The 115,343-nt window shown below is 53.8% G+C and carries 103 protein-coding genes and 6 tRNA genes (2 of these 109 cut by a window edge); 36 read left to right on the forward strand and 73 right to left on the reverse strand.

What is annotated here, in order from left to right; translation table 11 throughout:
* The 9 genes from AUMI_RS06255 to rpoB form a co-directional block, all read right to left on the reverse strand.
* Positions 1–731, reverse strand: partial view of a SulP family inorganic anion transporter gene (locus tag AUMI_RS06255; protein WP_096382557.1) — the 5' portion only. 937 nt of this gene lie to the left of the window's left edge; the window shows 731 of its 1,668 coding nt (coding positions 1–731); it begins with the start codon at positions 729–731; the stop codon falls past the left edge of the window.
* Positions 732–796: 65 nt separating this feature from the next.
* A complete protein-coding gene (locus AUMI_RS06260) occupies positions 797–1,693 on the reverse strand; it encodes a cytochrome b/b6 domain-containing protein (RefSeq protein ID WP_096382560.1) in 897 nt (298 codons plus the stop codon).
* A gap of 73 nt (positions 1,694–1,766) precedes the next feature.
* Positions 1,767–2,960 carry an elongation factor Tu gene (gene tuf, locus AUMI_RS06265; protein WP_096382562.1) on the reverse strand — a complete coding sequence of 398 codons (1,194 nt, stop codon included), beginning with the start codon at positions 2,958–2,960 and terminating at the stop codon, positions 1,767–1,769.
* An 83-nt stretch (positions 2,961–3,043) separates the two neighbouring features.
* Positions 3,044–5,161: an elongation factor G gene (fusA, locus tag AUMI_RS06270; protein WP_096382565.1), complete on the reverse strand. Its 2,118-nt coding sequence runs from the start codon at positions 5,159–5,161 to the stop codon at positions 3,044–3,046.
* Positions 5,162–5,203: 42 nt separating this feature from the next.
* Entirely contained in the window at positions 5,204–5,674 is a 471-nt protein-coding gene (rpsG, locus tag AUMI_RS06275; RefSeq protein WP_096382567.1) for a 30S ribosomal protein S7, read from the reverse strand.
* Positions 5,674–6,048, reverse strand: coding sequence for a 30S ribosomal protein S12 (gene rpsL, locus AUMI_RS06280; protein ID WP_096382570.1), 375 nt, complete (start codon positions 6,046–6,048; stop codon positions 5,674–5,676). The genes rpsG and rpsL overlap by 1 nt, the downstream gene beginning before the upstream one ends.
* A 199-nt stretch (positions 6,049–6,247) precedes the next feature.
* Positions 6,248–6,901, reverse strand: coding sequence for a hypothetical protein (locus tag AUMI_RS06285; RefSeq protein ID WP_096382572.1), 654 nt, complete (start codon positions 6,899–6,901; stop codon positions 6,248–6,250).
* Between the two features lie 87 nt (positions 6,902–6,988).
* Positions 6,989–10,864 carry a DNA-directed RNA polymerase subunit beta' gene (rpoC, locus tag AUMI_RS06290; protein WP_096382575.1) on the reverse strand — a complete coding sequence of 1,292 codons (3,876 nt, stop codon included), beginning with the start codon at positions 10,862–10,864 and terminating at the stop codon, positions 6,989–6,991.
* A 40-nt stretch (positions 10,865–10,904) separates the two neighbouring features.
* A complete protein-coding gene (gene rpoB, locus AUMI_RS06295; RefSeq protein ID WP_096383515.1) occupies positions 10,905–14,399 on the reverse strand; it encodes a DNA-directed RNA polymerase subunit beta in 3,495 nt (1,164 codons plus the stop codon).
* Between the two features lie 234 nt (positions 14,400–14,633).
* Here rpoB and AUMI_RS06300 point away from each other — a divergent pair, with 234 nt between their 5' ends.
* From AUMI_RS06300 to AUMI_RS06310, 3 genes are read left to right on the forward strand one after another with little or no spacing between them, the layout of a single operon-like run.
* Positions 14,634–15,494: a spermidine synthase gene (locus AUMI_RS06300; RefSeq protein ID WP_096382576.1), complete on the forward strand. Its 861-nt coding sequence runs from the start codon at positions 14,634–14,636 to the stop codon at positions 15,492–15,494.
* 2 nt (positions 15,495–15,496) lie between these two features.
* Positions 15,497–15,955 (forward strand): SprT-like domain-containing protein, encoded by a 459-nt coding sequence (locus tag AUMI_RS06305; protein ID WP_096382579.1) that lies wholly within the window; start codon positions 15,497–15,499, stop codon positions 15,953–15,955.
* A gap of 45 nt (positions 15,956–16,000) precedes the next feature.
* Positions 16,001–16,471, forward strand: a complete 471-nt coding sequence (locus AUMI_RS06310; RefSeq protein ID WP_096382581.1) for an SRPBCC family protein — start codon at positions 16,001–16,003, stop codon at positions 16,469–16,471.
* Positions 16,472–16,474: 3 nt separating this feature from the next.
* Here AUMI_RS06310 and AUMI_RS06315 read toward each other — a convergent pair whose 3' ends face one another.
* From AUMI_RS06315 to AUMI_RS06330, 4 genes are all read right to left on the reverse strand, one after another.
* A complete protein-coding gene (locus AUMI_RS06315; protein ID WP_096382584.1) occupies positions 16,475–17,533 on the reverse strand; it encodes a coiled-coil domain-containing protein in 1,059 nt (352 codons plus the stop codon).
* A gap of 9 nt (positions 17,534–17,542) precedes the next feature.
* Positions 17,543–18,682: a hypothetical protein gene (locus AUMI_RS06320; RefSeq protein WP_096382586.1), complete on the reverse strand. Its 1,140-nt coding sequence runs from the start codon at positions 18,680–18,682 to the stop codon at positions 17,543–17,545.
* Positions 18,683–18,805: 123 nt separating this feature from the next.
* On the reverse strand, positions 18,806–19,345 hold the full coding sequence (locus AUMI_RS06325; RefSeq protein ID WP_096382589.1) for an NUDIX hydrolase family protein: 540 nt from the start codon (positions 19,343–19,345) through the stop codon (positions 18,806–18,808).
* Positions 19,346–19,409: 64 nt separating this feature from the next.
* On the reverse strand, positions 19,410–19,649 hold the full coding sequence (locus AUMI_RS06330; protein ID WP_096382590.1) for a hypothetical protein: 240 nt from the start codon (positions 19,647–19,649) through the stop codon (positions 19,410–19,412).
* Between the two features lie 136 nt (positions 19,650–19,785).
* Between AUMI_RS06330 and AUMI_RS06335 the strand changes: the two genes are divergently transcribed.
* Positions 19,786–21,969 carry an InlB B-repeat-containing protein gene (locus AUMI_RS06335; RefSeq protein WP_172418271.1) on the forward strand — a complete coding sequence of 728 codons (2,184 nt, stop codon included), beginning with the start codon at positions 19,786–19,788 and terminating at the stop codon, positions 21,967–21,969.
* A gap of 20 nt (positions 21,970–21,989) precedes the next feature.
* Here the strand turns inward: AUMI_RS06335 and AUMI_RS06340 are convergent, their stop codons facing one another.
* The gene (locus AUMI_RS06340; protein WP_096382595.1) at positions 21,990–22,337 is read right to left on the reverse strand and encodes a DUF2834 domain-containing protein; all 348 of its coding nucleotides are present in this window, start codon (positions 22,335–22,337) and stop codon (positions 21,990–21,992) included.
* Between the two features lie 107 nt (positions 22,338–22,444).
* Between AUMI_RS06340 and AUMI_RS06345 the strand changes: the two genes are divergently transcribed.
* Positions 22,445–23,281 carry a CPBP family intramembrane glutamic endopeptidase gene (locus AUMI_RS06345; RefSeq protein WP_231951722.1) on the forward strand — a complete coding sequence of 279 codons (837 nt, stop codon included), beginning with the start codon at positions 22,445–22,447 and terminating at the stop codon, positions 23,279–23,281.
* Between the two features lie 100 nt (positions 23,282–23,381).
* Here AUMI_RS06345 and AUMI_RS06350 read toward each other — a convergent pair whose 3' ends face one another.
* Both AUMI_RS06350 and AUMI_RS06355 read right to left on the reverse strand, forming a co-directional pair.
* Positions 23,382–26,141, reverse strand: a complete 2,760-nt coding sequence (locus AUMI_RS06350) for a hypothetical protein (RefSeq protein WP_096382598.1) — start codon at positions 26,139–26,141, stop codon at positions 23,382–23,384.
* A 94-nt stretch (positions 26,142–26,235) separates the two neighbouring features.
* Positions 26,236–27,723 carry a hypothetical protein gene (locus tag AUMI_RS06355; RefSeq protein WP_096382600.1) on the reverse strand — a complete coding sequence of 496 codons (1,488 nt, stop codon included), beginning with the start codon at positions 27,721–27,723 and terminating at the stop codon, positions 26,236–26,238.
* A 223-nt stretch (positions 27,724–27,946) separates the two neighbouring features.
* On the opposite strand from AUMI_RS06355, the gene AUMI_RS06360 reads away from it, so the two are divergent.
* Positions 27,947–28,597 (forward strand): response regulator transcription factor, encoded by a 651-nt coding sequence (locus tag AUMI_RS06360; protein ID WP_096382603.1) that lies wholly within the window; start codon positions 27,947–27,949, stop codon positions 28,595–28,597.
* Entirely contained in the window at positions 28,594–30,330 is a 1,737-nt protein-coding gene (locus tag AUMI_RS06365; RefSeq protein ID WP_096382606.1) for an ATP-binding protein, read from the forward strand. The genes AUMI_RS06360 and AUMI_RS06365 overlap by 4 nt, the downstream gene beginning before the upstream one ends.
* Before the next feature lie 263 nt (positions 30,331–30,593).
* Here AUMI_RS06365 and AUMI_RS06370 read toward each other — a convergent pair whose 3' ends face one another.
* The 3 genes from AUMI_RS06370 to AUMI_RS06380 all read right to left on the reverse strand — a co-directional run bounded on the left by AUMI_RS06370 (position 30,594) and on the right by AUMI_RS06380 (position 32,678).
* Positions 30,594–31,034, reverse strand: coding sequence for a hypothetical protein (locus tag AUMI_RS06370; RefSeq protein WP_096382608.1), 441 nt, complete (start codon positions 31,032–31,034; stop codon positions 30,594–30,596).
* A 106-nt stretch (positions 31,035–31,140) separates the two neighbouring features.
* A complete protein-coding gene (locus tag AUMI_RS06375) occupies positions 31,141–32,016 on the reverse strand; it encodes an InlB B-repeat-containing protein (protein WP_197702058.1) in 876 nt (291 codons plus the stop codon).
* Positions 32,017–32,075: 59 nt separating this feature from the next.
* Positions 32,076–32,678, reverse strand: coding sequence for a TetR/AcrR family transcriptional regulator (locus tag AUMI_RS06380; RefSeq protein ID WP_148664063.1), 603 nt, complete (start codon positions 32,676–32,678; stop codon positions 32,076–32,078).
* 108 nt (positions 32,679–32,786) lie between these two features.
* Between AUMI_RS06380 and AUMI_RS06385 the strand changes: the two genes are divergently transcribed.
* Complete coding sequence (locus AUMI_RS06385) at positions 32,787–35,666, forward strand: beta strand repeat-containing protein (protein WP_096382616.1); 2,880 nt, start codon at positions 32,787–32,789, stop codon at positions 35,664–35,666.
* A gap of 134 nt (positions 35,667–35,800) precedes the next feature.
* On the opposite strand, the gene AUMI_RS06390 is transcribed toward AUMI_RS06385, so the two are convergent.
* Positions 35,801–35,890, reverse strand: a tRNA-Ser gene (locus AUMI_RS06390).
* 73 nt (positions 35,891–35,963) lie between these two features.
* Here AUMI_RS06390 and radA point away from each other — a divergent pair.
* Positions 35,964–37,328 carry a DNA repair protein RadA gene (gene radA / locus AUMI_RS06395; protein WP_096382619.1) on the forward strand — a complete coding sequence of 455 codons (1,365 nt, stop codon included), beginning with the start codon at positions 35,964–35,966 and terminating at the stop codon, positions 37,326–37,328.
* Here the strand turns inward: radA and AUMI_RS06400 are convergent.
* From AUMI_RS06400 to AUMI_RS06425, 6 genes are all read right to left on the reverse strand, one after another.
* Positions 37,325–37,717: a DUF779 domain-containing protein gene (locus AUMI_RS06400; RefSeq protein ID WP_096382621.1), complete on the reverse strand. Its 393-nt coding sequence runs from the start codon at positions 37,715–37,717 to the stop codon at positions 37,325–37,327. The genes radA and AUMI_RS06400 overlap by 4 nt on opposite strands.
* 43 nt (positions 37,718–37,760) lie before the next feature.
* Positions 37,761–39,284: an acetaldehyde dehydrogenase ExaC gene (exaC, locus tag AUMI_RS06405; protein WP_096382623.1), complete on the reverse strand. Its 1,524-nt coding sequence runs from the start codon at positions 39,282–39,284 to the stop codon at positions 37,761–37,763.
* An 89-nt stretch (positions 39,285–39,373) separates the two neighbouring features.
* On the reverse strand, positions 39,374–40,675 hold the full coding sequence (locus AUMI_RS06410; RefSeq protein WP_096382625.1) for a helix-turn-helix domain-containing protein: 1,302 nt from the start codon (positions 40,673–40,675) through the stop codon (positions 39,374–39,376).
* 28 nt (positions 40,676–40,703) lie between these two features.
* Positions 40,704–41,345 (reverse strand): hypothetical protein, encoded by a 642-nt coding sequence (locus AUMI_RS06415; RefSeq protein ID WP_172418272.1) that lies wholly within the window; start codon positions 41,343–41,345, stop codon positions 40,704–40,706.
* A gap of 13 nt (positions 41,346–41,358) precedes the next feature.
* Positions 41,359–41,868 carry an amino-acid N-acetyltransferase gene (locus AUMI_RS06420; protein WP_096382630.1) on the reverse strand — a complete coding sequence of 170 codons (510 nt, stop codon included), beginning with the start codon at positions 41,866–41,868 and terminating at the stop codon, positions 41,359–41,361.
* Between the two features lie 27 nt (positions 41,869–41,895).
* Complete coding sequence (locus tag AUMI_RS06425; protein ID WP_096382633.1) at positions 41,896–44,415, reverse strand: ATP-dependent Clp protease ATP-binding subunit; 2,520 nt, start codon at positions 44,413–44,415, stop codon at positions 41,896–41,898.
* 183 nt (positions 44,416–44,598) lie between these two features.
* On the opposite strand from AUMI_RS06425, the gene AUMI_RS06430 reads away from it, so the two are divergent.
* The 3 genes from AUMI_RS06430 to AUMI_RS06440 are packed head-to-tail and all read left to right on the forward strand — an operon-like array spanning position 44,599 to position 46,360.
* Positions 44,599–45,531 (forward strand): pirin family protein, encoded by a 933-nt coding sequence (locus AUMI_RS06430; RefSeq protein WP_096382635.1) that lies wholly within the window; start codon positions 44,599–44,601, stop codon positions 45,529–45,531.
* Positions 45,528–45,875 carry a carboxymuconolactone decarboxylase family protein gene (locus tag AUMI_RS06435; RefSeq protein WP_096382638.1) on the forward strand — a complete coding sequence of 116 codons (348 nt, stop codon included), beginning with the start codon at positions 45,528–45,530 and terminating at the stop codon, positions 45,873–45,875. Before AUMI_RS06430 ends, AUMI_RS06435 begins: the two co-directional genes overlap by 4 nt.
* A 2-nt stretch (positions 45,876–45,877) precedes the next feature.
* Complete coding sequence (locus tag AUMI_RS06440; protein WP_096382640.1) at positions 45,878–46,360, forward strand: YbaK/EbsC family protein; 483 nt, start codon at positions 45,878–45,880, stop codon at positions 46,358–46,360.
* 14 nt (positions 46,361–46,374) lie between these two features.
* Here AUMI_RS06440 and AUMI_RS06445 read toward each other — a convergent pair whose 3' ends face one another.
* The 14 genes from AUMI_RS06445 to tilS form a co-directional block, all read right to left on the reverse strand.
* Positions 46,375–47,385, reverse strand: a complete 1,011-nt coding sequence (locus AUMI_RS06445) for an aldo/keto reductase (protein ID WP_096382642.1) — start codon at positions 47,383–47,385, stop codon at positions 46,375–46,377.
* Positions 47,386–47,399: 14 nt separating this feature from the next.
* Positions 47,400–48,863: a cardiolipin synthase gene (gene cls / locus AUMI_RS06450; protein WP_096382644.1), complete on the reverse strand. Its 1,464-nt coding sequence runs from the start codon at positions 48,861–48,863 to the stop codon at positions 47,400–47,402.
* A complete protein-coding gene (locus tag AUMI_RS06455; RefSeq protein WP_096382647.1) occupies positions 48,860–49,051 on the reverse strand; it encodes a hypothetical protein in 192 nt (63 codons plus the stop codon). The genes cls and AUMI_RS06455 overlap by 4 nt, the downstream gene beginning before the upstream one ends.
* 27 nt (positions 49,052–49,078) lie before the next feature.
* Positions 49,079–50,581, reverse strand: coding sequence for a lysine--tRNA ligase (lysS, locus tag AUMI_RS06460; protein WP_096382649.1), 1,503 nt, complete (start codon positions 50,579–50,581; stop codon positions 49,079–49,081).
* Positions 50,578–51,447, reverse strand: coding sequence for a pantoate--beta-alanine ligase (gene panC / locus AUMI_RS06465; protein WP_096382652.1), 870 nt, complete (start codon positions 51,445–51,447; stop codon positions 50,578–50,580). Before panC ends, lysS begins: the two co-directional genes overlap by 4 nt.
* Complete coding sequence (locus AUMI_RS06470) at positions 51,444–52,190, reverse strand: Rossmann-like and DUF2520 domain-containing protein (RefSeq protein ID WP_096382655.1); 747 nt, start codon at positions 52,188–52,190, stop codon at positions 51,444–51,446. Before AUMI_RS06470 ends, panC begins: the two co-directional genes overlap by 4 nt.
* The gene (locus tag AUMI_RS06475) at positions 52,156–52,629 is read right to left on the reverse strand and encodes a DUF3180 domain-containing protein (protein ID WP_172418274.1); all 474 of its coding nucleotides are present in this window, start codon (positions 52,627–52,629) and stop codon (positions 52,156–52,158) included. The genes AUMI_RS06470 and AUMI_RS06475 overlap by 35 nt, the downstream gene beginning before the upstream one ends.
* Positions 52,626–53,135: a 2-amino-4-hydroxy-6-hydroxymethyldihydropteridine diphosphokinase gene (folK, locus tag AUMI_RS06480; RefSeq protein WP_096382659.1), complete on the reverse strand. Its 510-nt coding sequence runs from the start codon at positions 53,133–53,135 to the stop codon at positions 52,626–52,628. The genes AUMI_RS06475 and folK overlap by 4 nt, the downstream gene beginning before the upstream one ends.
* Entirely contained in the window at positions 53,135–53,539 is a 405-nt protein-coding gene (folB, locus tag AUMI_RS06485; RefSeq protein ID WP_096382661.1) for a dihydroneopterin aldolase, read from the reverse strand. The genes folK and folB overlap by 1 nt, the downstream gene beginning before the upstream one ends.
* A complete protein-coding gene (gene folP, locus AUMI_RS06490) occupies positions 53,490–54,305 on the reverse strand; it encodes a dihydropteroate synthase (protein ID WP_231951724.1) in 816 nt (271 codons plus the stop codon). The genes folB and folP overlap by 50 nt, the downstream gene beginning before the upstream one ends.
* Complete coding sequence (folE, locus tag AUMI_RS06495) at positions 54,298–54,882, reverse strand: GTP cyclohydrolase I FolE (RefSeq protein WP_172418275.1); 585 nt, start codon at positions 54,880–54,882, stop codon at positions 54,298–54,300. The genes folP and folE overlap by 8 nt, the downstream gene beginning before the upstream one ends.
* A 2-nt stretch (positions 54,883–54,884) precedes the next feature.
* Positions 54,885–56,909 (reverse strand): ATP-dependent zinc metalloprotease FtsH, encoded by a 2,025-nt coding sequence (gene ftsH / locus AUMI_RS06500; protein WP_096382666.1) that lies wholly within the window; start codon positions 56,907–56,909, stop codon positions 54,885–54,887.
* A 79-nt stretch (positions 56,910–56,988) separates the two neighbouring features.
* Positions 56,989–57,558, reverse strand: a complete 570-nt coding sequence (gene hpt, locus AUMI_RS06505) for a hypoxanthine phosphoribosyltransferase (RefSeq protein ID WP_096382668.1) — start codon at positions 57,556–57,558, stop codon at positions 56,989–56,991.
* A gap of 12 nt (positions 57,559–57,570) precedes the next feature.
* Positions 57,571–58,608, reverse strand: a complete 1,038-nt coding sequence (tilS, locus tag AUMI_RS06510) for a tRNA lysidine(34) synthetase TilS (RefSeq protein WP_096382670.1) — start codon at positions 58,606–58,608, stop codon at positions 57,571–57,573.
* Positions 58,609–58,656: 48 nt separating this feature from the next.
* Here tilS and AUMI_RS06515 point away from each other — a divergent pair, with 48 nt between their 5' ends.
* Positions 58,657–59,148 carry an inorganic diphosphatase gene (locus AUMI_RS06515; RefSeq protein ID WP_096382673.1) on the forward strand — a complete coding sequence of 164 codons (492 nt, stop codon included), beginning with the start codon at positions 58,657–58,659 and terminating at the stop codon, positions 59,146–59,148.
* A gap of 68 nt (positions 59,149–59,216) precedes the next feature.
* Here AUMI_RS06515 and AUMI_RS06520 read toward each other — a convergent pair whose 3' ends face one another.
* Entirely contained in the window at positions 59,217–60,476 is a 1,260-nt protein-coding gene (locus AUMI_RS06520; protein WP_096383522.1) for a M23 family metallopeptidase, read from the reverse strand.
* A 167-nt stretch (positions 60,477–60,643) separates the two neighbouring features.
* Between AUMI_RS06520 and AUMI_RS06525 the strand changes: the two genes are divergently transcribed.
* From AUMI_RS06525 to AUMI_RS06535, 3 genes are all read left to right on the forward strand, one after another.
* Positions 60,644–60,719: transfer RNA gene (locus AUMI_RS06525), tRNA-Glu, on the forward strand.
* Between the two features lie 30 nt (positions 60,720–60,749).
* Positions 60,750–60,823 (forward strand) — tRNA-Asp (locus AUMI_RS06530).
* A gap of 51 nt (positions 60,824–60,874) precedes the next feature.
* Positions 60,875–60,950: transfer RNA gene (locus AUMI_RS06535), tRNA-Phe, on the forward strand.
* Positions 60,951–61,022: 72 nt separating this feature from the next.
* Here the strand turns inward: AUMI_RS06535 and AUMI_RS06540 are convergent.
* Genes AUMI_RS06540 through hemE form a run of 4 tightly spaced genes read right to left on the reverse strand, consistent with a single transcriptional unit; the run spans position 61,023 to position 65,237 of the window.
* Positions 61,023–62,126 (reverse strand): ferrochelatase, encoded by a 1,104-nt coding sequence (locus tag AUMI_RS06540; protein ID WP_096382674.1) that lies wholly within the window; start codon positions 62,124–62,126, stop codon positions 61,023–61,025.
* The gene (gene hemQ, locus AUMI_RS06545) at positions 62,123–62,809 is read right to left on the reverse strand and encodes a hydrogen peroxide-dependent heme synthase (protein WP_231951727.1); all 687 of its coding nucleotides are present in this window, start codon (positions 62,807–62,809) and stop codon (positions 62,123–62,125) included. The genes AUMI_RS06540 and hemQ overlap by 4 nt, the downstream gene beginning before the upstream one ends.
* On the reverse strand, positions 62,806–64,161 hold the full coding sequence (hemG, locus tag AUMI_RS06550; protein WP_096382677.1) for a protoporphyrinogen oxidase: 1,356 nt from the start codon (positions 64,159–64,161) through the stop codon (positions 62,806–62,808). The genes hemQ and hemG overlap by 4 nt, the downstream gene beginning before the upstream one ends.
* Positions 64,158–65,237 carry a uroporphyrinogen decarboxylase gene (gene hemE / locus AUMI_RS06555; protein WP_096382679.1) on the reverse strand — a complete coding sequence of 360 codons (1,080 nt, stop codon included), beginning with the start codon at positions 65,235–65,237 and terminating at the stop codon, positions 64,158–64,160. The genes hemG and hemE overlap by 4 nt, the downstream gene beginning before the upstream one ends.
* 74 nt (positions 65,238–65,311) lie before the next feature.
* Here hemE and AUMI_RS06560 point away from each other — a divergent pair, with 74 nt between their 5' ends.
* From AUMI_RS06560 to AUMI_RS06595, 8 genes are all read left to right on the forward strand, one after another.
* Entirely contained in the window at positions 65,312–66,565 is a 1,254-nt protein-coding gene (locus AUMI_RS06560) for a glutamyl-tRNA reductase (protein ID WP_172418277.1), read from the forward strand.
* On the forward strand, positions 66,558–67,484 hold the full coding sequence (gene hemC, locus AUMI_RS06565; protein WP_197702059.1) for a hydroxymethylbilane synthase: 927 nt from the start codon (positions 66,558–66,560) through the stop codon (positions 67,482–67,484). The genes AUMI_RS06560 and hemC overlap by 8 nt, the downstream gene beginning before the upstream one ends.
* The gene (locus AUMI_RS06570; RefSeq protein ID WP_172418278.1) at positions 67,481–68,227 is read left to right on the forward strand and encodes a uroporphyrinogen-III synthase; all 747 of its coding nucleotides are present in this window, start codon (positions 67,481–67,483) and stop codon (positions 68,225–68,227) included. Before hemC ends, AUMI_RS06570 begins: the two co-directional genes overlap by 4 nt.
* Positions 68,224–69,198, forward strand: a complete 975-nt coding sequence (gene hemB / locus AUMI_RS06575; protein WP_096382687.1) for a porphobilinogen synthase — start codon at positions 68,224–68,226, stop codon at positions 69,196–69,198. The genes AUMI_RS06570 and hemB overlap by 4 nt, the downstream gene beginning before the upstream one ends.
* Positions 69,195–70,505 carry a glutamate-1-semialdehyde 2,1-aminomutase gene (gene hemL / locus AUMI_RS06580; protein WP_096382690.1) on the forward strand — a complete coding sequence of 437 codons (1,311 nt, stop codon included), beginning with the start codon at positions 69,195–69,197 and terminating at the stop codon, positions 70,503–70,505. The genes hemB and hemL overlap by 4 nt, the downstream gene beginning before the upstream one ends.
* Before the next feature lie 47 nt (positions 70,506–70,552).
* Positions 70,553–71,113: a TetR/AcrR family transcriptional regulator gene (locus tag AUMI_RS06585; RefSeq protein WP_096382691.1), complete on the forward strand. Its 561-nt coding sequence runs from the start codon at positions 70,553–70,555 to the stop codon at positions 71,111–71,113.
* A gap of 263 nt (positions 71,114–71,376) precedes the next feature.
* On the forward strand, positions 71,377–72,636 hold the full coding sequence (locus AUMI_RS06590) for a chloride channel protein (protein ID WP_096382694.1): 1,260 nt from the start codon (positions 71,377–71,379) through the stop codon (positions 72,634–72,636).
* A 44-nt stretch (positions 72,637–72,680) separates the two neighbouring features.
* Complete coding sequence (locus tag AUMI_RS06595; protein WP_096382696.1) at positions 72,681–73,292, forward strand: hypothetical protein; 612 nt, start codon at positions 72,681–72,683, stop codon at positions 73,290–73,292.
* Here the strand turns inward: AUMI_RS06595 and AUMI_RS06600 are convergent.
* Entirely contained in the window at positions 73,289–73,663 is a 375-nt protein-coding gene (locus AUMI_RS06600; protein ID WP_096382699.1) for a hypothetical protein, read from the reverse strand. The genes AUMI_RS06595 and AUMI_RS06600 overlap by 4 nt on opposite strands.
* Before the next feature lie 106 nt (positions 73,664–73,769).
* On the opposite strand from AUMI_RS06600, the gene AUMI_RS06605 reads away from it, so the two are divergent.
* The 3 genes from AUMI_RS06605 to AUMI_RS06615 are packed head-to-tail and all read left to right on the forward strand — an operon-like array spanning position 73,770 to position 76,896.
* Positions 73,770–74,282 carry a hypothetical protein gene (locus tag AUMI_RS06605; protein ID WP_096382700.1) on the forward strand — a complete coding sequence of 171 codons (513 nt, stop codon included), beginning with the start codon at positions 73,770–73,772 and terminating at the stop codon, positions 74,280–74,282.
* 35 nt (positions 74,283–74,317) lie between these two features.
* Entirely contained in the window at positions 74,318–76,132 is a 1,815-nt protein-coding gene (locus tag AUMI_RS06610) for an ATP-binding cassette domain-containing protein (RefSeq protein WP_172418279.1), read from the forward strand.
* A gap of 32 nt (positions 76,133–76,164) precedes the next feature.
* Positions 76,165–76,896, forward strand: coding sequence for an ECF transporter S component (locus tag AUMI_RS06615; protein WP_231951729.1), 732 nt, complete (start codon positions 76,165–76,167; stop codon positions 76,894–76,896).
* Here the strand turns inward: AUMI_RS06615 and AUMI_RS06620 are convergent.
* The 6 genes from AUMI_RS06620 to AUMI_RS06645 all read right to left on the reverse strand — a co-directional run bounded on the left by AUMI_RS06620 (position 76,893) and on the right by AUMI_RS06645 (position 84,816).
* On the reverse strand, positions 76,893–77,378 hold the full coding sequence (locus AUMI_RS06620; RefSeq protein ID WP_096382707.1) for a hypothetical protein: 486 nt from the start codon (positions 77,376–77,378) through the stop codon (positions 76,893–76,895). The two genes, AUMI_RS06615 and AUMI_RS06620, sit on opposite strands and share 4 nt — an antisense overlap.
* 112 nt (positions 77,379–77,490) lie before the next feature.
* Entirely contained in the window at positions 77,491–81,051 is a 3,561-nt protein-coding gene (gene metH / locus AUMI_RS06625; protein ID WP_096383526.1) for a methionine synthase, read from the reverse strand.
* A 61-nt stretch (positions 81,052–81,112) separates the two neighbouring features.
* Positions 81,113–81,844 (reverse strand): dienelactone hydrolase family protein, encoded by a 732-nt coding sequence (locus tag AUMI_RS06630; RefSeq protein WP_096382709.1) that lies wholly within the window; start codon positions 81,842–81,844, stop codon positions 81,113–81,115.
* Positions 81,841–83,223 carry a DUF2252 domain-containing protein gene (locus AUMI_RS06635; RefSeq protein WP_096382712.1) on the reverse strand — a complete coding sequence of 461 codons (1,383 nt, stop codon included), beginning with the start codon at positions 83,221–83,223 and terminating at the stop codon, positions 81,841–81,843. The genes AUMI_RS06630 and AUMI_RS06635 overlap by 4 nt, the downstream gene beginning before the upstream one ends.
* Positions 83,224–83,225: 2 nt before the next feature.
* On the reverse strand, positions 83,226–84,146 hold the full coding sequence (gene ppk2 / locus AUMI_RS06640) for a polyphosphate kinase 2 (protein WP_096382715.1): 921 nt from the start codon (positions 84,144–84,146) through the stop codon (positions 83,226–83,228).
* Between the two features lie 19 nt (positions 84,147–84,165).
* The gene (locus AUMI_RS06645; RefSeq protein WP_096382717.1) at positions 84,166–84,816 is read right to left on the reverse strand and encodes a Pr6Pr family membrane protein; all 651 of its coding nucleotides are present in this window, start codon (positions 84,814–84,816) and stop codon (positions 84,166–84,168) included.
* A gap of 60 nt (positions 84,817–84,876) precedes the next feature.
* Here AUMI_RS06645 and AUMI_RS06650 point away from each other — a divergent pair, with 60 nt between their 5' ends.
* Positions 84,877–85,107: a DUF5652 family protein gene (locus tag AUMI_RS06650; RefSeq protein ID WP_096382720.1), complete on the forward strand. Its 231-nt coding sequence runs from the start codon at positions 84,877–84,879 to the stop codon at positions 85,105–85,107.
* On the opposite strand, the gene AUMI_RS06655 is transcribed toward AUMI_RS06650, so the two are convergent.
* On the reverse strand, positions 85,104–86,414 hold the full coding sequence (locus AUMI_RS06655; protein ID WP_096382721.1) for an Nramp family divalent metal transporter: 1,311 nt from the start codon (positions 86,412–86,414) through the stop codon (positions 85,104–85,106). The two genes, AUMI_RS06650 and AUMI_RS06655, sit on opposite strands and share 4 nt — an antisense overlap.
* Before the next feature lie 56 nt (positions 86,415–86,470).
* Between AUMI_RS06655 and AUMI_RS06660 the strand changes: the two genes are divergently transcribed.
* On the forward strand, positions 86,471–88,084 hold the full coding sequence (locus AUMI_RS06660; RefSeq protein ID WP_096382724.1) for an MFS transporter: 1,614 nt from the start codon (positions 86,471–86,473) through the stop codon (positions 88,082–88,084).
* Between the two features lie 58 nt (positions 88,085–88,142).
* Here the strand turns inward: AUMI_RS06660 and AUMI_RS06665 are convergent, their stop codons facing one another.
* A complete protein-coding gene (locus AUMI_RS06665; protein WP_096382726.1) occupies positions 88,143–90,191 on the reverse strand; it encodes an acyl-CoA dehydrogenase family protein in 2,049 nt (682 codons plus the stop codon).
* A 166-nt stretch (positions 90,192–90,357) separates the two neighbouring features.
* Between AUMI_RS06665 and AUMI_RS06670 the strand changes: the two genes are divergently transcribed.
* Positions 90,358–91,272, forward strand: a complete 915-nt coding sequence (locus AUMI_RS06670) for an EamA family transporter (RefSeq protein WP_096382728.1) — start codon at positions 90,358–90,360, stop codon at positions 91,270–91,272.
* Positions 91,273–91,331: 59 nt separating this feature from the next.
* Here AUMI_RS06670 and AUMI_RS06675 read toward each other — a convergent pair whose 3' ends face one another.
* The 8 genes from AUMI_RS06675 to pheA form a co-directional block, all read right to left on the reverse strand.
* The gene (locus tag AUMI_RS06675; protein ID WP_096382730.1) at positions 91,332–93,371 is read right to left on the reverse strand and encodes a DEAD/DEAH box helicase; all 2,040 of its coding nucleotides are present in this window, start codon (positions 93,369–93,371) and stop codon (positions 91,332–91,334) included.
* A gap of 242 nt (positions 93,372–93,613) precedes the next feature.
* A complete protein-coding gene (locus AUMI_RS08190; RefSeq protein WP_172418280.1) occupies positions 93,614–93,790 on the reverse strand; it encodes a hypothetical protein in 177 nt (58 codons plus the stop codon).
* A gap of 45 nt (positions 93,791–93,835) precedes the next feature.
* Positions 93,836–93,927 (reverse strand) — tRNA-Ser (locus AUMI_RS06680).
* A gap of 69 nt (positions 93,928–93,996) precedes the next feature.
* Positions 93,997–95,310 (reverse strand): LCP family protein, encoded by a 1,314-nt coding sequence (locus AUMI_RS06685; RefSeq protein ID WP_096382733.1) that lies wholly within the window; start codon positions 95,308–95,310, stop codon positions 93,997–93,999.
* 25 nt (positions 95,311–95,335) lie between these two features.
* Positions 95,336–95,423 (reverse strand) — tRNA-Ser (locus AUMI_RS06690).
* Between the two features lie 94 nt (positions 95,424–95,517).
* Positions 95,518–96,336 (reverse strand): HAD family hydrolase, encoded by an 819-nt coding sequence (locus tag AUMI_RS06695; RefSeq protein ID WP_096382734.1) that lies wholly within the window; start codon positions 96,334–96,336, stop codon positions 95,518–95,520.
* A complete protein-coding gene (serS, locus tag AUMI_RS06700; protein WP_096382737.1) occupies positions 96,333–97,604 on the reverse strand; it encodes a serine--tRNA ligase in 1,272 nt (423 codons plus the stop codon). Before serS ends, AUMI_RS06695 begins: the two co-directional genes overlap by 4 nt.
* Before the next feature lie 19 nt (positions 97,605–97,623).
* Positions 97,624–98,568 carry a prephenate dehydratase gene (gene pheA / locus AUMI_RS06705; protein ID WP_096382739.1) on the reverse strand — a complete coding sequence of 315 codons (945 nt, stop codon included), beginning with the start codon at positions 98,566–98,568 and terminating at the stop codon, positions 97,624–97,626.
* Between the two features lie 34 nt (positions 98,569–98,602).
* On the opposite strand from pheA, the gene pgm reads away from it, so the two are divergent.
* The gene (pgm, locus tag AUMI_RS06710) at positions 98,603–100,225 is read left to right on the forward strand and encodes a phosphoglucomutase (alpha-D-glucose-1,6-bisphosphate-dependent) (protein ID WP_096383528.1); all 1,623 of its coding nucleotides are present in this window, start codon (positions 98,603–98,605) and stop codon (positions 100,223–100,225) included.
* Here pgm and AUMI_RS06715 read toward each other — a convergent pair.
* On the reverse strand, positions 100,222–100,986 hold the full coding sequence (locus tag AUMI_RS06715) for a M15 family metallopeptidase (protein WP_096382743.1): 765 nt from the start codon (positions 100,984–100,986) through the stop codon (positions 100,222–100,224). The two genes, pgm and AUMI_RS06715, sit on opposite strands and share 4 nt — an antisense overlap.
* Entirely contained in the window at positions 100,986–101,372 is a 387-nt protein-coding gene (locus tag AUMI_RS06720) for a winged helix-turn-helix transcriptional regulator (protein WP_096382745.1), read from the reverse strand. Before AUMI_RS06720 ends, AUMI_RS06715 begins: the two co-directional genes overlap by 1 nt.
* A 114-nt stretch (positions 101,373–101,486) precedes the next feature.
* On the opposite strand from AUMI_RS06720, the gene AUMI_RS06725 reads away from it, so the two are divergent.
* On the forward strand, positions 101,487–103,298 hold the full coding sequence (locus AUMI_RS06725) for an MDR family MFS transporter (RefSeq protein WP_231951731.1): 1,812 nt from the start codon (positions 101,487–101,489) through the stop codon (positions 103,296–103,298).
* Positions 103,299–103,371: 73 nt separating this feature from the next.
* Here AUMI_RS06725 and AUMI_RS06730 read toward each other — a convergent pair whose 3' ends face one another.
* From AUMI_RS06730 to AUMI_RS06740, 3 genes are read right to left on the reverse strand one after another with little or no spacing between them, the layout of a single operon-like run.
* Positions 103,372–104,316 (reverse strand): hypothetical protein, encoded by a 945-nt coding sequence (locus AUMI_RS06730; protein ID WP_096382748.1) that lies wholly within the window; start codon positions 104,314–104,316, stop codon positions 103,372–103,374.
* Between the two features lie 50 nt (positions 104,317–104,366).
* Entirely contained in the window at positions 104,367–105,032 is a 666-nt protein-coding gene (locus AUMI_RS06735) for a pyridoxamine 5'-phosphate oxidase family protein (protein WP_197702060.1), read from the reverse strand.
* On the reverse strand, positions 105,025–105,876 hold the full coding sequence (locus AUMI_RS06740) for a DNA-methyltransferase (RefSeq protein WP_096383531.1): 852 nt from the start codon (positions 105,874–105,876) through the stop codon (positions 105,025–105,027). The genes AUMI_RS06735 and AUMI_RS06740 overlap by 8 nt, the downstream gene beginning before the upstream one ends.
* Before the next feature lie 37 nt (positions 105,877–105,913).
* Here AUMI_RS06740 and AUMI_RS06745 point away from each other — a divergent pair, with 37 nt between their 5' ends.
* Positions 105,914–106,240, forward strand: a complete 327-nt coding sequence (locus tag AUMI_RS06745; protein ID WP_096382754.1) for a GNAT family N-acetyltransferase — start codon at positions 105,914–105,916, stop codon at positions 106,238–106,240.
* Here the strand turns inward: AUMI_RS06745 and AUMI_RS06750 are convergent.
* The 4 genes from AUMI_RS06750 to AUMI_RS06765 are packed head-to-tail and all read right to left on the reverse strand — an operon-like array spanning position 106,237 to position 110,560.
* Positions 106,237–107,082 (reverse strand): alpha/beta fold hydrolase, encoded by an 846-nt coding sequence (locus AUMI_RS06750; protein WP_096382756.1) that lies wholly within the window; start codon positions 107,080–107,082, stop codon positions 106,237–106,239. The two genes, AUMI_RS06745 and AUMI_RS06750, sit on opposite strands and share 4 nt — an antisense overlap.
* Positions 107,082–108,551: a peptide MFS transporter gene (locus tag AUMI_RS06755; protein WP_096382759.1), complete on the reverse strand. Its 1,470-nt coding sequence runs from the start codon at positions 108,549–108,551 to the stop codon at positions 107,082–107,084. Before AUMI_RS06755 ends, AUMI_RS06750 begins: the two co-directional genes overlap by 1 nt.
* A gap of 9 nt (positions 108,552–108,560) precedes the next feature.
* Positions 108,561–109,280, reverse strand: a complete 720-nt coding sequence (locus tag AUMI_RS06760) for a type 1 glutamine amidotransferase (protein WP_096382762.1) — start codon at positions 109,278–109,280, stop codon at positions 108,561–108,563.
* Entirely contained in the window at positions 109,277–110,560 is a 1,284-nt protein-coding gene (locus AUMI_RS06765) for a Mur ligase family protein (RefSeq protein WP_197702061.1), read from the reverse strand. The genes AUMI_RS06760 and AUMI_RS06765 overlap by 4 nt, the downstream gene beginning before the upstream one ends.
* A gap of 24 nt (positions 110,561–110,584) precedes the next feature.
* Here AUMI_RS06765 and AUMI_RS06770 point away from each other — a divergent pair, with 24 nt between their 5' ends.
* Genes AUMI_RS06770 through AUMI_RS06780 form a run of 3 tightly spaced genes read left to right on the forward strand, consistent with a single transcriptional unit; the run spans position 110,585 to position 113,277 of the window.
* A complete protein-coding gene (locus AUMI_RS06770; RefSeq protein ID WP_096382765.1) occupies positions 110,585–111,016 on the forward strand; it encodes an Lrp/AsnC family transcriptional regulator in 432 nt (143 codons plus the stop codon).
* Positions 111,017–111,049: 33 nt separating this feature from the next.
* On the forward strand, positions 111,050–112,633 hold the full coding sequence (locus AUMI_RS06775; protein WP_096382766.1) for a phytoene desaturase family protein: 1,584 nt from the start codon (positions 111,050–111,052) through the stop codon (positions 112,631–112,633).
* An 8-nt stretch (positions 112,634–112,641) separates the two neighbouring features.
* Positions 112,642–113,277, forward strand: a complete 636-nt coding sequence (locus AUMI_RS06780) for a LysE family translocator (protein WP_096382769.1) — start codon at positions 112,642–112,644, stop codon at positions 113,275–113,277.
* On the opposite strand, the gene AUMI_RS06785 is transcribed toward AUMI_RS06780, so the two are convergent.
* Positions 113,274–114,671, reverse strand: a complete 1,398-nt coding sequence (locus AUMI_RS06785) for a dihydrolipoamide acetyltransferase family protein (RefSeq protein ID WP_096382771.1) — start codon at positions 114,669–114,671, stop codon at positions 113,274–113,276. The genes AUMI_RS06780 and AUMI_RS06785 overlap by 4 nt on opposite strands.
* A 10-nt stretch (positions 114,672–114,681) precedes the next feature.
* On the reverse strand, positions 114,682–115,343 hold the 3' portion of the coding sequence (locus AUMI_RS06790) for an alpha-ketoacid dehydrogenase subunit beta (RefSeq protein WP_231951886.1). The gene runs 262 nt beyond the window's last position; the window shows 662 of its 924 coding nt (coding positions 263–924); its start codon lies beyond the right edge, outside the window; the stop codon is at positions 114,682–114,684.

Genomic DNA, 115,343 nt, shown 5'->3' on the forward strand with positions numbered 1-115,343 from the left:
ACCGAGATGCCTGCGAAGTCCGGCAGGGCCGGAAGCGGCAGGGAACTGGGGAGTTCACCAATGCGTTGCAGCGGTGAGCCGGTGAGTTCGGCCAGGAGGGTGACCACCACTATCGCCACGATGGAACCGGGAACTAGAGGCAGCACTTGGGGAATCGCAACCATCATGAGGGCAACCAACAAGACCACACCTAACGACCACAGCGCGAGATTGAGGTTAGTAGCCGCGATGGCATTCCACGCAGAAATCAGTGCACTTGGTGATTCCGCGAATTCAGGAGAGCCCACCGCTGCAGGAATTTGCTGCAAGAAAATAATGACCGCAATTCCCAGGGTGAAGCCTTCAATGACCGGCCATGGAATAAAACTGATGGCCCGGCCGAGCCGGAAGATTCCCATCACAAGAACAAACACCCCAGCCAGCAAGCCGACAATAACGACCGAGGCAACCCCGTGATTGGCCACAATGGGAGCCAGCACCACCACCATGGCTCCGGTAGGACCCGAGACTTGAACATTGGAGCCGCCAAAGACGGCGGCAATAAACCCTGCGACAACTGCCGTAATGAGACCAGCTTCGGCCCCCACACCTGAGCTCACTCCGAAAGCGAGAGCTAACGGCAGGGCGACGATACCGACGGTGAGTCCGGCAAGCAGATCTGATTTCCAGGTACGAGGCAAGGCGGCATAGTCTGCGCGGTTCGGCAGTAGAGACATCAATGTCGCCCACATGCCAGAAAGACTATTCCTGTTGTTGCGTTTTCACCGCACACCCTCTTCCGCTGAGGGGGAAGGGCCTAGCCTTGGACTTTTCCAGAAAATGCGGCAATGGGTTTGAGAATGCTGGGGCGCATCAGCAGCCAGCCAATGACCATGGCCACAACCGACAGCGCGAACATACCTGCGCCCAGCCAAGAAGTTCCATCATTGCCGGCAAACATGATGTTGAGATTACGCAAAGCACCTGTGGTGAAGACGAGGGTGACGTGCACGACGATAAAGACAAAGAAGTAGAACAACACGATCACGTGCAAAGACCTAGCGAGCTTCTCAGGGAACACGCGGTGCATCCAGCCCTCTTTCGGCCACAGCGGCGACAGCCGCAGGCCGGTCTTAATTGCAATCGGTGCGGCAATAAAGACAGTGAGGAAATAGGCCAACACTTGCAGGCTGTTGTAATTCACCCACGCGTTATCGCTGGGCCAATCTAGAGACGCATATTGCAGCCCTGCTGAGAGAGCGTTTGGGAAGACATCCCACGAAGTGGGAACGATACGCATCCACTGCCCGGTGACAAAGAGCAACACGATGAAGATCACACCGTTGAGGACCCACAAGAAATCCATCTGGATGTGGAACCAGTGATACAACCCAATGCGCTGAGCTGGTGCGTTCTTATTCAGGCGAAATTTTGTGGGGGTCCAAAACGCAGGTGGGCGTTTCTTGGAGCGAATAATCCAGCCCGTGCGAATGACAAACAAGAGAAAAAAGAAATTCAGAAAGTGTTGCCAGGCCAACCAGGCAGGAATCCCCACCGGGGCATTCTCCGGAAGTGGTGTCGTTCCCGGATAGGTGGTGATAAAACGTTCCACCTCAGGAAGTGTGCGCAGCCACTGCGCGATCAAGATGAGGGCAGCAAGTACAACCAGAGCAATGGCACTGTAGCCGACTAGCTGTTTGCGTTGCACACTCACACCCTCAAATCTATCGAAGTTAACGAAGAAAGCCCCGGCCGTGAGGCCGGGGCTTTCCGATCAGTAATCGAAATTACTTGATGATCTTGGTTACGGTACCAGCACCTACGGTACGACCACCCTCACGGATAGCGAAGCCGAGGCCCTCTTCCATAGCGATGGGCTGAATCAGCTCAACGGTCATGTCAGTGGTGTCACCAGGCATAACCATTTCCTTGCCAGCTGGCAGGGTGATTACACCGGTTACGTCGGTGGTACGGAAGTAGAACTGTGGACGGTAGTTACCGAAGAATGGGTTGTGACGCCCACCCTCATCCTTGGAAAGGATGTAAGCAGTTCCTTCGAAGTTGGTGTGAGGAGTAACCGAACCAGGCTTTACAACAACCTGGCCACGCTCAACCTCTTCGCGCTTGGTACCGCGAAGAAGAAGACCACAGTTCTCGCCAGCCCATGCTTCGTCGAGCTGCTTGTGGAACATTTCGATACCAGTAACAGTGGTCTTCTGAGTTGGGCGGATACCAACGATTTCAACTTCAGAGTTGATCTGGAGGGTACCGCGCTCGGCGCGACCGGTTACAACGGTTCCACGACCGGTGATTGTGAAGACGTCCTCAACAGGCATGAGGAATGGCTTGTCCTTGTCACGTACTGGGTCTGGAACAGAGGTGTCTACTGCTTCCATGAGGTCCAGGATGGACTGAGTCCACTTGGGGTCACCCTCGAGAGCCTTAAGACCAGATACGCGAACAACAGGAGCGTTGTCGCCGTCGAAGCCCTGGCTGGAGAGGAGTTCACGAACCTCGAGCTCTACGAGCTCCAGGATTTCTTCGTCGTCAACCATGTCGGACTTGTTCAGAGCTACGAGGAGGTAAGGAACACCAACCTGCTTTGCGAGCAGAACGTGCTCGCGAGTCTGAGCCATAGGACCGTCGGTAGCAGCAACAACGAGGATTGCGCCATCCATCTGAGCAGCACCGGTGATCATGTTCTTGATGTAGTCGGCGTGACCAGGAGCGTCAACGTGTGCGTAGTGACGCTTTGGGGTCTCGTACTCAACGTGCGAGATGTTGATGGTAATACCGCGCTGACGCTCTTCAGGAGCGGAGTCGATCGACGCGAAGTCGCGCTGAACGTTGGTTGCGGATGGGTAGGTGTCAGCGAGAACCTTGGAGATAGCTGCGGTAAGAGTGGTCTTACCGTGGTCAACGTGACCAATGGTTCCGATGTTTACGTGAGGCTTGTTGCGCTCGAATTTGGCCTTAGCCACGGGGTCCTCCTAGGACATTCGAGTAGCTTCCGGTTGGAAACTACAGGGTTTGATTTATTTTACTGAACTCACAAGGAGCGAAATTACTCGCCCTTGTTTTTCTGGACGATCTCGTCGGCGACAGCCTTCGGGACCTCGGCGTAGCTGTCGAAGGTCATCGAGTACACCGCACGACCTGAGGTCTTCGACCGCAGATCACCGACGTATCCGAACATTTCCGACAGTGGGACAAGGGCGCTAACGACCTTGACGCCTGTTGCATCTTCCATGGACTGAATCTGTCCACGGCGAGAGTTGAGGTCACCGATAACGTCACCCATGTACTCCTCAGGAGTACGAACTTCAACAGCCATCAATGGCTCGAGAAGTACGGGGTCAGCCTTTCGGGCCGCCTCCTTGAAGGCCATAGAGCCTGCAAGCTTGAAGGCCATTTCCGATGAGTCAACGTCGTGGTAGGCACCATCAACGAGGATGCCCTTGACGCCGACCATGGGGTAGCCGGCGAGAACACCGACTGCCATAGCGGCCTGGAAACCAGCGTCCACAGATGGAATGTATTCACGAGGAACACGTCCACCAGTGACCTGGTTATCGAATTCGTAGATCTTGTCGCCCTCAACGGTAAGAGGCTCGAGAGAGATCTGAACTTTAGCAAACTGACCAGAACCACCGGTCTGCTTCTTGTGGGTGTAGTCGTGCTTGTCTACCTTGCGACGGATGGTCTCGCGGTAGGCAACCTGTGGCTTACCCACGTTTGCCTCAACGTTGAACTCGCGACGCATACGGTCAACGAGGATGTCGAGGTGAAGCTCACCCATACCGGAGATCACAGTCTGACCAGTTTCCTGGTCCTGCTCAACACGGAAGGTGGGGTCTTCTTCAGCTAGCTTCTGGATAGCAGTACCCAGCTTCTCCTGGTCAGCCTTGGTCTTGGGCTCAATAGCAACCGAGATAACAGGCTCGGGGAAGCTCATTGATTCAAGAACAATGGGGTTTGCAGGATCGCAGAGAGTGTCACCAGTGGTGGTGTCCTTCAGACCGATCACAGCGTAGATGTGACCAGCAGACATCGACTCAACAGGGTTTTCCTTGTTGGCGTGCATCTGGAAGATCTTGCCGATACGTTCCTTCTTGTCCTTGGTTGCGTTGAGCACCTGAGCACCGGAGTCAGCTGCACCCGAGTAAACGCGGGTGTAGGTCAGACGACCGAAGAAGGGGTGAACAGCAACCTTGAAGGCCAGAGCCGAGAAAGGCTCCTTTGCATCTGGCTTACGCTCGAGGATCTTTTCCTCATCGCGCACGTCGTGACCCTGAGTTGCAGGGACGTCGAGCGGGCTGGGGAGGTAGTCCACAACAGCGTCGAGCATGGGCTGAACACCACGGTTCTTGAAGGCAGAGCCACATAGAACGGGGTAGATCTCAGAAGCGATAACCATCTTGCGGATGGCCTTCTTGATCTCAGCAACAGTGAACTGGTCGTCACCGTTGAGGTAACGCTCGAGCAGTTCGTCGTCACCTTCAGCAACAGCTTCGATGAGCTTGGCGCGGTATTCGTTTGCCTTGTCAACGAGATCAGCAGGGATCTCTTCGATGTCGTACTTGGCACCCATTTCCACGTCACCCTTAGCGTCTCCACGCCAGGTGAGTGCACGCATCTCTACCAGGTCAACAACACCTTCGAAGGTGTTCTCGAAACCGATAGGAAGCTGGATAACAAGTGGCTTAGCGCCCAGACGCTTGATGATGGTGTCTACGGTGAAGTAGAAGTCAGCACCCAGCTTGTCCATCTTGTTGACGAAGCAGATACGAGGAACGTCGTACTTGTCAGCCTGGCGCCATACGGTCTCAGACTGAGGCTCAACACCTTCCTTACCATCGAACACTGCAACAGCACCGTCGAGAACGCGGAGCGAACGCTCCACCTCCACGGTGAAGTCAACGTGACCGGGGGTGTCAATGATGTTGATCTGGTTCTTGTTCCAGAAACAGGTGGTCGCAGCAGAAGTAATCGTGATACCACGCTCCTGCTCCTGGGCCATCCAGTCCATGGTTGACGCACCATCGTGAGTTTCACCGATCTTGTGGTTAACACCGGTGTAGAACAGGATTCGCTCAGTGGTGGTGGTCTTTCCAGCATCGATGTGAGCCATGATGCCAATGTTGCGGACCTTGTTTAGGTCAGTAAGCACGTCTTGTGCCACAGGATTCCTCCGAAATTAGGGGTGAACAGGGACTGGCTCGGTCTACCAGCGGTAGTGAGCGAAGGCCTTGTTCGACTCGGCCATCTTGTGGGTGTCTTCGCGACGCTTGACTGCTGCGCCCAGACCGTTTGATGCATCGAGAATCTCGTTCATGAGACGCTCGGTCATGGTCTTTTCGCGGCGAGCCTTGGCGTAGCTGGTCAACCAACGCAGTGCGAGGGTGTTTGCACGGTGAGGCTTAACCTCAACGGGGACCTGGTAGGTCGAACCACCAACGCGGCGAGAGCGAACCTCAAGGGTGGGGCGCACGTTGTCGAGTGCCTTCTTGAGAGTGACGACTGCATCTGCACCGGTCTTAGCGGTTACACCTTCGAGTGCACCGTAAACGATGCGCTCTGCGAGACCCTTCTTGCCATCAAGAAGAATCTTGTTGACGAGCTGGGTAACAATGGGGGCGCCGTATACGGGATCGGCGACAACGGGACGCTTAGGAGCGGGACCTTTACGAGGCATTACTTCTTCTCCATCTTCGCTCCGTAGCGGCTACGAGCCTGCTTACGGTTCTTCACGGCCTGGGTGTCGAGTGCACCACGAACGATCTTGTAACGAACACCGGGGAGGTCCTTTACACGACCACCACGAACGAGCACCATCGAGTGCTCCTGGAGGTTGTGACCTTCACCGGGAATGTAGGCGGTTACTTCGGTTCCGTTGCTGAGCTTGACACGAGCAACCTTACGAAGAGCCGAGTTTGGCTTCTTAGGGGTGGTGGTGTACACACGGGTGCATACGCCACGCTGCTGTGGGTTCGACTTCAGGGCTGGAGCCTTGGTCTTGGTGACCTTAGGCGTACGTCCCTTACGAACCAACTGGTTAATAGTTGGCACTATTTCTCCTTATTAAAACTGCACGGTGACAGCCGCTAAACGATTTAGCTAAACATCTGCCGCGACGCCACGAGTGTGGAGTCATTGATGACAGATATGCCGTGGGGGTTCGCCACCGGAATAGTGGGTTGACCCTTAAGGTGTTTCTGGCGCGCAAAACGCACCAATTGAAGAGCTTATCCCAGCAGATGGCACCGGGTCAAACGGCAATTTCCTCGGTAGCGCTGGCCTGATCCGCGTCACGATACTTGCGTGCCTTCAAAGCAATCCAGCCACCGAGCCAGATAGGAATTTCTCGAGAGAGCACTACGGCAACCAAAACCAACGGGTTGAAGGCGATTCCGCGCCACATAAACTCAATAGCTTCACTGTAGGTCAGGGTCCACGCGCGAACAGTGAGCAGTCCCGCCCCAATTGCGGTGGCATAGGTCAACACCGCAACCAGCAAGCCCCACAGCACAAAAGAGCGCCAGTGGCCAGTGTTTACCAGGATGGCCAGCAGGACAAAGTAGAGCGTGAAGGCAAAGACGGTCAACCAATACACCGGGGTCAGCAGGAAGCTCACACTGCGTTCTTGAATGAACGCAGCAGCCTCCGTGCCTTCGGATGATGAACCATACAGCCAGGCAACTGCCGAATAACCCCATGCAGCTAAAGCGTAGAGAACAGCAAAGATCGCACCCCCGAGCAGTGCCACGAGCGCTGCCGTGGTGCGGTTGCTGGGCTTGGTGTCTACTGCGGGAGAATCTTCACTCGTGCCAGCTGCCACCGAAGCAAAACCAGCACCGCGAGCGGCCTCCTCTTCGGGAGTTGGCTTGAAAAACTCGGGGTGTTCCTGTGCAACATCACTCATGATGCGCCCAGCGTACAACGACGAAAGCCCCGCCTCGTGGCGGGGCTTTCGGTAAGTCACAAACTCAGTACTGAGTGTGTTTCCTACTTAGTTGTAGTTACCAGAGAAGTCATCCGACGAGAAAGACTCGAAGTCGACAAAGCTCAGGTCAGCGTCAGAGAAGTCACCCTCAGCCGCGAAGATGCGGTTGGGGTAGCGTTCTGCCTTAGCTTCCTCGGTTGCCTCGACGGCGATATTGCGGTACTTCGCAAGACCGGTTCCGGCGGGGATGAGCTTACCGATGATGACGTTCTCCTTGAGGCCGACGAGAGGATCGGACTTGCCGTCCATCGCAGCCTGGGTGAGAACACGGGTGGTCTCCTGGAAGGAGGCAGCCGACAGCCATGACTCGGTTGCCAGCGAGGCCTTGGTAATACCGAGGACTTCCTGACGAGCCGAAGCAGTCTTCTTGCCTTCCTGCAGCGCAGCACGGTTGAGCTCGGTGTAACGCGAGCGGTCAACGAGCTCACCGGGGAGCAGTTCGGTGTCACCGTGCTCAACAACAGTTACCTTGCGGAGCATCTGACGAACGATGACCTCAATGTGCTTGTCGTGGATAGGTACACCCTGCGAGCGGTATACGCCCTGCACGCCACCAACAAGGTGCTGCTGTACGGCGCGAACGCCCTGTACGCGCAGAACTTCCTTGGGGTCAACGGTTCCAACCTGGAGCTGCTGTCCGAGTTCAACGTGGTCTCCATCGGAAACGAGGAGAGTCGAACGCTTGAGCACGGGGTAGATCACAGGCTCATCACCGTTGTCTGGTGTGAGGATGACCTTACGGCTCTTGTCGGTCTCTTCGATGGTGATGCGACCAGCAGTCTCAGCGATAGGCGATGCACCCTTAGGGGTACGTGCTTCAAAGAGCTCCTGAACACGAGGCAGACCCTGGGTAATGTCGTCTGCACCAGCGGTACCACCAGTGTGGAAGGTACGCATGGTGAGCTGGGTTCCAGGTTCACCAATGGACTGAGCAGCGATAATACCGACGGCTTCACCGATGTCTACCAGCTTGCCGGTAGCAAGTGAACGGCCGTAGCAGGCAGCACATACACCGGTTGCAGACTCACAGGTGAGGACCGAACGGACCTTGACCTCGTTGATGCCAGCAGCGATGAGAGTGTCGATCAGAACGTCACCTGCGTCGTCGCCAGCCTTGGCGATGACGTTACCCTGAGCGTCCACTGCGTCTGCAGCGAGGCTACGAGCGTAGATGGAGTTCTCCACGTTGGCGTCACGAACCAGCTCACCGGCTGCGTTAGCAGCAGCGATTGGCAGGTCGAGGCCCTTAGTGGTGCCACAGTCCTCTTCGCGGATGATGACATCCTGCGAGACGTCGACGAGACGACGAGTGAGGTAACCGGAGTCTGCGGTACGCAGAGCGGTGTCAGCCAGACCCTTACGAGCACCGTGGGTAGCGATGAAGTACTCCACAACGGAGAGACCTTCACGGTACGAGTTGATGATCGGACGAGGGATAATTTCACCCTTCGGGTTGTTCACCAGACCACGCATACCCGCGATGTTACGAACCTGCAGCCAGTTACCACGAGCACCAGAGGTGACCATGCGGTTAATGGTGTTGTTCGCAGGGAAGTTCTTCTGCATAGCTTCAGCAACTTCAGCGGTAGCGTCGGTCCAGATCTTGATCAGTTCCTGACGACGTTCGTTGTCAGTGATCATGCCCTTCTCGAACTCAGACTGAACCTTCGCAGCCAACTTCTCGTAACCAGCAACGATTTCGCGCTTGTTTGGAGGAGTCAGAACGTCGGAGAGTGCAACGGTCACACCGGAGCGAGTAGCCCAGTGGAAACCAGCGTCCTTGATGTTGTCAAGGGTCGCAGCAACCACAGTCTTGGGGTAACGCTCAGCGAGGTCGTTGACGATTGCAGAGATGGTTCCCTTGTCAGCAACCTTCTGGACGTAGGGGTAGTCAGCGGGCAGAGCCTCGTTGAACAGTGCCTGACCCAAAGTGGTGTTGACCAATACGGGACCACCGGTGTAACCCTCAGGTGCTTCACCCTCAGCAAAGACAACATCATTCAGACGAATGCGTGCCATCGCGTTGAGGTCCAGCGTGTGCTGGTCGTGAGCGAGGATTGCCTCAGCAATCGAGCTGAATGCGCGACCTTCACCGGTTGCACCTTCCTTCACAGTGGTGAGGTGGTGCAGACCAATGATCATGTCCTGAGTAGGCAGGGTCACGGGGCGACCGTCTGAAGGCTTGAGGATGTTGTTCGAAGCAAGCATCAAGATGCGAGCTTCGGCCTGAGCCTCAACCGACAGAGGAAGGTGAACAGCCATCTGGTCACCGTCGAAGTCAGCGTTGAACGCAGCACACACGAGAGGGTGAAGCTGAATAGCCTTACCTTCAATGAGCTGAGGTTCGAATGCCTGAATACCGAGACGGTGCAGGGTTGGTGCGCGGTTCAGCAGAACTGGCCGCTCGCGGATGATCTCTTCGAGAACATCCCACACCTGGGGACGGCTTCGCTCAACCATGCGCTTGGCGCTCTTGATGTTCTGAGCGTGGCTCAGGTCAATCAGACGCTTGATAACGAATGGCTTGAACAGCTCGAGTGCCATCTGCTTAGGCAGACCACACTGGTGCAGCTTGAGCTGAGGACCAACGATAATCACGGAACGACCGGAGTAGTCCACGCGCTTACCGAGCAGGTTTTGACGGAAACGACCCTGCTTACCCTTGAGCATGTCAGAGAGTGACTTGAGCGCACGGTTACCGGTTCCGGTAACGGGACGTCCACGACGACCGTTGTCGAACAGCGCGTCAACAGCTTCCTGCAGCATGCGCTTTTCGTTGTTCACGATGATCTCTGGAGCACCCAGGTCAAGCAGACGACGCAGACGGTTGTTGCGGTTGATCACACGACGGTAGAGGTCGTTGAGGTCAGAAGTCGCAAAGCGTCCACCGTCGAGCTGAACCATGGGGCGAAGCTCTGGTGGGATAACGGGAACAACATCGAGAACCATAGCCGCAGGGCTGGTTCCGGTGTTGATGAAGGAAGAAACAACCTTGAGGCGCTTGATCGCACGGATCTTCTTTGCACCCTTACCTTCGGTGATTTCCAGACGCAGAGCTTCCGCTTCTGCTTCCAGGTCGAAGGTTTCCAGGCGGCGCTTGATTGCTTCAGCACCCATGAAGGCGTCGAAGTACAAGCCGTAACGGTCTACCAGCTCGTTGAAGACAGCGTCTTCAGGCTTGAGGTCGCCAACCTTGAGGTTGCGGAAGTCTTCCCAGACGCGCTCGAGGCGAGCGATTTCGTCGTCGATGGACTTACGAATCTGAGACATTTCCTTCTCAGCTACGTCCTTCGCACGACGCTTCTGGTCTGACTTTGCACCTTCTGCTTCGAGAGCTGCGAGGTCGTTTTCCAGACGCTGCATGCGGTCAGCGATGCGAGCATCGCGCTGGTCGCCGAGGGTCTTCAGCTCGAGACGAAGCTCGTTCTCCAGACCAGGCATGTCAGCGTGACGGCCCTCTTCATCGATGTCGATAACCATGTAGGCAGCGAAGTAGATGACCTTTTCAAGGTCCTTCGGTGCCATGTCCAGGAGGTAACCCAGACGGCTAGGAACACCCTTGAAGTACCAGATGTGAGTAACGGGAGCGGCCAACTCAATGTGACCCATGCGCTCACGGCGCACGGATGACTTGGTGACCTCTACGCCACAGCGCTCACAGACGATGCCCTTGAAGCGGACACGCTTGTACTTGCCACAGGAGCATTCCCAGTCGCGAGAAGGTCCGAAGATCTGCTCACCAAAGAGGCCGTCCTTCTCAGGCTTGAGGGTACGGTAGTTGATTGTTTCGGGCTTCTTGACCTCACCAAACGACCAACGACGAATGTCGTCAGCAGTGGCCAGACCGATACGAAGCTTGTCAAAAGCGGTTGCGTCGAGCAATTTAACTCTTTCCTTAGATTCTTACTTGTCTGACTGTCGTTTAGATCTCGTCGATGGACGAAGACTCGAAACGGGTAGAGATGTTGATACCGAGCTCTTCAGCTGCGCGGTATGCCTCATCGTCGGCGTCGCGGAGGCTGACGACATCGCCAGCTTCGTTGAGAACCTCAACGTTGAGACCGAGGGACTGCATTTCCTTCATGAGAACGCGGAACGACTCGGGGATACCGGGCTCCTGGATGTTCTCGCCCTTGACGATCGCTTCGTAAACCTTGACACGGCCCACGATGTCGTCGGACTTGATGGTGAGAAGTTCCTGAAGTGCGTAAGCGGCACCATAAGCTTCCAGTGCCCACACCTCCATCTCACCAAAGCGCTGTCCACCGAACTGTGCCTTTCCACCAAGAGGCTGCTGCGTGATCATCGAGTAAGGACCCGTTGAACGTGCGTGAATCTTGTCATCAACAAGGTGGTGCAGCTTCAGGATGTACATGTAACCCACAGAGATGGGCTCAGGGAATGGCTCACCGGAACGACCGTCGAACAGACGTGCCTTACCGGAAGCACCGATGAGGCGGTCACCGTCACGAGTAGGTGTGGTCACATCGAGCAGACCAGCAATTTCCTCCTCGAGAGCACCGTCGAACACGGGGGTCGCAACCTTGGTGCCAGGGGCAGCCTCGAATGCCTCTGCAGGAAGGTTTGCAGCCCATTCTGGGTTGCCTTCAACCTTCCAACCCTGCTTCGCAATCCACCCGAGGTGAGTTTCCAAAACCTGACCGAAGTTCATTCGACCGGGGATACCCAGTGGGTTGAGTACGACGTCGACAGGAGTTCCGTCTTCGAGGAATGGCATGTCTTCAACAGGGAGAATCTTGGCGATAACACCCTTGTTTCCGTGACGACCAGCAAGCTTGTCACCCTCGGTGATCTTACGCTTCTGAGCGATGTAGACAACAACGCGCTGGTTGACGCCCGAGCCGAGCTCGTCTTCGTCGTTCTCTGCGTCGAATACCTTCACACCAATGATGGTTCCGGCTTCACCGTGAGGAACCTTCAAGGAAGTGTCGCGAACTTCGCGGCTCTTCTCGTTGAAGATGGCACGCAGCAGGCGCTCTTCAGCAGAAAGCTCGGTCTCACCCTTAGGAGTGACCTTACCGACGAGAATGTCGCCGGGGCGAACCTCTGCACCGATACGGATGATGCCGCGCTCATCGAGGTTAGCGATGAGTTCAGGGGACACGTTGGGAAGGTCGCGAGTGATCTCTTCCTTACCCAGCTTGGTGTCACGAGCATCAACGTCGTATTCCTCGATGTGAATCGAAGAAAGAACGTCGTCCTGAACCAGACGCTGGGAGAGGATGATCGCGTCCTCGAAGTTGTGACCTTCCCAAGGCATGAATGCCACGAGCAGGTTCTTACCCAGAGCCAGTTCACCGTTTTCGGTGGCAGGACCATCAGCGATGACCTGACCTACCTCAACACGCTCACCAGCGGTCACGATGACACGGTGGTTGTAGCTGGTGCCCTGGTTCGAGCGGTCGAACTTGCGCAGGAAGTAGTCCTCGGTTCCACCAGCGTCGAGCTGAACGGTGACGACATCAGCCGACACCTCAGAGACAACACCAGCAGCGTTTGCGAGGATAACGTCACCAGCATCGATTGCGGCGAAGTTTTCCATACCGGTACCAACCAGCGGGCTTTCGCTGCGCAGCAGTGGCACAGCCTGACGCTGCATGTTGGCACCCATGAGTGCGCGGTTAGCATCGTCGTGCTCGAGGAATGGAATGAGCGAGGTACCAACAGACACCATCTGACGTGGGGACACGTCCATGTAGTCCACCTCAGCCGCAGGAACGAGTTCAACCTCGCCACCCTTACGACGAACCAGAACACGCTCTTCAGCGAAGTGGCTGTCCTTGGTAAGTGGAGCGTTTGCCTGCGCCACAACGAAGTCATCTTCTTCCGAAGCGGTGAGGTAATCGATGTGCTCGGTTACCTTGCCCTTGACCACGCGGCGGTAGGGGGTCTCAATGAAACCAAAGGCGTTGATCCGCGCGAAGGATGCGAGCGAACCAATCAGACCAATGTTCGGACCTTCAGGAGTTTCAATAGGACACATACGTCCGTAGTGAGAGGAGTGAACGTCACGAACCTCAACACCTGCGCGCTCACGAGAAAGACCACCGGGGCCCAGAGCGGACAGACGACGCTTGTGGGTCAAACCAGCAAGCGGGTTGTTCTGGTCCATGAACTGTGACAGCTGTGAGGTTCCGAAGAACTCCTTGATTGCTGCCACGACGGGACGTACGTTGATCAGGGTCTGAGGAGTAATTGCCTCAATGTCCTGAGTGGTCATGCGCTCGCGGACGACGCGCTCCATACGGGACAGACCGGTACGAACCTGGTTCTGGATGAGTTCACCGACGGCGCGGATACGACGGTTACCGAAGTGGTCGATGTCGTCTACATCGAGACGAATGTCTACCTTTTTACCATCGCGAACACCAGGGAAGGTCTTCTCGTCGTTGTGCAATGCAACCAGGTACTTGATGGTTGCAATGATGTCTTCAACGCGAAGAACAGAGTCAGTCAGCGGAGCTTCAAGACCGAGCTTGCGGTTGATCTTGTAACGACCAACCTTGGCCAGGTCATAGCGCTTGGGGCTGAAGTAGAAGTTGTCCAGAAGCGCGCGTGCAGCTTCAGCAGCAACCTGCTCGCCTGGACGGAGCTTGCGGTAGATGTCGCGCAGTGCGTCTTCCTTGGTGAGGATGGTGTCCTTTTCCAGGGTCTGCAGGATGGAGTCGTAACCGGCAAATTCGGTTGCGATTTCTTCACTGGTCAGACCGAGGGCCTTGAGGAAGACGGTGACAGACTGCTTACGCTTACGGTCGATACGAACACCAACAGCGTCACGCTTGTCGATTTCGAATTCGAGCCATGCGCCACGGCTAGGAATGATGCGTGCGGAGTAGACGTCCTTGTCGGAGGTCTTTTCCTGTGCACGCTCGAAGTACACACCGGGTGAACGAACCAGCTGAGACACAACAACACGCTCGGTGCCGTTAATGATGAAGGTTCCCTTTTCGGTCATGAGCGGGAAGTCACCCATGAACACGGTCTGGGTCTTGATTTCACCCGTGACGTGGTTCATGAACTCAGCCTCGACATAGAGAGGCGCAGCGTAGGTCTTGCCACGCTCCTTGCACTCGAAGATCGAGTACTTCTCAGGCTCGAGGTAGGGGTTGGTGAAAGAGAGCTGCATGGTCTCATCGAGGTTCTCGATGGGAGAGATCTCTTCAAAGATCTCTTCAAGACCAGTGCGTGAAGGCAGGTCCTGGCGACCTTCCTTCTTTGCTTCCTCCACACGCTTCTGCCAGTGTTCATTTCCGACGAGCCAGTCAAAGCTCTCGGTCTGAAGTGCCAGAAGATCGGGAACAGTCAGAGTGTCCGTAATCTTCGCGAACGACAAGCGCGATGCACTACGGCCGTTCTTGATGGACTTGGTGTCTTTTGCGTTGCGCGCAGCAGCCAAGGAAATAACCTCCGTGGGTCCGTCATGGACCATCATGGTTGTGGTTGGTGTGGGATAAATTGCAAACCCGATGAAACCCGCTAAAGTGGGGCCACTCGTGGAGTTATCCACGAGATTGTTGAACTGTCACCCCGACCGCAATATGAGGGCATGACAAAACATCGAGCGCAAATTACAACTCTATAACGGTTTGCGGGCCAATGTCTAGTTGGATTTTTCTGGTGGTGTAAGCACATGGCGAACAACCCAACCATCACCCTCAAGTCTTCCGGCCTGCGCGCAACCATTGAACCTGACCCCTATCAAGACGGCGCCTACGTTCTTGATATCGATGGAACCCCTCAATCTCACGTCTTTATTGACGATCCCAGCGAGCTCTTTTTTGAGTACATTCGTCGCATTGGCCATGTGCTCGACCAGGTTGGGGAACCCGGGGCACCGATTACTGCAGTTCATTTAGGCGGTGGCGCTCTCACGCTCCCCCGCTACATCGAGGCAACAAGGCCCGGTTCCAGGCAACAGGTCATCGAACTCGAGCAAGACCTCATTGACTTTGTCCGGGAACACCTCCCCCTGCAAAAAAATGCAAACATTCGTATTCGTTATGGCGATGCTCGTGAAGTCCTGGGCAAATTGCCCAGTGGACTTCACGGCAACGTCGATGTTGTCATCGTGGATGTCTTTAGTGGCGCCCGCACTCCCGCTCACGTCACCAGCGTTGAGTTCTACACCGAGGCAGCAAAACTCCTTGCCCCCTCCGGTGTGCTCATTGTTAATGTGGCCGACGGTCCAGGCTTGGCTTTTGCCCGTGGACAGGCAGCAACATTGAACGCTGTCCTTCCTCATGTGATTGCTCTGGCAGAAACCCAGGTTCTCAAAGGACGGCGCTTTGGCAATGTGGTTCTGGTGGGAACCCAGGATGCTGCCATTGGTCACTGGCTGCCCCGCCTGCTTGCTGGTGGACCACATCCTGCAAAAGCTGTTGAAGGTGCGGAGATGAAGCAGTTCATTGGTAGCGCCCCTATTGTGTTGGACACAACTGCAATAGCCTCCCCCACCCCGAATAAAACCATCTTCCAGATTTCGAAGAAGTAGCCATGGCCGATCTGGACCGGGTAACAAAATGGGCGGATGCCCTCATCCGCCTGCATCTTGACCCCGCAGTGTGGAGTTTCGGGTTTGACCATGCTCGCACGCGTGCAGGTTTGTGTAATTTCACGGAGAAAAAGATCTCTGTCTCCAGACACCTGGCTGCCAAATATGAGGATGATGAAGTGCATCAGATTCTCTTGCACGAAGTTGCTCACGCGATAGCGGGACCTCGGGCAGGGCACGGCCCAACCTGGAAAAAGATTGCCTACGACCTGGGATATGACGGCAAGCGCACGCATGACGGAAGTGCGGCACATGAGCTTGCCCCCTGGCTGGGCACCTGCCCAGCAGGGCATGAACACTACCGGTTCCGTCAGCCCAAAAAAGTATTGAGCTGCGGTGAATGCGGCCGCGGATTTAATCGTGCCAATTTAATTCACTGGGAAAAGCGAGAAATCAGCTAGCGTGTGAAGTGAGGGGGAATACCCCGCGAAACTCCAGGGGCACCCATGAACGTCTTTCTTCGACTCACACTCGATTGCGAACCTGATGTTGCCTGGCGAGCCATTGCCAACCCGAAGGTGTTCACGGCGGTCTCCTCTCCATGGCTGAAGATTGTTTCCAAGGAACAGGGCGGCTTTCCTCAGGCGTGGATAGGTGATGGCCCCCACGAAGTATCCATGCGTTTATTCGGGGTAATCCCGATGGGCCACCAAACCATCGACGTCAGTTTCACCCAACGTCCCGGCGGCGTTCGAATGATGATTGACTCAGGTAAAGCTCTCAGTGGTCCCATGAAAATGGTCAAGAACTGGGATCACCGCATGGCAATCTCACCCACAGATAACAACCAGACTCTCTATCGCGATCGCTTGGTCGTCAAAGCTGGACTGCTCACGCCCTTTGTCTTTATAGGACTGTGGACGTTCTGGCAGATTCGCGGAGCAAAGCTGAAGAAGCTTGCCCCAACCTGGAGCTAGAACTTAGTCGCGCTGCGATTCAGACTCGTCGAGCGAAACCATGGCATCCGCCGAAGCCAGTGCCTTGAGCTCGAGTGAGAATTCACGCATTGCCTCACGCTGACGCTCGAGGCTGTCACGACGACGCTCTGCTTTTTCCATCATTTCGAGAGCGTGCTCATCAAAGAGGATGGCCAACGTTTCAGCACGTGAACGAGCGCGGCTGATCACGTTGGTTGCACTCTCGCGTGCAGCGTTGAGGAGAGCTTCAGCATCTGCGCGGGTGGTTGCAGCAAAGTCATCCATCTGCTGGTTGAGGCTTTGTGCTTCTTCTTCCGCAGCGCGAAGAAGTTCATTGGCTTCCTGCGTTTGTGCTTCGACAAAAGAGACAGCTTCTTCGTGACGGGCAAGACGCTCGCGCTCAGACTCTTCGAGAGCCAGCTTGATTTCACGCTCAATACGAAGCTGTTCACGCTCTGCAATCTGGCGCAGGGTTTCCATCTCGGTCTTGGCATCTTCAATTTCTTGGTGCAGACGCGCACGAACATCGGCAGCATCACGCTCTGCTTCAGCAAGCAGGGCAGCGTCACGACGCTGCGCGGTTTCTTTCGCGGTGTTGCCCTGAAGAATGAGTGACTCTGCCTTCATGTTCAGCTGAGCAATTTCACGCTCAACCTCAAGGCGCTTATCTTCAATTGACTCTTCGGTCTCTGATAGCAATGTTGATGCTTTGTTTTTGGCTGCGCGCGTGACTGTTTCAGCCTCAGCGCGAGCAGACTCGCGAACAACTTTGGCATCGGCTTCGGCATCAGCTACAAGCTTGTCGGCCTGCTCTTCAGCGACACGAAGGGTTTGCTCGAAGGCCGAACCCAAGTCGGCAAAAGTGGGCTTGGCGTTAGAGCGACGAAGCGCATCACGGAAGTCTGCAAGCTCGCGTTCAAGCTTTTCGACGGTGGCAATGCCCGAGCGTGTGCTTTGGCGAAGTTCTTCCATACGTGCTTCAGCATCGCGGAATACACGCTTGACGTCGTTGGGGTCGTAGCCGTTACGACGAACAGTTTTGAATGATCGAGTCAGATCCATGTTTCAGCCCTACCGTTTCGTCTCATCGGTTAGGGAATCATCATTCATGTCCAAAGCTTCGACAGTCAATTCTTCCGCCAGCTGGTCATCTGCAACGGAGACATAGTTCAAGAGATTGTCGTCGTCTTTGCTCTGCTCAGACAAAGCAATGATGCGCAATTCTGAATTGAAAGCTTCGACAGCCTCGCGTTCAGTGTTAATGCCATCGAGAAGGTTTTCACCGTTTTCCAGCAGAATTGCTGAACGCTCTTCGAGGCGCTCAGTCAACGTGTTGGCACGAGCACGAGCACGGCGAATAATTCCTGCCGCAGTTTCGCGAGCCTCGCGAACCAAGGCCACACCCTCTTGGCGTGAAGCTGCAAAGTTCTTTTGTGATTCGACAAGAATCTCGCGAGCACGTTCACGAGCAATGTCCAGATTCTTTTGGGACTCTTCGAGAAGCTTGGCGATGTAGGTTTCGTTTTCAGCAATGAGGCGACCGTTGTCACGCTCGGCCTTAGCGCGCAGAACCTCTATCTCTTCTTCAATGCGGCGCTTGTCGCGCTCGTGAACCTGGCGCAGAGTTGCAATCTCATTACGTGACTGTTCAATTTCTTGAGCGAGCTCTGTTTCGAGAGTTTCACGCTTTTGAGCGCCCTCAATAGTGATTGCTTCTGCAATCTTCATGGCTTCTTCGTGCTGAATTTCTGCGTTGGCGAGAGTAGAACGAGCAGTGCTCAGGGCTTCACTCAGTTTTTTCTCTGATTCCTTAATCAGGCGTTCAACACGAGCCTCAGTTTCCGAAATAAGTTTGGCCGCCTGCTTGTTGGCATTCTCAGTAACAGCTATTGCTTCTTCTTCTGCAGAACGTCGAGTCAGAGCGCTTGTTGTTTGCGCATCAGCGATTAGCTTGCCGGCTTGTTCTTCAGCTACGCGAAGAGTCTGTTCAAATGCAGCACCAAGGTCAGAGAAGGAAGGCTTTGCGCTGGCACGCTTGAGTGCGCTGCGAACCTCGGCAACCTCACGAGTGAGGGCGTCGATACGCTTATCAATTTCTGCGCGCTCTGATTCCAGGCGTGAGACCTCAATCTGCACGTCAGTAAGCGCTACATTGACCTGCTGGGGATCTAGTCCTTTTTTGTCAGGCACAACGGGAAGTTCGATATCCACGATGTCCTTTCACCTCGACAAACCTGGAATAAACAGTCTGTATCAGTATACGGGCAGATTTTTGCCCGAAATCAGGCCAAAAGTCCAACAATAGGGGTTTATCCCTAAAGATGCAGGAGCTGATTAGTTCAGCGCACCGACTGAAGCCAAGGCAGCGCGAAGTAATGCTCCTCGACCACCCTCCATTTCCGAGGTGACTGCATCGCTTGCTGCCTCACGAGGTGTGAGCCACGTGATTTCCAGTGCGTCTTGGCGAGGATCACACGTTCCCGTCACGGGGACCACGTATGCGAGGGACACTGCGTGCTGTCGCTCATCCGTGAACTGCGAGATGCCTGGAAGCGGGAAGTACTCAGCAACGTGGAAAGGATTGGGATTAGCAGGCAGCAGCGGGAAAGCCATGGGGCCTAAGTCTTTTTCAAGGTGGCGAAACAGCGCTTCGCGCAGTGTCTCGCCATACATCACACGGCCAGAGACGATGGTGCGGGTCATTTCTCCGGTCGAATTAGCGCGCAGCAACAAACCAACTTCGGTAACAACACCGAGACCGTCAACCCGTACAGGCACTGCCTCAACGTAAAGAAGGGGAAGTCGGCGGCGGATCGAGGAAAGCTCGTCGTCGCCTAGCCAGCCGCCGTTGGGATCAGGAGTTCGCACGCTCATGACCTATTTCTACCGGAACACTGCCCGGCGAGGGGGATTTATCCACCTACTGCCCGAAAAAACTTCAGCGTCGAGAAAGCTTGGCCCGCTTCTTGGAGGCCATCAAACCCAGAAATGCGAGGCTCGACATAATGCTCAGCACGCTCAGAAATGAGCCAATAGAGAGAATGCTGCCGAAAGATCCAATCGAGCCGATAGAGAAAGCTGAGCCTCGAGAACCGATGGACATAAACGAATTTGTTGACCACAAACTCAGCACCGAGTTCTTCGATCCCACACTCATGACCGAGTTTTCGTTTTCCATGGCTTCAAACTATCTGATGTGGTGGCCTATATTCTCAACAATCCGAAAATAGACAACTGGTTTAGACTGAACGTAGTTTCCATCCCAAATGGGTGTTCCGAAGATGAGGTACGAGTTGTTCACTTGGACTAAGCGCATGCTCAAGCGCATTACAACTGCGTTGTCTTTTACGACTATTTTCGTCCTCCTCGGCACATCGGCTGTTCATGCTGTTTCGTCTTCTGATCTCTACTTCAACTTGGTCGCATCAGATTCTGGGTCGTATAACCCTTCCTCCCCTGGAACTTGGCGTGACCTCTCATCTTTCGGGAGAAATGGCTCCATCATTGGCGCGCTCAACTACAACAATGCGACCGGAGCTCTTGAGTTTCCAAATAGTGGTGCAAGCAATCTGGGAAGCAATTCCTATGTAGATATGGGGTCGGGCTTCAACAATTTTGGTAGCGGAATCACCATTGAATTTGAAGGCCATTTCGGCGCTTCCAATCAAGCTTGGGAACGAATTTTTGACTTTGGTAATGGAGACGCAGCAGACAATATTTGGGTTGGCGTGCTGGGAGAGTCAAGTAATCCGAACGAACTTGCCATAGAAATCTTCCATGGCGCAACTGGTAAATCCCGCTGCATCAGCACAAACCAAGCACTTCTAAATAACGGGCAAGCCGGTGTTTTTGCCAAATTCGTTATCACACTAGATGGCTCTAAGTGCCGAATGTACAAAAATGGAGCTGAGATAGATACAGCTGTTGGCCAGGTTAGCTTCTTCAACGATTCGAATGATTTAGGAAGTACCTACACTTCCTTGCCGCTCAACGTGACCCGAACTAAAAATTACATAGGTAAGAGCAACTGGGGTACAGATGCTTCCTTCAACGGAGCTATCAAATACGTTCGCATTTACACATCTGCAATTTCTTCAGCAGATGTTTCGAATAACTCCACAACCTATACGCTCACATACTCTTCCTCCGGATCAGATTCAGGTACAGTGCCAGCGGCGAAATCCGGTAACGGTCTCATCACACTCGACGGCAACACAGGTTCACTTGTGAAGGCAGGCCACACGTTTGCTGGCTGGGCAAGCAGTGCCAATCAATCAACCGGTTCAACTGGCTCCTACAACCTCACGGCAAACACAACGCTCTATCCCGCTTTTGCTATCAACACATACAACGTGACATATGACGAGCAGGGTGGAAGTTCAGTCACCGATGGAACGTTCACACACGGTGGTTCATTGACTTATCCCGCCAACCCCACCAAAAACGGCTACACATTCCAGGGCTGGTTTGATGCAAGCTCAGGCGGAAACCTCAAGACAGCAAGCGCAGTGGCCGCCTCAAATGCGAACGTCACCTTATACGCCCAATGGAGTGCTAATACCTACAACGTCACCTACGACGAACACGGCGGAAGCACCGTCAGCGACGGAAGCTATGTCTTCGGCAACACGTTGGTATTTCCTTCTGCACCGACACGTTCCGGTTATAGCTTCGCGGGATGGTTTGCTGCTGCCTCTGGTGGCCAGCCACTCACTGCATCAGGAGTTTCTAGTGGAACCTCGAACGTAACTTTGCATGCACAATGGACCCCACTCCCTGCTCAGACTGTTTCGTGGGCGCCGACAAACACTTCGATCGCACGAAACCTGGCTTCAATCACCCCCTCGAGCTTGGCAACCACAAGCGGAGATGGACAGATCTCATACAGTGTGCTCGATGCGCGAACAACTGGTTGCTCTGTTGATAGCTCAACTGGCGTCGTTACCTTTACTGGCGTTGGTATATGTTCGGTTCGTGCAACTGCAGCATCCACAGCGAACTATCTGGCTGACACACACGACGTGGACTTCACCATCACCTCATCTACGCCTGCTGTTTCCTTGGCGCTAGATATGACGACAGGCTCAACCGTTGCAAACTCGACCGTCGACTATGCAGCTTCCGGACTTCAAAGCAACTCATCCTGGACCCTTGTTGTGCGTTCCAACCCGCAAACAATAGCGTCGGGTACTTTTAGCAGCAGCTTGCTATCAGGTTCGGCACAAATACCTTCAGGCCTCTCAGCAGGGTGGCACAGTATTACTTTGACTGGAACTGGCGCGAATGGTGAAACCATTTCCCACGCAGTCTGGTTCGAAGTTAGTAACAGCGGTACATTGTTGCAAACTTCAGGAACAGGACCTTCCTCAGCCATATCGAGTCCGGCAAGTCTCGCTCAAACCGGAGCAAACACTAATTCTCTCTGGATGGGAGCGGCACTTCTCCTTACCGGAGCAACATTCCTCCTGCTCAGAAGATCTACCGCTGTCAACAAGTAGTTTTTGCGTCGGCTCTCTAGCTAAACAGACTCTGCTGGTTCGTTTTCCAACAAAGTCTTCTTGGCTAGCTGGCGTTCACGCATGGCCATGAACAGGGGGAACGTGAAGGCCATCGCGGTCACACCTGAGAGCAGGATATACAGCCACACACGCTTCATTCCAATACGTCGAGATTCGGTGATCATGAACACCACGACAGCGATGGCAACGATAGTGAGATCGGCCGAGAGGACCCAGTCAACTGCAGACCCGAACCAGGCACCCAGGTAGTCTTCCTGATTCATCACAGCTATGCCGTTGAAAATCCAAGCAGTGATCAGTCCCGCAATGGAGAGCACGAGATAAACCCAGAACAGCTTCTTATGCATGATGTATTGCCCCTCAGTCGTGACTTCACCCTAGCGCGTGAGCACTCAAACTAAATGCTTGAAATTTGCTGTGAGTACACCGAACCATCGTCACCTACTCTTGAGGCATGACTGCCAGTGCGCCCAGTTTTACCCTGCCCGCAACTCAGTGGACCCAGGCTCGGATGTTTCTCTCCGCGCTGTTAGTTGTCAGTTCTGCTCCGCTGTTTTTTGTTTTCCACACCTCGTGGGGATACCTCACCGTTGTTGCAGGACTCGCTCTCGCGTTCTCGATCTCATGGCGCTTTGCTAGGGACCTTCTGCTCATCGCCATTCCCCTGGTGGGAATCGAACAGATCTCTCTCAAAGCCAATCTTGAATGGGGCAACATCGCCCTCATGGGAACAGTGCTGGTTCTGGCTGTTGCTGTGCCCTACTCACTGAGTAGGTGGGTATTCAAAGACCATGCGATTACGTTCCCGGGTAGACCCGGACAACCGTGGACCAGGCTGGAGTGGATCTGGCTTGGATTAGTTCTCATCTTGGGATGGCTCATCCTGCCGGTGTATTTCATTGGCTCGGGAAGTTACCTCAACTGGCCCGCAGTGGCCGAGCCGTCCGAAATTGCTCGACTTTTTGTCGGCGTTGGCTTTGTTGGCATCTGGGATGAACTCTTCTTCATCTGCACCATCTTCGCGCTGCTCAGGCGACACTTCCCGTTGTGGGTTGCCAACGGTTTGCAAGCCATCGTTTTTGTCTCGTTTCTGTGGGAACTCGGGTACCGCTCGTGGGGGCCGCTACTCACTATTCCGTTCGCGCTTATTCAGGCGTGGATTTTTGAGAAGAGTAAATCGGTCTACTACGTGATTACCGTGCACTTACTCTTTGACGTTGTTGTCTTCTTGGTACTGATTTATGCCTACCACCCTCAGTGGGCTCCCATCTTCTTGTTCCCAGCACCCTAAGTTCAACCTGCCATTGGCTTGCAAGTTGAGCAGTTATCCACAGTTTGCACATCACTATCTCGTTACGGCAGGCAGGCCGATATGCGATATACAAATCGCCTTAGGAAACATGCTTTCTCCGGAGACCAAACAAGTAGAGCCCCATCAGTAACAGAGTTATTGCCACCACAGCAGAATTAACCACGGTTAGGCCTGTCTTGGGCAATCCGGCTGGAGTTATTGCATCCTGTGAAGGCTCTGTTGTTTGAGATGCGAGCAATGTACCAGTAGGGCTGACTTCAAACCAGATAGCAGTAGAAACCAGGCCCCCGTTAATGCTGGTTCCAGAAAGCGTCAAAGAATGCCAGCCCTCTGGGAGACCAGCAGGTAGCGACGTAGAGCCAGTTACTGCACCAAGCGAACCAATGTTTCCGCTTGCAAGTGTCTGTGGTGTTGATCGTAAGACGAGATTCCAGGAAGCACCCGGTTGTAATCCAGTAGTTGCGTAGTCCACGGGTGCCTGAGACACCGAGTTACCTACTGCAACATCCAGGGTCAGCGACATAGTTGTGGTGGTGCTTCCAATAGTAAAAGTGACGTCCTTATATGCGGAGCTATACGTTGCATTTGCATTTGCCGTAGCACGGATGACACAGACACCTGCTGAGGTGAAACTCACAACCCCCGACGCATTCCCAACCGTGCATTGTGAGGTGGTGTCGGATTGAACACTGTATGTGATGTTTCCCGTTCCACTAGTTGTGGCAAGGGCAGAGGGGGTCAGTGGTGAAGCGTTTGCCAGAACCTGTGTATTGCTTGGTGCCCATGTGACGGTTTGGCTCTGCGGGACTGTGATGGTGAACACAACATCCTTATATGCCATTGCCTCAGTTGCTGTTCCAGCAGCAGTTGCACGAACAACACAGTCCCCTGCGGATGCAAACGAAATCACTGGAGGGTTTGAGCCAGAAATGGTGCAACCTGTAGTACCCGCATTGTTCGCTGAGTAGCTGATTGCTCCCGTACCAGAGGATGTAGCTGAAGAATTTGGTGTGAGTTGACCAGCACTCGATGCTGCGGATGTATTACTAGGAGACCAAGTCACTGTTTGTGCAGTCAGCGCTGACGTAATCGTGACTGAGGTAGGAGTAGTAAATGGGGCCAAGTAGTAGTTGTTTGCATTAGCACCATTCAAGGTGAGGCCAGATACATAGGAGACAGAATATGTCCCCGTTCCTACTGACGGCGGAATCGAATACTGAGCAGTGCCGGTGGGGGAAGCTAAACCTAGAGAACTCAGGTTTTGTGTTGTTCCTGCAGCATCGACTATCACGTAAGTCATTGTGCTGTAGGTGCCGTCTGTCGGAGCAATAACCTTCACATATAAGGGGATTTGCGGTAACGCTTGTCCCAAAAGAATAGGCATAGCACCTTGAGGGAGTGTCCACACTGTAGGACTAAACCCCGTTGGCAATGAAGTGTATGTAGAGTTTGTGACTCCGGCGTAACTGTTTACCGTATTTTGAGGCGGAGTTGTAATCGTTGCCCCCAAGGTCCGATACGTCGTATAGCTAGAAAAAACGCCGCCCGTGGGTTGAACAGGTACCCATTGCCTCCATCCTGCGATTCCTCCGCTTGAGGTGCTAGACGCACTGATGCTACTCCAAGAGAAGGAGTCCGTTACCGATGAAGTTTCGTCTCCAATCAATACACCCACGATTCCACCTGAGCCGTAGTAGGTGCCCTGACGCAAACCTTCAACAATTGCTCCTGTTGTATATGTTCGAGCAATTTCGACGTGCACAGAACCAGAACCTGGTTGATTGTTGTACACATCACCGATCAGTCCACCGATGGCAACAATTTGAGTAGTAGTGCCTGCGGCACTCACACTTGCCGAGGAATGTGAGTCACTGACGTAGAGGCTTCCGTTATTCAAGCTGCCAATGAGGCCACCGGCGAAATATATTCGTTGCTGATCATTGCCGGCCGTCTCTTGTGCTACTACAGAACCGGAGCTCCACACGTTTGAAATTGACGTTGAATACGCTGCAGGATTTGAAACGCTAACTGAAGAATCTCCGACGCTACCAACCAAAATTCCGACACGTATATTGTTGGAAAAACTTGTAGAGGTCGTTTGAACAAAGGCGTTAGTGACACCCAAGTTTCGAATGGTTGCGCCTCGAAGCTCAGAAAAAAATCCAAGATTCGTCGCAGGGCCCGCAGCAGCTGTAATTCGTAAACCCGAAACTTCATTACCAAGACCGTCAAAAACCGAGGCGAAGGCTCCTGATACTAATGAATTTGTATAGGTATCAGTAAGCGAAATTGATCGACCAAGGGCAATGTTGGTTGATGACGAAGTCAAAGCAATTAACTGAGCTTTGGTGTTCACCACGTTAAACGTTTGTGAATTAATTTTAAGGTTGGGTGTAGCACCCGTGAGTTGAATACTCGCGCCCAAATCGGATGCCAATTTGTAGAGCGGTGTGGAAGTTAGTTCTACACCGGCACTTGCTCCTGAGGCTTTGATTGAAGCATTGATGTTTAGAGTGCCCGAAGAGGTGAGAGTGAGCTTTGAGGATGAAGTCCACGCTATTTCTGAATTGATAACAATCTTTGTCGATGAAATTTCAGTATTGCCCGAGGCTAAAGAAGCAACCACATCCGAAGCGTTAATGTTGACTGGCCCGGTTGAGGATATGACTCCGTTGGCTTTCGTCCAGCCGTTACCCTCTGCAGCACCTCCGGCAGCGACGATAGTAATCTCAGAAACACTCGCCTGTGCTGGTGTTGTTTGAAAACTTACGAAAAACCCAACCACAAACACCATCGCCTGCAATAGACGAAGTTGTTTATGAATCGACTTAATCGACATACAAAATGCCTCCAACGAAATGGTAGAAAACGCCTCGAAAACCAACAGGCAGATTCAGTGGTACACCACTGAATCTGCCTCACTCGGACCGGCTCTAGCCTTGCTGTCCTCGGTGTAGCGAGTACGCCAGCAATAGAAGTCCAGATACCGTCGAAACTCCAAAGGTGCCTAAGAGCATCCAGTTGAATGACCCAGTTTCTGCCAATGCGGGAGAGCTAGTTATTGTTACGCCATTCGAAGACTGACTGTTGTTTGCGGAATTAGCGTTGTTTACCGCAGCGCGAACGGCAGCATCAGCAGGAACATTTGTAAGCTTGGCAAAATTACCAATTGCTGTTCCGTTATAAGAACTAAATGCTCCACCAATCAGTACATCACCATTTGAAATCTCAGTTATTGGGACAATGTAGGGATTAGCACTAAAGCCAGTTCCTGCAGAGAAATTGGGATCAAGCGTACCGGTCGATGATAGTCGAACCATGCTCTTTACAGCCGAACCATTGTAAGTAGTAAACGACCCCGCCACGTAGATGCTTCCGTCAGAAGCCACAGTGACTCCAGTTGCGCGTTGGCCACCAGCAAATCCAGCCCCACCAGAATTAAATGAACTGTCAAGGGTTCCTGAGGAGCTTAATTTGATGAGATAGCCCTGAGGGGTAGAGTTCACACCGGTGAAAAATCCGGCAACGAATATTTGATTTCCTGAAAGAGAGAAATCCATTACAAACTTCATTGCCCCAGTAAGTTGGGGCGTGAATGTTGTGTCGGGAGAGCCGTCGGCATTCAAACGTGCAATACCTATTGGAACTGGTTTACTCGCCGCAGTATAAATACTTGAACTCAGAGTCGTAAATGTTCCACCAACGAGTATCTTTCCATCAGGTTGAACTTCTAAGGCTACGACTGTCCCGTCGCCTGAACCAGGAACACCAGCACCAAGATTTGAATTGAAGGTCGTGTCGAGTGTGCCGGTTGAAGATAATTTTGCGATTCGTCCCACTGGGGTTCCAGGGCTTGTCTGACCTGTAACCATAAATTCGCCAACGACCAAAATGCTTCCGTCGCTCAGAACGCTAACCCGCTGTCCATATGGATTAGTGTTCCACGCAGCAAAGGGTGCAAATGGAGAGACGAAGGAGCTGTCAAATGATCCATTTGAATTAAGACGAACAATCCCTTGAGAGGTATTGCCGTTGAAAGACCTAAATGAGCCAGTAACAACAATTTTGCCATCCGGCTGAAGCGCCAAGCCCTTTGGGCAAAGAGAAAGACTGACTGTTGGAAATCCCGTTCCGACGTTAAGAGTTTGGTCAATTGAACCGTCAGCGTTCAGCCGGACAATCATTGGCGCATTTATGCCGTTGTATTGGGTGAAATTCCCAACAGCAACTATTTTCCCGTCTGGCTGAACGACAAACTCATTAACAGTTCCATTGAATCCGCTTCCAGAGCCTCCGAACGTGCTACTCAAAGTTCCATCACTAGCTGTGACGACTGCAAAAGCAGTCTGAGAACCAGCCGATGCGAATACGATTGCGGCAATCGTGATGAGAATAGTCACCAATTTACGCTTCATAACCATCCTTCACCTGAGGGCATATCGGCAACAACGAGACGGAAAGTTGCCTCTCGAAAAACTACAAACCCAAAAAGCAGAACTCATTGCATTTCAGGGGCTGGCTATTGAAATTGTGGCTTTTGCCCAGTAAAGAGCGAGAAGAGTGAATCAGGTGTACACCCCTGAATTCGAGGTCAGGTAAGACTCAAAGGATGAGAAACTGGCAACACCTCGAAAGGTTGTTTTGATGTTTCAGCGTCGAATTCTCGTTGTCGAAGATGACGAGTTCACTGGCTCGCTTATCACCACTGCTCTAACCAGCGCTGGCTTTCAAGCTCAGCTAGCGACCTCTGCCCTCTCAGCGAAACGCGCTCTGCGTGAATTCGATCCAGACGCTGTGCTCGTCGATATCGATTTAGGTATTGGTCCCAACGGAATTGAATTTGTTCAATTGGTGAGAAAGATCAGACCTGACATCACACCCATTCTTCTCAGCAGACACGGCGACACGGTCAGCGCGGGCATGAAAGATGCCCGCATCCCCGATGGCGTTGCATATTTGCGTAAGAGCATTATCAAGTCAACAGAAAGTTTGGTGAATGCGGTTCAAGACGCAATGCGCGGGCGAACTGAATCTCTCAGGCATGACAGGCAGCGGGCTGGGGGCCTCGGAATGCTAACGAAAACCCAACGCGAGATTCTGCAAATGATGTCCCAAGGACTTTCGAATAAAGAAATTGCTCGGCAAAGAGGTGTAACCCTGTCTTCTGTCGAACAAGTTATTCGAAGTATTTTTAAGGTCTTTGGCTTATCTCAAGACGATCTCATTTCTCCCCGAGTTGAGGCAGTAAGAATTTTTGTCGCCGAAAGTGGTCTTCCTAAGCGCCCATCATCATGATTGATTTCTGGAGAAACCTCGGCCGAAAAGAGGCAATCAACTGGATAGCAGTGGTTCTTCTCCTGTTGATTCAACTCAACGGTGCGCTCTTAGTAGACTTCGATCTCAACCTCTCCGGAAAGATGCCCCTGTTTTGGCTAGCAAATGCGCTGCCTTTTGTTCCCATGGCGTTGGTTCTAGCTTTGGGAAGATTCGTGATTATTCCGCGCTTCCCATTGTCGGTGAGGCCGACGATGACACTAATCATTTTTGAAATATCTATTTTCCTCAGGCTTTTTACTTACGACTTACTACTTCAGGCATTTGGCATAACCGAAGCAAGTCAGTTTTGGGCACGCTTTGGATCAGCTCAGGCAAACCAACTCATCGTCCTTGTTGTGATCGGATATCTGGTTGCATCAGCGCAAGACTACGCACGTCAAAATGCAGAATTAGCGAGTCTGCTCGCCGTCACCAAAAGTTCTCAGCAAGAGGTTCAGAACAGACTTCTCAAACGTAAACAAGCTCTCATCAAAAACATTGAAACACAGCTCAATTCTGCACTCAACACCGTGAAGGAAACAGACTCCCTCCAAATTGCAGAACAACTCAAGTTCGTTATTGACAGTGTGGTACGCCCCCTCAGTCACCAACTAGGTAGAGGGCAAAAAAGCGAACCTTCCACCTTTGAATATGTCCCAAAGAGCCGGATAGACATTCGCTCTTTATTGGTGCGTTCCTTCACAGACAACCCCTTCTACCCAGTGTTGTCCGTGTTGTGGATGTTCTTTCCTGTTATGACAACGATTGCAAGCTATGGCAGTAGAAATACATTGTTGTTGTCTCTCTTGTTTTCAGGGTTGCTCTTGGGGGCACTGTTTATTGCGCGTCTGTTGTGGATGTTGCTTGTACAAAAGTTGGTGCTTCCAGCCCGAGTTGTGTGTTTCACCAGTGTTCCCCTCGTATTATCAGTGCTGATTGTGTGGTTCTTCTCTCTCACTGCTGGGATCAACACCCTCGATAAAATCGGGATGTTGTTTTTGTACTTCTTTGCAATCGTGACAACAATCACTTTGGTTGGTACATCGCGTCGGATGCTTCGGGAAAAAAATTCAGAACTCAAAGAAGCCAACGCTGAAGTAAAGCGTGAGCTTGTAAATGAACAATCCGAAGCGCGAAGCTTTGAAGAAACAGTTTCACGTGTTTTACACGGCCCCATTCAGGATGCAATATGGGCATCCCTGAGGCGCATTGAACAGATGGGCCCAGCGTCGAAACTCAGTTCGCGAGATCTCGAATTCGTGCGTCAGCCAATTACCGACGCGTTGTTGCTGTTGCGGGAACCGGTATCAGAAACTCAAAACATTGAGGATTCGCTACAAGAACTTATTGAACTCTGGGGTGGCGCTGTCGACATCACCTTGAGTATTCCCCCTTCCCTGTCTCACGAAATTGAATGTTCTCCCACAACAAGTAGGGCACTTGCAGAATTACTACGCGAAGCTATTTCAAACGCCATCAGACATGGGGATGCGACAGAAGTTGTCGTTGAACTGAGATCAACTGCTGACGGCCAGGACATCCACGTCAAGGTTGTCAATAATGGGGCACCCATACCGATGACTGCAACCCCTGGACTCGGTACACAACTCCTTGATGACCTCACCCTCTCGTGGAGCAGATCGAATCACAAAAACAGCGTGATTCTCGAAGCGGTAGTGCCCTTACAAAACAACACATATCTAAACCAGTAAGTATGGGCAAAAGAAAACACCTGAACAAAAGAGTTCAGGTGTTTTCATGTCAGCTGACATCACATGGCGGTCCCGGTGGGATTTGAATTCTCTTCACCCTCCAGAACAAGATTGGGCATATGTTAAGAATTGACAGGAATACAGTGTTTTTGGCGCCTTACAGCAATTTATATTCATGCAGGACCACGGTGAGACGTGCTAAGTAGCTCGTGAGCACCTTCTGAATCTTGGGCAACAATTATGGTTCCAATTTGCAGAGGCATTCAAGCACGTTCTGTAAACCGATTGCGGCGCGGGTGTGGATCCAAATCTGGTGCGCCCGTCATCACTTGACGAACCCCAGGGTAGTGTGGCGAAGTCTTCTGCAGCACATCCGCAAAATGCGCGTCTGAGAGTTGCTCTCTCATCGCATCGCGCCAAGCTTCCCACGTCTGGCGCGGTAACTTGCCTTGACGTCGATGGTCAAACTCGTCTTCGCAGAGCCTGAGGTATTGCAAAATAATGAGTTCGTCTTCTGGGGTCGGCTTGCCGTCAATCACCAGCTGAGGTGACCGTCGGTCCATGATCTCCCAGTACCTCTGAACAAATGTCATCTCCATGTCGCGGTGCATTGCCGTGCTTCGCAAGAACAACTGCCACACAGCAGCAAAAACTGCGAGCAGTGTTATCGATTGAAAGATGATGCTGATGGTTTCGTTACTCATGTTCCCCTTTACTTTTCGTTCTGAGTTATTGCGTACTCAACAGTTAAGACAAATATGCCCCCCATCCCGAACTTCGTTGAGAGACAGGGGGCATATATTTTTATTTCTAGCTATTCAGAGCTTTCTTTCGGCTCAGAGCACGAAGGACAACAAGTCCCGCGCCGAACGCAAGTAACACCGCAGAACTAACCAGGTATCCAGACGAGTCAGTTCCCGTCTTAGCGAGGACAGAAGTCCACTGTGCATAAAGCGTGGTGCTACTTCCAAATGGGTAGGAAGCGCCATCAGCATAGGCAGTTCCGGTGCCATCGGCTGCTGTGTTCCACCCGGTAAAGGTATAACCACTGCGGGTAAACGCATTCGTACTGAGGTTTGTTGCAGTCGAAGCGGACTGAACAGCCATCGCACCACTACCACCATTGGCGTTGAAAATAACTGTGCTTGCAGGAGCTACATATCCTGTAAGCGCAACCGGATTAGAACCATTGTCGTATTGAGCAACTGGCTGAGCAGCAACGAATGTTCCTGTTACGACGTTGAGAGATGGTGCATTCGGCAAAATGACAGAGTTAGCAGCAAATGTGAACGTCCAAGTAACGTTGGCAGGCCAGTTATTTGCGTTTGAAGCAAACCCCTGGGCATAAACATCAGAAGATCCTGAAGGAACACAGTTTGGGTTGATGCCTTGGTCCGCCGAGACGCTGACAATGCTTCCGCATTGATAATTAGTCGGTGCGGTAACCCACGTTGCACCCATCAAGCGAACTTGGGAAGAGTTATTCGAATTACCGGCCATAGCTGTAGGTGCTGTGAAGGTCACAACAATGGGAGCCGAATTCGGCTGCCCTGCAGTGAGGGCGCCTGTGCTGGTGACCGTCACATTGGAAGTAGTCGCTGCTTGAGCCGGCGACGTGACCCCCAAGGTTGCCAATCCAGCAACGAGGCCTGCAGCGAGTACACGAAAAATAGAGGAAGCATTCATGAACCAAAGATTACTAGATAAATTATCTATTCTCGGTTCCTGATATTGCATTTCTTTTCTCAATCAGACTGGAGTGAGTTGATTACAGTTTCGACGAGTGCGATCCAGTCTTCATTCGGCACATGCTTGACCGAAATATCGTCAATAGCCCGACCGAGTGAATACGCCTGTAAGAAGACTGCAATTGCTTGAGGGCTCAACTGGGCGTTCACAAAACCTTTGGCCTGGGCGATTGCAATCGCTTCTGCCATGGCGTCGGTGACCCTCTGCTGCTCTTCCGCAAGCGCGACAGCAAATTCCTCATCTGCGGAAGCAGTACTCATTATGCGAGCTCGTTCTGCTCGTATAGGCGCGCGGCTCGGAAGCTGCGTGTATGCACTCAACTCTTTGATACGAGTCCAGTATTCATCTTTCGATTTCGCAGAGTTGGCAACTTCCATCATTGCTTGGCCGTCGGTAGCAACGTTTGCCGAAAAGCGTTGAAGCAACGTGGCCCGGATGAGACCAGAAAAGTCGCCGAAATGGTGATACAGAGAACTGCGCGCTACACCAGAAATCTTGAGGACATCGTCAACCAAGATGCCATGTGGATTAGAGCTATCCAGCATTGCAGAGACAGTGTCCATCAGCTTTTTCGCCGTGGGATGTAACTGCTGTGTCATGAAGAAAGCTTACGCGCTCAGCAACTAAACCTAAATAAAACGATTTTCTCCTGTAATACAAAAAGAAGAGATTGGATAAATTATCCAACTCCCAGATATTCTGCTCGTATGAGCTGGAAAAAATTTCTCACCGTCTTTGTCGCTGCCACAGTCGGGTGCATGACAGCGGTTCTTCCGATTACCGCAGCAAATGCAGCCACTTTGAGTGTCGATCCAGTAAATATGGTTCAGCCAGGTTCGACTAATACCAAACCTTTGTGGATCAGCATTAACAATCCGACGAACCCCGTTTCGAAAATCGAATTGATTTTTACTGGGGGACAAGTGCTCAACTCTGGCGCATCCGCTTCAATTGTTACTGACCTCAACGGAGCAAACTGCGGTAGCTCAGCTATCTACATGTGGTCGGGTAATGCCGTTGGAAGTGGCATTACAGGAACATGCAACAACACAACTGCAAGCCAAATAATCTGGACCTCGGGTGGAACAGCTAAAAATGTTGGCGACAGGTTTGGATTTAACTTACCTATTGGATCACTGACGTTCGCTAGCTCTGGCCCGTACACAGTTGATATTAAGATTGACAACGTTTTGCTTCAAACATTGACCCTGACTCTTGCGACACAGTCGCAAAGCGCACTCAACGTGACGAGCACATCGGGGACCTTTGGTACACCACTAACTCTCACGACTTCGGGTGGCTCTGGAACCGGAGCGATCTCCTACTCCGTCACGAACGGCGCATCGACAACAGGCTGTGCCGTGAGTAGTGGCGTGTTGACGTCCACCTCGGCTGGAACATGCTTGGTGACGGCTACTAAGGCAGCCGACTCGTCATACTCAGCAATTTCTTCCTCCCAGACAACCGTTACCCTCGGGAAAGCGTCACGAACACTCAGTTTTGGATCCACGACAACGTACACGCTTGCTTACGGCGCAACGCAAACAGTCGTGGCCACTCCCGACAAAGGCGCTGGCGATGGCGCGGTAACCTATTCGGTCAGTGCAGGAACAGCCTGCACGGTAGATTCATCAACCGGCCTCATTAGGGTGACTGCATCTACAGGTTCGTGTTCCGTTTCCGCATCTATAGCGCAGGGGTCCAATTACCTCGCCGCGACGACTACGACGCAAGTTATTGTCAACGGCTCGGTCAAGGCCATCACCATCACAGGAGGAAGCCCTACTGTCAATTACGGAAGCTCCTTCAGCCCGACTGCTCTTGACATTAGCCAAGCACTTGTTGGAACTCAGGTGCTCGATTATTCTGCAGCTACCTTCACCTACACAGGGTTCAATGGTACGTCGTATGGGCCTTCAACCACGCGGCCAACCGAAGCTGGTTGGTACAAAGTATTACCTTCCAATGTGATCATCGAGACGCCTGCCAATGTCGATACGACAGCAAACTACAACATCACGTATGCACCTGGGTCTCTCGAAATCAGGAGAGTAAGTCGCTCGCTCACATTCAACACGACTAGCGCCACTCTGTCCTACGGTGATACGCAAAGGTTTACCGCGACTGCCTCTGCGGGAGACGGCACAGTGACATATTCAACGGGTTCATCTACGGCTTGCTCAGTGGACCCTACCTCGGGTGTTGTTTCCATCACCGCTGGAACGGGAACATGCGATCTTTCTGCGTCAATAACTCAAGGAACCAATCACCTCAGCGCAACTGCACTCCCCGTATCACTAACTGTTACCAAACGCGCATTGACAATTACCTCAAGTAGTCCCACTACGACTGTGGGTCACACCTTTACACCGTCCTTCTCAGTGACCACCGGCACGCTCGTGAGTTCTGAGGAAATTTCGGGTGTGACGTATAACTATGAGGGAAGCGGTGGCACCACCTACGCAAATTCAACAACCGCCCCGACTGCAGTGGGCACCTACTCAGTCACTCCCTCAAGTCCGGTATTCGCTGCGGGCTCTGCGGCAAACTATGCAGTTACCTTCACTGCGGGAACTTTAACAATCAACAACAAGTTGTCTCGAACACTTTCCTTCTCGAACACCAGCTACACCCTTGAATATGGGGATTCGCTAATTGTGGTAGCGGCTGTTTCTGGTGGCCCTTTTGATGGAACGGTAACCTATGCGGCAGGTGCTTCTACAGCGTGCAACGTTGATCCCGCTTCTGGAAAAATCGAAGTGACTGCAGGCTCAGGATCTTGTGTCGTAACAGCAGAAATTTCTGAGGGAGTTGATTACCTCGGAGCAGCAACAAACATTCCCGTCACGGTCAGCGTTATACCTCGAGCCATCACTATTACAGCTAAAGATGAAGTTATTGACTTCGGAAATGGCATCACCCCAGGGTATGAAATTACTCGGGGGACGCTTCAGAACTCGGATGCCATTTCGGGAATGAGCTACAACTATGCCGGTGCAGGTTCGACCACTTATGCGAATTCCAGTTCAGTCCCGACTGAGGGCGGTACATATTCAGTGATTCCCTCGGCGGCAGTCTTCTCGTCAGGTTCAGCATCAAATTATTCGCTTACCTACACCCCTGGACTGATTACTTTCAACCAATCTCGTGAAGCTGCTGCCTCTATGGACATGGCGGCATCCGTAGGAATGTATATCGCAGGGACCGCTCTGACCTTCAATGCGAGCGGATTGCAAACTACGGCCGCTTACGATGTTGTCGTTCGTTCAACACCGCAAACTCTCGCGCGAGGGAATGCCGTTGGTGGTTCAGTCAGTAGCACCGCCATCATTCCTGCAGGTCTTGAAGCTGGCTGGCACACAGTCACCTTTACCTCAACTGCTGCTGACGGAACAAAGGTAACTGATTCTATTTATTTCAAGCTCTCAGCCTCGGGAATTTTGCTATCAGAATCGAAGGTGATGCCGACTGAGCTCGCTCTCACCGGTTCCAACATGACTCCAATCGTAATCTCGGGGAACGTAATCATCCTGCTTGGAGTAGCCCTAATGGCTTTCAGCCTTCACAGAAGAAGAAAGATGGCATAAAGCCTCGATTTGAAGGAGCATTGCAAAAGGCTGACTTCCACACGACGGTCGCATTATTTCTACACAAGAGATTAATGACGCTTTAGTCCAGGCATGGAAAAAGACCTCCCTCGAAATGGGGAGGTCTTTTTCAATGGCGGTCCCGGTGGGATTTGAACCCACGGTACGCTTTCACGTACACAACTTTTCGAGAGTTGCACCTTCGGCCGCTCGGACACGGAACCAGTAGTAAAGAGTTTACGCACAGCTTGCGCACGCCACCAATCCACTGTCCGCCGCCACAGCTAGGCTGTCCGCATGGCCAAAGCAACTCCTGGATACACCTGCACAGAATGTGGCTGGACCACAGTTAAGTGGGTTGGTCGTTGTGGTGAATGCCAGGCGTGGGGGACCGTCGTTGAGGAGTCAACAAAGACCGGCATCCAAGTCAAGATGACCCCGGTTTTTGTCAGCGAAGACAATGCCGCCAGGCCTATCACGGAGGTTCCCGTCGATGGTGAACTCACTCACTGGGCTAGTGGTATCAACGAGTTTGACCGTGTGCTCGGCGGAGGAATTGTTCCCGGTGCTGCCATCCTGCTTTCTGGTGAACCCGGTGTGGGAAAGTCCACGCTGCTGCTCGAGGTGGCATCCCGCGCTGCCAAGACCGGCATCAAGGTTCTCTATGTCAGCGCGGAAGAGTCAGTGAGTCAGGTGCGCTTGCGTGCGTCCCGCACGGGCGCACTGACCGACAACCTCTATCTCGCAGCTGAGACAGATCTCTCCACCATCATCGGCCAGATTGATGCGGTGCAACCTGCCTTGCTCATCGTTGACTCTGTGCAGACTGTTGCCAGTTCTGCTGTGGATGGTCTGGCCGGTGGCCCCAGCCAAGTGCGCGAGGTTGCCAGCGTTCTCATTCGCGTAGCGAAGGAACGCAACCTCCCCATTCTTCTTGTTGGCCACGTCACCAAAGACGGCACTATTGCCGGACCTCGCCTTCTCGAACACTTAGTTGATGTTGTCTGCCACTTCGAAGGCGACCGTCAAACCGCCTTGCGGTTTGTCCGCGCACTGAAGAACCGGTTCGGTCCCACCGATGAAGTGGGCTGCTTCGAAATGACCGGAGATGGCATTGCTGAAGTTCCAGACCCCAGTGGTCTGTTCTTGAGTAGATCTTCAGTTGCCGTTTCGGGAACGTGTGCAACGGTTGCCCTGGAAGGAAAGCGGCCACTGCCTGTGGAGATTCAGGCGCTGGTGGTTCCCACCAGTGCACCCAATCCTCGCCGGGTCACCAACGGGTTGGACAGCTCACGTGTTGCCATGTTGCTGGCTGTGTTGGAGCGCCGAGCTGGACTCAAACTCAGCGACAAAGATGTCTACGTCTCCACTGTGGGAGGTGTTCGTCTGAACGAGCCTGGTGCTGACCTGGCCATCGCCATTGCCGTGGCGAGTGCATTCCATGACAAGCCAATCGCTCACACTGTTGCTGCGTTTGGTGAAATCTCTCTGGCCGGAGAAATCCGCCCCGTCAATGGCGGTAAGCAACGTGATGCCGAGGCGACCCGCTTGGGCTTTAGTACCCGTATCGATCACAATGTGGGAACACTGCGCTCAGCACTCAAAGACGCCTTCGACACAGCCAAAGACGCCCGCGAGCGCGAAATCGACGCTGCGTTCTAAACAGCCTCTGCTTTGAGGAGGCCGAAGTGTTCGATCTCCTCGTCGGTCAGCATGCGAGAGCGAATCATGAAACGGACTCCCTCGGGAGCTTCAACCGAGAATCCGCTACCTCGACCCTTCACCACATCAACGGTGAGGTGGGTGTATTTCCAATACTCATACTGCGATGCCGACATATAAAACTCGATGGGGTCTAAGCCGTCAACTTCGAGCTTTTGTAACAGGACGTCGGATCCCCCGACCCGAAACATCCCGACGGGGTAACACATCGGGGAGCTGCCATCACAGCAGCCCCCCGACTGGTGAAACATCAACGGACCGTGCTTGAGAGTCATCTTGCGCAGAAGCTCAGCGGCTTCTGGTGTGTAATCAACTCTGGTGAGGTCCATGTAATGATTCTCCCGTGTTTGTTACCTGTTTGATAGTGCCGATTTAGAAGAAGCCCATGGGTCCTTCTGCGTAGGAGACCAGGAGGTTCTTGGTCTGCTGATAGTGATCGAGCATCATCTTGTGGTTCTCGCGACCGATACCAGACTGCTTGTAACCACCGAAGGCGGCGTGAGCAGGGTACTGGTGGTAGGTGTTGGTCCACACACGACCTGCCTCGATGGCACGGCCAGCGCGGTAAGCGATGTCGCCAGTACGGCTCCACACACCTGCGCCAAGACCATAGAGGGTGTCGTTGGCGATGCTGATGGCGTCGTCGTAGTCCTTGAAGGAGGTGACAGACACCACGGGGCCAAAGATTTCTTCTTGGAAGATACGCATAGAGTTCTTACCTTCGAAGACAGTGGGCTGGACGTAGTAACCACCGGAGAGTTCACCACCGAGGTCAGCACGTTCACCACCGATAAGAACCTTGGCGCCTTCAGCCTTACCAATGTCGATGTAGCTGAGGATCTTCTCCAGTTGGTCGTTGGATGCCTGTGCACCAATCATGGTGTTGGTGTCCAGAGGGTTGCCCTGGATGATTTTGCCTACACGAGGCAGAGCGTCAGCCATGAACCCGTCATAGATGGAGCCCTGGATCAGTGCACGGGAAGGACAGGTGCACACTTCACCCTGGTTCAGGGCGAACATGGTGAAACCTTCCTGAGCCTTCTCGTAGTAGGCGTCCTTCTGAGCTGCAACGTCTTCGAAGAAGATGTTGGGGCTCTTGCCACCGAGTTCGAGGGTGACAGGAATCAGGTTCTCACTTGCGTATTGCATGATGAGGCGACCAGTGGTGGTTTCACCAGTGAACGCAATCTTGCGAATGTTGTTGTGAGAAGCAAGAGGTGCACCAGCTTCGATACCGAAACCGTTAACAATGTTGAGCACACCATCTGGAATGAGGTCATTGATCAGATCCAGCAGTACGTGGATTGATGCAGGGGTCTGCTCGGCTGGCTTGAGTACGATGCAGTTACCTGCAGCCAGTGCTGGAGCAAGCTTCCAAACAGCCATCAAAATGGGGAAGTTCCAGGGGATGATCTGGCCAACAACACCCAGTGGCTCGTGGAAGTGGTAGGCCACAGTGTTGTGGTCTAGTTCGGAGATGCCACCTTCTTGAGCACGGATGGCACCAGCGAAGTAGCGGAAATGGTCAATGGCCAGAGGAATATCTGCGGCCATGGTTTCACGAACAGGCTTACCGTTGTCCCAAGTCTCCGCAACAGCGAGGAGCTCAAGGTTTGCTTCCATACGGTCAGCAATCTTGTTCAGAATGATGGCACGTTCGGTGGCACTGGTCTTGCCCCAGGTTTCGAAGGCCTTCCACCCGGCCGCTACAGCCATGTCAACATCTTTGGCGTTACCGCGGGCGATCTCGCAGAACACCTGGCCGGTTACCGGCGTGATGTTCTCGAAGTATTCACCTGACGACGGTGCAACATACTTGCCACCAATGAAGTTGTCGTATTTGTGGTTGAACGTGATGACGGCATTAGGTGTGCCGGGGTTTGCATAGACAGTCATTTATGTACCTTTCGACGTCTTTGTCGTAGTGCCGGATATGGCACTCCAACATTAGGGAGCGAAAGGTTGCAGAAAGTTGCGAAGGGAAACTATTGCCCATGCAGTTCCACGAGGTTTTCCACGTGAGCAACCACATGTGCACGCTTGGGGGATTTTGCCGGCAGCATTTTGAGCACCTGGTGCCACACATCCAGATCTTCTAAGCCTTGCTCGGAGTTGGCATAGTCCATCAGGACATCCACGGAGGCATCACTGAGTAGTGACTCTCGCAGGTGTGAACACACTTCGGTGCGGATGTCTTCAATACCCGGTGAGACCGAGTCCGGAAGCAGCGTCCCGCGGAACGCGGACAACGCTGCCCGGTGTGCTCCACGATCGAGCAATGCCACGACGTGCTGGGCATCTATCTCAACCTGCTCGGTCAGACGATACGGCTTGGACTCTGGCGCAATCCCGGGATGGAATTTGTCTAGGAGCTTGCGCAAGCGCACCAGCTCTGGCCGCAAGCGTGAGGTTGCATGAGGGTCACCCCACAACAGTTCCGACAAACGTTCAGCAGATAACCCCGAGCGGTTCCAGGCCAGCAGGGTCATAATCTCGGCATGACGCTGGGTGAGTTCGATGGAACGATCACCAATGCTGAGAAGTGCGGTGTCACGGCCAAGGATGTGAAGTGTTGCCCGGGCTGACTTGTTCTTCACCGAAGAAGGCAAGTTATTAAACAGAACAAATTTAGAGCTAGCAGCTGACCTCGAGGAGGCAGCATCACGACTGCGAAGCCTGCTCACCATGAGCTCTGTCTCGACAGCGTGAGCCGTTGCCTCCACCAAGGGCATGGTGTGGCGATCCACCGCTTGGTCTCCCCCGGTGATATCAATAACACCAATAATGGCTTTGGTCTCTGGGTCGTGAACAGGAACAGCCGTGCAACTCCAGGCGTGAACGAGACGGTTGTAATGCTCATCCCTACGAATTTGGATGGCGTGGTCTAAAGCCAGCGCTGTTCCCGGTGCCGAAGTTCCAGCCACGGATTCACTCCAGTCAGAGCCTTCAACAAACATCATCGACTCGGCACGAGACTTGAGCCCCTGGTCACCTTCGACCCAGAGCAGGCGTCCCATTGCATCACCGACGGCAACAAGCATTCCTGAATCGTTGTCTGCATCGCGCACGAGAAGCTTGCGAATAACCGGCATCATTTCTGCCAGCGGGTGCGCTTCGCGGTATTCGTGAAGTTCACTGCTTTCAAACAGCAGTGGAGAAAGCATCCGATCAGGATCAAGTTGGCTTTGTTCCGCGCGCGACCATGAGTCTCGCACGACTGCGCGAACAGTGCCGGGAACCACAACGTCGGGGTCGGCAAGCCAAGGACTTGTCACGTGCTTGAGCATACGCCTCTCAGGCGTTCAAAGAAAAGAGCTAGTACAGAAGGAACTGACTCGAGGTCTTTGAGGTTGCTTCGCCGACCTTGGCAGTGAGGTAGTACGAAGCACCACCGGCAGGAACCTGATCGCGCACGCCACCACAGGTGTCGGGTGCGCTGCGCTCACGAGGCCAGGCAACTGGAGCTGATGGGTAGACAACACCGGGCTCCAATATGGCGACCGTGTCTGATCTTTCTGTTTGGCAGTCAGTAGAAACCCAGTAGGTTTCTGCACCAGAAGTAATGGTGAGTTGCTGGGCAGCTGTTCCCACGTTGTAGTAGCAGGCTGTGCTTCCTGTGTTCTGAATGGTCAAAGACAGATTAGGCAGAACACCTGCTTGGTAGTCGACCGCATCGGTGACTGGAGTGACCACGAGGTTCTTCACAGCACATTCTTTATAGGACGACACATCAACTGTGGGAGTGGGCGTAGGGGTGGGAGTCTCTGAGGCAACCGCGGTAGGTGTGGGTTTCGCTGTTGCGGTCGGTGTGGGCTCTGGCGTTGCCTGTCCAGGTCGAACAATGATGAGCACAACCGCAGTAACGACAGCAATAAGTGCGAGAAGAGCGACCAGTCTGCGGCGGCGATACACCGCGGGTGAGACGCGTCCAGGTTGTCCAGGCATCTGAGAGCTCATGCCCCTAAATTACCTACAGGACGCGCAGCATCCTTGTATTTCCCAGAGTGTTGGGTTTTACACGGGCAAGATCCAGGAATTCGGCAACACCCTCATCGTGCGAGAGCACCAATTGCGCATAGGTTTCAGGATCAATGATGGCGTCGGAGACTTCCACAAATCCGTGGCGAGTAAAGAAGTCCACCTCAAAGGTGAGGCAAAAGAGTCGACCAAGCCCCAACTCGGTGGCATCGTCGACGAGCCTGGCCAAGATGGCAGCACCAACACCTTTGCCCAGCCATTCGGGGGTCACAGCGAGGGTACGAATTTCACCCAAGTCCTGCCACATCACGTGCAGAGCACCACAGCCTATTCGGTTGCCGTCGCTGTCTTCTGCAATACGGAACTCTTGTACAGCCTCATAAATAGAGACCGCATCTTTACCCAACAAAACCCGCGAGTCCACGAGTGGCTTGGTGACTTCTAGAATCCATGGCACGTCTGCTGTGCGGGCACGACGAACGTGTATGGGTGAAGAAGTCATGCTCCCCAGAATACTCTGGCGGGAAGGCTACTCTCCGTCTGCCACAATCTCTGGGGTTGCGGCAATACCGTTTGCCTGTGAGGCAGCAGTGACCCCAACAACCTCACGAGCAGTGGTGGTGAAGACGAACTCGCCGCCAATAAAGTCCACGTGAACGTGATCTCCAGCTGCGAGCTGGCCTTCGAGAATCTTCTCGGAGAGGCGGTCTTCGACCTCGGCCTGCATCGCACGACGCAACGGACGAGCACCCAGGGCTGGGTCGAAGCCGACCTCGATGAGGCGGTCCTTCGCAGCTTGAGTGAGCTCGATGGTCATGTCGCGATCCATCATGCGGTCGCTCAGGCGCTTGGTGAACAGGTCCACGATCTGAACCAGCTCTTCCTTGCTCAGCTGAGGGAACACGATGATGTCATCAACACGGTTGAGGAACTCAGGCTTGAAGTGCTTCTTGAGTTCTTCGTTGACCTTGCCGCGCATGCGGTCGTAGTCATTGACGGCGTCACCTTCAAGCTGGAAACCAACAGGACCACCAGAGATTTCCTTGGTTCCCAAGTTGGTGGTCATGATGATGACGGTGTTCTTGAAGTCAACAACACGGCCTTGACCGTCGGTGAGACGACCCTCTTCCAGAATCTGCAGCAGAGAGTTGAAGATGTCAGGGTGTGCCTTCTCGATTTCATCGAAGAGAACAACACTGAATGGCTTGCGGCGCACCTTCTCGGTGAGCTGACCACCCTCTTCGAATCCAACGAATCCGGGAGGGGCACCAAACAGACGTGAGACGGTGTGCTTTTCACCGTATTCACTCATGTCGAGAGAGATCATGGCGTCTTCGTCATCGAACAGGAACTCAGCCAGTGCTTTAGCCAGCTCTGTCTTTCCCACACCGGTGGGACCAGCGAAGATGAAGGAACCAGCAGGACGCTTGGGGTCCTTCAGTCCAGCACGGGTGCGACGAATGGTCTTGGACAGGGCCGCGATGGCCTTCTCCTGACCAATCACACGCTGGTGCAGAGCCTTCTCCATGAAGACCAGGCGGGCTGATTCTTCTTCGGTGAGCTTGAAGACGGGGATACCGGTTGCTTGGGCTAGAACTTCAGCAATAACGCCCTCGTCCACGATGCCCTGGCCACCTGCATCGCCCTTGCGCCATTCAGCCTCACGGCGAACACGCTCAGCTTGCAGCTGCTTTTCTTCATCGCGCAGTGCGGCAGCACGTTCGAAGTCTTGATCTTCGATTGCTGCTTCCTTCTTGCTGCGGGTCAGAGCAATCTGGTCATCCAATTCACGCAACTCTGGTGGGTTGGAGAGGATGGATAGGCGCAGACGAGCACCTGCTTCGTCGATGAGGTCAATTGCCTTATCGGGAAGGAAGCGGTCCTGGATGTAACGGTCGGCAAGGTTTGCAGCCGCGACAATTGCACCATCGGTAATCTGAACCTTGTGGTGTGCTTCGTAACGGTCGCGCAGACCCTTCAAGATGTTGATGGCGTGAGGCAAGGAAGGCTCAGCAACCTGGATGGGCTGGAAGCGGCGCTCCAGCGCTGCATCCTTTTCAAAGTGCTTGCGGTATTCATCCAGAGTGGTCGCACCAATGGTCTGGAGTTCACCACGAGCAAGCAGTGGCTTAAGAATGGAGGCGGCATCGATAGCACCCTCGGCAGCACCAGCGCCGACTAGCGAGTGAATTTCATCAATGAAGGTGATGATGTCGCCTCGGGTACGAATCTCTTTGGTGACCTTCTTGAGGCGCTCTTCAAAGTCACCGCGGTAACGAGAACCAGCGATGAGTGAGCCCAGGTCGAGTGTGTAGAGCTGCTTGTCCTTGAGGGTCTCAGGAACATTGCCGGAGACAATCGCTTGTGCGAGACCTTCCACAACGGCAGTCTTACCAACACCGGGCTCACCGATCAGAACAGGGTTGTTTTTGGAGCGGCGAGAAAGAATCTGCATGACGCGTTCAATCTCTTTTTCACGACCGATTACAGGGTCAAGCTTTCCTTCACGAGCTGCAGCGGTGAGGTTACGACCGAACTGGTCAAGAACCTGAGAACCACCCTGAGCAGAGGCTGCCTCGTCCTTGTTTCCGGCAGCAACAGGCTCCTTGCCCTGGAAGCCAGACAGAAGCTGAATAACCTGCTGACGAACACGGTTGAGGTCAGCACCAAGCTTGACCAGAACCTGTGCAGCAACGCCTTCACCCTCACGGATGAGGCCTAAGAGGATGTGCTCGGTGCCAATGTAGTTGTGACCAAGCTGCAGTGCTTCACGCAGCGATAGTTCGAGAACTTTCTTCGCACGTGGAGTGAAAGGGATGTGGCCGGTGGGCTGCTGCTGTCCCTGACCAATGATGTCTTGGACCTGCTCGCGCACCGCATCGAGGGAGATGTTGAGAGACTCGAGAGCCTTCGCTGCAACACCTTCGCCTTCGTGGATGAGACCTAGAAGGATGTGCTCCGTGCCGATGTAGTTGTGATTGAGCATCTTGGCTTCTTCTTGCGCCAAGACAACGACGCGGCGAGCGCGGTCGGTAAATCTCTCAAACATTTCTCTCCCATCAGCACTGTGGTGTTCGTATCCAGTGCAGGTCTTGCTTTTGAGAGTAACGCCGTATTGCTCTTAAAGATGCCCCTGTTCGCCCACGGCGTGAGCTGGAATGGTGATGTTCGCTGGAGGGGGAACATCTGGTGCCACGGAATAAATACTTAGCCAGAAACGTAGTCTGTAGGTATGAGCATTCTGACTCCTCGTGATGTGCCCCTCGGAGGCCTGCGAGCGATGACAGTGCGCAGAACTTTACCTAACCGGCACCGCACCACCATTGGTGCATGGTGCTTTGTTGATCACTTTGGTCCAGACCTGGTTGAACACAGTGGTGGCATGCATGTTGCACCTCACCCTCACACGGGCTTACAAACTGTCACCTGGCTTTTTGAGGGTGAGGTGGAGCACCACGACAGTGTGGGCAGTAGTCAATTAGTCAGTCCTGGTCAGGTGAACCTCATGACTGCTGGTGCAGGGATCTCTCACTCGGAGGTCTCTACCTCCACCACCTCCCGGCTTCATGGTGTGCAGTTATGGGTTGCCCTACCTGATGAACACCGGTTCATTGCTCCTTTCTTTGAACACCACGTCTCTCCCCGGATGACTATTGGTCCAGCCCAATTCACTGTGTTTGTGGGAAGTCTCACCGGCGAGGATGTCACCGCTACCTCCACAGCCACGACGTTTACTGGTCTTGTTGCTGCTGAAATCTTGATTCCTGAAAAAACCACCATCGCCATCCCCGTTGACCACAGCTATGAGCACGGTTTCCTTATTGATTCGGGTGAGCTCACCGTCAATGACGAACAGGCCCTCAAAGACGAGCTTGCTTATGTTGAGCCTGGCCACACCAGCATCACCATCGCCACCGGTGATGTTCCCTCTCGAGTGTTAATGATCGGTGGCGAGCCGTTCGAAGAAGAGCTCGTGATGTGGTGGAACTTCATTGGCCGCAGCCATGAAGAAATAGTTCAGATGCGCCAGCAGTGGCAAAGCAATGTAGTTGAGGGCTCCAATCCTGACGGAGTATTTGGTACCGTCGCATACGAGGGCCCCGTAATTCCCGCCCCAGAAATGCCTCACGTTCACCTTCGACCACGAAAGTTGCCCAGGCCATGAGTGATCTCTATGACGGAACCGAGAACCGCAAATTCGGTCGAGTGTATAAAAAAGAAACCCCCGACATCCTGGAAGCGTTCCTTGCTTTCGACAACGCGGTCTTCGCTGAAGAGGGTCGCGCTATCCCACTGAAGTTCCGTGAGCTCATGGCGCTCAGTGTTGCCTTCACCACTCAATGCTCTTTCTGCATCGATGCCCACACCAAGGGTGCGATTAAAGCTGGCGCAAACGATGCCGAGATTGCTGAAGCAGCCTGGGTTGCTGCAGCACTGCGTGCAGGTGGTGCGTTTACGCACGGTCGCATGGCGCTGCAGATCAGTGACTCCGTGAATCACGAGCACTAATCATGGCCGACATTCAACACCCCGAATCTGTTGAGCGTTTCCGCGCGGCTCTGAAAGAGCACGGCGCGGAAGGTGATGTTGTTCGCCTCGATGACAACGCCCACACCGCCCAAGCCGCAGCGGAAGGTCTCGGCATTACGAGGGGCCAGATAGCGAACTCGCTCGTTTTCCTCGCCGATGGCGAACCCGTTCTCGTAATGAGTTCTGGTGGACACCGCGTGGACACCGACAAAGTCTCTGCTGCGTTTGGTGGGAAGAAGATCACCAAGGCCAACGCCGATGACGTTCGTGCTGCCACTGGCTATGTCATTGGTGGAGTCTCACCCGTGGGACTTGCCACCGAACTTCCCACTCTGGTGGACAACGACCTAGCCCAGTACGACACCATCTGGTCTGCAGGAGGTCACCCGGCCTATGTCTACCAAACCACCTTTAGCGAACTGGTTCGGATGACTGGCGGAACTCCCGCCGATATTGGTGAGTAAAAACTCCAGGTAATTTACTTGCCTGATTCGGTGCCGTGCACCGCAAATTCATCAATCGCGTCGAGTTCTTCTGGCTCAAACTCTGGACCGTGAATAGCAGCGATGTTGTCTTCGAGTTGCTTCACAGAGGAGGCACCAATCAAGGCTGAGGTGACCCCAGGGTTACGCAGAGTCCATAACAGTGCCATCTGAGCGAGCGTCTGACCGCGGGCCTCGGCGATAGCCGCCAGACCGCGGACGCGCTCGAGATAGGTGTCGGTGATTGTGGACGCTTTGAGATGTTCGCCCACTGCAGCACGGGAGTCTTTGGGAACCCCACCAAGATAACGGTCGGTGAGAAGGCCCTGAGCAAGTGGCGAGAAAACGATGCACCCGGCACCAATCTCGTCGAGGGTATAGAGCAGGCCGGAACGCTCGATGGTGCGATCAAACATGGAGTAGCGAGGCTGGTGAATCAGCAGAGGAACACCGAGTCGATCCAGTTCTTTCTTTGCAGCGATGGTTTGTTCAGGAGTGTACGAAGAGATCCCGACATACAGTGCCTTGCCCTGCTGCACGATCGAAGACAGTGCACCCATGGTTTCTTCTATGGGGGTGTTGGGGTCCGGGCGGTGGGAGTAGAAGATGTCGACATAGTCCAAGCCCATGCGGGTCAGGCTCTGATCAAGAGATGAGATGAGGTACTTCCGAGTTCCCCACTCGCCATAGGGTCCATCCCACATGAAATATCCGGCTTTGGAGGAGATAACCATTTCATCGCGATAGGGCTTGAAGTCTGAAGCCAGCACTTCACCGAAGTGGCTTTCAGCCGAGCCAGCAGGAACACCGTAGTTGTTGGCTAAATCAAAATGAGTCACGCCCAAGTCAAAAGCACGACGAAGAATCTGCTTTTGGTTCTTGAGAGATCCTTCGTCTCCGAAGTTGTGCCACAGGCCTAAGGAAATCTCAGGAAGCTTCAAACCCCATTTACCGCTTCTGCGGTAGTTCATGATGTCGTAGCGTGAGGGCGCTGCTTCATAAGCCATAGAGAAAACTTTCGTTACTGCAGTGAGGAAGTCAGACGTGCTAAACCGTCAAGAACGGTTGAGCGCAGAGGCTGCTGCATCCACTCGTCAAGGGTCAGTGCACGAGAGTCATTGCGATAGGCAGCCTCAACATCACGCATCTGCTTGACGAAAGAAGCGCCCTTAACCATGAGAGACACCTCAAGGTTGAGGGAGAAGGATCGCATGTCCATGTTGGAGGAACCGATCACCGCAACCTCGTCATCGATGGACATGTGCTTGGAGTGCAAGATGGTCGGTGCTTTATACAGCCAAATAACAACACCGGCACGAAGCAGTGCTTCGTAGTAGGAACGCTGTGCGTGGTAAACCAACGCTTGGTCTCCAATTTCGGAGACGAACAGTTCCACGCGAACACCACGCTGGCATGCTGAGGTGATGGCATACATCAAAGACTCATCAGGGACGAAGTAAGGCGAAGTAATGATGATCTTCTCTTGAGCTGAATACATCAGCGCTAAGAACATCCGCAGGTTGTTCTCGGAAGCAAAGCCCGGGCCGGAGGGAACAATCTGGCAATCCAGGGCGTTTTTATTTGACGTGGTTGATAGTGGAGCTGCCTCACGTGTGAGCAGAACATCTGTCTCGGAATACCAGTCAGTAATGAAGATGGCGTTCAAACCAGCAACAATGGGCCCTTCCAGGCGAACCATGGCATCTTTCCAGTGCAGTCCACGCTTGATGTTGGACTTCTTGAGGTAACTGGAGTCAATGAGGTTTTGTGAACCCATCCAGCCGATCTTCGAGTCGATGATCAAGAGCTTGCGGTGGTTGCGCAAATCTGGTCGCTCGTACTTTCCTTCAAGAGGGAGGAAAGGAAGCATGAGGTGCCATTCGGCACCGATAGCAGTCAGACGCTTCTTGGTTTCTTTATAACCGACGGTGCGTTTTCCAGCAATGTGGTCAAAGAGCACACGTACCTTGACGCCACGTTGAACTGCGCGCTCCATCGCTTGGAACAGTGGTTCTGTTGTGGAGTCGGCCGCCAAGATGTAGAACTCGACGTGAACGTAGTTCTTCGCTTTATCGATGTCTGCTGCCATATCGAGAAAGTTTTTCTCGTAGTCGATCTGCATCTGTGCGCTGTTGCCACCAATCATCGGCATAGCACCCAAGTTGCGGTTCATCGTAACGATGGAATCCAACCATGCCGGCCAGGACTTGTCGTGCTTTACCTTGTCCATGCCCTCGGTGGAGTCCATGATGAACTGGTTAATTTCTGCCTGGCGACGGCGACGCTTGCGGCCCAAGCGTGGACTACCAATGAGCAGGAACAAAATCACGCCGATGAACGGAATGAAGAAGATAGCAAGTAACCAGCCCAAGGCAGAGGATGGACGACGGTTGCGAGGAACAATAATGATTGCGGCAACGCGGATAGCGAAGTCAATCAGGAACAGGATGATGGTGATCCAGAAATTCACATCACCCTGTGTCATTGTTTTTCCCCATTTTGTGAGTCAGTAGACAAGCCGCGCTTAGCGCGTTCTTCGGCTTCCAGCTTGGCGTAGGTTTCGCGTTCGGTTCGATCCGAACGCAAAATGGACCGAATAATCAACCAGAACAAAAGCCCCAGAATGACAGTGGGTGTGATCGACCACAGGGCATTAATCCAGAAGTTGTCCATGCTTGTCAGACTACCGGTGTGAACTGATTACTTCACCAGGGGAAACATAATGGTTTCCCTGATACCAAGACCAGTAATGGCCATGAGAAGGCGGTCCATACCCATGCCCATGCCGCCAGCAGGTGGCATGGCGTGCTCGAGAGCTTTGAGGAAGTCTTCGTCCAGGCGCATTGCTTCCACATCGCCTTTAGCGCTCAGTGCAGCCTGCTGCACAAAACGCTCACGCTGGATGACGGGGTCATTGAGTTCGGAATAACCGGTGGCAAGTTCGAAGCCTCGAACGTAGAGGTCCCACTTTTCCACCACGCCAGGAATTGAGCGGTGCTCTTTCACGAGCGGGCTTGTTTCGACTGGGAAGTCCATCACGAATGTGGGACGGCTGAGACCATCTTTCACGAAGTGCTCCCACAGCTCTTCCACGAGCTTGCCGTGGTTAGCGAGGTGTACTTCGACGCCTTCTTTATCTGCCATTTTTTGCAATTCGGCAACTGAGGTTTCGGGAGTGATTTCTACACCGGAAGCTTCGCTGAGCGAGTGGTACATGCTGATGCGATCCCACTGACCACCGAGATCAAACTCGGTGCCATCAGCCCAGGTGACCACGTGGCTACCGGCAACGGCCAGAGCAGCATCCTGGATGAGCTTTTGGGTGAGGTCTGCAATCGAGTTGTAGTCGCCGTATGCCTCATAGGCTTCGAGCATCGCAAACTCGGGTGAGTGAGTGCTGTCAGCACCCTCGTTGCGGAAGTTGCGGTTTATCTCATAGACACGTTCAATGCCACCAACCAGAGCACGTTTCAAATACAGCTCGGGAGCGATGCGCAAGAACAGCTCCATATCGAAGGCATTCGAGTGGGTCACAAAGGGGCGAGCAGATGCTCCACCGTGCATGACCTGAAGCATGGGAGTTTCAACCTCAACGAAGTCGAGTGAAGTGAAGGTCTCACGCAGTGAGGCCATGGTCTTCGCGCGAGCGAAGACAGTCTTGCGTGCTTGTTCACGCACGATGAGGTCAAGGTAGCGGGCACGAACACGAGTTTCCTCGTTGAGCTCATTGTGCATGTTCGGCAAAGGAAGAACTGCCTTAGAAGCCATCTTCCATTCGGAGACCATGATCGAAAGCTCACCGCGGCGTGAAGAGATCACCTCACCGCTGACAAAGATGAGATCACCTAAATCAACGAGGTCTTTCCAAAGTTCAAGCTGTTCGTCGCCGACTTCTGCCAGAGAAACCATGGCCTGGATGCGACTGCCGTCACCTGACTGCAAACTGGCAAAGCACAGCTTGCCAGTGTTGCGCAGGTGAACAATACGACCAGCTACACCCACGGTTACACCTGTGGTGGCGTCAGCTTCAAGACCATCAAAGCGTTCACGAACTGAGCTAATGCTGTCCGTGACAGGAACGCTGACGGGATATGCCCCGATACCCAGTTCGTTTAAGCGCTCACGCTTGGTGAGACGAACGGCCTTCTGCTCGCTGACTTCGGCTTCTGTCAGTTCGGGCTCAGGTGCGGTGTTCTCACTCATGCGTGGAGTCTTTCAATGTTTTCGGTATCAATCAGGCGTGTATTTCCCACCTTCGCGGCCACCACCACAGTGACTGGTCCCTGATAGTCATCTGGAACAGGCAAGAAAGTGGTGGGATCGACTAGGTCGAGATACTCAAGTCTAACCAGCGGGTACTGCTCGAATGCTCGGATGCCTGCTTCCCGAGTACCCTGAACGCCTTCATGCAGTGCTGCATGAGAAGCAGCAAGAAGAGCGTGCGGCAGCGCTGCTGCCGCTGCGCGCTCTTCCTCACTGAGATAACGGTTGCGGCTGGAGAGGGCAACGCCGTCTTCTTCGCGGACGGTGGGAACCACCTCAAAGGTGATGGGCAGCTTATTTTCTGTAATGAGCTGGCGAACTAAGAACACTTGCTGGGCATCCTTTTGCCCAAACACAGCAACATCCGGTTTCACGAGCTCAAAGAGTCTGGCAACCACCGTCAGCACACCGTCGAAATGGCCTGGTCTGCTTGCCCCTTCAAACAGATCACCCACTGGTCCTGCGTGCTGTGCAGGAACAGCTTCTCCCCCAACGCGGTCAGGATAAACCTCATCAGCATCAGGAGCAAAGACATAGTCTGCTGCTTCGGCTAGCGCAGCAACATCTGAATCGAGGGTGCGCGGATACCGATCAAAATCTTCGCCAGCACCAAACTGCAGTGGGTTCACAAAGATGGAAACCACCACCACATCTGCTAATTCACGGGCCCGTGATACCAGTGCCAAATGTCCTCGGTGGAGAGCACCCATAGTGGGCACGAGTGCCAGGGTCTTACCATCTGCGGTCAGCCGTGCTCTCAGTTCTGCTAACTCGGCCTCGGTGTGAAGAACGACGGGTGTGCTCATACGAGATCGTCGATTCCAGTAAAGCCCAAACGTGACGCATCTCCTGCCTGACCGAGGGCGTTGTCAACGGTGGAACGAATCAGTGGGGCAACAATGCGCCCGGGATTCTCGATGCCCATCTCTGCCAGAATTCCGGTTGCCTGCTCCACGATGGCCAGTGAAAACTGTGAGGCCGTTGCAATGGCCTCGGCATAGGCAGGTCGCTGGTTCTCGGCAATAACAATAGGTTCGCCGCCCATCTCCACGGCGAGCGCTTGACCAATCGGCAAAACCGGTGTTGGTGCTGTCACGGCAATGTAGCTTTCACTCAGTCGGGAAATATCCATGCTGGTTCCCGTGAACGCCATTGCCGGATGCAATGCCAGCGGAATTACTCCTGCTTGTTGAGCAGGGAGGAGAACATCAACCCCATACTTCGCCGAAGTGTGCAGCACGATCTGTCCTGGCTGCCATGCTCCCGCAGTGGCAAGGCCGGTAATCAAGCCTGGAAGTTCTTCATCAGGAACAGCAATGAGAACGAGTTCGCTGCGCTCAACAATCTGAGTAACATCCAAGACGGGTACCTGTGGAAGTAGTGCAGCTGCGCGCTCTTTGCTTTGCTCTGAGATTGCGGAGATACCGACAAGAGCATGACCGGCTCCTGCTAGCGCAGCACCCAGAATCGGCCCGACGTTGCCAGCACCGATGATGCCGACGCCGAGGCGTCCATCACGCTGTTGGTTCACCGACAGCCCCTTCGTCATTGTCTTCGGGAGGAAGCGCGCACAACGATTCGGCGATCAGTCCAGCTGCAACCAGAGTGGCTGCTGAAACGATGTGCAAGATGACGTTGGTCAAAATTGCTTCGTTAGGGGCGATGGGTCGGCTGAAGAGATAGAACAGTATTCCTGCGCCCACACCACCTAGTAACGCTCCTGCAAGGCTGCTTGCTTTCGCTAGTGCCAACACACGAGCAGCGTAGAGCGGGTCAATGGGTTCTTTACGTTTTCCTGTGACGCGGCGACGAATAGGAATGGCTAACAAGATGACTGCAACTGCAACCGCCGCCAAAGTTACGGCAACAGTGAGCGGCGGAACAAAGATGAGCCCACCACGGGACTGCATGACAAGTTCAAAGAGGTAAGCAACGACGCCACCAATGAGGAAGAGTCCGATCAGTGGAGCAGGTCCCGTGCGTTTCATGCTGTGGCCTCCCATCGTTGAAGTTCGTGACGCAGTTGATCTGCTAAAGGAGCAAGTGCTCCGACTGGTTCTACTGTGGCATCTGGTTGAACATCACACCAGGGAACAACAACAAAGGAGCGCTCTAAAGCGCGAGGGTGAGGAATGGTGAGATGCTCGGTGGCCATCTCCACGCCATCCACCCACACGATGTCGAGATCGAGAGTGCGATCACCCCAACGTTCGTGACGCTCACGGCCGTGGTCTTGTTCAATCCCGGCAAGCTCGGTCAACAAATCTTGCGGAGGAAGATCCGTGTTGATTAATGCCACAGCATTGAGGTACTCAGGGGCATCCAAATCGACACCTTCAGGTTTGATGGCAGCTGATTGATACAGCGGTGACATCGACAACAACACTGTTCCGCCCAGGTCGCCTAGTTCTCGAGCTGCGTCTCGGATGGTTTGTGCACGATCACCCAGGTTGGAGCCAAAGGCGATAATGGCATTTCTGCGTTGAGCATCCATTAGCGGGTGCGCTCTATCGTCACGGCAACATCGGCAAACGGGACGCTGATGGGTGCTTCAGGTTTGTGCACGGTGACCTCAACACGGTCAACTGGCTTATGCGCAAGCACGACCAGTGCCACGCGTTCTGCGACTGTTTCAATAAGGTCCACCGGTTCGCTGGCGACAGCTGCCACCACTTCTTCTGCCAGTTCGCCATAGTGCACCGTTTGCGCAAGGTCATCAGAGAGTGCTGCTGGAGAAAGGTCCAGCCACGCGGTGACATCGATGATGAAAAGTTGACCTTGTTCGCGTTCGAAGTCGAAGACGCCGTGGTTGGCGTGGACGCGTAAACCGGTAAGTGTGATGCGATCCTTAGCCACGGGCACCCTTATTCCAGGATTCCAATACGCGCAGCGCACCATACGTACGAGCCACGTCATGAACTCGAACACCCCAGGCACCAGCCTGTGCTGCCAAAACACTCACGGCAACACTGGCAGAGTCACGATCTTCCATCGTGGCGTCTTCAGGAAGCAAGGCGGCAAGGAAACGTTTGCGAGAGGCACCGATCAACAATGGATAACCCAGTGCTTTGAGCTCATCGAGACGACCGAGCATCTGCCAATTGTGTTCAGAGTTTTTTGCAAAACCCAAGCCAGGATCCAGAATGAGCTTCTCAGGTTTGATGCCTTCTTCAAGAAGTGCCTCAACTCGGTCGCTTAGTTCACGGGTGATGTCCGTGGGTGCATCTTTATAGAGAGCCTTGTTGTCCATGTTCACCGAGTGGCCACGCCAGTGGCTGGCGATATACATCGCGTCAGATTGTGCGACCATCCTGGGCATAAAGAAATCTGCGAGACCACCTGAGACATCGTTCACATAGGTTGCACCGTGCTCCACGGCAAGCAGCGCTGTAGCAGCGTTCATGGTGTCGATGCTGACGGTGGCGCCAGAGCGCACCAGCGCTCCCACCACCGGCAGCACGCGAAGTTGTTCTTCTTCCACGCTGACGCGCTGTGCACCAGGCCTGGTTGATTCTCCACCGATGTCGATGATGTCCGCGCCTTGTTCCATCATGGCGATGCCGTGCTTGATGGCTGCTTCGGTGTTGAGGAATTTTCCGCCGTCACTAAACGAGTCTTCGGTGACGTTGAGAATCCCCATGATGAGGGTGCGATGCTCAGTCATGATCGTGTCCTGCAGTTGACGTACCTATCAGCGTCATAATTTCAGCACGCGCAACAGGGTCGGTCAATTCCCCTCGAGAGGCGATGGTGATGGTTCTGCTGTCTGTTTGTTCAACACCGCGTGCTCCCACGCACTGGTGCTTGGCTTCAACTACAACCACGACTCCGCGAGGGTCTAGGCCCTCGACCAGGGCGTCCGCAATCTGTTCTGTGAGACTTTCTTGCATTTGTGGACGTGCAGCCAGGGTGTTCACCACGCGAGGAAGTTTCCCCAACCCGACAACCCGGTCGCCGGGCAGATAGGCCAGGTGAGCAACACCTAAGAATGGCAATAGGTGGTGTTCACACATCGACCGGACGGTGATATTTGTGACCACCACGGCATCGGAGAGTTGGTCTACAGGAACACTCTCGGCAAGATGCACTAGAGGGTCTTCTCCCACGCCAGCGAAAAACTCCGAGTAGGCCTGAGCAACCCTTTCCGGGGTCGTTGAAAAACCTTCCTTCGTCGGGTCCTCGCCGATGGCGTGCAGGAGCTCGACGACGGCAGCTTCAATTCGTGCCCGGTCGATTGCCATGATTATGCCTTGGTGCTTGGCTTCTTGGGTGCGCGCGCAGCAGGCTTAGCTGCTGCCTTGGCAGGAGCCTTTTTGGCAGCTGTCTTGGCGGCAGGCTTAGTTGCCTTCGCAGCTGGTTCTGCCTTCTTAGCTGGAACCTTCACGGGTGGGAGCTTCGAAACTGGGCGCTCATTGCTCGAGAGCCACTGCTTGCGCAGAGGAAGCTTCTTCACATCCTTAAAGATTTCCTCGAGCTGGTTGTGATCGAGAGTTTCCTTCTCAAGAAGTTCGGTAGCGAGGCGGTCCAGAACCTTACGGTTCGAGTTCAAAACCTTCCACGCTTCAGTGTGAGCGTTCTCGATGAGAGCACGGATTTCTTTATCCACGTGCTCGGCCATGACCTCAGAGTAGTCACGCTGGTGACCCATGTCGCGACCGAGGAACATCTCACCGGATGCGCCACCGAGCTTGACCGAACCAACGGTTGCACTCATGCCGTATTCGGTGACCATCTTGCGGGCAATGTTGGTTGCCTTCTCGATGTCGTTCGATGCACCAGTGGTGGGGTCGTGGAAAACGATCTCTTCAGCAACGCGGCCACCCATGGCATAGGTGAGTTGGTCAAGTAGTTCGTTACGTGTAACGGAGTACTTATCTTCCAGCGGAAGCACCATGGTGTATCCGAGCGCACGACCACGAGGAAGGATTGTCACCTTGGTCACGGGGTCAGAGAAGTTCATCGCGGCTGCAGCGAGCGCGTGACCACCCTCATGATAAGCAGTGATGAGCTTTTCTTGATCCTTCATCACACGACTGCGACGCTGAGGTCCAGCAATCACGCGGTCGATGGACTCATCGAGTGCACGGTTGTCGATCAGTTGTGCGTTGGAGCGAGCAGTCAACAGCGCCGCTTCGTTCAAAACATTAGCAAGGTCAGCACCTGTGAAACCTGGAGTCTTGCGTGCGACAACTTCGAGGTCAACGTTCTTCGCCATGGGCTTGCCCTTGGCGTGAACTTCCAAAATCTTCTTGCGGCCTTCCATATCTGGCGCGTCAACACCAATCTGGCGGTCGAAACGGCCAGGACGCAGAAGAGCAGGGTCAAGAATGTCAGGACGGTTGGTGGCCGCAATCAAAATCACGTTGGCCTTCACGTCGAAGCCGTCCATCTCCACGAGCATCTGGTTGAGGGTCTGCTCACGTTCGTCGTGGCCACCACCCATACCTGCACCACGGTGTCGGCCTACGGCATCGATTTCATCGATGAAGATAATCGCTGGAGCGTTTTGCTTGGCCTGTTCGAACAGGTCACGAACACGGCTGGCACCCACACCAACAAACATTTCAACGAAGTCGGAACCAGAAATAGAGAAGAAGGGAACACCCGCTTCACCAGCAACAGCGCGTGCGAGAAGAGTTTTACCCGTTCCGGGAGGGCCATAGAGGAGCACACCCTTCGGGATGCGAGCTCCCACGGCCAGGAAGCGTTCGGGCTCTTTGAGGAAGTCAACAATTTCTGCTAGTTCTTCCACGGCCTCGTTGGCACCAGCTACGTCAGCAAAGGTGACGGTGGGGGTTTCTTTGGTGACCATCTTGGCGCGGGACTTACCAAACTGCATAACACCGCGTCCCCCACCTTGCATCGAGGAGAGCATGAACCAGAAGAAGGCACCGATCAGGATAACGGGCAAGAGGATGCCCAGCATGCTGAGGAACCAGTTCTCTTTGGGAACCTCATCGTTAAAGCCATCGGTGAGGTCGGACGCGTTAACCGCATCAACGACCTGGACACCACGAGGGGCAACATAGAAGAACTGCACGTCCGTGCCGTATTTCTCATCTGCTTCTTTGAGCTTGAGATCTACGCGCTGCTCAATGTCAACAATGGTTGCACTGGCAACCTTGTTGTCTTTAAGGAAGGTCAAGCCATCATCGGTGCTTACCGATTGGAATCCGGTCATGGAGATCAGCGAGGAGCCAACCCAGACCGCAACAACAGCAACAACGATGTACAGCAGGGGACCGCGCAGAAGGTTCTTCAGTTTCATGGTCTTCTCAGGGTATCGGGCGGAACGCTATGCCCGCTGGGTGTTTGCCGAGGGCGGAATCACATCCGCCCGTGAATTCTCAGGCGTGGGGGTCTTCTCCGCCATAAACGTGGGGAGCCAGAACGGCCAAGCCACGAACGTTGCGGTAGTCCTCGTTGTAGTCCAAGCCATAGCCAATTACGAAAGCAGGTGGGATATCAAAGCCCACGTATTTCACGTCAACAGGTTCTTTGATTGCTTCTGGCTTGCGGAACATGGCCACAACCTCAATTGAGGCAGGACCGCGAGACTCGAGGTTTCCCATCAACCAGTTCAAGGTCAGACCAGAGTCAATGATGTCTTCCACAATCAGTACGTGACGGCCTGCGATTTCAGCATCGAGGTCTTTCACGATGCGAACAACACCTGAAGACTTCGTGCTGGAACCATAGGAGGACACAGCCATGAAATCGATGTGTGCGTGGAACTTCAGCTCGCGCACCAAATCACTGAGCACCATCACAGCACCCTTGAGAACGGCAATGATGAGAACGTCTTTGCCCTCGTAATCACGCTCTATTTCGCGAGCAAGCTCAGCGAGGCGGTTTTGAATTTGCTCCTCGGTGAAGAGGATTTCGGTGATGTCTGATTCGACGTCGCGCAACTCCATGCGTGCGATCCTTTAGTGCTGGTGAGCTGAAGACTCGGTGGGCGGGGACGAGGTGGAACTCATGACGAGTTGAGTACCTTGTCGCTCAACTCTAATACCGGGAACGTGTGCTTCACCCTGTCCATGCCAGTGCGTAATAAGTCTGGTGATGGAAGTGGTGTGTGCTGCACTCAAACTGACCGAAAAAACCTCAAGTGCTGTGCGCCTAATAACCCTATTAAGAATGGCCACAGGCAACGCTTCCAATTGAGAAATCTCCAACACAGCGCGCCTGCTATCGACAGGCTCTCCCAGCGCGGGGACGAGAACAGTGGGCATCATTTCTGCAGTGAGTGCGTCTAATACAACGGCATCTTGGCGCAGTTGTTCAGCAGTGCGAGCAAGAGCCTCGGCAACACCTGGTCCGAGTTTGTCTTCGAGCATCGGCATGATCTCAGTACGAATACGAACCCGCGTGTAGGCACTGTCCTCATTGTGAGGATCATTCCAGGGGGTTAATTGCTGGTCCGCGCACGCGGCAACAGTTTCTGCACGACGAATACCCAGCAGCGGTCGGCGATAGATTGCATTAATCTCGCTCATTCCGGCCAGACTTGTTGCGCCCGAACCACGAGTGAGCCCGAGCAAAACAGTCTCTGCTTGATCATCGAGTGTGTGGCCGAGAAGAACAGCCACAGCGCCAGTTTCTTTGGCAACTGCTTCCAATGCGGCATAGCGCGCAGTGCGGGCATCAGCCTCCGGCCCGGACTGTGGCACGACTTTCACTGAACGGATAATGACCGGGTCCAAGCCAAGGGCTTGTGCCTGAGATGCGGCACGCTCAGCAACCTCGGCCGAACCGTCCTGCAAACCGTGATCCACAATGATGGCACCGGCACGCAGGCCTAATTTCGGGGCTTCAAAGCCAAGCCCGGCAGCCAAGGCGAGAGAATCTGGTCCGCCGCTGAGTGCGACGAGAACAACGCTTCCATGCTCAACGTCTGCGAGGTTCGTGCGAACGGCACGACGAACGTCAGCCACAGCTGGCGTGAGTCGAGGTCGTTGAGTCATTATCAAGTAACGTTATTAGGTATTCATCCCAACCGTGAAGGAGCCCTCGTGGCCGCGTACGATGTCATCATTGAAATCCCTAAGGGAAGCCGCAACAAATATGAGGTAGACCACGAAACAGGTCGCGTGTACCTCGACCGTGTTTTGTTCACCACCTTCGTCTACCCCACCGATTACGGATTCTTCGAGAACACTCTCGGACTCGACGGCGACCCCGTAGACGCACTTGTTCTGCTTGAATACCCTGTCTTCCCTGGCGTTGGTGTCAGTGTTCGTCCCGTTGGTGTTCTCAACATGAGTGACGAAGCTGGTTCAGATGCCAAGGTCATTTGTGTTCCAGCTAAGGACCCTCGCTGGGCACACATCCAGGACATCTCTGATGTTCCTGAGCAGACCAAGAACGAAATCGACCACTTCTTCAAGCGCTACAAGGACCTCGAGCCTGGCAAGTTTGTCAACGTTGAAGGATGGGGCAATGCTGCCGAAGCAGAGCAGATCGTTGTTGACGGTTTTGCTCGCCTCAAGGCAGAAGGACACTAAGCACCTCGTCTTAAACACTGATGCCCCGCTCACCAGAGCGGGGCATCAGTCGTTAAGGCTGTTGTGGTTTAGAAACCAACTCCACGATCTGCCATGAATGCGCGAGGGTTGGTGGTTGAACCATTGAGACGAACTTCGTAGTGGAGGTGGCAACCAGTGGAGTTACCGGTTGTTCCAGTTGTTGCAATCTGTTGACCGACAGAAACTTGTTGGCCCACAGAAACCATGATTCCGCCTGGGCTGATGTGAGCGTAGCCAGTCGAGACTCCACCACCGTGGTTAATGCGGATGAGGTTTCCGTAGGAACCCTGCCATCCGGCATAGGTCACTGTTCCACTTGATGCTGCATACAGAGGGGAACCACAGCGAGAACCAATGTCAGTTCCGAGGTGGAAGTCACCCATGGAACGCCAGCCATAGTCACTGGTCACGCCATAACCAGGAGCGGGGTGTGCCCACCCTGCATTAGAAATCGTGATGCCTTGTGCGGCCAGTGCCGCAGCGGCAGCAGCGGCAGCTGCACGCCTAGCTTCCTCTTCTTGGCGCTTACGTTCTTCAACACCTGCCTGGTAGCCAGCTACGGTCTGAGCTGTTGTGTCTTTAAGTGCTGCAAGCTGTGCTTCAAGAATTGCCGACTGCTGTTCACTTTCTGCAAGCTTGGCATTCGCCGCCTCGTTCGCAGCAATGGCTTCGTTCATGGCTGTCTCTGCTTGGACACGAAGTTCTTCACGTGCCGTCTTGGCAACCTCTGCCTGCTTGGACAGTGACTCTGCTTCGTTCTTGGCAGTTTGAGCTTGAGCATAGATTGCGTTGGATCGTTCAACCATCTTGCTCATGCTGCCAAGCTTCTGCAGAAGCTTGTCGCTTCCATCCGCCGTCTTCTGCATGAGAAGGTTCATGCTCAGATCACTACCGCCAGAGCGATAGAGCTGTGCGGCAAGGCGTCCTGCTTGGGTAGAAGCAGTCTTTGCTTTCTCGGCGCTTGCTTGTGCTTGCGCGGTGAGGTTTTGAGCCAGAATGTCTGCTTCGTCGAACTTCTGCTGAGCAATCTGATACTCAGCGCCCTTCTTTTCAGCTTCCGCTTGAGTTGCCTCAACTTCTGCTTGCAGACCAGCTATCAAACCTTGAATCTTTTGGACCTGTGCGTTCTTTGCTGCCTCGTTTGCCTTCGCGTTTTGAACGTCCTGCCAGGACGGATAGTCCACGGCATAAGCAGGTTGGGCTAGAGAATTACCCACAACGAGCGCAACAACAGCAAGCACTGCTGTTACCAGCAGGATGGGAAGAACACGCAACGAACGAAGTGACGCTGCGCGCGTTTCACTCATGCGAGGCATGCTTTCTCCACTCGTTTATAGGCACGGTCTTTTCGACAGTAACAAGCGAACTTGGAGAAAGCTGGGAAGGCTCTCCGAAGCTGTGGATAGTTCGATTGGCGCAGCGAACAAATATTCCCTATGCTTGTCTCTCGGTAGCTGCTTTCAGTCTGCTTCCCGGCCCCATCGTTTAGCGGCCTAGGACTCCGCCCTTTCACGGCGGCAACACGGGTTCGAATCCCGTTGGGGTCACCAGGATATAGACTGAAATTAGTTACCAAGTAAGGCCCTGTAGCGCAGTTGGTTAGCGCGCCGCCCTGTCACGGCGGAGGTCGCGGGTTCAAGTCCCGTCAGGGTCGCGGATGCCCTTCTTCGGAAGGGTTTTTCATCTAAGCGGCACTTTTGCTTAGGGCTCTGTAGCTCAGTTGGTAGAGCGCACGACTGAAAATCGTGAGGTCACGGGATCGACGCCCGTCGGAGCCACCACCAAACCCCGCTTGCGCGGGGGTTTTAGATTTTCTGTCGGATGTATCATTAGCAGATTTCAGAGCTTCCTGCTTACTCTGCGCTGGCCTCGGCTATGACTTTGAGTTCACGTCTCAAATTAGGGCAACACCCCACCGCACATTGGCTTGGCCAAGGTCCCAGAGGTGAGAGTGCTTGAGGCGTAGCTTCGTTGATCCGTTCCAAAATGAGATCCGCGATGCCATCCGTAAAAGCGAGGCTACTCCCAGGAGTAGTGACACGAGCAAAGTCCATCCCAAGCTCTAAAGCAGTTTCCTGTGCTTCGTTGTCGAGATCCCAAATTACTTCAACGTGGTCGCTCACGAAACCGATAGGAACAACGATGACACCTTTCTTTCCCGATGCGTGAATATCCCGAATGGCGTCGTTTACGTCAGGTTCGAGCCAAGGTACCTGTGGAGAGCCACTGCGAGATTGATAGACGAGCTGCCATGAGACCGGAGAAATTCCTAGGTCAGAGTGGACTTTATCCATCACTATTTCAGCAGCAGCAAGATGTTGCGCTGCATAGGCACCGCCTGGCTTTTCAAAGGTTTCTCGCAAAGCTGGTGGTCCACTCGTTTCACCCATGGCATCTGGGATGGAATGGGTGGCAAACATGACGTCAATTTCTGAAAAATCTAGGCCGTTCTTGACCATTGCTTGGAGTTTGTCCTCAAGGTCTCCAATAACAGGCTGGAGGAAACCTGGGTGATCAAAGTAGTGACGAACTTTGTCTATGACCATTTTGCCGACGAGGTCATTGTCCGTCAGGGCTTGATAGAGGTTCTCTCGATATTGTCTGCACCCTGAGTAGGAGGAGTAAGCGCTCGTCACCCACGCAAGAACACGACGATGGCCGTTGTCATACATTTCCTTGACGACATCAGCAAAGAACGGTGCACTGTTGCGATTACCCCAATAGATCGGGATATCTATTCCACGTTCAGGGAACCTCTCCTTCATTGCGGCAAGGAGAGCACGGTTTTGTTCGTTAATGGGGCTGACACCCCCCAGAGCGAGGTAGTGGTGCGAGACCTCTTCCAACCTTTCTCGCGGAACACCACGTCCGGCAGTAACGCGCTCGAGAAAAGGCATCACTTCGTCTGGACCTTCAGGTCCTCCAAAAGAGGTGAGGAGTATTGCATCATAAGTCATGAGAAAGTACCTGCAATCTGAGAGAGTTCAACTTTGCGGCCAGTGAAGAAAGGGACTTCTTCACGGACATGCATACGGGCTTTGGTGTACCGGAGGTCGCGCATCATGTCGACAATTTCGTGGAGGTCTTCAGATTCAAGAGCCAACAGCCACTCGTAATCGCCAAGAGCAAAAGACGCCACCGTGCTGGAAGTTATGCCTTCATACTTGTGACCAGCAAGACCATGTTCGACGAGCATCTCCCGACGCTCCTCTTCAGGAATGAGGTACCAGTCGTAAGAGCGCACGAAGGGATACATGCACAGCCACCTCTTTGCTTCCTTGCCCAACATGAAGCCGGGCACGTGAGTCCGATTGAACTCTGCAGGGCGATGAAGTCCCATTCCAGACCAGGTGGATTCAAAGTGTTTGCCGAATTCAAGGCGGGAGAACTCTTTGAGAGCATCCTGAACTTCTTCTGCAGAGCTGGCATGAATCCATAACAGCAATGCAGTATCGCCACGGAACCCTCGAATGTCGTATGTTCCACGCAGGGTGATGTCGCGGGCAGCCAAGCTCGCAACCCATTCGGTGAACTCTTCTTGCGCAGCGTCAGGCAGACCGACGGGACTCGTCATGCGATATGCGGTCCAGTTGGTGTATCGAATGGTGTCGTTGATGGTGTCGAATTTAGTTTCTGTCACGGGGTCATCCTTTGGTAGTGATCACGAGTAATGCCAAGTAGTCCGTTCCCGGAAATGTAGGAGCCACACAGTTCGACTTCGAGTTTTTGTGCAGTGATAAGAAGTTGCTCTTGTTTTGCCTTGGCGGCAGTACTTGCTTGATAGAGCGAACCGGGCCAATGGTGAATTGTTGCGCTGTGAATAGTCGCGTCATCAATTTGGTAGAGGCGGGGAAGGTCATCGTGAGCAAGTGCAATGAGATCGCCCTCGGGAAGAATTCCATCTCTGCCGTAACTCAGGCGAATGAGATGGTGATGCTCTGGCAGAGCATTGTCTACCCATTCCCACTTGGCATTCACATGAGTTGATGCCTTGGCTGTCACGCCACTGCTCTCCGTAATGAGCGCTCCACTACCGAGGGGGAAGGAGTCCAGTTGGGTCGATTCGACCAACAAAATCACTAGTGCAACATCGACGGAATGAGTCTCCGGTGTTGCAAGTTCAGCAACTACTTCTTGACTGTCCCAGGAGGCGAGGACGTATGCAGCCGTGCTGATTCCGGTCGCAATAGTCATTTGGGTGCTGACGAAGGTTCCGTTACTCGTTTTACAGCACCACTGGTCATTCTCCTGCTGGACACTGGTGACGTCGCTGTTGAAAGAGAACCAAACTTTCTTGCTCAGCAAAAGGCGATAGAGCTCAGCGACGAGAGTAAACATGCCGCCATCAAGACTTGCCACAGCGGCTCCAGGCCGCGGCTGGGCGGCACGAATCTGTCGTGCTGCTGAACACAGAGAACCTGTTTCACTCATCGCTCGCAGAAGTGCGGGTATGGTGGATTCGGCAGACAGCGTTTGCGCTGAGGAACCGTGAACCCCGCTAAACAGAGGTTCGACCAGCTTGTCGACAAACTCAGAACCGAGACGTGTGTCAACCAATTCCGCCACGCTCATACCTTGGAGCTCACCCACTGGTTGAGAATCTAAGCGGCGAGCTTCTTCCAGTCCCTGAGGAGAAATGATGGAAGCGAGCTCGGGGTCATCAAGTGAACTCGGGATCCCTAAAACACCATGCGGAATCGGATATCGAAGCGTCGGGGAGGCAACGATGCGCGCATCGGTTCGCTGGGGGGAAACGATGTGATCGTTCAAACCCAATTCTTTCAGCAGCTGCAGGAAGCTCTCCCCGGCGGTTGAAAACGCTTCAGCGCCAGCATCGATATCAATCTCGCCAATAGTGACGGGGGCAATCAGTCCACCTGCGTGCGCTTCTTTCTCGAGAACTACAACCGTTTCGCCACGGGAAGTCGCCCGAAGCGCTGCTAGCAAGCCGGAAATCCCGGCACCAATGACGACCCGATCTGCTTGAATCATGTTGTTGTGCGGTGGATGTATTCAGTAATTCGGGTGAGCACGTCTGGATCTGTTTCAGGAGGAACACCATGGCCCAGATTGACCACATGACCTGGAGCATTGGCACCTGAGGCGATAACTGCATCTATGTGTTCTGCCAACGTCTCCCAGTTTGCTGTCAACAGTTCTGTAGAGATGTTGCCTTGGAGAGGGACCTTGTCGTGGAAGAGGGCAGATGCTCGAGCTAGATCAGTCTGCGAATCAATACCCATCACGGTTGCACCAACTCCATGCATGGATTCCAAGAGAGGCTCTGTCCCTACGCCAAAGTGAACGCGCGGAACCGGAACTCCATCCTTGTCAACGAGAAGTGCAAGCTGTGAAAACAATCGTTCTGAATAGGGCTTGGCAAACGTTTCGTATTCTTCTGGGCTCAAACGTCCTGCCCAGCTATCAAATACTTGGAGTGCACTCGCACCTGCAACGACCTGGGCAGAAATGAACTGTGCCGTGATGTCAGCACACCAGTTCAAAATCTGTGCCCACAGCTCAGGCTGGTTTCGCATCATCTCTCTGGAATGAGGAAGGTCTTTCGATGGGCCACCTTCGATGAGATAGGAGGCGAGGGTGAAGGGAGCGCCACCAAACCCGATCAGGGGGGTTGAACCCAGTTCCTTCACGAGCATGTCAACAGCGGTGGTGATGGGAGCAAAGGCGTCGGCATCGATGTGGTGCAACGCGTCGGCGGCTTCTTGGGTGCGCACCGGATGTTCCAACACAGGCCCAACTCCTGGCTTGATGTCAACATCGAGTCCCGCAAGTTTGAGGGGGATCACAATGTCAGAGAAGTAGATAGCAGCATCCACACCGTGGCGGCGAACCGGCTGCATGGTGATCTCAACGACAAGCTCAGGAGTGAGGCAACTGTCTAGCATCGCAATGCCTTCGCGCAACTTCCGATATTCAGGAAGTGAACGCCCTGCTTGCCGCATGAACCACACTGGCAACGGACAAGTGCGGTGACCGCGCATGTTCAGCACCAAGAGAGACTCACTGGTCTTGCCGGTGTTCAGAGGATGTTCCGCAGGAAGTATCACAGGCTTATTCTCTAGAGCGGTGCGATCAGAAAAGCTGACACGGTGTCAGAAGGCCTGTTGTTATCTTGAGCTTTGTGGCACTCGTCTATTTAGGAACTGACTTCCACGACACCCCGTTAACTGATCTCGAGAAGTTTGAATCAGCATCGGCAGAGGTACTAAATGCCTTGAGTCCGAGCGATTCTGTTCTTGAAGGGGTCGTCGTGTTGGCGACCTGTAACCGTTTTGAGATCTATTTCGAAGCTGAGTCTTTTCACGACTCTATGGATTACGTCACATCTGCCGTCGCAAAAGCTTTAGGAGTTCCTACTGACGTGGTGACCTCAATGTTGAAGGTCCTCTATGGCAATAGTGTTGCCCAGCACTTGTTTTCTGTGGCATCAGGACTTGAGTCCATGATTGTGGGCGAAGAAGAAATTTCGGGCCAAGTAAAACGCTCACTCACACAAGCGCATCAGCGTGGCTTTGTCTCCAAAAACTTGAACCATTTGTTCCAAAACGCAGCATCTGTCGCCAAGGCCGTGATGACAGAAACTGGTCTCGGCGCTTCGGGACGTTCGGTCATCATGACGGCGCTAGAAATCGCTTCAGAAGAGCTGGGTGGAATTGCCGGGAAGTCCGTTCTCCTCATTGGAACCGGTGCTTATTCCAGAGTAGTTACTGCGGCAATTCAACGACTCGGCGTTGACAACATCTTTGTGTATTCACGTGCGGGACGGGCAGAGAAGTTTTCAGAAAACCATGAAACTACTCCCGTGAGCAAAGACCAACTTGTCCAGGTCATGGCAGAGGTAGATCTCATCATTAGCGCAAGTGGCGCAACTGGGTATGCCGTTGATGTAGCCCTTGCACAGGAAGTACTCGCCCACCGATCTGGCAAGCCGGATTTAGTCCTCATCGATGTATCACTATCGAAAGATGTCGCGCCCGAAGTGTCTCAACTTGAGCATACGAGTGTGATTGATCTTGAGCAGATCAAACATCGGGCTCCTCAAGAACACATTGATTCTGTCATCACTGCACGAGAAATCATTCATACTGCTGTGACTAATTTTGAAAATAGTATGGCGTCTCGGAGCATTGATCCTGTCGTTGCCGCTCTCCGCTCACACATCGGCCTCTGGGTTGATGAAGAGATTGAAAGCGTGAGACGAAAGTCCGGGAATTCAGCTGCCGAGGAAGTGCAGAAGTCCCTGCGCAAGGTCACAAATGCAATCTTGCATGCGCCCTCAGTAAAGGCCAAAGAGCTCGCTGTTGATGGCAATCACGACGACTACATCAATGCTGTTCGACTCCTGTTCAACATCGAGGTGAATGAGCGTGACTAAATTACGTGTGGGCACGCGAGGAAGTCTTCTGGCTCTCACCCAGACCCGACTCTTTACCTCCCTGCTATGCCTGAAACATCCCGATCTTCAGATTGATGAAGTACTGATCCAGACGCAGGGCGATATCAGTACCGAACCGCTCAATCAAGCAAAGACTCCGGGTCTGTTCGTCTCAGCTTTACGCGATGCACTCCTCTCGCATGAGGTCGACTTCATTGTGCATTCGTTGAAAGACCTCCCCGCCCAACCCTTTCCAGGAATCGACACAGCTTGTATTCCTCTCCGCGAAGATTCGCGAGATGGATTTGTTAGTCGAGGAAATATCCCCCTCATGCAACTCCCTGCAGGGGCAGTCATCGGAACGTCTTCACCACGCCGTACGGCACGTATTCGCCAGCTGCGCCCCGATCTCACCGTGATGTCCATCCGTGGAAATATCGATACCAGAATTGCCAAAGTTGAGCGGGGCGAGTTCGATGCCACTCTGCTCGCAATGGCAGGTCTGAAGCGTATTGGGCGGGCAGATGTGGTGTGTGAAATCTTTGACAACACGGACTTCATCCCGGCAGCGGGACAGGGCGCTTTGTCTATTGAATGCCGCTCGGAAGATTCAGAGATCAGAGAGCTCCTTGCTGTTCTCAATGATGAGGAGACCCGACTACTTGTCACGGCGGAACGCCACGTTTTAGTCGGCCTGGACGCTGGTTGTGCCACAGCGATTGGTGCATGGGCTTCCTTGGATCAGGGAACCCTCACTCTTCGTGCGGAGCTCTCTGTAGAAAGCACGGGAGAGTCCCAGCGGGTTGAACTCAGCGCTGAGCTCGGACTTGATGAGTGCCTCCGGGCAAGTGAGTTAGGTCTAGAAATTGCTTCCCGTTTGAAGGCAAGCCCTATCGCAGAGAGGGTGGCGTGGAAGTGAGCATTCTCCTCATCCGTGCAAACAGAAATGATGTCGATCAGGCAGCACTTGACGCGTATGGCGTTGAGAGCATTGTCGACCCCTATCTGAGCATTACCAAGGTGGATAACCCAGTGGGCATCGCACGACTGCGCGAAGCCTTGATTGCGCCAGGAAACAAATGGCTCGTCGCTACGTCAACTAATGCGTTGTCCTTTTTCCAGGCAGAACTCGGCCCAGGTGCGCTCGAACAGATTATTCAGTCGCAGCCTGACCTTAAATTCGCTGCCATCGGCGCTCAAACAGAACAGCAACTGCGTGACGTGGGGGCGGTGAATGTGCTTCGCGCATCCGAGGCAGACTCCCACTCATTAGCCACGGTGATCGCAGAGACAGAACCGTGCCCTGTCGTCATCCCCTCAAGTTCCATAGCCATGAAGTCCCTCTCTCGAACGTTGCAGTCGCACGGTTTTGATCTTGTTGAAGAAGTGATTTATTCGACGGAAACTGTGTCGCATTTCCCCTCATCTGTGAAGCAGATTGCTGAAGGTCAGATTTCAGGTATCCTCCTTCGCTCCCCAAGTGCCGTTAGAGCTTTTGTTGATTTCAACGGCGTTGTCGATATCCCCGTCTTTTGCGCCGGTCGCACAACTGCTGCCCAAGCGGGGATGCTCAAACTGAACGTATCTGCGGTTTCAGCAGATCCAAGCCCTGAAACTGTTGCCCTAACCATCTCGGAATATCTGAAAGCACACGACTCATGATTAATCGTCCCCGACGACTCCGGACAACCCCAGCGATGCGTGAGCTCGTTGCAGATGTCACATTAAGTCCGAAGAATCTCATGCTCCCCGTCTTCGTAAAAGAGGGGATTACTGAACCTCGTGAAATCCCGGGCATGCCTGGAGTGCTTCAGCACACGGAAGAATCCTTCCTTCACATCCTCGATGACGCGATTGCTGCCGGAATCGTTTCTGTCATGTTCTTTGCTGTTCCAGAGCACAGAGATGAGACAGGAAGTCAGGCATGCCTATCCGAGGGAATCTTGTCTCGAGTGACTAGAGCAGCACGTGAGCATGTGGGAGACGCACTGGTTCTAGTGGCGGATCTGTGTCTGGATGAGTTCACCGATCATGGCCATTGTGGAGTATTAGACTCCTCAGGTGCTGTCGATAATGATGCGACACTGGAGCACTACGTGGCGATGGCATCAGCCCTTGCAGACGCAGGAGCTGATCTTCTTGGGACCAGCGGAATGATGGACGGACAGGTCGCAGCCATTCGTGCCGGGCTGGATGCTCGCGGGTTTGTAAACACCGGAATCCTTGCCTACGCCGCGAAGTATGCCTCGAACTTTTATGGCCCCTTCCGCAATGCCGTGGAATCACAACTCTCGGGCGACCGCAAAACCTATCAACAAGATTTCCGCCGGACCAAAGAGGGCGCAGAAGAGATTCTCCTGGACCTCGAAGAGGGCGCAGACATGGTGATGGTTAAACCTGCGCTCGCATACATGGACGTGCTCACCCAGGCAGCGCAACTATCTTCCAAGCCAGTGGCCGCCTATGTGGTTTCGGGCGAGTATTCCATGGTGGAAACGGCAGCAGCCCAAGGCGTAATCCCGCGCGAGGCAACCATTTTCGAACTGCTCTATGCCCTCAAACGAGCGGGAGCAAACATTATCTGCACCTACTGGGCTCTTGAATTTGCCCAAAAACTGAAAGAGCAATCATGACCACTCTTGAGACATCACTTCAATGGCATAACCGCGCCAAGCGCATCATTCCTGGCGGTGTGAGTTCACCCGTTCGCGCCTTCCAGTCGGTAGGTGGCACTCCTCGCTACTTCGTTAAAGGCGAAGGCTCAAAGATCTGGGATGTTGACGGCAACGAATACGTGGACCTTGTGGGTTCGTGGGGTCCCATGATTGTGGGACATGCACATCCTCATGTTGTGAGCCGGGTGAAGTCAGCAATGGAGAAATCATTCTCATTCGGCGCACCAGGACCGGGCGAAGTATTGCTTGCTGAAGAAATTGCAGCTCGTGTTCCTACGTGTGAACGCGTGCGTTTTGTTTCCTCTGGAACAGAAGCTGTAATGACAGCAGTTCGACTCGCTCGTGCTGCAACTAGCCGCAACCTGATCGTGAAGTTTGCGGGTTGCTACCACGGGCACAGTGATTCCCTTCTGGTTCAGTCAGGCTCCGGAATTGCAACCCTTGGATTGCCCAACTCGCCAGGTGTAACACCCGGTCAAACTCAGGACACCGTTGTTGTTCCCTTCAACGACGTGGACGCTGTGACGCAGCTCTTTGCCGAGCGAGGTTCTGAGATTGCCGCAGTGATCACTGAAGCAACCCCCGCGAATATGGGTGTTGTTCCACCGCTGCCAGGTTTCAACAAGTTCCTCTCTGACATTACGAAGAAGCACGGTGCGCTGTTCATCCTGGATGAGGTTATGACGGGCTTCCGCATTTCTCAAGGTGGATGGTGGGGAAAGTTTGGTTCTGAAGAGGACTGGACTCCCGACCTGTTTACCTTCGGGAAGGTCATTGGCGGAGGTATGCCTTTGGCTGCCGTTGGTGGCTCTGCTGCCGTCATGGAGCTTCTCGCCCCAAGCGGATCTGTTTACCAAGCAGGCACACTGAGCGGTAACCCTATTGCCACCACTGCAGGTCTCGCAACGCTGGAACTGTGTGACTCTGAGCTTTATTTGGCACTTGATTCCAGATCTCTTGAAGTGGGTTCCGCTATCTCCAATGCCTTAACCGCAGCAGATGTCGAACACAGTTTTCAGCAGGCGGGAAACCTCTTTTCCTTCTTCTTCACTTCTCAAGACGTCAGTAACTTTGATGATGCAAAAAAGCAGGACACTTCGGCATTTGCGGTGTTCTTCCATTCGCTTCTTGAACAGGGAATTTCGGTACCTCCGTCTGCATTTGAGGCGTGGTTTGTCTCCGGTGCTTTGACAGATGACGACGTGGACAAGATTGCCAAGGCAGCGTCAGTCGCTGCGCAACAAGTGAAACTGCGTTCAAGCTGAGAAATTACTGAAAGCGGTATTACCGCACGCTTATAGGATTAACCATCATGGTTTCCCAGATTGCAGATACCCGCAGAGAAGCAATCTTGTTGGCTTCTCTCGAGTTGCTCGATACTTCAGGAATCGAGGGAATTTCCATGGCGAGAATCGCCCAGGTAACTGGATTGTCACGCCCCGCGATTTATCAATACTTCTCTTCCCGAGAAAACATTCTTGGTGAACTACTCATCAACGACATGGCAGATCTCAGCAATGAGATTGACCGTATTGTTTCTGCCGAACAAGAACCAATGGAACAAGTTCGTTTGTGGATTCACTACTCCCTGGCACACATGGCAAGCAAAGAACACCGAGTCGTCAGAGAGATCTCCGTCAAAAATCTGCGTGAAGATCAACGCGGCGAACTGATGGCAATGCACGGCTACTTTATGACTAGCCTGATTTCGCCACTAAAAGAGTTGGGGATCGAAGACCCTTCTTCTCAGGTCAGCCTGATTTTTGCTGCGATTACCTCTGCTGCCGAACGAATTGATTCGGGTAAGCCTTTCATCGCAGAAGCAGCTGCTTTAGAGAAATTTTTGATTGCTGGAGTAGAAGCCGCGCTCTAGCAATTCATGTTTGAAACCGAATTGTAAATGCCATTAAACCCTCAGAACAAACCCGACTTAAGTCAACGATTAGCACCATAGAAATAAGCAATTTATGGTTTTGTGACTGAAACTCATTCATCAGAATCGTCCCCCCGCACGACCGAAAATTGTGAGGTCACGGGATCGACGCCCGTCGGAGCCACCACTGGAAGCCTCTGGTTTATTCAGAGGCTTTTGTGTTTTCTGAGGTGTGACGTCAACTTTCCCGCCACAATAAAGGGATGAAGACTTCTCCTTGGAAACAGCTACTTGCTTTGCTGATCAATCCATTCAGATACGGTGTCATCGCAGCTTTGGGTGCGACCTTTTTTCTGAAGCTCGTTGAAGTTGGCCAAGAGCTACTGTACGGAGTTATTCCTCACTCACTGGGTTTCACGGAAACCCCGTGGTGGTTAGCGGGAATTTATCTGCTCGTTTCTGCAGTGTTGATTCTGTTGATTCGCAAAATGCCTGGGCAGGCAGGTCCCGGACCTTTGACCGGATTCCACTTTGATACTCCGCGTGAATTTGCCCCCGCTATTTTGCTCACAGCTTTAGTGAGCCTGATTGCTGGAGCTTCCCTTGGCCCAGAAGCTCCATTGATTATTTTGGGAACCACTCTTGCTCTGTTGACTACGCGAAGTCATGATGAACAAACACGCAAGGCGGCAATGTTCATCTCTGGTGCTGCTGCAATTGGTGCTGTTTTCGGCAACCCCTTTATTACAGCCTTTATGATCTTGGAGTTTGCTGCAATTGGAATAGTCCCCTACGCGCTGATCCTTCCAGTGATGACAGCTTTAGCTGCGAGCTTTATCGTTCAAACCGGAATCTGGAGATTCAAAGGTTTTGAAGTGCACCCATTGGCCGTGCAGGGAATTCCTGACTATTCCACAATCGACCCTGGTGATTTTCTCGGAGCTGTGTTGGTGGCTGTCATTGCCGGTCTCATTGCACTGTCTACCCGTGCCCTGGGTGGTCGTGTTCAAGCCTTCTCTGACAAGAAGTTCGCTCCCACTTTGTTTATCTCTGTTGCCATCATTATTGCGCTGGTCTTTGTGGGCCAGACCTTCTTCGGGATTGAGCTCAACCAGCTGCTTTTTAGCGGCAACAGCGGAATGTCTGGGCTGATTGCCGAGAGCTCTGTGTTTGTGGTGATTTTTGTCTTGCTGGCCAAGACAGCAATCTATTCGCTGACCTTGGGTTCTGGTTTCCGTGGTGGACCAATCTTCCCCATCACCTTCTTAGGTGTTGCGGTGGGAGTTTTGGTGAGCCTGCATTTCCCCGGTTCACCAGTGAGCGCTTTTGCGGCTGCAGGTATTGCTGGGGCTTCAGCGGCCTTCCTAAAACTGCCCGCAACGAGTGCACTTCTAGCTGCAGTGCTGATCGGTGGTGCTGGGGAGGCTATAGCTCCCATTGCCATTACAGGTGCTGTGGTCGGTTTCATTATCCGCGCGATGGCAGATGCCCGGGCTCCCCAGGAGACTCCGGCTCACTCCTAAGAATCTTTCGGCAATCTTTCAGCAACCAGCCATAGATTGTTGCCATGGGATTTCTCGACAAACTCTTTGGAACTAATCAGGACGAAGAATATCGTCGCACCACACAGCAGGTTCGTCAGGCCAGTGCTGCTCGCAACGAAGACGAGATAGCTGTTGAGCGTTATCGCTACCTGCTGCGCACCGCTTCCCCTGAAGCAATTGAACAGGTGCATGAGGAGGCCTTTAGCAAGCTCACCCCCGAGCAGCGTCACATTCTTTACACCCAGCTCAGTGCAGACGCTCCTGCTGGAGAAGCTCCCCTGAGCGAGGAGCCCCGTGCTCTTGCAGTGTCAGCCACACGCTCTGAAATGCGCCAGCCAGGAACAATGGAGCGCACGCTTGGCCAAGCTGGAGGGGCTCCCGGATTTGGAACCATGTTTGCCAGCTCGCTACTTGGAAGCGTTGCCGGTTATGTCATCGCATCAAGCTTGATGACTGCTTTCATGCCGATGGATATGGGAGCAGACACCGCAGGTGCTGACACCGGAGGCGATGCTGGATCAGATTTTGGTGGAAATGAGACCATCTCTGCCGACGGTGGATTTGCAGACCCCGGCATGGGTGATGCCGGATTCGGTGACGCCGGGTTTGGTGACTTCGGAGACTTTGGGTTCTAACCCACAAGCAAAACTGCTGTCAGCAGTAAGAAAATCAGCACGAAGATTGTTGGCGTCACAAAGCGCACAACGTTGAGCCACTTTGAGAAGGCAATGGCCTGACGCGTTGCTGCTGATGGGTTCTTCACGGCAGCGAGATCTTCAGCGATAGCCTGCGCCTGTGTCGCGCTGGAGTACTGCGCGAGTGCTCCCAAAATTCCTGAAGCGAGCAAGATTCCGACTGTTGCGAGGGTGAGGAACAGTGGCGCCGTCGCTAAGCCGAGGGTAATGAGACCCACGGTGACAATGAGCAAAAAGGTGGGGGCAAATTGTGAAACAACGATGTGGAATCGTGCTTTGTTCCACAGTTCAAGAAGTTCGTGTTCAGTCATGTCTTTACTCTACGCAATAGTGCCTCCGGGGTCTGGATAAACTAGTACCACCGCGCACATCAAAGGAAGCCTCCAGTTGCGTACAGTTTCTAACTCTGGAGAACCCATGTCTATCCCCCGCGCTCTTCTGACAACCAGTGGTCTGCTGCTTGCCCTCACTCTCACAACCTGCACTTCGGCACCGGCCGAAACAATCTCTGAAGAACCTTCAGGGTGTAACGGCGTAGAAGTTGTTGTGAACTTTGGTGTTCTCGATGGAACCGGAAGCACCACCTGTGTTGATATCTCTGGCGACTCTGCCAAAGCAATTGATGTGGTGCACGAGGCCGGATTCGAAACCGAAGGAACGGCCACCTATGGCGATGCCATTGTCTGCCGTGTCAACGGTTTGCCCTCTCCAACCGAGCCCGTTGTTGTTGAAGGTCAAGCAGAGTTCACAGAATCGTGTGCAGATATGCCTCCCGCATTTGCCTACTGGGCGCTGTGGCAGAAGTCTTCTGCCGGCGGCCAGTGGGAGTATGCCCAGTCTGGTTTGGGCGATCTGATTATCAAAAAGGGTGAGTCTCTCGGTTTGGTTTTCACCACCGGTGAGAGCACCCCCACTCCCGTGAGCGAATAATGTTGCCCGGCCGCTCACGATGGACGCCCTTGTGGGTGAGTCTGTCGTTTGCCGCCATCTTCATTGCGCTTCGTATTTTCTATCGCCTTCTTTTTGGTTCCTTCAGTTGGATAGCTGTTGGGCAAGCAGCACTGCTTGCTCTCCCTTTTGTGGCCATCATCGTGGCCTGTGGTTTATTCAGTTCTCTCATTGACTTCAGGAAGCTGTTGGTCTCACTTTCTGGATTGAAGTATTCGCGTTCTGTCGGAACAGCGCTGACGATTGCGTTGGCAAGCTTCCCCACGTTGCTTGCTCAAGTGAAGAAGATCAACACGTATCGAACCCTGCGTGGAATCACCTCTCGTTTTGCCGTGGTCGTTCCCGTTCTCGAGCACACCGTTGAAAAGTCCGTTGCCCTCGCTGCCGCAATGGAGCTTGCAGGTTTTGGCTCGAGGGGGCAACTTCGTGAGGCAAACCCCAGTCCCATCACGTTGGAAAAGTACTCACTGAGTTTCGGTGATCACACCGTACTGAACAACGTTTCCGTTTCATTTGCCCCAGGCACTGTGTCCGTGCTGACCGGTGCAACAGGCTCTGGAAAGACATCCCTTTTGGAAAGCATCGCTGGCCTCAGCCAGCATTTCCATGCGGGTATTGCCACCGGTACTCTCACTCTGGGCACCATTGACCGCATCCGTGTTCCACCGCGCGACACCGCAGCCTTAATCGGTTTCGTTCCCCAAAATGTTCGCCTGAGTTTCACTGCATCCACCGCACGTGAAGAACTGGAGTTTACTCTTCGTCTACACGGTGAAACCAAGGAGCTCCTTCTTTCCCGAGTTGACGAGCTCCTGAGTGAGTATGGTCTCCGTGACTATGCAGATGTGCCCGTGGATCTGCTCTCAGCTGGTCAGGCAACTCGCGTAGCTCTCGCGAGTGCACTGGCGGCATCACCACAAATTCTTATACTCGATGAGCCACTGGCAGATCTTGATTCTGCGTCAGTGTCAGAGCTCATTGAGATTCTGGATCGTCTGCGTACCTCAGGCATGACCATCGTGCTATCTGAACACCACACAGCAGCGTTGCAAGCACTTGATCCTCGCTGGCTCGTGCTTGAAGCTGGAGCGGTATCTGAAGGACAGTTTGTTCCTGCATCAATGTTTCCTGCTCGTGCTCTGCCCTTGACCAGTTCTGATTTGGTCCTTGCTGTCACCGGCTTAGGAGTTGCTCACGGTAAAAAGAAGGTCTTAAGTGACGTCTCCTTCACTGCACGCACAGGAGACATCATTGCGCTCACTGGCGCAAACGGGGTGGGAAAAACATCTCTTCTTAATGCTCTAAGCAGCACGCGGTCTGCTGGAGTGGTGGAGGTGTTGGGAACAGACCTTTCGACCCTTCCTGCAACACAGAAGGTCAGACTCGTAGCTAGTGTTCCCGAACAGGCCTCCTGGCTGTTCATGAGCGAAAGCTTGGCGGAGGAGCTCGAGTATGCCGACAAGATTGCTGGTGTTCCTGCCGACACGGGGTTGACCGAGCTCACCTTCCGATCTCTGCTATCTCGTGATGTTTTATCTTCGAAGTTGTTGAGAACTCATCCTCGTGACCTCTCCGCTGGAACTCAGCGCGCTCTGGCTATTGCTCTTCAACTCAGTTGGAAACCAGGTGTCATCACAATTGATGAACCCACTCGAGGTTTAGATCCTCACTCACGCTCTGCCATGGCAGAGGTTCTGCGCTGTGTTGCCGAAACTGGAACAGTTGTGGTGTTTGCAACCCACGATGTTGAATTTGTACGCAGTCTCAATGCGCGAATCTTCACCGTGGCAGAAGGAACACTCATCCACCCCGAGCAGGTAAACGCATGCTGACGCGACTAAGTTCACTGAGAACGAGCCTTGTAGTGGCTGCCTCGCTCATGGCACTTGCTGCTTTTGCCTGGCCATTGTTCACTTCTGCACTTCCCACCCAGGCTCAAGCTGCCGTTCCTTTCGTTGTCTTTGCTGTTGTTCCGCTGCTGGTTGTAGTGATGTCGCTGATTCTTGATGGCAGCATCACCAGTTCCAAAACTCTTGCCCTCCTTGGTTTGCTCACTGCCGTGGGCACAGCCGTGCGCATTGCCAGCACAGGGGTGGGCGGCTTTGAAGCCGTCTTTATTGTGTTGATTCTGGGCGGACGTGCTTTTGGTGCACGATTTGGTTTCCTGCTCGGCATGCTCACCATTGCGTTGTCTTCTGCGCTGTGGGGCGGGTTGGGTCCCTGGACTGCTTTCCAAATGTTTGCCGCCGGCTGGGTGGGGGCAGGTGCTGGATTGTTGCCTGGGCGCAACACCCCACCAACAGATAAATCATCGCGTCGCAAAGAAATTGTGATGCTGGCGGTATATGGCGTCTGTGCCTCCTATCTTTTTGGCGCAATAATGAACCTCTGGTTCTGGCCGTTTGGAGTGGGGCCAGAAACGGACATCAGTTACGTTCCTGGTGGCAGCCTGTTTGAGAACCTCAGCCACTTTGCGGTCTATACGCTTCTGACGTCGACTCTCACCTGGGACACCGTGCGTGCCATCACCACGGCAGTCGGTCTTGCACTTATTGGTGCACCAGCATTGAAAGCACTGCGCCGAGCAAAACTCTAGATATACACAGCCTCATCGAGGATGTGTGCATCCGAGATGGGGTGTAATCCGTCACGGTTGACCACATTGACAAACCTGCGCAGTACCAGCTCCATCTCGGTGGCAAACTGCACCAGGTCAAAATAGGTCGCCTGAGCGCTTGGTCCCACCAGCATGTCGAGGGGATCGTCTTCTCTGAGTGAATCTGTCAGCGCAGGCCCAAAGATAGCCAACTCATCAATGTTGTTCATGGCCGCCAGTTTGTGGAGAACATCACTCATTTCACCGAGTGCTTCCATGCTCACGTTTCCCGATCCACCCAGAAGAACCTTGCGGCCGGCCATGTATTCCTTATAGGGAACAATGACCGCCTCAGGTTTACGATGTGCACCCATCACCACGGGAAGTGCATTCGGGTCTGCCCGAAAAGTCTTCAAAATCTTCGAAAGATTCTCCCTGGCATCGGCAACGCTGACGATGACATCCGGGTTTGAGTACCACACGTTCCAATATTACTAAATTTGTACATAATTTTGTGTATTTATTATGTACATATTTTGAATTATGCGAATTTACAGGCTATGAGCATCAATTGACGCTTACGAGGACCCTCAGTTAGACCGAGAAGTACTTTGCCTCAGGGTGGTGGAATACAAAAGCGTCAGTGGACTGCTCTGGGTGTAATTGAAGTTCCTCAGACAGTTCAACGCCGACACGTTCTGGACGCAGGAGTTCAACAACCTTGCGGCGGTCCTCCATGTCAGGGCACGCGGGGTACCCCAGGGAGAAACGAGCACCGCGGTAGTTCAACTTGAACATTCCGGCGAGATCATCAGGATCTTCAGCTTTGAAGCCCAGTTCTTCACGCATTCTGGAGTGCCAGAACTCAGCCAAAGACTCCGTGAGCTGCATTGCTAAACCGTTGAGCTCCATGTAGTCGCGGTAAGCGTTCTCTGCGAACATTTTGGCGGTGAACTGGTCAACTGTTGCACCAACGGTGACCAACTGGAAGCCCACCACGTCTACTTGGCCGCTTTCTCGAGACTTGACGAAGTCAGACAGGCACAAGTGACGATCACGGCGTTGGCGTGGGAAGGTAAATCGCAGGCGGTCGGAGCCGATGGCTCCCCCGCTTGGAAGCTGTGCTGAGCCGCCATCGGGGGCTAAAAGTCCTGGTTGACCCAGAATTCCTTGAGGATCATCGCCGTGGTTCAGGATGACGAGATCATCCCCTTCTGAGACTGCTGGGAAGTAGCCATAGACAACCGAGGCATCCATCATGCCCTCGGCAAGGATGCGATCAAGCCAATAACGAAGCCGTGGCCGACCTTCGGTCTCTACCAGCTCTTCATAACTTGCCCCGTCATCAGCGCGGCTGGGTTTGAGACCCCACTGCCCCATGAACGTGGCACGTTCATCAAGGAAAGCCGCGTAATCAGCGAGGGCAATACCCTTGACGATGCGCGTTCCCCAGAACGGGGGCGTGGGGACGGGGTTATCCAGCGCAACATCCGAACGTGTGGGCATGTTCTCGGGTTCGGTTACTTCAAGCAGGCTTTGCTTGTGAATACGCTTCTTCAGCTGGGGCAAACCGACGCTCTCAGGATCTGCACCACGACTGATCGCAACCAGTGGTTCCATCAGGGCTAAGCCTTCGAAGGCATCGCGTGCGTATCGCACGGTGCCATCAAACATGGAGGCCAAATCATCTTCCACGAAGGTTCTGGTCAAGGCGGCCCCACCGAGAATGACAGGCCACTTGGTGCCTAGCCCTCTACTAGTGAGCTCTTCGAGGTTTTCTTTCATCACCACGGTGCTCTTGACCAGCAAACCACTCATACCGATCACATCAGCATTGTTTTCTTCCGCAGCCTGAATGATTTCGTTGATGGTTTTCTTGATGCCGATATTGATGACGTCATAGCCGTTGTTGGTGAGGATGATGTCCACCAGGTTCTTACCAATGTCGTGAACGTCACCACGGACGGTGGCCAGGACAATGGTTCCCTTACCGGCTTCATCACTTTTTTCCATGTGAGGTTCAAGCAACGCCACGGCGGTCTTCATGACCTCAGCAGACTGCAGCACGAAAGGAAGCTGCATTTCACCACTGCCGAAACGCTCGCCAACCACCTTCATGCCTGCCAGCAAGTGATTGTTAATGATGTCGAGTGCTGATGTGCCTTCAGCGCGGGCGAGGTCGAGGTCCTCCTCGAGGCCTTTGGATTCGCCGTCAATAATGCGGCGCTCGAGGCGCTCTCCCACGGGAAGAGCAGCAAGTTCTGCAGCTCGCGCATCCTTCAAGCTTGACGAGTCAACACCATCAAAGAGATCCAGCATGGTCGCGAGGGGGTCATAGGTGAGGTTGCCCTCAGCATCGTATTCGCGACGGTCCCACACCAAATCCAAAGCAACTTTGCGCTGCTGTTCTGGGATGGAGGCCAGGGGAACAATCTTGGCAGCATCCACGATTGCTGAATCTAGTCCGGCCTCCACAGCTTCGTGGATGAAAACCGAGTTCAGCACAGCACGCGAGGCGGGGTTCAAACCGAAGGACACATTGGAGACACCCAGTGTGGTGTGGATTCCGGGGTATTTCGCATTGATCTGGCGAATAGCTTCAATGGTTTCAATCGCGTCGCGACGCGTTTCTTCCTGACCGGTGGCAATGGGAAACGTGAGAGCATCAACGATGATGTCATCCACACGCATGTCCCAGTCGTTGACGAGGGTGTCAATCAAACGACTGGCAATGCGCACCTTGTCTTCAGTGGTGCGCGCCTGACCTTCTTCGTCGATCGTCAGAGCGATTACAGCTGCGCCATGCTCTTTGACCAGCGGCATAATTCTGCCAAAACGAGAATCTGGGCCATCGCCATCTTCGAAGTTGACCGAGTTCACAACCGGACGGCCACCAATCAATTCCATGCCCGCTTGCAGCACGGCAGGTTCTGTGGAGTCGATGACCAATGGCAGCGTGGACGCACTCGCGAATCGTGACACGATTTCGCGGGCGTCATCGGTGCCATCACGACCGACATAGTCCACGCAGACATCGAGCAGGTGAGCACCGTCACGAACTTGCTTGCGTGCAATCTCAACACAGTCATCCCAGCGGCTCTCGAGCATCGCTTCACGGAAGGCTTTTGAACCGTTGGCGTTTGTACGTTCACCAATAGCGAGGAAGGTGTTGTCCTGGTCAAAAGGAACGTGCTGGTAGAGGCTGGCAACACCGGCTTCATGCTGGGGGTTGCGCGGGGTGAGTTTCATTCCGCCAACACGGTCAACCACAGCCTTGAGGTGGGCAGGTGTTGTGCCGCAGCAGCCACCAACCAAAGCAAGACCAAACTCTTTCACAAACTGTTCGTGAGCGGTTGCCAACTCTTCTGGCCCAAGTGGATAACGAGCGCCGTCTGCGGTGAGCTCAGGCAAACCTGCGTTGGGCATCACCATGACGGGAACGGTGGAGTTCTTGGAAAGTTGGCGAAGGTGCTCGCTCATTTCGGCAGGACCGGTAGCGCAGTTCAACCCAATCATGTCGATGCCTAACGGCTCGAGGGCAGTCAGTGCTGCACCAATCTCGGAACCCATCAACATGGTTCCGGTGGTCTCCACGGTGACCTCAACAAAGATAGGGAGCTTGATTCCCTCTTCCTCGATGGCTTGCTTGCAGCCGTTCACGGCTGCTTTGGTTTGGAGCAGATCCTGCGAGGTTTCAACCAGGAAAGCATCTGCTCCGCCGCGAATTAGCCCCACAGCTTGTTCAGCGAATGTTGCCTTCAGGTGTGCATAGGTGGTGTGACCCAGGCTGGGAAGTTTTGTTCCCGGGCCCATCGATCCCAGCACCCACCGCATCCGGCCATCAGCGGCTTCAAACTTTTCAGCACTTGCTCGAGCAATTTCTGCTCCTGCTTGAGCCAGCTCCGTTATGCGATCTTCAATGCCATAGTCACCCAGGTTGGACCAGTTAGCGCCAAAGGTGTTGGTTTCAACACAGTCAATGCCAGTTTTGAAGTAGGCATCATGAACCGCGGTGACAATATCGGGGCGGCTCACATTGAGAATCTCGTTACACCCCTCCAACTGTTGAAAATCATCCAGGCTGGGGTTGTGATCTTGCAGCATGGTTCCCATGGCGCCGTCAGCGATGACGACGCGCTCGGACAGCGCATCCATGAGCGCCTTGGAACGAGCAGGAAGCTGAGGTGTAGTCACTCTCCAAGCTTAATGGCGCGCATTAGCCAAGATGTTCGCCAAAGAAGCGCTCGATGCGCTGCCAGGCATCGGCTGCTTCCTCCGGACGTGGCTTGAATCCAACGACAGTATTCATAAGGGGACGCAGAGCTTTCGGGCCAGCTTGTGTGGGGTTCATAAATGCGTGTGAAGCTTCGGGATAAACCTTCACGTCGTGCGGGATACCTGCCTTGGTCAAAGCTGCTTCCAACTTGGGTCCTGCACCTTTGAGGGAAAGATCTTTCCCTCCGAAACTGGCCACAATCGGACAAGATCCCTGTAGTTGTGTATCGAGATCCTTCGCCGCTTGGCCGTAATTCACTGCAGCAGCGTCATAGCCTTTGTTCACCAGCTGCAAGGCGAAACCACCGCCCATGCAAAAGCCCATCACGCCAATCTTGCCGGTGCAATCAGGTCTGGACAGCAGATAGTTTTTTGCAGCTTCAATATCCTGATATGCCTGACCTGTTCCATCCACGAGTGCGCGGAAGGTGGCTTTCAAACATTTCCGCATGCCACCGCGACTATAGAGATCAGGCATGAGAACCAGGTATCCCGCACTGGCCATCCGGGAGATGTGGGAAGTCATGGATTCATCAATCCCGAACACCTCGTGCACAATCACCACTGCAGGGAAGGGACCCTTCCCTTGAGGTACAGCGAGCCTGCCCGGGATGTGTTCACCAGACTCAAGAGGGATGGTGATATCCGAAAGAATCGGTTCCGCGGACGTCATGAAGTGGCCAGAGCAGTGATGAGTTGTTGATGATCATGCTCAGAAATATCGGCATAACCCAGCGCATATTCCGCGATGGCTTTATCAAAGGCCTTCGAGGTTCCCAAGTATCCGGTGATGAAGGAGGCATCGCCAGCGCGAGCATGTGCCCTCGCTAACACTGCTCCGCAGATACGGGCATAAGAATTAATGCCTTCGACATCAAGCTTGGCTACGTCGATGGATCCCTTCATGTCCCACAGTTGACGGAAATAAAAATCATGTGGGGTAGTCGCTCCACCATGGCACCAACCCAAGAAGGGGTCGCCGGTTGCCTGCATGAGACGGGTTCCCACAACAACTCTTTCACCCGAGTTGGAGAAAACACTCTCTCCCACATAGGGCTCAAGTACTGAGGCGCTGGCTTGCTTTGCCTGCAGAATCAGGGGTTCACCATCACCAGACTCAAGCAACATGACATATGCCCGAGTACCCACGGACCCCACTCCAACTACTTTGAAAGCGAGGTGTTTGAACGAGTAGCGAGAGAGCAAGATTGCACGGTCAGGTTGCAGCGTTTTGATGTAGTCGGTGAAGACCGGTGCGAGTGCTTCAACAACAGTGCCTACGGCCGCGTCATCAATAGGAGTCAGCAGGGGTGGATCGGCGCGGAAGCGTCGCTGTCCATCGACAACCTCGGTGAGTTTGTTCACGGCAGAATCAACGGTTTTCTTCTTGGCTTTGTTGCTTGCCTTTTCAAACATGGAACGAATGTCCGAGTTTTTCATCTGCGACATCATCCACTTGACGTCCACTTTGGCAAACCATAAATCTAAGGTTTTGCGCTCACTGAAGGCAGACATCCATTCGCGGTATGACTGAGCAGATATCTGACACGCAGTGAACTGTTCGTCCCTACTGAGACCGTTGTTGCGAGCAGCCAGCGCAAAGCTGGCAGCCAATCGCTTCACATCCCACTCAAAAGGTCCCGGAGCAGTTTCATCAAAATCATTGAGGTCAAAAACCAGGCTGCGCTCTTGTGAGGCAAACATGCCAAAGTTTGCCAGGTGGGCATCCCCGCACAGCTGCACTTCAATACCACTGTTGGGTTGCAGGGAAAGATCGTGGGCCATGACAGCAGCCGCCCCGCGCAGATAGGCAAAAGGGTTCTGAGACATTCGTTCGTATCTCAGCGGCACTAAAGACTGTTCGCGGTCTGCTTCTTGTCCGCGCAGAATACCCAGCGCCTCTTCACGTTCGTGGGGTGCTGGAAGACCCGCATGGCTTTCCAACGGAACTTGTTCACGGCGATGCTCCCCAAGAATTCTGCGTTGTTCACGAGTAGGCCTAGGCCGTGAAAAGAAATCGATAGATGCTTGGGCGCCATAGTTCACTGACATGTCTACCTCAACTTCGTGACAACAGGAATGGCGGTGGTGGGAGATTCACCCTGGTCGTAGACCTCAGCAGGGCTACCTATGATCAGTGAATCGTTCAGGCCAATCACACTGGAATCCTTGCCCTCGTAGTTGAAGGCATTCAGTACCCACTTCATCGCTTCGAGGCGTGCACGTTTCTTATCGTTCGATTTCACGACTGTCCACGGCGCCACATCGGTGCTGGTGGCTCTAAACATTGCCTCTTTGGCTTCGGTATAGGCATCCCATTTATCCAGTGATGCTAAATCAGTGGGGGAAAGCTTCCAGCGTTTAACGGGGTCTGTACGACGTTCGAGGAAGCGTCGACGCTGCTCCGCTTCCCCCACAGAGAACCAGAATTTGAAAATCTTGACTCCAGACTTTGCGAGCATGCGTTCGAACTCTGGAGCAGAGCGAATAAATTCTTCATACTCCGCTTCCGTGCAATATCCCATTACACGTTCCACCCCTGCGCGGTTGTACCAAGAGCGGTCAAACATGACGAGTTCTCCCGCGGCTGGGAGATGTTCGACGTAGCGTTGGAAATACCACTGGGTGCGTTCACGCTCTGTTGGTTTTTCGAGAGCAACCACTCGTGCACCACGAGGGTTGAGGTGCTCCATGAAGCGTTTGATGGTTCCACCCTTACCCGCAGCATCACGGCCTTCAAACAAGATGATGACGCGTTGACCTGTTTCTTTAATCCACACCTGCAGTTTGAGCAGTTCCACCTGCAAGACATGCTTGCGGTGCTCATACTCTTTCCTAGTCATCTTGGTGTCGTAGGGGAAACCCTGCCGCCAAGCATCATCTTCGGTCAGTGTGGTGGGGGCATCGTCATCCAGCAGATCTTCCGGCGTAAAGCTGGACTTGAGAATTTCTGCGGTGTCGAACGTGTCACTCATACCTTCAGCCTAGAACTCTCTAAGGGTGCAGAGGCTGCGAGCGCAGGCGTGCCCACACTCGTGCAATGAGCAATGCGATAAACGCATTGAATGCCATGAACGCGGCAATACCAAAGATGTATGCCACCACTCCGCCAACACCGTTAGGGCCATCAGGTTCAAGGAAGGGATAAGGCCACCACCCGGTGATCATTCCTCGAATCACGGTGAAGGCAACCCATGCAAGCGGGTAAAGCAGAGCCCACCACATTGCTCTGAGGCGCAGAGCGATTCGGCCTGAAGCAAAAAGCCACTCGAGCACAATCACGATAGGAACCCACACGTGTGTGCTTTCGTTGCACCACGCAGGAGGCTCATACCCTTCGGAAGGAATGTTGCGCAGTAACAGGTTGTAAACCACACCGGTGACGATCGCATAAGAGAAGACAGAGACGCGAACGATTGTGAACAGTCTCGTATCCTGTACCCGGGTCCACGCTAACCAGCCACCGACCGCGAACGCGACGATGTTGATCAGGCTGGATTGAATGGTGAAGTAACTAAAGTACTTTTCTGGATAAAAGGCGTCGTTGGCCACTTCGGACCAAATTTGGGTGGCGATTGCTGCGAAGACCCAGGCTGAAATTCCCCAGCGGACTAGTGCAGTGATTTTGCGCGACGGTGTGCTCACATGCTCGACGTTATCAACAGTTTCAGCTCACTAACAGGGTGAGTTTCCTAAACTGGTGTTATGTACACTGATCAAGGCCTCCTGGTTGAAGAACCTGGCCTCTTTGCCCTCATCCTTATCCTCGTTCTCTGGAGCTCAATCTGGAAGGCCTTCGCGCTGTATCGCGCAGGGTCATTAAAGTCTGTTCCCTGGTTCACCGTGCTGTTTGTTCTCAACACTGCAGGCATTCTCGAAATTCTCTACCTCTTCGTCTTCAGCAAAAAGAAGCAGCAGGAAGAAGTAGCCGCTTAGGGCGCTAACAACCACAGCAATGGCAGTAGAGCCATCGCAATAGTCGCAATACCTAACAGTATGCGCGACCACAGGGGGCTCTTCCATTTGCCCAAGAGTTTTTCATCGCTGGCAAGCCACCAAATCACCGCCATCAAGATTGGCGCAGCCAAGCCATTGGTGATCGCGGCAATGACCAGAAACTGCATCGGGTTGAGCCCGATGAGGTTGAGAATAAGTCCCACCAAGATGGAAAAGAAAATCACGCCATAAAAGGCCCTGGCTTGGCTGGGACGCTTTTCTAAACTCTCACGCCACCCAAAAGTTTCAGCCATGGCATAGGAGCTTGCTCCTGCGAGGACGGGAACACTAAGCAAACCTGTTCCCACAATGCCCAACAGGAACAACACTCCCGCAAAATCTCCCGCTATGGGGGTCAAGGCTTGCGCCGCTTGTTCAGCAGTTTGAATATCGGTGATTCCGTTTTTGTGCAGAGTGGCCGCGGCGGTAATCATGATGGCTGCCATGACGAAGACACCGGTGAACATTCCAGCAAAGACGTCTCCGCGCATGGCACGAACATGTGTTGATGTCACGCGATAGTGAGAACTCTTTCGACGCTCCTCAACCTCTTCAGCAGATTGCCAAAAGAACAGATAGGGAGAGATGGTTGTTCCCGCAATAGCGATCAGCAAAGCAATGTCTCCTTTACTCCAGGTGAACTGGGGGATAAAGAGATCGTGAAGGACCTGGGACCACTCAACCTGAGCAACGAACATCACGGCCACATAGGCCAACAGCGACAAACACAACCAGCGCAGAATCTTGGCGTATTGGTGATAGGGAACAAACACCTCAGCGATAACAATAATCGCGGCGAAAAGCACCACGCCCAGAAGTTGAGGAACAGGAACAAGAAGCTGCAGTGCCGCAGCCATAGAACCAAGATCAGCAGAAATATTGACCGTGTTGGCGACCACAACCAGTGCCAAGCACAGATACAAAATGGGCGCAGGCATGCGCCTCTTGATAACTCCGGCCAGTCCGTGCCCGGTCACAAGAGCAATACGTGCGCAGGCTTCTTGAACGGCAAAAGCGAGGGGCAGCAGAAGTGGGGCACTCCACAGCAACCGGTTCCCGGTTGCTGCACCTACCTGAGAATAGGTACCGATTCCAGAAGGATCATCATCGGCAGCGCCGGTGACAATGCCGGGACCGAGACGACGGAAATACCCTTTTCCCTTAACACGTTCACGTGAAGGGTGGTGCGGGCTTGGTTTTTGCCCAGGCTCAAGAAGTTCGGCGATTTCTACGTCATGTTCTGCCATGCTCCCACCTCCCTTGCCTCCAGCCTACGCAGTTGCCGGAAGAGTAGATTGAATTCATGACTTCTCCACGCACACGCTGGTTCGGCCTGCTATTTATTAGCCTCGCCGTTTCGCTCATCATCGTTGACTCGACCATTATCAATGTTTCGATTCCCTCCATCATCGAAGACTTAGGAATTACCAGCACCCAGGTGCAGTGGGTTCAAGAGTCCTACACTCTCGTCTTTGCAGCGTTACTCCTCGTGTTTGGTGCACTCGCTGACCGCTTCGGCCGCCGCCGGGTGATGATTCTCGGTATGGCCATCTTTGTTGTGTCCTCGGTGATTGCCGGATTCTCTCAAAGCGGCGACATCCTCATTGCTGCTCGTGTGCTGCAAGGTTTCGGTGGCGCCATGGTTCTGCCCACCACCCTGTCGTTGGTCAATGCCACTTTCCAGGGCAAAGAGCGAGGCATCGCCTTTGCTATCTGGGGTTCAACCATTGGTGGAATGGTGGCCGTTGGGCCGCTTCTTGGTGGATGGTTGACCACTGACTACTCATGGCGTTGGGCTTTTGGTATCAATATCCCTGTCGGAATCATCATCATTATTGGTGCACTGCTCACGGTTAAGGAATCCAAAGAAGAATCCGCCACAGGCAGTATCGACTGGATGGGTGCGTTCTACTCCGTCATAGCAATGTCGACTCTGGTGTTTGCCCTCATCGAAGGCCGCACCTACGGCTGGTGGGAAGTCAACAAGCCATTCACTGTGGGCGACTGGACGTGGCCAGGAAAGATTTCAATCATTCCTGTGCTGTTCCTCATCTTCATCCTCGCGTCCACGTTGTTTATTACCCACGGCGCTAACCGCATTCGCAAGGGTAAGTCCGCCCTGATCTCCTTCAACCTGTTCACGATTGCCTCCTTCCGCAACGGAAACATCGCAGCCATGGTGATCTCGTTGGGCGAATTCGGCATCATCTTGTCACTTCCTCTGTGGTTGCAGTTCGTTATTGGCTATGACGCACTGCAGACAGGTTTTGTTCTGTTGGGTCTCGCCGGTGGTGCGTTCGTCGCCTCCGGTTTAGCCGGAGGTCTGTCCGGTCGAGTCTCTCCGGTCACGATGGTGCGCATGGGTATCCTGCTGGAAATTGTGGGTGTGACCGGCGTCGGCTTCGCCATTTCTCCAAGTGCATCGTGGGTCAACGTGGTGCCATGGTTGTTCGTTTACGGTTTGGGTGTTGGTCTTGCCACCGCTCAGCTGACCAACGTGATCTTGAAGGATGTTCCCGTCCAAGAATCCGGTCAGGCTTCTGGAACTCAGAGCACCTCGCGCCAGCTTGGTTCTGCGTTGGGTATCGCCATCTTGGGAACAATCTTGTTTACCTCGGTGCAAATCCAGCTCACCAATGACCTCACCTCTGAGGGTCTGCCTGAAGAGCAGGTCACCCAAGTGGTTACCGCGGTTGTGGATAGCGCCGGTGGAGCCATTGTCCAGCTCGAGGCGGATCCCACCACGCAGCCCGTGGCAGACAATGCCAAGCAGGCTCTTTCTGACGGAACACGTTACGGTGCCTTTGCCGCTGCAGGATTCTTAGTCCTTGGTTTCTTAGCAACCTTGTCGCTAGGTTCCACACGCAAAGAGGAAGTAGAGCAGATCAAAGAATCTGACGAAAACCACGTCATCTAGGTACTAACCACAGAAGCCGCTTTCCGAATTCGGAAGGCGGCTTCTGTGTGCTTGGAGGCTACTTTCTGGAAGATTTTTCTGGAATGGGTGCTTTGCCTGAACGAACAAGTTCTGCCATATATGCTCTGGCTTCGTCCTGTCGTTCCTGCTCGACACCGGAAGAAATTTCAGCACGCAGGTGCTCTTGCCCATACCCAAACGCATCAACGAGGTCTTGTGCGTGGGGGCGCAGACGAGTGATCAAACGATCCACATATGCGGTCACTGCCGATGCGCGCTGCGCAGAAAGACGACCGTTGATCAAATACCAGGACAGGTTTTGTTCAATGACGTGGAGGCCGAAGAGGTCACGAACCCAGGTCACAACCTGGCGAGTTCCCTCATCAGTGATCTTGTCGAGAGCATTAGTGAATGCTTCCCATTGCAGCAAGTGGCCGTGTGCAATAGCTGCTTCGATAAGGGCGCTCTGGTTTCGGTTGAAAGCTTCTGCTTCTTCGCCCGTCTTCTTGGCATCACGCAGTTCAAGCGCGATGTTCGCAATCATGGTCTCTACCCGGTCGGTGAGCAGATCACGTTGCGTTTCTGGGTCACGAAGTTCCTTCACGGAACGAGCAGTGGAGCCAAGGTCGTGAACGTTTTGACCCAGGCGGCGCAAACCAGATCCAGTCACGGCACGTTCGGTGACTTGCTCCATTACGAGGCGAGCAAGGGAGCCGGTGTCTGCATCTTTGAACTTTCTGCTGTAATCGGTCAACAGGCGCTTTGCCACGAGTTGAAGGAGAACATTGTTGTCACCTTCGAAGGTGGCATAGACATCCATGTCTGCACGCAGCAGAGTCAACCGATTTTCTGCCAGGAACCCTTGACCACCACATGCTTCACGACAATCCTGCAAAGTCTTGAGTGCGTGCCAGGTGGACAGCGGCTTGAAGGCAGCAGCCATGGTTTCTAAGTCTTCGCGGCTCGCGTCTGAATCATCTAGTCCGCTGAAGACCGCATCAAACTTCTCCAGCAGAACTTCTTGAGAGAACGTCTGAGCATAGGTCGTGGCAAGGAGCGGAATGAGACGACGCTGGTGGCGCTGGTAATCCAGGAGAACGGTTTCTTCTTGGCCGGAGTTGGAGAACTGGCGGCGTTGGTTGCCGTAGGTCACCGCTATTTGGAGACCAATCTTGGAAGCGTTGACGCAGGCACCATCGAGGGAGACACGTCCTTGAACCAAGGTTCCCAGCATGGTGAAGAAACGACGCCCGGGGCTGGCAATTGGTGAGGTGTAGTTGCCGTTTTCATCGACGTCACCGTAACGGTTCAGCAGGTTGTTGCGTGGAATGCGGACGTGGTCAAAGTGCAGACGGCCGTTATCAATACCGTTCAGTCCGCCCTTGTATCCGTCGTCCTCTCCGCCGATACCGGGAAGGAAGCTTCCGTTCTCGTCACGGATAGGCACATAGAAGCCGTGGACTCCGTGGTTGACTCCCTTGGTAATGAGTTGAGCGAAGACCACTGCTGCTTTTCCGTGCAGTGCTGCATTACCCAAGTAGTCCTTCCATGCTCCGCGGAAGGGTGTATTGATAACCCATTCCCCTGTTGCCTCATCGAAGGTGGCGGTGGTGGCAATGGAGGACACATCGGAGCCGTGCCCGGTCTCGGTCATGGCATAGATACCTGGGGTCTCCAAAGACATTGCCGAGGGCAGGAAACGATCGTGGTGTTCTTTGGTTCCCAGGTGAGCAATTGCGGCAGTAAACAATCCCCACTGCACACCCGACTTAATCTGGAGAGAAGGGTCAGCGGCTACCAACTCCTGGAAAGCTGCCAAGTTTCCGCCGTGATCATCGAGCCCGCCATAGGCGGCAGGGAAAGCCCGGTGGACCTGTCCGTTTTCCACCAGAAGTTTGAGTTGTCCAAGCACGCGAGCGCGGTGCTCGTCCATACCAAGGCCTGGGATGTTGTGCATCTCTGGCTTACCGGCGAGTGCACGGGAAGCGAGGCGAACATCTGCCCATTTGCCCAGCAAATAGCGAGATAAATAGGCGCGATCAATCATCGCGGCATCATTTTCTGTTGCTACGTCGTTTACTGTCTCAACTTTGTCGAGGATAGACATCGTGTGTGGCCTTTCATGGCGGATACCTACAACGTATGCCCTATTTGAGCGCATGACGAACTCAGTTTCAAACAGTGTGTGGGGCTCCTACAATTTTGAGCTAGCAGTACCCGTTATCTTTGTTGTTTCCTCACCGAGGCTCTCAGGAAACATCTAGGCTGGAGTAATGCTCACCGTGATTTTTGGCCTGTCTGGTGCCCTCGTTTTTGGTAGCGGTGACTTCCTCGGAGGCCTTGCTTCCAAGCGTATGGGTGCCTTTTTGGCCACCGGCATTGCCGGACTTATTGGCCTGTTTCTCCTCATTGGATTCACCTTCATCATCCCCGGTGAAATCAGTGACGGCGCCATTGTGTGGGGTTTGCTCTCTGGACTGTGTGGGGCTGTAGCCATTCTCTTGCTCTATGCAGCACTAGCCATTGGCCCCATGAGTATTCTTTCTCCTCTGGGTGCATTGATCTCTGCAATCTTCCCTGTGATGTGGGCCCTGCTCATTAACGGCGAAAGCCTGGTGTGGTTTGGTTATGTCGCCCTTGTCATTGGTGCCATCGCTATCGTTCTAGTTGCTTTCACCCCTGAAAAAGAAGCGGTGAAACCCAAAGCTCGCGGCATTATCTTCGCAGTCATCTCCGGCATCTTGATTGGGCTATTCCTCATTGTTTTGGATCAAGCACCATCGGATGCGGGCATTTATCCGCTGGTGTTTAACCGTTTCGTGAACATCACCATCATGTTCTCTGTGGTTTTTGGCATGGCGCTTATTCGGTGGGCACACCGAAAAGGTTATTTCGGGAAAGATGGCTCACCCCGGGCAGACCTCGTCGTTGGTGACGCCGGAGCAACCGACTATCGCAACGGAATCCTGCTCGCACTCGGCTGCGGAATTTTAGACGCCACAGGAAATGCACTGCTGTTGCTGGGAATCCAAACCGGAAACTTGAGTGTGATGTCTGTGCTCACCGCGATGTATCCAGCAGGAACCATCATCCTTGCGGCCCTGGTGCTGCGGGAAAAAATCACCAAACTTCAGCTGGTGGGCATGGTTCTCGCACTCACGGCAGCAGCACTTCTTGCTCTGAGCTAGCTCCCTGGGTTAACGAACAAGTGCCGCACCCGAAGGATGCGGCACTTGTCTTGTGAGAACTAGGCGTTAGCTGATGCGAGCTGCTGAAGCAGTTCATCACCAGGGGATGCTGGAACCATTTCGGCTTCGATCTCTGCGCGGCCCAACAGGTCGTTCATACGACGCTGACGGGTGCGAGGAATGATCGTCACCACAGTTCCCTGCTTGCCTGCACGACCGGTGCGACCGGCACGGTGCATGTAAGTCTTGTACTCATCAGGTGCGTCTGCCTGGATAACCAGATCGATGTCATCGACGTGGATACCGCGTGCAGCAACATCCGTTGCCACGAGGACGTTGACACGTCCACTGGTGAGCAACTGAAGGTTACGAGTACGGCGGTTCTGGTTCAGGTCACCGTGCAAGCTGGTTGCCGGAATACCTGCATCCTCGAGCTGGTCAGCAAGCTGCTCAGCATATGCACGGGTGCGCGAGAAGATAAGTGTCTTTCCTTCACGAGCTGCAAGTTGTTCAATAACGAAAGGCTTGTCGCGGTGATCAACTACGAGAACACGGTGATCAATGGTGGAAGAAGCCTGGTCTTCACCAGCAACCTCGTGAACGGAAGGATCCTTGAGGAACTCGTTCACGATCGCCGCAACACCCTTGTCCAAAGTTGCCGAGAACAGCAGTCGCTGACCATCAGCCTTGGTGGCGCGGAGGATACGCTGCACGGGCTCGAGGAAGCCCAGATCACACATGTGATCTGCTTCATCGAGCACAGTGATGGCGATGTGGCCTAGGTCAATGTGACCTTGCTCCACGAGATCTTCCAAACGACCCGGGGTTGCAATGATGATGTCCACACCGCGGCGCAGGCTCATGACCTGCTTGTGCTGAGGAACACCGCCAAAGATGGTGGTGGTGAACAAACCGACAGAGCGAGCAATGGGCTGCACGGTGCGGTCAATCTGCATTGCGAGCTCACGGGTTGGAGCCAAGATAAGTGCACGTGGTGGTCGACCCTGCTTACGGTCCTTGCCACCGTTGTTTTCCATGAGGCGTTCAACTACAGGTGAACCGAAGGCGATTGTCTTACCCGATCCGGTCTTTCCACGGCCAAGAACATCCTTGCCGGAAAGCACGTCGGGAATAGTTGCTGCCTGAATGGGGAATGGTGCAACTGCGCCCATGGCGGTGAGCTGGCGGCAGATGTTATCTCCCAAGCCAAGGTCAGAGAAGCTCACACCGTCAACATCGGCTGCGGTGGTTGCTTGTGCCTCGAGACGCTCAAGTACGACGTCTTCTTCAGGGCTAAAGCGGGCCTTCTCGTCCTTTGCGGGATAGAAGTCGGATGCGGAACGACGAGGTGCCTCGTCCTTGTTCCAACGTGGACGCTCTCCACCAAAGTTGCGTGCGGGACGGTCATTACGCTCACCATAGGAACGCTCACCACGTGGAGCACGGTCACCGTAGGAGGGACGATCAGAACGCTCATAGCGTGGACGTTCTGAACGCTCACCGCGGTTGTAGGCGGGACGATCGTTGCGGTCACCATAGGAAGGTCGGTCGTTCCGCGGTGCGCGGTCTCCATATGGAGCGCGCTCTGCGCGTGCTCCATCACGGTCGTAGCGGGGACGCTCAGTGCGATCTCCGTAGGCGGGACGTTCTCCACGGTTGTATGCCGGACGTTCATTACGGTCACCACGGTTGAACGAAGGGCGCTCGGAACGCTCACCATATGCTGGACGATCTGAGCGTGGCGCACGATCTCCGTAGGAAGCACGTTCAGAACGCTCGTAACGTGGACGCTCGGTGCGGTCACCGTAGGCAGGGCGCTCAGAACGCTCACCGCGGTTGTAGGCTGGGCGTTCGTTACGGTCACCACGTGGTACGCGGTCACCGTAAGCGGGACGTTCGCCCGCAGGTGCTCCGCGACGTGCGTCACGGTCTTCATTGCTCCAGCGGTTTTTACGTGGTGCTTCAGTGGACTCGGGACGGTATCCGCGGTGTCCAGGGCTGCGAGAACCAGCGGAAGGACCGCCGGACTTCTTCGCGCCGTAGCGTGGTTCAAAATTCTTGGCCGGACGACCGCCGGCAGGTTTCTTATTCTTAGGCATGACTTTTTCTCTGGGTTGGATTCGTTGCAAAACAGCACACAAACGCGCTGATAAGAACCCGGGCAGTCTTTGGCCGGGACCGATTCACTTCGAGTGACTATCACCAACAGAATTGTTGGGGAACCGGCCCACCTGACTTACAAACCCATCTGCATCACAATGCAGTGTCAAGAGCCGACCTTTTGACTATACGGGAGAAACCACAAAGGTTCAAGAAAAAGTTGAGACTTGGCAGTACGGGATTACTTTTTGAAACGCGCAAGCAGAAAGTAACCCGCGGTGAAAACAGCAACAATGAGAATGTTGCCGATGAGCCGCACTTGAGGGTGTTGTTGGAGATAAGCAGTATCCACACTGACGACCACAGTGATCATGAGAACAAGATACAAAGCCGATAGTGCCGGGCTGAGTCTTTTCACGATGCGCCTTTCCGATAAAGAAAGCCCCTTACGGGGCTTCTTTTCTGGCGGAGACGGCGGGATTTGAACCCGCGGTCCCCTTACGAGGACTCCACCTTAGCAGGGTGGTGCACTAGGCCGAACTATGCGACGTCTCCTTGGACTCCTGACATGCAGAAGCACCAGAGCAATCATACCGGCAGTGTTGTGCCGAGAATAATCGAGCTTTATTGCTGGTCGAGGGTGCGGCCAGCAGAGCAGGTGTAGTCGTTTGCTGTCTGACCGTTCACGTTCTCAGGCAACACAGCAACTGGAGCTGAGGTTGGAGTGGGCGTTGCGGTTGCTCCAGGAGTCGCTGTGGGAGTGGGGGTAGCTGTCGCTTTCTTGGCAGCTTTAGCTGCTGCCTTTGCTTCTGCTTCCGCTTGAGCAGCAGCTTTAGCTTCCGCATCAGGGTCAACGACTGAACCGTTACCGGTTGTTCCGCTCAATGCGATGGGTTGATCAGCAAGGAGTGCGGCAAAGAGGGCATCTGCTTCGGCCTGGTTGGGTTGAACCTTGCCCGCATAAATTCCAGTTCCACCCGTGGAGCTGGGGTATTGAACGAAGACAACGTTCTCCAATGGAATGTCTTTCAACGCCATCGCGATAGACATCATCGTGTCGATGTTGTTGAGGCTGTTAGAGAGCGTCATGTTCGAGATGGCTGCCTTGGCCAGACCGAAGAGGGCAACAGGGTTGGTCAGAGTTTGTGCACTCTTGAGCTTGCGCACCAAGGAGGAGAGGAAAACCTGCTGGTTGGAGATACGGCCAAGGTCACTACCGTCACCAACACCGTGACGGGTGCGCAGGAACTGCAGTGCCTGGAGACCAGAGAGGGTGTGCATTCCTGCATCGAGGAATGTTTGGGTGTATTCGTCCTCGATGGGCTCGGCCACACAAACTTCAACACCACCGATGGCATTTGCCATCTCAATCACACCGTTGAACTGAATCATGGCGGCAAAAGGAATGCTCAAGCCGGTGAGTTCTTCGACGGTGAGAACTACACAGGGCAGGCCGCCCTCATTCAAGGTTCCGTTGATAGGACCAGACCAGCCGCCACCACCGTCGGGGCAATCCGCGTAGTGCACAACCATGTCACGGGGAATGGAAACCACGGTTGCATTGGTGTGGTCCGCTGAGATGTGAAGCAGGATGTTGACGTCGTTGAGAACGCTACCGGGGTCAGCATCGAAAACACCTGGGTCGGTGCCTTCGCGAGAGTCGCTACCCACGAGCAGGAAGTTGACACCACCTTCGATGGCGCCAATGTCAGGAATACGCTGATCGTTTGCCAGAGCCACACCCGCGTTTGCGCTGCGCGAGATATCCCAGAATGCAATTCCGGCAATCGACACGGTAGCAACCATAACTACGGCAAGGCCGGCACCAATCCAGCTCAGGAGGGTTCGGCCACCCTTACGGGGTGCCACATTGCCGTGGCGAATAGCTGCACGCGCGCTGCGAATGCGGCGCGCACGTGTTGCTTTCTGCTCACTCATGCTTTCCCCGATCAGTGACGGAATATGGCGGAGGGCGTGGGATTCGAACCCACGATGCATTGCTGCACACTGGTTTTCAAGACCAGCTCCATCGGCCGCTCGGACAGCCCTCCTTGTCGAGTTCACGAAGAATTCGACTGGATGAGTCTACCCGAATGACAGCCTCTAGGCTCTCAGAGCATCCTGCGAAAGACCTGAAAGCAGAATTTAGGGCAATTTATTGAGCGCTTCGAGCAATCCCAGCTCGTGCACTTGGCCGCATACTTCGTTCGCAACAGCCTTGATTTCTGGCTCTGCATTGCCCATGGCAACGCCGCGTCCGAGCTGTGCAGCCCACTCAATCATTTGAATGTCGTTGTTGCCATCTCCGGCAGCAAACAGTCGAGATCGTGGGAAGCCGAGAGCCTCACGAACCTTCTCTAAGGCAGAGGCTTTGCTCACACCCTCGGGCGCAATATCGAGCCAGGCAGCCCAGCCGATGGAGTAGCTCACCTGCTTGAGACCGATACGTTCAACAACCTGGAGGAAGTCTTCTGTTTCATGATCGGGTGAAACAACGACCACACGTGTTGCACGGAGATTGAGAAGTTCTTCGAACTTGACCTGGTGGGCAAGCAGATTGTGATCGACGCCGGGGATTGGTTCGGTGAAGTAGTAGTCGCCGAATTCGTCTTCCACGGCATACATGCCCTCAGGCAGATGGCCCTTCACAAGATTAAGTACATTTTCGGGACGGAACGTTTCCACGTGATGTTTGACATAGCCGTCATCGGCAAGCGGGTCACGCTTGAGCAGCATGGCTCCGTTGGAACACACCACATACTCCGGCCAAATATCGAGTTGACGTAGGACAGGAATTGTTTCAACGAGTGCTCGTCCCGTTGCCAGCATCACTTCGTGACCTCGTGCTGCTGCGGCACGAACTGCCTCGACGACCTCGGGAGCTACATCACCGCGATGCGTGAGCAGGGTCCCGTCAACATCCAGGGCAACCAGCCACCGGTCTTCTGGGGCAACCTGGGTCACTGAGCATCCAATGGGGTCAGAATAGAAATACCGCCAAGATAGGGACGCAAAGCTTCAGGAACTAGGACGGAACCGTCTGCTTGCTGGTGGGTTTCCAAAATTGCAACCAACCAACGCGTAGTGGCAAGGGTTCCATTGAGTGTGGCAACCGGTGCGGTCTTTCCGCTGTCGGTGCGATAGCGGGTGTCAAGGCGGCGCGACTGGTACGTGGTGCAGTTCGAGGTACTGGTGAGTTCTCGGAAAGCACCCTGAGTGGGGACCCATGCTTCGATATCAAACTTGCGTGCAGCACTTGAGCCCAGATCTCCGGCAGCCACATCAATGACGCGATAGGCAAGACCCAAGGATTTAAGCATGTCTTCTTGCCATGCAACGAGGCGGTCGTGCTCAGCTTCTGCCTCTTCAGGAGTGGTGTAGACAAACATTTCGAGTTTGTTGAACTGATGAACTCGAATAATTCCGCGCGTATCTTTACCGCCAGATCCTGCTTCACGGCGATAGCAGGTTGACCATCCGGCATAACGCAGTGGGCCGTTGCTGAGGTCAATAATTTCATCTGCGTGATATCCGGCGAGCGCAACCTCACTTGTCCCCGTGAGATAGAGATCATCTGCGGGGAGGTAATAGATTTCGTCGGAGTGCTCACCCAAGAATCCGGTGCCCTGCATGATGTCAGGTCGCACGAGGGTGGGTGTGATGAGGGGGATGAAGCCTGCTTCGAGAGCACGATCAAGCGCGAGATTCATTAGAGCAAGCTCGAGGCGAGCTCCAATTCCTTTGAGGAAGTAAAAACGTGAACCAGAAACTTTTGTGCCACGGGGCATGTCGATAGCGCCAAGAAGTTCACCAAGTTCGAGGTGGTCTTTGGCCTCAAAGTCGAAGGTGGGGATTGTTCCCACTTCACGCAGGGTGACAAAGTTTTCTTCTCCACCAGAAGGGATGCCTTCGATGATGGGGTTTTGAATCTTGCGCGCAGCTTCGGTGTATGCCTCATCTGCTGCTGAGGCAGCAGCGTTAGCTTCCTTCACTTTGGCAGCTAGCTCGGCAACTTCAGCGAGGAGTGCTTTCTTCTCGTCACCTTGAGCTTGACCAACTTTCTTGCTGAACACATTCTGTTCTGCACGCAGCTCTTCAAAGAAGGCAAGTGCAGCACGGCGGGCAGCATCAGCTTCGATGGCAGCGTCGACTAATCCAGGGTCTGACCCTCTGGCCACCTGAGAGGCACGGATAACGTCAGGGTTTTCGCGAAGCAATACTGGGTCAATCACATGCCCAGTTTAGTTCAGGCTAGTCTCCGAGTATTTCCGCAAGCCACGCACGTGCATCTTGGAAGATGCCGTCGGCGTAACGCTGGGAATGTTGGGTGGTGACTTTGTCTGCACGAGGGTAGGAACCTAGGAAGATCACCTTGGGGCTGAAACGGCGCAAACCAAGAAGTGCGTCAGCAACGCGTTCGTCACGGGCGTGACCTTCCGCGTCAATGACGAAGCGGTATCGGCCAAATTCATCCCCGATGGGACGTGACTGAATCAGCGACAGATTCACACCACGGGTTGCGAACTGTTCCAGCATTTCCAGAAGACCACCGGCGCGGTCATCCGGTAGCTCCACAATCAAGCTGGTCTTGTCTGAACCGGTGGGTGCAGGAAGTTCGGTGGTCTTGCTGACCAGCACGAACCTGGTTACCGCGTTGGGGTTATCGGCAATGCCTGAGGCTAAGACCTCAACGTCATAGTGCTTGGCTATGCCGGCAGGAGCAATGGCGGCATCTGCGGTGTCTGTCTCGAGGAGACTGGCCGCTGCCGCCACATTGCTCGAGGAGGGGATGTGGCCATGGTGAGGCAGGGTCTTTTCTAACCAGCCCCGGCACTGTGCATAAGCAACTGGGTGTGCGTTGATGACGTTGATGTCTGCGAGGGAAGTTCCCTGGCGCGCAACGAGATCGAACTCAACGGGGACAAGGTATTCACCGATGATGCGCAGGTTGGGAATGTTGGCCAGAGCGTCTTGGGTTGCTGTGACGCCACCTTCGACCGAGTTTTCGATCGCGATCATGGCTGCAACAGAACGGCCAGAGACTACGTCTGCGAGCGCCTCGCCCACGTTATTGACCGAGTGCCAGGTCTTTCCGGCGGCTTCTGGAACCTGCGAGAGGGCAGCTTCAGTAAAGGTTCCGGCAGGCCCGAGATAGCTGTAAGCCGGCGCCGTGGAAACTTTTTCTGAAGAACTCATGTTCCAAATGTACCGGCACTGGCAAACTTGGCTTGTGACTACTCGCGCTGGAACCCCTGCCCTGCCCTCTGACCTCATTGATATTCATGAGTTGGTGAGGGCCTATTTCGACCTGACTCCGGATATGACCGTGCCTGAACAGCGCGTGGTTTTTGGCACCAGTGGCCACCGTGGCTCATCACTGAACGCGGCTTTCAATGAGCAACACATCCTGGCAACAACCCAGGCCATTGTGGAATATCGTGCCCTGCAGGGAATTACTGGTCCCCTCTTTATCGGCATGGATACCCACGGCCTGTCCCGCCCTGCTCACGAAACAGCTCTGGAAGTACTTGCCGCTAACGGGGTTCGCACGTTCAAAGATTCACGTGACGGTTTCACCCCCACGCCTGCTGTTTCTCACGCCATCTTGGAATACAACAAAGCCGGGCATGGGGATGAAGCTGACGGCATCGTGGTGACCCCCAGCCATAACCCACCTCAGGATGGCGGTTTCAAATACAACCCTCCCCACGGTGGTCCTGCGGACTCTTCCGCCACAAACTGGATTGCTGCTCGGGCTAATGAACTCATCGAAGGCGGCTTGGTTGATGTCAAGCGCACAAACCCTGAGGGTCTGATTGAGGAGTATGACTTCCTCGAGCAGTACGTTGCAGATCTTGAGAATGTCATCGATATGCAAGCTATTGCTGAATCCGGCGTCCACATCGGTACTGATCCCCTTGGTGGTGCCTCTGTCGCGTATTGGACGGCTATCAAGGAACGCTATGGACTCAACCTCACGGTGGTGAACCCCGAGGTTGACCCAGCTTGGTCGTTTATGACCTTGGACTGGGATGAGAAGATTCGCATGGATCCTTCCAGTCCTAACGCGATGGCTTCTCTGATTTCGAAACGTCACGATTTTGATTTGCTCACAGGTAATGACGCTGATGCTGACCGTCACGGCATCGTCACTCCAGATGCGGGACTGATGAACCCAAACCACTACCTCGCTGTGGCTATTGAATATCTTTTTGCCAACCGTCCCGGATGGCGGCAAGATGCCCGCATCGGCAAGACACTGGTCTCCAGCTCCATGATTAACTTCGTTGCCGATGGTTTAGGCCGGGTGCTGTGGGAAGTTCCGGTGGGCTTTAAATGGTTTGTCCCCGGTCTGGTGGATGGCTCGGTTGGTTTCGGTGGTGAAGAAAGCGCCGGTGCCTCGTTCCTGCGCAAAGACGGAACCGTGTGGACCACCGATAAGGACGGAATCATCTTGGCTTTGTTAGCTGCAGAAATTATTGCCGTCACAGGCAAGACTCCCTCGCAGTTGTATTACAACCTCACTGAGCAGTTTGGTGACCCTGCCTATGCTCGCGTGGATGCGCCAGCAGACCGTGAAGCGAAGGCTCGCCTGGGCAAGCTCAGCGGTGATGACATCACCGCCACGGAGCTTGCGGGCGATCCCATTATTGCCAAGCTCTCTCACGCTCCAGGCAATGGCGAAGCTATTGGCGGGGTGAAAGTGGAAACCGAATATGCCTGGTTTGCTGCCCGCCCTTCAGGAACAGAAGATGTCTACAAAATCTATGCTGAATCGTTCCGCGGCCCTGAGCACCTCAAGCAAGTTCAGGCTGAAGCTAAGAAGATTGTTGACGCTGCACTGAACTCTTAGTAGTAACTCGGAGCTGGTTCGAGGTTAAAGAACTGCTCCAGGGTGGGAATTTTCAGGTTGTGCATCGCGGTGGAGACGCGGGTTCCGACATAGCGGAAATGCCAGGGCTCATACTGATACCCAGTGATGGAGTCGTAGCCGTTGGGGTAGCGAACAATGAAGCCGTACTGCCAGGAATTGGCTGCAAGCCACTGCCCTGCGGCGGTGTCTGCGAAGCAGACATCGACCTGGCAGGGACCGCCGTCGTTGAGGTCAACAGCTAACCCGGTTTGATGTTCGGAGTGACCGGGCCTGGCCGAATAGGTGTCTGCTTGGGCTTGGCCATCTCGGGCAACAAAGCCGTTATAGGTTGCAACCTGGGTGTCGTAGCTGCGATAGGCGCTGGCAACACTGAGCTGTATTCCTGCCGCAGCCGCATCTGTGGCCATGCGGTCGAGTGCTTGTGCTGCTTCAGTACGCAGGGGGCGACTGTAGGGGTTAGACAGTGCTGTGGGCACCGACATGTCTGGGGATTCAAAGTTGCTGGGATTGAGCGGGCGGTGTTTATTCACCACCACGGTGATGGAGTTGGGGTCATCGATGTTGAAGAAGGGTGTGCGCGCAGGCTTCGGTGTTGGTGTTGGCGTTGCCGCAGGGCTCGCGGTTGCGGTCTGTGTGGCCGTTGGTGTTGACGTGGCAATGTCAACACTCCCAGTGGCACAACCTCCCAGAAAGACAGAAGCAATCAACACAGAGCTCAGTGCGGTCGTTCTGCGCATCATCAGGACGGGTTTTCCCGATCGTATGCTTCACGCTTTTCGATAATGAGATCAATGTTGTCCAGCGTCCAGTCGGCAAGCGCGCGAACAGGAACAATGAGCGTTTGACCTAATTCGGTAAGCGCATATTCAAACCAGGGTGGTGTTTCAGCGTGAACGACGCGTTCGATCAATCCGTCACGTTCCAGCTGCCGAAGTGTGACAGTAAGCATGCGCCGAGAAATCTTGGGGATGCGTTCCACGAGTTGGGTGTACCGCATGGGCTCTCTACTGAGCACTCCGAGTAAAACAAGGCTCCACTTGTCACCGATGTGGGAGAGCACCGAGAAGAAGACGTCCCTGTCCGTGGCCTGGATACGTTCTTTGATGCTGTTCAAGTCAGTACTCATGTGCTCACCCCCTGTGGAAATTGTGGTTGACTTCAGCGATTCTAGGATACTATGTGTTACCGCAGTTACTTTTAGTAACTTCACATAAGTTTTCCTTCTAACCAAAGGCTTTAAATGTCTGCAAAAGCTGTCGCCGACGCGGTGATGTCCAAGCGAGAAATCATGCTCGTGATGATCGGACTCATGTCCGGTATGTTCCTCTCCGCGCTCGACCAAACCGTGGTCAGTACCTCCATGCGTACCATCGCCGATGACCTCGACGGAATGGCGCTCCAGGCCTGGGTCACCACGGCCTACATGATCATGTCGACCATCTCGACTCCTCTGTATGGCAAGCTCAGCGACATCTTCGGGCGACGCCCGCTGTTCATCATTGCCATCAGTATTTTCGTCATCGGTTCATTCCTTGCTGGAACAGCAGACACGATGTATTCGTTGGCTGGATACCGCGCCATTCAGGGACTGGGTGCCGGTGGTTTGATGGCGCTACCGCTTGCCATCATGGGTGACATGCTTGCTCCGCGGGAGCGTGCGAAATACCAGGGTTACTTCCTCGCGGTCTTTGGTGTCTCCAGCGTGATTGGCCCCCTCATTGGTGGCGTGCTCTCGGGAACTCCAGAAATCCTCGGCATCGCCGGATGGCGTTGGGTCTTCCTCATCAACGTGCCCATTGGAATCGTTGCTCTCGCCATCGTTCTCAAGGCACTCCACCTGCCCAAGACGCACCGCCGTGTTCGCATTGACTGGTGGGGTGCCGCCACGGTAATTACCGCAACCGTTCCCCTCCTTCTTGTCGCCGAGCAGGGTCGCGAGTGGGGCTGGCTCTCTACAGCATCCCTATCTTGCTACCTCATCGGTGTGGCTTCTGCCGTGGCGTTCGTCATGATTGAACGCTCCATGGGTGATGACGCACTCATACCCATGAAGATGTTCAAGTCTCAAACGTTCACCATGGCCACCATCTTGGGTGTGTTTGTTGGTTTTGGAATGTTCGGCGCCATGATGACCATCCCTCTCTACCTTCAGTTGGTCAAGGGTGCTACCCCCACCGAGAGCGGTCTGCTCATGCTGCCGATGATCTTGGGCATGATGATTGCGTCCATTGTGAGTGGTCAAGTTATGGCTCGCACGGGAAGCTACAAGTGGTTCCCCCGCATAGGTACTGCCTTCATGATTTTGGGCTTCTTGCTCTTCACGCGTTTGACCTGGGATAGCCCCTTCTGGTTCGTCATGTTGGGCATGTTCTTCATGGGTGCAGGTCTGGGTCAGCTGATGCAAACCCTCACCGTGGCCAGCCAGAACTCTGTAGGCCCACGTGACATTGGTGTTGCCACCAGCTCGTCCACCTTCTTCCGCACGATGGGTGGAACCGCGGGAACAGCAATTTTGTTCTCGGTACTCTTCAACGCCATCCCGGAAGCACTGAAGAGTGCCTTCACCACACCCTCAATCACTGCTGGTGTGGCCAAAGCACTGGCAGATCCTGCTGTGACGCAGGACCCTGCCAACGCGGCCATCATCGAAATCTACAAAGACCCCACCGCAATTGGAACCTCCCTCAACGGAGACACCTCCTTCCTCGTTGGGGCCAACGAAGCATTAGCTAAGCCATTCCTTGTTGGGTTTGCTGACGCAACCGTTCAGGTTTACTGGATTGGCCTGGTTGTTGTAACGATCGCATTCATCCTCAGCTGGTTCCTCAAGGCAACTCCTCTTCGCCAGAAGTCTGCAATGCAAGAAGCAGCAGACGAGGACGCCGTGCTGCTCGCTGAGAATGCTGCAGAGATGATGGGCTCAATGGTTGAGCCTGGAACAGCTACAGGCGCAATTCGTCTCAAAGAGGCAGAAAAGCGTGAAGCTGCCCGTCAAGCACACAAAGAAAAAGCAGTAGCCAAGGAAAAGAAGAAAGTTAAATCTGCTTCTTAGTTGTTACAGATCTGCCCCAGCTAACCACGGGGCAGATCTGTTAGACAAGCATTTCTCTGTAGCTATTTCTTATTCATTTACAGGGAGAACTAGATTCACAAAGTTGGATAACGCCTAGCTTTTCATCGTAGGCGGCAATAGATTCATTGATAAAAGTATCAATCATTTGTTGCTCATCACTTTGTCCTTGTTTTTCCTTTTGATAGAGCTGTGTGTATTGAAAACAGGCTTCGTCTGAGTAACAAAGTTCACGGAGTGCGTCTGCCGGATAGAACCCACAGTCCTGGTTGGTGTAGCACACTGAGAGATTCCCGTCGGCGTCTAGATTGCGTGCACAGTCAACGTTCGACTCACACAACTCCCTCATTTGATCACCAGAAAATGTAGTACACCCTTCGTTTTCTTGACCAAAGTCATTGGTGCAAAGAACCAGTTCTCCGTTTTCATCGACATATCCTGAATTGTCAATAAATACAGTTACCTTTTCGAAGGATGGTGGTAGTTCAGCTTCACTTGATGCTTTTTCTAAATCAAGTTCACCACCGTTTGACCGCAAGTCCTCTTCCAAAACAATCAGCAGCTGACTTGTGAGTGTTCCGGCAGCTCGGTCGTATACAGGATCGGTCAATGTCGCAACAATAGTCATTTCGTTGGAAGTGCCGTCCGCCGGCTCTAAGGTCATGGTGATATTGGGAGGATCATCAGTAAAACCTAGTTTTTGCCAACTGTCTATAAATCGTGCTGTCGAGACAGAGTCCGCTAGACGTTCAGGTCGATCTGTGAACCAAATAATCGACTCACTTGTTTCGCTTAATGTCATTGTGTAATTCTTGGCTTCGTTCTGAACAAGATTGCCTTCACCCGCATTCAACACATACATCAGGGAAGAAGATTTATCTGGAGCAGCTTCGGGCTCTGAACTCAAGTTCACATAGGCAATGGCTCCCCCCGCGCCAAATGTAACCGCACAAAACAATGCGACAACTGCAGCGATGGGATTAAGGTTCCAGCTCTTCATTCTTTGAGTCTAGGTCTCGTGAGAAGCGGAGGAACCCCACAACAAAGGAATTAGATCAACCGCTGTCGTTGTTTGATAACCGAGGGTGACACGGGGGTTCCCTCCGGAGTCATTTCAGATGGAACGGGATCACCGGCAACCACGCGCAAGGGGAGAATGCCTGCCCAGATAGAGCGGTCATCTCCATCATCCTCAAACTCATCAACCGGTCCAGCACTCACCTTCACGCTGGCTACATCCAACGGGATGCTCAGCACCATGGTTGCGGCGAGTTCTTTCTTGGTGGTCTCGCGAACCTCATTCCAACGGCCTGGCATCATGTGGTTGGTCAGGGTTGCAAGAGCCGAAAGTTTTTGGTCACCTTCGATGACTGTTGCTGTGCCCATGATGACAGCAGAGCGGTAGTGCATGGAGCTTTCAAAAGCCGAGCGGGCATACACAAGGCCATCCAACAGTGTTACGGCTACACAGACATCCCGGCCATCAGCTATCTCCCGGAAGATTCCAGAACCAGTAGAACCGTGAATGAGCAGGTGATTACCGTCGCGACCAATACCCACTGGCAACACCAGGGGCTTTCCTTCTCGAACCACGGCAACGTGTCCAAAAATGGCCTCGTCGAGAAGAGCGTTCAACGCATCGCGACCGAAAACCTGCTTCTCATCAAGACGCTTAACTCGTGTTTGTTCCGTGCGAGGAAGTTCGTGATTACTCAAAAGACACCTGCTTGTCATACTCGGCAAAACGTGACTTCATCACCTTGAGTGATTCAGGGTTCTGATCCACCAAGATGAAGTTTCGGCCCAAGGCTAGGGCGGCAGCACCGGTTGTTCCACTCCCAGCAAAGAAGTCGAGAACAGTGTCTCCCTCGCGACTGGAGGCTTGAATGATGCGGCGAAGAATACCTTCAGGCTTTTGCGTGGGATAGCCGGTCTTCTCTTTGCCGGTTGGAGAGACAATGGTGTGCCACCACACATCAGTGGGAAGTTTTCCTTTGGCGGCCTTCTCAGCAGTGACCAAACCTGGAGCCATATAGGGCTCCCGGTCGACCTCTTCAGAGTTGAAGTAGTAAGACTTGGGGTTCTTCACATAAACCAGGATGGTGTCATGCTTGGCAGGCCAGCGACCTTTGGCCTTTGCGCCATAGTCATATGCCCAAATGAGTTCGTTGATAAAACTTTCACGGCCAAAGAGTGCATCCAGCATCACCTTGGCATAGTGTGCCTCGCGATAGTCAAGGTGAAGATAGAGCGTTCCATCATCAGCAAGCAGACGCCACGCTTCGCGCAGGCGCGGCTCAAGGAACGCCCAGTAGTCATCAAAGCGATCGTCATATTTCATGAGGTCGCTGCGCGTGCGCTCATAGCTCTTACCTTTGAAGCCCACCAAACCCTTAGTCGAATCATCCGCGGCGAGCACTGAGGTGACCTTGCTGCGTGTTTGTTCACGGCCAGTGTTGAAAGGTGGGTCGATATAAATCAGGGTGACTGACTCATCAGGCAACGTCGCTAAGACATCAAGGTTGTTTCCCTTGATGATGCGGCCGGTTGCAGAACTCACCTGCCTATTCTGGCAGTTCTCGTCGTAGGCTCGTTCTATGAGCACTGAAGTCGTTCACCAGCCCAGTAAATCTCGCTACGTCATCATGATTGATGACAAGGAAGTTGGCGTAGCCAACTACCTCTCTCGAGAGAACGACATCATGATTACCGGCACCTTCATTGACCCCGCTCATCGCAATGAAGGGCTTGGGGCTATTTTGGTTCGTCAAACCATCGACGACATCATTGCGACCACGACAAAGAAGGTCACTTCGGGATGCTGGTTTGTCACCCAGTGGCTTGATCTGCACCCCGGCTATGTTGACAAGGCACGATCTGGTGGGGTGGATGCCGAACTGGGTAACACCTGCCGGATTGTTTAGGACGCTACCCGTTCAGAAATCCACGAGATCATGTCGTCGATGACCTGTTCTTTGTTGGTCTCGTTAAAGATTTCGTGACGAGCCTCGGGATACACACCCACGGTCACATCTGTTTGGCCTGCGCGCTCGATATAGCTCTCGGCGAGCTTGATGTTGCTGGGTTTGCCACCTAAAGGATCGTCTTCGCCCACGATGAGCAAGATGGGAACCTGTGCCATATCTTTGGAGGGCTTGCCGAACAGGCGTAATCCATCCGCAACACCATAAAGCTTGAGAGTGTCAGCTTCAAAGGTCCACGGGTCTTCTTTGAACGATGTCCACACCGCAGGATCACGGCTAAGCCACTCGTGTCCGGTGCAGCCTGGGGTATCAAAGCGCTTATTGAGCTTGCCGGCATTCATGGAGCCTGGCTGTCGGTAAGCACTTCCCGAGAACACGACCGCGGCATAGTCTGCCGCGTGGTCGTTGATCAGAATCTGTCCCATCAAGGAACCCATGCTGTGACCTAAGAGAACGATGGGGACTCCAGGGTTTTGCTCCCGGATGATCTCGGTCATCTGAGTGAAATCTGCCACCGCAGCGCGGAGGCCGCCAGGGCCCAACTTTCCTAGCTTGGACAGATCTCCGCCAAACTGCTTGACGCCGGTGCGACCATGTCCACGCTGATCCGGGGCATAGACCGAGAACCCTGCCGAGTTCAATGCCACTGCGACGTGCGCATAGCGTCCGGCGTGATCACCGAGGCCATGCATAATCTGAACAACTGCTCTCGGTTTCTCTACCGAATACACGTCATAAACAATGGTCACGCCTTGTGGATCAATGTATTCGGCCGTTTTCATTAGCGAACGCCTTCCATCAGCTTGAGAACCCACTTACGAATGAGTAAGAGCACAATACCGAGACCGATAGCTGCCAGGCCAGAGTAGGCGAAGTAATCGAAGTTCATTTCAGGGTGCTTCTCGTCATAGAGACCAGCGAGCTGACCTGACATTGCTGTTCCCAATGCACTGGAGAGGAACAACAGCGCCACCATCTGCGTGCGGAACGCAGTAGGTGCCAGCTTGGTGCTCACTGAAAGGCTCACTGGAGAAATCAAGAGCTCCGCAATAGTGAACACAAACAAGATGGCAACTAATGCCAGCAGTGGAGCAGTGTGAGGAGCAGCGTTGTACACGGTGAGGAAAAGCAAGAATGCAATACCCATCACGATTGTTCCCAGACCCATCTTGACCGGAGTACTGGGCTGCTTAGCTCCCCACTTGGTCCACAACGCAGCGAACACACCAGAGAGGGCAAGGATGAAGATGGGGTTAATGGACTGGACCCACGAGACAGGCATGTCCCATCCGAAGATGCTCAGGTTCAGCTGGTCGTTGGCAAAGACAGTCACGACCGTGAACTGCTGCTGATATAGAGACCAGAATGCAGCACAGGCAATAAACAGTGGAATGAACGCCAGCACACGATTGCGTTCCACATTCGTGATGAGCTTGCTGCCCAAGATAACCACAAAGTAGGCGATGGCCGCAGCGAGGGTAACCACAATAATCACGGTGGAGAGGTTCCCGCTGGTGATCACCCCGGAAAGAACCAAGATCGCAATCAAGGCAATGCCGGCAACAGCCAACGCTGCCACAATCCACTTCTTGTTGGAAGGAAGTGGGTTAGGAACGAGACGTGTCTGTTCAGGGAGCTTGCGGCGACCAATCGAATACTGGGTCAAACCAGCAGCCATACCAACAGCAGCAAGACCGAAGCCCCAGTGGAATCCGTAGGTGGTCTGCAAGAAACCAGTAGCAAGCGGGCCAACGAAAGCACCCAGGTTGATACCTAGGTAATACAGAGAGAAACCCGCATCCCGGCGAACATCGCCGGGTGCATAAAGCTGACCAACAATGCTTGTCGCATTAGCCTTCACACCACCGGCACCGATGGCAATCAAAATCAAACCAACAGTCAGACCCACATAAGCAGGAAGCACAGCCAGTGCCACGTGGCCAAACATGACCATGACTGCAGCAAAGAACAAGACACGTTCGCTACCAAAGAGACGGTCAGCTAACCACGCGCCCAAGATGGTGGCCAGATAAACACCACCACCATAGGCTCCGACGATGCCGGTAGCGACCTTAACATCAATGCCCAAACCGCCTTCAGAGGCAGGGTAGAACATGTACAAAAGCAGGATTCCCTGCATGCCGTAGAAGGAGAAACGCTCCCACATTTCCACACCAAAGATCGTGGTGAGTTGGCGGGGCTGGCCAAAGAATAATTTCTCAGGCTTCGTTGCAGGTGCGACTGAGCTCATCAGGCAATCCTAATTCTTGGAAACAAAATCGAATCGTTCGTGACGAAGTGCTTCAACTTCAGCCTCAACGATGTGTTCAAGCGGGCGATCAACTGCCCAGCTCAGCAACTGCTCAGCCATGAGAGGGTTACGCACCAAACAGGGTCCGTGGAAATAGGTTCCGATGACCCTGCCATTGATAGCGCCTTCGGTGCCATCACCATTTCCAATGCCGTGGGTAACGGTTGCGAGCGGGCGAACATCAGAACCAAGGTGAGTGTGACCACCATGGTTTTCATAGCCGGTGAATGCTTGGGACAAACCTGCCGGGGCGAACTCACTGGGGATGGCGATCATTTCTCCCACAGCACGCCTCTCCAAACGATCTGTGGTGACATCCAGCAGACCCATCCCTTGAGAAGGTTTGCCTTCGGCGTCAAGGAATGTGTGGCCCAAAATTTGGTATCCGGCACAGATAGCAAAGACTGATGCGCCATTCTTCACACCCTCGGCGAGCGCACCGCTGGCGTGCAGCGCAGCTGCGGCAGCGGACTGCGCGGTATCTTCCCCACCACCAAGAACATAGATGTCTGCGTTATGCGGAACTGTTTGGCCGGGAGAAATCTCGAGAATCTCAACAGCTATCTCATGCAGGCCGGCAATGTGCTTGAGGGCAGCCACATTGCCACCATCACCATAGGTTCCCAACAGGGTGGGATAGATCGAAGCAATCTTCACGCTCTTGCTCATGCATCCACCTCACCCTCAAGAGCTCCCACACGAATCTTTTGGAATGCCGTGTAGGTTGCTGCGCAGTCGATGACGGCCAGCTCACGAACAGAGGCAGGCAGATCGGCATCTGAGGCAAAAGGATCCTCCACAACCAGAGCATCAACGCCCGCGTGCAGGAGTCGAACAGCAAGATCTCGTCGACGATTACCTGATGCAATAACGGTGCGCCCCGCTAAACGTTCAAAGGGAACATCCCACAACCAGGATGGATCCTGCCCGTCCGCATGATTGGAATTAATCATGATGATCACAGGGGTTGGCGCCGGCGGCATGATGTCGAGAAGTTCGCTCCACCCCGCAGGGTTCTTAGCCAGCAGAAGGCGAACTTTGAGTGCACCTGATTTCACGATGGCATAGCGACCTGAAACTGCCGCCACACTCGACATGAGTTGCACCGCTTTGTCGAGGTCAACCTTGAGCACACTGCACGCTGCAAGTGCCATGGTTGCATTTGAGGCATTAAAGCGACCCGGCAGATTCAGTTGTGACAGGTCATATTTCTTGCCCTGCGGCGAGACCGCCGTTGCCTGATGCTTTCCGGCGGAGGCCGTCCACTCGAAAACCCAATCGGGAGTTGGGCGACTGCGTCCACACCCTGAACAGTTCCATGACTTTTCGTCACGGGTGAGCAACGTTCCACACTCAGGACAGACAGAAGAATCTGCGGTCCAGGCTTGGCCTGCAGCAACCCACACAATGTTCTTTGCCTTCTCTGCAGCAAAAACAATCATGGGATCATCCGCGTTAGCGATGATGAGAACCTCAGGGTTCTGCTCAATCATTTTGCGCCACTTGCGAGCCAGCATGGCCACTTCACTCATCCGGTCCAGCTGGTCACGGCTGAGATTACCCAAGAGCACAACCTTGGATTGAGTCTCTTTCACGATGCGGGGCAGGTAAGCCTCGTCCACTTCGAGAACAGCCTGAGCACCTGGCTCACCTGTTGCCAAAGCCCACACGGCACCTTCGGTCATATTGGCACCGGTCGTTGGAGAAGCTACCGGTCCGCCTTGACTCAGTGCAGTGGCAAGTAATCGTGTAGTGGAGGTCTTTCCATTTGTTGCTGAAACGAGAGCAGCAACACGTCCCTGGGAGAGATGTTCAAGAGCATGAGGAGATATTTTGAGGGCAACTTTGCCGCCAATAATCATTCCCTCACCACGGCCAGCAAGCCTCGATGTGGCGGCTGCAAGTTTTCCTGCAGAAATCGCCAGACGGGTTCGCAGGGGCGTATTCACCTCTCCACTTTATAAGCTCATCTCATGGACAACTTGGACCGTCGCATCATTGATCAATTGCGTCAGAACTCTCGAGCCGCCTATGGAGACATTGGAAGCGTCATTGGGCTCTCTGCTTCAGCCGTCAAACGTCGTGTCGATCGCTTGATCACTGACGGAGTTATTCGTGGATTCACAATCCACGTTGATCCTTCAGTTGAGGGTCTGGAGACCGAGGCCTATGTGGAATTGTTCTGCCGTGGCACGGTTGCACCCGATGAGCTTCGCCGACTCCTCGAAGGAGTTCCAGATGTCGTCGATGCGGGTACCGTCTCTGGAAGCGCTGACGCGATTGTGCACATGCGTAGTCACAATATTGCAAGCCTCGAAGATGCCCTGGAAGCTGTGCGCAACGCCCCAAACGTGGACCACACGAGAACTTCTATCGTGATGTCGCGGCTCATTTATCGCGAATAGTTTGTTCCCAAACGTCCCCGCTAGGCTGGAGGAATGAGCAAAGAAGCCTATGACGTCGTTATCGTTGGCGGGGGTCACAACGGCCTGACCGCCGCCGCCTATTTAGCTAAGACCGGACGGTCTGTTCTTGTGCTGGAGCGAAGTGACCACGTCGGTGGTGCTGCAATCTCCGCTGAGGCATTTGAGGGCATTGATGCCCGGCTCTCCCGATACAGCTACCTGGTGAGTCTTCTGCCCCAAAAGATCATTGATGATCTTGGACTGGATGTGAAACTCATTCGCCGCCGCTACTCTTCCTACACTCCTGTGCCCGCAAACCCTGAACTGGGTTTACTTGTCGATAACCAGGATTCTTCTGCGACAGCGTCCTCGTTCTCTCGCATTGGTGAAGCAGAAGATGCTGCCGGCTTTGAAGCGTTTTATGCCAAGACAATTGAGTTAGCCAAGGCGCTGTGGCCCACAGTGACTGAGCCTCTCGTCACTCGCTCAGAAGCCAAGCAACTCCTGGGCAACGACGTCGTGTGGGATGAATTTATCGAACGCCCACTGGGTGAAGTTATCGAACGTGACATTAAGGGCGACATTGCTCGTGGTGTTGCTTACACTGACGGCATTATCGGAACCTTCGCCGCACCACACGATGCCGGCCTGGATCAAAACCGCTGCTTCTTGTATCACGTGATCGGCGGCACCACCGGCGACTGGGATGTGCCGGTAGGCGGCATGGGTGCTGTCTCGGGTGAGATAGCACGCGCCGCACGCCAGGCAGGTGCAACCCTGCTCACTGAAGCGGAAGTAACTGCAATTGCTCCAGCCGAATCAATTGGTGACCTCAGTTCTGTGTTCTACACCAAGGACGGTCAGGCACACGAAGTCAGCACTCCCTGGGTTCTCGCTAATGTCTCCCCTTGGGTTCTTGCTCAATTGCTCGGCGAAGAACTGGCACCTGAGAAGCGCCCGGAGGGCGCTCAAGTTAAAGTCAATTTGTTGCTCAAGCGACTTCCCAAACTGGCGGACCCAACTGTTACACCTGAGCAGGCTTTCGGCGGAACCTTCCACATCAACGAAACATACGGCCAACTGCAGAAAGCTTTCGAAGAAGCCTCTGCGGGCAAGGTTCCGTCAACCATGCCGTGTGAAATCTATTGCCACTCGCTCAGTGATCCCAGCATTTTAGGTCCAGAGCTGCGTGCTTCAGGAGCACAGACACTGACTGTGTTTGGTATTCACGCGCCACACTCTCTGGTCAACCGTGAGAACAATGATGCCGTTCGAGCACAGCTACAAGAAGCAGTATTGCGCTCACTCAACAGCGTGCTCGCTGAGCCCATCGAAGACGTGCTCATGCGCGATGCCAATGGCAACCTCTGTGTTGAAACCAAGACCACACTTGATCTCGAAGATGCCCTCAACATGACCGGTGGAAACATTTTCCACGGCCTGCTCTCCTGGCCCTGGGTTGAAGATGGGGATGACCTTTCCACTCCCGCTAAGCGTTGGGGTGTCGCAACCGAGTACCCAAGTGTTCTGTTGTGTGGTTCAGGTGCTCGTCGCGGTGGTGCTGTGTCCGGTATTGGTGGCCACAACGCTGCCATGGCTGTTCTCGAAAGTAACTAGTACTGCCCATGCCTCCCATTGAGAACCTAATTGCGTTCAGCATTGCTGCGCTGGTGATCATTTTGATCCCGGGCCCCTCCGTGATGTTCGCGGTCGGGCGCTCTCTTGCCCTGGGCAAGGGCGCCGGTGTTCTGACGGTTGTCGGAAATGCGATAGGTACCTCAGTCTGGTTAATTGCAGTTGTTCTGGGCTTGGGCGCAATTGTTGCCAGTTCAGAGTTCCTGTTCTATGGCATCAAATACTTGGGTGCGGCCTATCTTGCTTATCTCGGCATCCAAGCGTTCCGCCACCGAAAAGACCACGGCTTTGATATTGACGCCAGTGGCCCGCAGCAATCCAAACTCAAGACATTGCGTGAAGGATTCTTGGTGGGGATTAGTAACCCCAAAACCATGGTGTTCTTCACAGCTGTACTTCCGGGCTTTGTGGATGTGAAGCAAGGCAATGTCATGCTGCAATTGCTCATCTTGGGGCTGATCTTCGAAATCATTGGTGTCTTGAGTGACTCGATGTATGCCATTGGGGCTGGTTTGGCGCGCGACTGGTTTGCCAAAGACCCCAAGCGTTTAGCTATTGTTCAGGGCACCGGAGGCATCCTGATTATTGGCTTGGCTATCTGGGTAGCCTTCTTCGACACTCTTTAGTCAAGAAGTAGAGCAGGCTCTTCGACCACGCTGGCCACGTCAGCCAAGAAGCGGCTGGCCACGTCACCATCAACCACGCGGTGGTCAAAGCTGGCACCCAAGGTGGTGACGAAACGTGGACGAACCTCACCGTCAACAACCCACGGCTTTTGCTTGATTGTTCCCAGGGCAAGAATGCCCACTTCGCCTGGGTTCAAGATGGGGGTTCCAGTGTCCATGCCGAACACACCAATGTTGGTCACGGTGATTGTTCCACCAGCCATGTCAGCAGGGGAGGTCTTACCGTCACGAGCATCCAGGGTGAGCTTCTCGAGAGCTTGAGCGAGCTCAAGAAGGCTCATCTCTTGAGAGTCTTTAACGTTGGGAACAATGAGACCACGCGGTGTGGCAGCAGCAACACCTAAGTTCACATAGCGGTGAACAATAATCTCTTTGTCGGTCCAGGTGGAGTTCACGGTGGGGTTACGTCGCACTGCCCAGATGATGGCCTTGGCCAGAATCAGCAGTGGCGACACCTTCACACCTGCAAAGTCAGGAGAGTTCTTCAAACGCTTGACGAACTCCATCGTGCGGGTGGCATCAACATCAACGAAGACGGAGACGTGTGGAGCAGTGAATGCGCTCTGAACCATCGCCGTGGCGATGGCTTTGCGCACGCCCTTAACGGGGATGCGCTCTTCGCGCTCTTCAGGCCATTCAGGAGTTTGAATGTTGCGGAAAACGGATGCTTGTGAAGCGTGGCGAATCACGTCATCGCGGGTGATTTCTCCAGCAATACCGGTTGCCTGAACCTCTGCGAGGTTCACATCTAGGTCCTTGGCCAGCTTGCGAATAGGTGGCTTCGCAATGACCGGAACGGCTTCCGTCACAGGCAAAGAAGCGGGACGCTTAGCAACAGGAGCAGGTGCTACCGCCTGTGGCGCGGGAGTCACAACAGCAGGTGCTGCCGGAGGGGTTGGTGCGGGTGCGTTTCCGCCACGGCGACGGCGCGTGGCGGCGTGGCCGCCAACCCCGTAACCGACGAGAACACTTCCGGAGGCTTCGTCCTTTGCATCCTTGGCGCCATCCATCTCGCTGTCAGCGGTGACGAACACTTCGTTCGCCATCGCTGCCTGAGCGAGGGTGGGAGTGGGCGCGGTCAGCATGGAGTCGCCGGCAGAAGAAATGGTGATGATGGCGGTGCCAACCTCGACGGTTTCTCCCTCTTGTGCAAGCAGTTCACTGACCTGACCCTCATAAGGACTAGGCAGTTCAACTAGGGACTTGGCCGTCTCAATCTCAACCAAGATGTCATTGATGGCGACGGAGTCGCCAGGCTTGACCTTCCAGGAAACAATTTCTGCCTCTGTGAGGCCTTCACCCACGTCCGGGAGATAGAACTTAGATACCGTCATCTGGTCACTCCTAGTAACTCAGCACTCGGTCGACAGCGTCGAGGACGCGGTCCGAGTCGGGCAGGTAGATGGCCTCGAGCTTTGCTGGAGGGAAGGGGGTGTCGAAACCGGTCACGCGCAACACGGGTGCTTCAAGAGAGTAGAAGGCCTTCTCTGTGATGGTGGCAGCAACCTCGGAAGCCAGGCTCACATTGCCGGGGGCTTCCTGAGCAATCACACAACGACCGGTCTTGCGAACAGATTCCAAAACGGGCGCGTAATCAATCGGTGAAAGTGAGCGCAGGTCGATTACTTCCAAGCTCATGCCTTCCTGGGCAGCGACCTCTGCTGCTTGCAGCAGAACGCTGACCATAGCTCCATGACCAACAACGGTCACGTCGGTTCCTTGGCGCACGACTCGTGATGCATGCAGCGGGAAGTTTGATGCTGAGGTGTCAACATCTGCCTTGGGCCAATAACGGCTCATCGGCTCGAAGAAAATCACAGGGTCGTTGGACTGGATAGATTCTTGAATCATCCAATAGGCATCGTGAGGATTGCTGGGGCTGACCACGCGCAAACCTGCGGTGTGCAAGAAGTATGCCTCGTTGCTTTCCTGGTGGTGCTCCACAGCTCCAATGTGACCGCCGTAAGGAATACGAATCACGACCGGGAACTGCATGGCGCCCTCGT

This window comes from Aurantimicrobium minutum, from assembly GCF_002355535.1.
GTDB classification, from domain to species: Bacteria; Actinomycetota; Actinomycetes; order Actinomycetales; family Microbacteriaceae; genus Aurantimicrobium; species Aurantimicrobium minutum.

What these genes read in the sequence shown, in the direction of transcription:
- AUMI_RS06585 (WP_096382691.1), top strand. Translation starts at nt 70,553, where the DNA reads ATGGTTTCCCAGATTGCAGATACCCGCAGAGAAGCAATCTTGTTGGCT.
- AUMI_RS06770 (WP_096382765.1), top strand. Translation starts at nt 110,585, where the DNA reads ATGGACAACTTGGACCGTCGCATCATTGATCAATTGCGTCAGAACTCT.
- AUMI_RS06725 (WP_231951731.1), top strand. Translation starts at nt 101,487, where the DNA reads ATGTCTGCAAAAGCTGTCGCCGACGCGGTGATGTCCAAGCGAGAAATC.
- AUMI_RS06750 (WP_096382756.1), bottom strand. Translation starts at nt 107,082, where the DNA reads ATGAAAACGGCCGAATACATTGATCCACAAGGCGTGACCATTGTTTAT.
- AUMI_RS06745 (WP_096382754.1), top strand. Translation starts at nt 105,914, where the DNA reads ATGAGCACTGAAGTCGTTCACCAGCCCAGTAAATCTCGCTACGTCATC.
- radA (WP_096382619.1), top strand. Translation starts at nt 35,964, where the DNA reads ATGGCCAAAGCAACTCCTGGATACACCTGCACAGAATGTGGCTGGACC.
- AUMI_RS06410 (WP_096382625.1), bottom strand. Translation starts at nt 40,675, where the DNA reads ATGCTCAAGCACGTGACAAGTCCTTGGCTTGCCGACCCCGACGTTGTG.
- AUMI_RS06755 (WP_096382759.1), bottom strand. Translation starts at nt 108,551, where the DNA reads ATGAGCTCAGTCGCACCTGCAACGAAGCCTGAGAAATTATTCTTTGGC.
- AUMI_RS06300 (WP_096382576.1), top strand. Translation starts at nt 14,634, where the DNA reads ATGGCGAACAACCCAACCATCACCCTCAAGTCTTCCGGCCTGCGCGCA.
- AUMI_RS06310 (WP_096382581.1), top strand. Translation starts at nt 16,001, where the DNA reads ATGAACGTCTTTCTTCGACTCACACTCGATTGCGAACCTGATGTTGCC.
- AUMI_RS06470 (WP_096382655.1), bottom strand. Translation starts at nt 52,190, where the DNA reads ATGACGAAGGGGCTGTCGGTGAACCAACAGCGTGATGGACGCCTCGGC.
- AUMI_RS06375 (WP_197702058.1), bottom strand. Translation starts at nt 32,016, where the DNA reads ATGAATGCTTCCTCTATTTTTCGTGTACTCGCTGCAGGCCTCGTTGCT.
- AUMI_RS06330 (WP_096382590.1), bottom strand. Translation starts at nt 19,649, where the DNA reads ATGGAAAACGAAAACTCGGTCATGAGTGTGGGATCGAAGAACTCGGTG.
- folP (WP_231951724.1), bottom strand. Translation starts at nt 54,305, where the DNA reads ATGACTGAGCATCGCACCCTCATCATGGGGATTCTCAACGTCACCGAA.
- folB (WP_096382661.1), bottom strand. Translation starts at nt 53,539, where the DNA reads ATGGTGCGCTGCGCGTATTGGAATCCTGGAATAAGGGTGCCCGTGGCT.
- folE (WP_172418275.1), bottom strand. Translation starts at nt 54,882, where the DNA reads ATGGCAATCGACCGGGCACGAATTGAAGCTGCCGTCGTCGAGCTCCTG.
- AUMI_RS06315 (WP_096382584.1), bottom strand. Translation starts at nt 17,533, where the DNA reads ATGGATCTGACTCGATCATTCAAAACTGTTCGTCGTAACGGCTACGAC.
- folK (WP_096382659.1), bottom strand. Translation starts at nt 53,135, where the DNA reads ATGGATGCTCAACGCAGAAATGCCATTATCGCCTTTGGCTCCAACCTG.
- exaC (WP_096382623.1), bottom strand. Translation starts at nt 39,284, where the DNA reads ATGACTGTCTATGCAAACCCCGGCACACCTAATGCCGTCATCACGTTC.
- AUMI_RS06540 (WP_096382674.1), bottom strand. Translation starts at nt 62,126, where the DNA reads ATGACTTATGATGCAATACTCCTCACCTCTTTTGGAGGACCTGAAGGT.
- tilS (WP_096382670.1), bottom strand. Translation starts at nt 58,608, where the DNA reads ATGACTCAACGACCTCGACTCACGCCAGCTGTGGCTGACGTTCGTCGT.
- AUMI_RS06660 (WP_096382724.1), top strand. Translation starts at nt 86,471, where the DNA reads ATGACTTCTCCACGCACACGCTGGTTCGGCCTGCTATTTATTAGCCTC.
- AUMI_RS06650 (WP_096382720.1), top strand. Translation starts at nt 84,877, where the DNA reads ATGTACACTGATCAAGGCCTCCTGGTTGAAGAACCTGGCCTCTTTGCC.
- AUMI_RS06730 (WP_096382748.1), bottom strand. Translation starts at nt 104,316, where the DNA reads ATGAAGAGCTGGAACCTTAATCCCATCGCTGCAGTTGTCGCATTGTTT.
- AUMI_RS06285 (WP_096382572.1), bottom strand. Translation starts at nt 6,901, where the DNA reads ATGAGTGATGTTGCACAGGAACACCCCGAGTTTTTCAAGCCAACTCCC.
- AUMI_RS06430 (WP_096382635.1), top strand. Translation starts at nt 44,599, where the DNA reads ATGAGCATTCTGACTCCTCGTGATGTGCCCCTCGGAGGCCTGCGAGCG.
- AUMI_RS06720 (WP_096382745.1), bottom strand. Translation starts at nt 101,372, where the DNA reads ATGAGTACTGACTTGAACAGCATCAAAGAACGTATCCAGGCCACGGAC.
- AUMI_RS06370 (WP_096382608.1), bottom strand. Translation starts at nt 31,034, where the DNA reads ATGAGTAACGAAACCATCAGCATCATCTTTCAATCGATAACACTGCTC.
- AUMI_RS06360 (WP_096382603.1), top strand. Translation starts at nt 27,947, where the DNA reads ATGTTTCAGCGTCGAATTCTCGTTGTCGAAGATGACGAGTTCACTGGC.
- AUMI_RS06425 (WP_096382633.1), bottom strand. Translation starts at nt 44,415, where the DNA reads ATGTTTGAGAGATTTACCGACCGCGCTCGCCGCGTCGTTGTCTTGGCG.
- AUMI_RS06665 (WP_096382726.1), bottom strand. Translation starts at nt 90,191, where the DNA reads ATGTCTATCCTCGACAAAGTTGAGACAGTAAACGACGTAGCAACAGAA.
- AUMI_RS06670 (WP_096382728.1), top strand. Translation starts at nt 90,358, where the DNA reads ATGCTCACCGTGATTTTTGGCCTGTCTGGTGCCCTCGTTTTTGGTAGC.
- rpsG (WP_096382567.1), bottom strand. Translation starts at nt 5,674, where the DNA reads ATGCCTCGTAAAGGTCCCGCTCCTAAGCGTCCCGTTGTCGCCGATCCC.
- AUMI_RS06325 (WP_096382589.1), bottom strand. Translation starts at nt 19,345, where the DNA reads ATGAGCGTGCGAACTCCTGATCCCAACGGCGGCTGGCTAGGCGACGAC.
- AUMI_RS06780 (WP_096382769.1), top strand. Translation starts at nt 112,642, where the DNA reads ATGCCTCCCATTGAGAACCTAATTGCGTTCAGCATTGCTGCGCTGGTG.
- AUMI_RS06345 (WP_231951722.1), top strand. Translation starts at nt 22,445, where the DNA reads ATGACTGCCAGTGCGCCCAGTTTTACCCTGCCCGCAACTCAGTGGACC.
- AUMI_RS06385 (WP_096382616.1), top strand. Translation starts at nt 32,787, where the DNA reads ATGAGCTGGAAAAAATTTCTCACCGTCTTTGTCGCTGCCACAGTCGGG.
- AUMI_RS06435 (WP_096382638.1), top strand. Translation starts at nt 45,528, where the DNA reads ATGAGTGATCTCTATGACGGAACCGAGAACCGCAAATTCGGTCGAGTG.
- AUMI_RS06400 (WP_096382621.1), bottom strand. Translation starts at nt 37,717, where the DNA reads ATGGACCTCACCAGAGTTGATTACACACCAGAAGCCGCTGAGCTTCTG.
- AUMI_RS06630 (WP_096382709.1), bottom strand. Translation starts at nt 81,844, where the DNA reads ATGACGTCCGCGGAACCGATTCTTTCGGATATCACCATCCCTCTTGAG.
- AUMI_RS06305 (WP_096382579.1), top strand. Translation starts at nt 15,497, where the DNA reads ATGGCCGATCTGGACCGGGTAACAAAATGGGCGGATGCCCTCATCCGC.
- AUMI_RS06340 (WP_096382595.1), bottom strand. Translation starts at nt 22,337, where the DNA reads ATGCATAAGAAGCTGTTCTGGGTTTATCTCGTGCTCTCCATTGCGGGA.
- hpt (WP_096382668.1), bottom strand. Translation starts at nt 57,558, where the DNA reads ATGGAGTTGCGCGACGTCGAATCAGACATCACCGAAATCCTCTTCACC.
- AUMI_RS06775 (WP_096382766.1), top strand. Translation starts at nt 111,050, where the DNA reads ATGAGCAAAGAAGCCTATGACGTCGTTATCGTTGGCGGGGGTCACAAC.
- AUMI_RS06685 (WP_096382733.1), bottom strand. Translation starts at nt 95,310, where the DNA reads ATGAGTGAGCAGAAAGCAACACGTGCGCGCCGCATTCGCAGCGCGCGT.
- AUMI_RS06415 (WP_172418272.1), bottom strand. Translation starts at nt 41,345, where the DNA reads ATGAGCTCTCAGATGCCTGGACAACCTGGACGCGTCTCACCCGCGGTG.
- AUMI_RS06520 (WP_096383522.1), bottom strand. Translation starts at nt 60,476, where the DNA reads ATGAGTGAAACGCGCGCAGCGTCACTTCGTTCGTTGCGTGTTCTTCCC.
- ftsH (WP_096382666.1), bottom strand. Translation starts at nt 56,909, where the DNA reads ATGAAACTGAAGAACCTTCTGCGCGGTCCCCTGCTGTACATCGTTGTT.
- AUMI_RS06675 (WP_096382730.1), bottom strand. Translation starts at nt 93,371, where the DNA reads ATGCCTAAGAATAAGAAACCTGCCGGCGGTCGTCCGGCCAAGAATTTT.
- AUMI_RS06605 (WP_096382700.1), top strand. Translation starts at nt 73,770, where the DNA reads ATGTCTATCCCCCGCGCTCTTCTGACAACCAGTGGTCTGCTGCTTGCC.
- AUMI_RS06455 (WP_096382647.1), bottom strand. Translation starts at nt 49,051, where the DNA reads ATGGACAACTTCTGGATTAATGCCCTGTGGTCGATCACACCCACTGTC.
- cls (WP_096382644.1), bottom strand. Translation starts at nt 48,863, where the DNA reads ATGACACAGGGTGATGTGAATTTCTGGATCACCATCATCCTGTTCCTG.
- AUMI_RS06590 (WP_096382694.1), top strand. Translation starts at nt 71,377, where the DNA reads ATGAAGACTTCTCCTTGGAAACAGCTACTTGCTTTGCTGATCAATCCA.
- AUMI_RS06760 (WP_096382762.1), bottom strand. Translation starts at nt 109,280, where the DNA reads ATGAGCAAGAGCGTGAAGATTGCTTCGATCTATCCCACCCTGTTGGGA.
- AUMI_RS06335 (WP_172418271.1), top strand. Translation starts at nt 19,786, where the DNA reads ATGCTCAAGCGCATTACAACTGCGTTGTCTTTTACGACTATTTTCGTC.
- AUMI_RS06715 (WP_096382743.1), bottom strand. Translation starts at nt 100,986, where the DNA reads ATGATGCGCAGAACGACCGCACTGAGCTCTGTGTTGATTGCTTCTGTC.
- panC (WP_096382652.1), bottom strand. Translation starts at nt 51,447, where the DNA reads ATGAGCACACCCGTCGTTCTTCACACCGAGGCCGAGTTAGCAGAACTG.
- AUMI_RS06475 (WP_172418274.1), bottom strand. Translation starts at nt 52,629, where the DNA reads ATGAAACGCACGGGACCTGCTCCACTGATCGGACTCTTCCTCATTGGT.
- AUMI_RS06355 (WP_096382600.1), bottom strand. Translation starts at nt 27,723, where the DNA reads ATGGTTATGAAGCGTAAATTGGTGACTATTCTCATCACGATTGCCGCA.
- AUMI_RS06785 (WP_096382771.1), bottom strand. Translation starts at nt 114,671, where the DNA reads ATGACGGTATCTAAGTTCTATCTCCCGGACGTGGGTGAAGGCCTCACA.
- metH (WP_096383526.1), bottom strand. Translation starts at nt 81,051, where the DNA reads ATGGATGCGCTGTCCGAGCGCGTCGTCATCGCTGACGGCGCCATGGGA.
- AUMI_RS06380 (WP_148664063.1), bottom strand. Translation starts at nt 32,678, where the DNA reads ATGACACAGCAGTTACATCCCACGGCGAAAAAGCTGATGGACACTGTC.
- hemB (WP_096382687.1), top strand. Translation starts at nt 68,224, where the DNA reads ATGATTAATCGTCCCCGACGACTCCGGACAACCCCAGCGATGCGTGAG.
- hemL (WP_096382690.1), top strand. Translation starts at nt 69,195, where the DNA reads ATGACCACTCTTGAGACATCACTTCAATGGCATAACCGCGCCAAGCGC.
- AUMI_RS06445 (WP_096382642.1), bottom strand. Translation starts at nt 47,385, where the DNA reads ATGGCTTATGAAGCAGCGCCCTCACGCTACGACATCATGAACTACCGC.
- AUMI_RS06350 (WP_096382598.1), bottom strand. Translation starts at nt 26,141, where the DNA reads ATGTCGATTAAGTCGATTCATAAACAACTTCGTCTATTGCAGGCGATG.
- AUMI_RS06420 (WP_096382630.1), bottom strand. Translation starts at nt 41,868, where the DNA reads ATGACTTCTTCACCCATACACGTTCGTCGTGCCCGCACAGCAGACGTG.
- hemG (WP_096382677.1), bottom strand. Translation starts at nt 64,161, where the DNA reads ATGATTCAAGCAGATCGGGTCGTCATTGGTGCCGGGATTTCCGGCTTG.
- AUMI_RS06600 (WP_096382699.1), bottom strand. Translation starts at nt 73,663, where the DNA reads ATGACTGAACACGAACTTCTTGAACTGTGGAACAAAGCACGATTCCAC.
- AUMI_RS06655 (WP_096382721.1), bottom strand. Translation starts at nt 86,414, where the DNA reads ATGGCAGAACATGACGTAGAAATCGCCGAACTTCTTGAGCCTGGGCAA.
- ppk2 (WP_096382715.1), bottom strand. Translation starts at nt 84,146, where the DNA reads ATGAGTGACACGTTCGACACCGCAGAAATTCTCAAGTCCAGCTTTACG.
- AUMI_RS06595 (WP_096382696.1), top strand. Translation starts at nt 72,681, where the DNA reads ATGGGATTTCTCGACAAACTCTTTGGAACTAATCAGGACGAAGAATAT.
- AUMI_RS06365 (WP_096382606.1), top strand. Translation starts at nt 28,594, where the DNA reads ATGATTGATTTCTGGAGAAACCTCGGCCGAAAAGAGGCAATCAACTGG.
- AUMI_RS06635 (WP_096382712.1), bottom strand. Translation starts at nt 83,223, where the DNA reads ATGTCAGTGAACTATGGCGCCCAAGCATCTATCGATTTCTTTTCACGG.
- pheA (WP_096382739.1), bottom strand. Translation starts at nt 98,568, where the DNA reads ATGAGTTCTTCAGAAAAAGTTTCCACGGCGCCGGCTTACAGCTATCTC.
- AUMI_RS06440 (WP_096382640.1), top strand. Translation starts at nt 45,878, where the DNA reads ATGGCCGACATTCAACACCCCGAATCTGTTGAGCGTTTCCGCGCGGCT.
- lysS (WP_096382649.1), bottom strand. Translation starts at nt 50,581, where the DNA reads ATGAGTGAGAACACCGCACCTGAGCCCGAACTGACAGAAGCCGAAGTC.